We start from the raw sequence: 112,513 nt of genomic DNA on the forward strand, positions 1-112,513 counted from the left end.
ACGCCCGCCGCGACCGCCGAGCCATGGAGGGTCAGGAGCGGCTTGATGTCGCCGAGCTCCAGATTCCACCTGCCCTTGCCGGAGTCCGTCCAGCGGAAGCCCAGCGAGCCGTTCGGGACGGCCGGCCGCCCGGTCGCCTCGTCGAGCACCACCGTCTTCCAGTCGCCGCCCTCGCCGTCCCCGGTGTCTTGGCCGAGGTCGGCGGCGCGCAGGAACTTCGCCGGTACGTACGCCCCGTCGCGCTCCGTCAGCGTCACCAGGAAGGGCAGATCGGTGAACCTGCGCACATAGTCCGTGAAGAATTCCGTCCGCCGGTCGACGAAGAACTCCTTGAGGATCACGTGCCCCATCGCGATGGCCAGCGCGCCGTCCGTGCCCGGATGCGGGTGCAGCCACTCGTCGGCGAACTTCGCGTTGTCGGCGTAGTCGGGCGCCACGACCACGACCTTCTGGCCGCGATAGCGCGCCTCGGCCATCCAGTGCGCGTCGGGCGTCCTGGTCACCGGCACATTGGAGCCCCACATCATCAGATACGCGGCGTCCCACCAGTCACCCGACTCCGGCACGTCGGTCTGGTCGCCGAAGACCTGCGGCGAGGCGACGGGAAGATCCGCGTACCAGTCGTAGAAGGAGAGCATCGGCGCGCCGATGAGGCTCATGAAGCGGGCGCCGGCCGCGTGCGACACCATCGACATCGCGGGAATGGGGGAGAAGCCCGCGACCCGGTCGGGGCCGTGCGTCTTGATGGTGTGCACGTGCGCGGCCGCGATGATCTCGACGGCCTCGTCCCAGGTCGCCCGCACCAACCCGCCCTTGCCGCGGGCCTGTTGGTATCTGCGGCGACGCTCCGGGTCGCCCTGGATGTCCGCCCAGGCGAGCACCGGGTCCTTCAGGCGCGCCTTCGCCTCCCGGTACAGGTCGACGAGGACGCCGCGCAGGTACGGGTAGCGCACGCGTGTGGGGGAGTACGTGTACCAGGAGAACGCGGCGCCCCGCGGGCAGCCGCGCGGCTCGTACTCGGGGCGGTCGGGGCCGACGCTCGGATAGTCCGTGGCCTGCGTCTCCCACGTGATGATGCCGTCCTTGACGTACACCTTCCAGCGGCAGGAGCCCGTGCAGTTCACGCCGTGCGTGGAGTTCACGACCTTGTCGTGGCTCCACCGGTCCCGGTAGAAGGCGTCCGCGTCCCGGCCGCCCGTCAGCCGGACGCTGTGCAGGTCGGGGGCGGCCGTGCCGCGCCGGAAGAACCTCCCCGCCCGCAGCAGGGCGGCGGCGGGCTCGGTCGTCTCTGTCACCGTGGCGCTCCCTAGGTCTGCCTCCCACCGAACGTAGGGGCGGGACCGGCGGCGCACCCGTCGACGACGGCCGTACGGGTTGCGGGCGGCACCCGTCGGCGGCGGTACGGGTTGCCCGGCGGCCCGCTCGGCATTACCCGTGACGTAATCGACCCGTCGGCGCGGCCGCGACAGAGTGATGTCACCGGGTCCGGTCCGGCGCACTCCGGACCGGACCCGGCACCCGAAACCGTTCCCCGCCGGGAGGCATCCGCCATGGCCACGTCCACGTACCCGCTCGCCACGCTCGCCCGCACCACCGACCCGACCACGATGCTGCGCCGCTTCCTCGGCCTGGACGCGGTCGTGACCGCAGGCAACGGCATCGCGTACGCCGCCGCCTCCGGCCCTCTCGGCGACTTCCTCGGCGTCGACTCCGGGCTGCTCCTCGGCCTCGGCGTCTTCCTCACCCTGTTCGGGGCGGGCGTCGGCTACCTCGCCTCGCGCAAGAGCCCGCCGAAGGCCGCCGTGCAGGCGGTCGTCGAGGCGAACGCCGTCTGGGCGCTGGCCAGCGTCGTCGCCCTCGTCGGCTGGCTCTCGCCCGGCACGGCGGGAGCGGTCTGGATCCCCCTCCAGGCCGTGACCGTGGGCGGCTTCGCCGTGCTGCAGTACGCGGCGCTGCGGGCGCTCAGGCCCTGACGGTCACGGCCACGGAACCACCCTCTAGGACACGTGCGCTTGCAGGTATTTCGACGTCGCCGGGTCGGCCGGGAGCAAAGTCTCGATGGCCAGCTCGGCGACCGTGACGTCCATCGGGGTGTTGAACGTCGAGATCGACGAGATGAAGGACAGCACATGCCCGTCGTGCTCGATCCGCAGGGGCAGCGCGAAGTACGGCACCTCTGTGCCCGCCTCGAAGGCGTCCACCCCGGGATCCGCCACCGGATACGCCGCCACCTCCTCGTACACCGCCCGCAGCGCGTCCGAGCGCTGCAGCGCGATCTGCCGCTCCATCTGGTGCAGCAGGTGCCCACGCCACTCCCGCAGATTGCGGATCCGGGGCGCCAGGCCCTCCGGGTGGAGCGTCAGCCGCATCGCGTTCAGGGGTGGCGCGAGCAGGTGCTCGGGAATGCCGTCGAGGATCATCGCGATGCCGCGGTTCGCCGCGACGACGTCGTACGCCGCGTCGACCACCAGGGCCGGATAGGGCTCGTAGCCGGCCAGGAGCTGTTCGAGGCCCTCGCGCAGCGTGCCCATGGCGGGGTCGTCCAGCGGGGTCTCCCGGAACCGCGGCGCGTAACCGGCCGCCAGGAGCAGCGCGTTGCGCTCCCGCACCGGCACGTCGAGGTGGTCGGCGATGCGCAGCAGGAACTCCTCGCTCGGGCGCGACCTGCCCGTCTCGACGAAGCTGATGTGCCTCGCGGAGGAGTCGGCGCGCAGGGCCAGTTCCAGCTGGCTCACCTTGCGCCGCTCGCGCCAGCCGCGCAGCAGCGGACCCACTCCGGTGCCGCTCGCGACGGTGTTCCCCGTGTTCTCCGTGTGCCCCTTGGCCTTGCCTTTGGTGGTCCCCTTGGCGGGCGCGGCGGTTGTCATACGTAGAAGGTAATCGAAACAATTTGTGGCAGGGTGAGGCGAAGACCGACTTCCCGGAAGGAGCGTGGCCCATGCCCCCCGAACCGCTCTCGCAGAAGGAGATCGAGGACCGCCTCGCCGAGCTGCCCGGCTGGTCCCTGGAGGACGGCAGGATCACCCGCTCCTACCGGCTCGGCTCGCACTTCGCGGCGACCGGACTCGTCGTCCACATCGCGCGGACGCAGGAGGAGCTCGGCCACCACTCCGACCTGACCCTCGGCTACAACACCGTCACGCTCGCCGTGCACACGCACAGCGCGGGCGGCGCCCTCAACGAGCTGGACTTCGAACTCGCCCGCAGGGTCCAGGAGTTGGCGCCCGCGCACGGGGCGGGCTGACCGCCGATGCTGGACTACAGCAAGGAGGCCGACCGGTACGACGCCTCGCGCGGCGGCGAACCCCGCGCCGCTGCCGCCGCCGAAGCGGTCCTCGGCCTGGTGCCCGCCGACGCCGGCACACTCCTCGACGTCGCCTGCGGAACCGGCCTGGTCACCCGCTGCCTCGCCGAGCGGCCGGGGCTGCGGGTGACCGGGGTGGACGCCGCGTACCGCATGGCCCGGATGGCCGCGGGGCGCGTCCCTGGCGCCATCGTGCTCGGCGACAGCCGCCAACTCCCGTTCCCCGACGCGGCGTTCGACGCGGTCACGACCGTATGGCTGCTGCACCTCCTCTCCGGGCCCGAGGAGACGTCGTCGGTCGTCGCCGAGTGTGCGCGGGTGCTGCGGCCCGGCGGGGTCTACGTCACCACCGTGGACAAGGCCGCCTCCCACGACGTCCGCAGCGACATCGACGCCGTGCTCGCGCCGCGCCCGGTGCGGCTCGCGGTCGACCGGGTCGAGGCCGTCGACGCCTACGCCGCCGAACACGGTCTGGCGCCGGCCGGGCGGGCGCGGTTCCGCGGCCACGGGCAGGGGCGCACGCCCCGCTCCACGGTCGACGACCTGCGGCGCGGCTGGTTCACGCGGATTCCGCCCGACGGACCCCTGGCCGCGCGGCTCGCCGCCCGGCTCGCGGAGCTTCCGGACCAGGACGTCCCACGCCCCGACCCGCGCTTCACGCTGCGCGCGTACCGGAAGCGACGCTGAGCGGTGCCGTCCCGACCTTCGGGGTGAGTTTTTTGCGATAGCGGCAACATCGTTCGCCGAAAACCGGGAATCGGGAGCAGGCTGGTCCTGTCCACACAGTCCTGTTCCCACACGAGGGCAGCGAACCGGAAGGCGGCACAAGACGATGGGGCATCACCACGGGCACGGCGAGAGCCACGGGCACGGACACGGGCACGGTCACGGGCACGGCGACATGGACTGGTCGGCCATGGGCATCATGCTGGAGCGCTACGCCCGCGTCGCCGCGCCGATGTACGGCGAGGTGGCGTCCTGGCTCACCCGCTGGGTCCCGGAGCCCGGCGTCGTCGTCGACGTCGGCAGCGGTCCGGGCGCCGTCTCCTTCGTGCTGGCCGAGGCGTTCCCCAAGGCGCGGATCGTCGCGGCGGACCCCGAGGAGGAACTCCTGCGGCGGGCCCGCGAGCGCGCCGCGGACGAAGGCCTCAGCGACCGCTTCGACACGGTGCGCGCCGCTCTCCCGGACGCCATCGACGACGTGCCCGAGGCGGACCTGCTGTGGCTGTGCAAGTCCCTGCACCACGTCGGCGACCAGGGCGCCGCGCTCGCCGCGCTCGCCGGCCGCCTCGCGCCCGGCGGCGCCATCGCCCTCCTGGAGGGCGGCCTGAGCGCCCGCTACCTGCCCCGCGACATCGGCTTCGGCCGCCCCGGCCTCCTGTCCCGCCTGGAGGCGGGCGACGAGGAGTGGTTCGCCGGGATGCGCGAGGGGCTCGACGGATCGAAGGGGGCGACGGAGGACTGGCCGGCCCTCCTCACCGCGGCCGGTCTGCGGTACGAGGCCACGCGCAGCTTCCTCCTCGACCTGCCCGCCCCCCTCTCGGAGGACGCCCGCGCCCACGTGGTGGAGGAGTTCACCCGCCGCCGCGAAATGCACTCGGAGCGCCTCACGCCGGACGACCGCGCGACCTTCGACCGCCTCTTGGACGCCGACGACCCGCAGAGCCTGCACAAGCGCCCCGATCTGTTCCTGCTGACGGCGCAGACGGTGCATGTGGCGGTCAAGGACGCCTAGGGGGGGGATTACGTGTCAACCAGCCTGTCCCGGCAGGCTGGTTGGCGTACGTTCGGGGCAGCGTTGCCGGGCGGTCGGGGCTCGGCCGAGGAGAACGAGGGGGCCGCCCGTGAACGAACTGATGCGCTGGGAGTCCGACGAAGGGCCCGTCGTGGTGGAGGTGGACTCCAGGGATCCCGGGTTCCGGTCGGTGTCGCGGCGCGGTGAGGGCGGGGAGATCCACGACGTCGAGGGGCGGTTCGAGTCGGCGCTGGGCAATGTGCGCGGCGCCGCGATGTCCGCGCTGCGGACCTTCCGCGACCGCGCGCTTGACCCCGACACGATCGAGCTGGAGTTCGGTGTCAAGCTCAGCGCCGCGGCGGGCGCGGTCATCGCCAAGACGGCGGCGGAGGGGCACCTGATGGTGAAGCTGACCTGGTCGCGCCGGGTGCCGCCGGAGGGGGCCGAGCCGGAGGGCGTCGAGGGGGTCTCGCAGGCGGACCGCCTCCGCCGGCCCTGAGACGGGAGGCGGAGGCGGTCCGTCGCGCGGGAGGGGCTCAGACCACGTCGAACGTCGCCGGGTCCGGGCCGATCCGCCGGTCCTCGTTCAGCGCGGAGATCGCCGCCATGTCCTCGGGGTCGAGCTCGAAGCCGTACACGTCGATGTTCTCCTTGATCCGCGACGGGGTCACGGACTTGGGGATCACGATGTTGCCCAGCTGGATGTGCCAGCGCAGCACGATCTGCGCGGGGGAGCGCCCGTGCTTCCGCGCGATGGCGACGATCGCCGGGACCTCCAGGAGGCCGCGGCCCGAGCCGAGCGGCGACCACGCCTCGGTGGCGATGCCCTGCTCGGCGTGGAACTCGCGCGCGGCGCGCTGCTGCAGGTGCGGGTGCAGCTCGATCTGGTTGACGGCCGGGATGATCGACGTCTCGCCGGTCAGCCGCTCCAGGTGCTCGGGCAGGAAGTTCGAGACGCCGATGGACTTGGCACGGCCGTCGGCGTGGATCTTCTCGAAGGCCTTGTACGTGTCGACGTACGCGTCCTTGGAGGGGACCGGCCAGTGGATCAGGTACAGGTCCACGTAGTCGAGACCGAGCTTCTCCAGCGACGTGTCGAAGGCGCGCAGCGTCGCGTCGTGGCCCTGGTCGGCGTTCCAGAGCTTGGTCGTGACGAACAGTTCCTCACGGGCCACGCCGGAAGCGGCGATCGCCTTGCCCGTGCCTTCTTCGTTGCCGTAGATGGCCGCGGTGTCGATGCTGCGGTACCCGGCCTCCAGCGCCGTCGCGACGGCCTTCTCGGCCTCGTCGTCCGGAACCTGCCAGACGCCGAAACCGAGCTGAGGCATCTCGACGCCGTTGTTGAGGATGATCGGGGGAACCTTGCTCACGAGCTCTCGATCCTTAAGTCGTCGGTTGTTGTGCCCCATGGTCAACGATCAGCGGCCGTGCCGCATTCCTGAATGGCCGGATATCGAAGCGGAACGCGTGCCGGATCGGTCCGCACCATTGACGGTGTCCCGTCATGCCGCGACTCTATTGCACACCGCTGAACGCGGGACACCTATATGAACGCTACAAGCACATCGGTTGCCCCGCGTCCCTGTGGTTTGTTCCTGAAACCCCCACCTCTTCAGGAAGGCAGCGCCATGCACAGCACCGACCAGGAGAAACCCGCCCACGAGCCGGCGCGCGCGACCGACGGCGACGTCACGGGCTGGCAGACACCCCAGTACGCGATCGTCGACACCGCCCTCGAAGTCACCGCCTACCGCCTCGCCGACCGGTAGAGCCGCCGCCATGCTGCTGCAGGTGCTCGGCACCGCGGCGGGCGGCGGGCTCCCCCAGTGGAACTGCGCGTGTCCCGGGTGCGCCGGGGCACGCGCCCACCCGGAACGCCGCCGTCGGCACGCCGCGCTCGCCGTCCACGCCGGCGAGGACCGCTGGTACCTCGTCAACGCCACCCCCGACATCGGCGACCAGATCGAAGCCGTCCCGGCACTGCGCCCCGGCGCGCCGGGCGACACGCGGCGCACCCCCGTCGCCGGGGTCGTCCTCACCGACGCCGAACTCGACCACACCCTGGGCCTCGCCCGGCTGCGCGAGGCCCGCGACGGCGTCGAGGTCCTGGCGACCCCTCCCGTGCGCGACGCCGTCCGCGAGGGTCTCCGGCTCGACACCCTCCTGGAGCCCTACACGCGCGTACGGTGGCGGGAACTGCCGCAGGGGCGTGCCGTGCCGCTCGACGGCGGCCCCGGGATCCACGGCGACGGATCCGGAATCCACGTCGGCGCCGTACCGATTTCGGACAAGCGTCCGCGGTACGCCGCCGGGACCGGACCCGACACCGGCACCTGGTCCGTCGCGCTGCGCCTCACCGAACCCGCCACCGGCCGCACCGTGCTCTATGCCCCCTCCCTCGCCGTCTGGAGCGACGCCTTCGACGAGGCCGCCCGCGCCGCGGACTGCGTCATCGTCGACGGCACGTTCTGGGACGAGGAGGAACCGGTGCGCGCCGGGTTCACCGCCCGTACCGCCACCGCGATGGGGCACCTTCCCATCGCCGGACCCACCGGCACGGCCCACCGGCTGGCGCGGCTGCCCGGCCGCGTCCTCTACACCCACCTCAACAACACGAACCCCCTCGGGGACCCGGACGCCGAGCAGTACAAGTTCCTCGCCGAGCGGGGGCTCGAAGTCGCCGCCGACGGGATGGTGATCGAGCTGTGAGCACCACGACTGCCGAGCCCACCGCGGCCGGGGCCGCCGCGCCGTGGACCCCCGACGAGCTCACCGACCGGCTGCGCGCCGTCTCCGCCGAGCGCTACCACGACCGGCACCCCTTCAACGTACGCATGCACGAAGGCGACCTCACCCCGGAGGAGGTGCGCCGCTGGATCGTCAACCGGTTCCACTACCAGCGGCACATCCCCGTCAAGGACGCCCTGATCCTCGCCAAGTTCGACGATCCGGCGCTGCGCCGCGGCTGGCTGCGCAGGATCCGCGACCACGACGGGGAACGGGACGGCGAGGGCGGCATCGAACGCTGGCTGCGGCTCGGTGAGGCGGCCGGCCTCGCAAGGGAGCAACTCCAAGACTCCTCAAGGGTGTTGCCGGGTGTGCGGCTCGCCGTCGACGGCTACGTCAACTTCTGCAGGCTCAGGCCCGCACTCGACGCCGTCGCCGCCTCGCTCACCGAACTGTCCGCCCCCGACCTGATGCGGACCAGGATCACCGCCTTCGAGCGGCACTACCCGTGGATCGACACGGCGGGGCTCGACTACTTCCGTACGCGCGTCGGGCAGGGCAGCCGCGACGGCCGGGAGGCGCTCGCCCTCGTCCTGGCCTGGGCGCGCACCCGTGAGGAGCAGGAACGGGCCGTCGCGGCGCTCGCGTTCAAGTGCGACGTGCTGTGGTCGCTGCTCGACGCCGTCGACCGTGGCCCCGGGGGTGCCGAGTGACCGCTCAGGATGTCGTACGTGAGGTCTGGCGCCCCGCGCTCGCCCGCTCCGTGCTGCTCCGGCACGAACGGGTGCGCGGCGTCGACCTGCTGGTGCTGCCCGAGCGCGTCGTCGTGCTGCGGGGAGCGGCCGGGAGCATCGTGGGTCTGTGCGACGGCGAACGCGAGGTCGCGGACATCGTCGCCGAACTGTCGGAGCGCCACCCGGACGCTCCCGTCGCCGAGGAAGTGCCGGAGTTCCTGGGCCGGCTGCGGGCGGAGGGGTGGCTGCGATGACTCTCCCTGAAGGGGTGCGCATGTCGGACCCGGACCACCCGGCGCCTGTCCCCGACCCGCCCTGGGCACTCCTCGCCGAACTCACCCACGGCTGCCCCCTGCGCTGCGCCTACTGCTCCAACCCCCTCGAACTCACCGCCCGAAGCGCCGAGTTGACGGCGGCGGAGTGGGCCTCCGTGCTGCGTCAGGCCGCCGATCTCGGGGTGGTGCAGACCCACCTGTCCGGCGGGGAGCCACTGCTGCGCCGGGACCTCGTCGAGATCGTGGCCGCGGCGGACGCCGCCGGTATCCACACACAGCTCGTGACCAGCGGCGTCGGCCTGCACCGTGAGCGCCTCGACCGGCTCGTCGACGCCGGCCTGCGCAGCGTCCAGCTGTCCGTGCAGCACACCGACCGGGCGGCCGCCCAGCACATCGCCGGAGCGCGGGCGTTCACCGCCAAGGAGCGGGCGGCGCGGCTCGTCGGGCGGGCCGGGCTGCCGCTGGGGCTCAACGCCGTCCTGCACCGCGCCAACCTCGACGCGCTCGACTCCCTCGTGGAACTTGGCCTGGCCTGGGGCGCCGACCGCGTCGAGCTGGCCAACACGCAGTTCTACGGCTGGGCGCTGCGCAACCGCGACGCCCTGCTGCCGGACCGCGCCCAGGTCGCCCGGGCCCGCGACCGCGTCGAACGGTGGCGGGAGCGGCTCGCAGGCCGCATGGAACTGGTGTGGGTCGCACCCGACTACGTCGACGGCACCGCGAAGCCCTGCATGGGCGGCTGGGGTGCCCTCTCCCTGACCGTCGCCCCCGACGGCACGGTGCTGCCCTGCCCGGCGGCCGCCGAACTGCTCGGCCCTGCCGCCCCGAACGTCAGGGAGCGCGAACTGTCCTGGATCTGGCGGGAGTCGGACGCGTTCAACCGCTACCGCGGCGAGGCCTGGATGGGCGACCCCTGCCGCGGCTGCGAACTCCGTACCGTCGACTTCGGCGGCTGCCGCTGCCAGGCGTACGCCTTGACCGGTGACGCCGCACGCACCGACCCCGCCTGCCACCGCTCACCGGACCACGCGACGGTCCGCACCCTGGTGGACGCGGCGAGCGCCCACGCACCGACCCCGCCCCACTTCGAATACCGCACCCACACAGCCGACTTGGCGGCCCGATAACCACCTCGTACCCGCAATGGACGCAGAGAGGATTCCTCCGTGCCGTCTCTCATACCGACCCCACGCAGATGGACCGCCACGCTGGCGGTCGGCGCAGTGCTCGCAGGGGTGACACCGGCCGCTCTGGCCGGAGCGTCGCCCGCGGCTCCGCCCGGCGAACCGGGAACCGTCACGACCGTATCCACCGGCTGGACCATCCCCTGGGGCACCGCCTGGCTGCCCGACGGATCGGCCGCCCTGGTCACCGAGCGCGACGCCTTCCGGGTGTGGCGGGTCTCGAAGGACGGCCGGGAGAAGAAGCCGCTCGGCACCGTCCCCGAGTCGCAGACCACCGGCGGCGAGGGCGGGCTGATGGGCGTGGCCGTCGACCCGGACTGGGGCACCAACCACTACGTGTATGTGATGCACACGTCGTCCGAAGGCAACCGCATCGCCCGCATGACGTACGACGGGACGACCCTGAACGGCTACAAGCCGCTGCTCAAGGGGATCAAGAAGAACAAGTACCACAACGGTGGCCGGCTGGCCTTCGGGCCCGACGGCCACCTCTACGCCACCACGGGCGACGCGCAGGACAAGCCGCTCGCCCAGGACAGGAACTCCCTCAACGGCAAGATCCTGCGCCTGACCAGGGACGGGAAGCCCGCACCGGGCAACCCCTTCGGCAACTACGTCTACAGCATGGGGCACCGCAACCCGCAGGGTATCGCCTTCGACGCGCAAGGGCGCCTGTGGGAGGCCGAGTTGGGGGACAGCAAGAAGGACGAGCTGAACCTCATCAAGCCGGGCGGGAACTACGGCTGGCCCACCTGCGAAGGCGCCTGCTCCGTCGCCGGCATGACCAACCCCAAGAAGACCTGGGGTGTCGCCGAGGCCTCGCCGAGCGGCGTGGCCGTCGTCGACGGCGCCGTCTACATGGCGGCGCTGAGGGGTCAACGCCTGTGGCGCATCCCGATCAACGCCGGAAACGAGGAGGTGGGCTCCGCGACGTCCTACTACGTGGGCGCGTACGGACGCCTGCGCGCGGTCACCGCCGTGCCCGGTGCCGAGGCGCTGTGGCTGACCACCACCAACGCCGACAACATGGGCGGACAGCCCGACGGCTCCGACAAGATTCTCAAGGTGACGCTCAGTCAGAACTCGGTGGGTTAGGAGGGCTTGACGGAAGACCCGTGTCTTAGGCCAGGCCCTCGGGGAGTGAGGCGAGCAGGTCCCCGTACTGGACGAACAGGCGCGGGGCCGGGGTCCCGGTGGGGGCATGGGTGTCGGCTTCGGCGAGTGCGGTCCAGCAGGCGGCCGCGAGCCGGCGGGCATGCGTCCCGGGCCAGGGCCGGGGGAGGAGCTCGGGCGGCAGGAGCGGGTCGGGTTCCATCGCGTGGCTGAAGGCCGCGGCGAGCCGGACGGCCATGGCCAACCGCTCCGGCCCGCTGGGGCCGTCCGGCCGCGTGAGCCGGTCGAGGTACACCTGGGCGAGGCCGGCGAGGCGGTCGTGGCGCGCGGCGATGTCGTCCAGGGGCCAGAGGGCGGCGGCCAGCGCGGGCGGGTCGTCGAGGCCCCCGACGCGCAGATCGGTGCTGGTGAGGCAGGTCAGCGCGTGGGCCACGTCGAGATGGCGCGCCTGGGCCTCGACGAGTTCTTCGATGGGGTTCGCGGTGACGTAGAGGCCGCTCTGGACCGGGGCGGCGCCGAGGTGGCGCAAGGTGTCGCGGAGGGTGTCGCGGGCCGTCCTGCTCGACTCGGGGATGGCGAAGGCGAAGAGGTGCCAGACGCCGTCCCAGGCGGCGAGACCGTGGTCCTGGCGGTAGGCGTGGCGGACGAAGGCGACGTCGGGGGTGATCGAGCCGGTGTAGTCGGCGACCGCCTTCAACAGGGCCTTGCGTCCCCGGCCCTCGTGGGTGAAGCGGCCCTCGGCGACGAGCCGCTTGATGCAGAGGCGGACCTGCTGATCGGTCATGCCCAGCAGACCCGCGACCGCGTACAGCTCACCGGAGTCGACCGTGCCGTCCTCGCGGACCAGGGCGTGGACGAGCAGCCGGGTGGGGACGGGCACGGGGGTGGTGCCGTCCGCGTCGGCCCGAGCGTCGTCGGCCCGCGCGTCGTCGGTCGGACTGTTCGTGGTGGTGTTCATCGAGCCTCCCTGCGGTCCGCCGAGGCGGCCGGTGTGACGGGCCGGTGCATGGTCGTGACGGCGCCGAAGCCCATCAGACCGCGCAGGTACGGGGTCTTCTCGGTGCGTACGGCGACGAAGCCGTGCCGTTCGTACAGGGCGCGGGCGCGCGGGTTGACGTCGATGACGTCGAGACGGACGCGCCGGCAGGAGTGCTCGGCGGCCACGGCCGCGATCTCGCGCAGCAGGAGGCTGCCGATGCCCTTGCCGCGGTGCTCGGCGGCGACCGCGATGCCGTCCATGACGAGCTCGCCGTCGGCGGGGCGTCGTTCCATCAGGAGGAGAAGAGGCAGGCGGGGCAGCCCGCGCAAGGTTCCGTACGTGGCCAGGACGTCTCCCGCGCTGCCGCCCGTCAGGCCGCGTTCGTCGAGTTGGTAGCCGGCCACCCCCGCCACCTTGCCGTCGACGAGGGCGACCACCCCCCGGTCGTGGTGGAGATGGGCCGCGAGGAAGGCGCGCGCCTTGTCCGGCGGGTTCAGGGCGGCACCGAGCTTCCGCCCGAAGGCCTCCCAGTACAGCGCGGCCACCCGTATCTCACTGCCCTCGGGTACGCCCCTCCGTATCCCCGGGCCGTCCATCGGCTCCATCGGCATCCCCTTCCATGCGGCAGGGGCGGAGCGCCCGCCCTTGCACTATCGACTCTACTACGCTCATTCTGCATACGAACGTATTGACAGCGATAGTTTTTGGGGGAGAGATGAAGAGACTGCCGACGCTGTTCGCGCGGCGCCGATGGCGTGTCCTCGCGTGGTCACTGGTCGCCGTGCTGCTGGTGGGCGCGGGGGCCGGCGGTGTCGCGGTCTGGCAGAACACGTACGCGCTGCGGGAGGAGCGCATCGCCGTGCGGCACGAAGGGCGGCTGCTGGACGGCGTCCTGGCGCGGCCGCAGGAGGGAGACGGCCCGTTCGGGCTGGTCGTCTTCGTCCATGGGGACGGTCCTGTCGACGCCACGCACGACACCTTCTACCGGCCCCTGTGGGAGTCCTTCGCGAAGGCCGGCTACGCCTCGCTCTCCCTGAGCAAGCCCGGCGTCGGCGCCTCCGAGGGGGACTGGCTGGACCAGAGCATGGACGACCGCGCGGACGAAACCCTCGCCGCGATCGCCTGGGCCCGCGAGCGTCCCGACATCGACGGGCGGCGCGTCGGACTGTGGGGGGCCAGCCAGGCCGGGTGGGTGCTGCCGAAAGTCGCGTCCCGCGACCGCGCTCTCCGGTTCGTCATCGCGGTCTCACCGGCCGTCGACTGGCAGCGGCAAGGGCGCTACAACCTCCTCGCCGAACTGCGCAGGGACGGCGCCACCCGCGACGAGACGCGGGCGGCGCTGCGACGGCGCGAGACGACCCTGCGCCTGCTGCGACAGGGCGCGACCTTCGCGCAGTACCGCGCCGCGGTCGCCGACACCGACAATGGCAATGGCACCGACGGCATGACCGCCGCACGCTGGCGGTTCATCGCCAAGAACTACCACTCCAACGCGCGCGAGGACCTGCGCGCCATGCGCGGCACCCCCACGCTCCTGGTGCTGGCCGGGCACGACGTCAACGTGGACGTCGCCGACACCGAGGCCACCTACCGCCGCATCCTGCCGCCCGCGTCCCTGACGGTGGAGCACTACCCCGACGCCACCCACTCACTGGTCGACAACGCCGTCGAGAACTCCGAGGCGCGCCTCACCCTCACCGCCGTCTTCGCCCCCCGACGCCTGTACGCCGACGGGTTCCTCGCAGACCAGCGCCACTTCGTCGAGCGCATCACGCCGTCCTGAGAGGGCCGGCCGAACCGCCCTCGCCGTCGGCGCCCGTGGTCCCGAGGTAGGCGTCCCGTACCCGCGGGTCCGCGCGCACCTCCTCCGCCGTGCCGTGCGCGAGGACCCGGCCCAGGTCGAGGACGACGACCCGGGCGCAGAGTTCCATCACGAAGGCGACGTTGTGCTCCACGAGCAGCACCGCACAGCCCTCCTCGTCCGCGAGTCTGCGGACGACGGCCGACAGCAGGTCCCGTTCGTCGGCCGTCATCCCGGAAGCGGGCTCGTCCAGGAGCAGCACCCTCGGCGGGTCCGCGACCGCACGCGCCAGCTCCACCATGCGGGCCCGCCCGACCGGCAGCGCGCCCGCGTACTGCCCGGCGAGCGTGTCGAGGCCGCACGAGCGCAGCACCGCCGCGGCCCGCTCCCGCCGCGCGGTCTCGTGTGCGCGCCGGGTCGGCGCGGCCAGCAGATCGGCGGCGAACCCGCCGCCACCGCCCCGCCACTCCTGCGCGACGACGAGGTTGTCGGCGACGGTGAGCTGCCCGAAGAGCTGCTGCCGCTGGAACGTGCGGCGCATCCCGTGCCGGGCGCGCCACACGGGGGAGCGGTGTGTGACGTCACGGCCGTCGAGCAGCACCCGGCCCCCGTCCGGCCCGCGCATGCCCGACAGCACGTCGAACAGCGTGGTCTTACCGGCCCCGTTGGGTCCGATGAGCCCGCAGATCTCCCCTTGGCGGACGGCGAGCCCCACGCCGTCCAGGGCGCGGATCCCGCCGAAGCGGACCCCGACATCCGCGGCCTCCAGGACGTACTCGCTCATGACGCGCCCACCCCCTCGGCCGTCTCCCCGCCCGCGGCCATGCCCAGGTACGCCTCCGTCAGCCGGTCCGCGCGCACCTCGGAGCGCGGGCCGCACCAGGAGACACGGCCCTGCGCGAGATACGCCACCGTGTCCGCGACCCCGAGGATCTCGGCGGCCTTCTCCTCGACGAGGAGCAACCCGGCGCCGCCGTCCCGGAGTTCGACGAGCAGCCGGAACACGTCGTCGACCACGCGGGGCGCGAGGCCGAGCGACGGCTCGTCCGCGATCAGGACCTTCGGCGGGCGCTGCAACAGCGGGGCGAGCGCGAGGAGTTGCTGTTCGCCGCCGGAGAGCGAGCCCGCGGCGACCTTGCGCCGCGCCGCGAGCCCCGCGAACCGCTCGTACACGGCGTCGCGTTCGTCACGTCCCCTCAGGTACAGGGCGAGATTCTCGTCGATGGTGAGTGCGGGGAAGATGCCGCGGCCCTCGGGGGCGAGGACCACACCGGCGCGGGAGCGGTGGACGGCGCTCTCGCGGGTGGCGTCGCGACCGGCGACGTACACGCGGCCCCGGGTGGGTGCGAGCAGGCCTGCCGCGGCGAGGCACGTGGTGGACTTCCCCGCGCCGTTCGGGCCGAGCAGCGCGACGATCTCGCCCGGGTGGACGGCGAGATCCACCCCGTGGAGGACGGGGGCGCCGTCGTATCCCGCGTGGAGGTGGTGGAGGGCGAGGGCGGCGGATGCTTCGGCCCCGGTTCCGTCCCTTCTCGGCTGTGACCTGCGCGGCTCCGCCAAGGAGGTGCTCTGCGGTGGCTCCGCCAAGGACGTGCTCCGCGGCGGCTCCGCCACGGAGGCGCTCCGGCCAGGCCCCCGCTCCTCGAACGCCCGAGGGGCCGAAGCCGTCCGCCGACGGTGCAGCCGGACCGACACCGCCGCGCAGTACCCGTCCGGATCGTTCGCCAGCGCCAGCCCCGCGAGGCCGAACAGGATCACCGGCAGGTGCACGGACTCCGTGACGTAGTCCGACACCAGATGCGGCACGATCGCGAAGACCAGCCCCGCCACCACCGCGAACTGCGGCCGCCGGAGGCCCGCGGCGACCACCACCGCCAGCCAGATCAGGCCGGTCATCGCGGTGAAATCGGTCGCCGTGACGCGGGTGTTGTAGGACGCGTACATCACGCCGCCGAACCCCGCGAGCCCCGCCGACAGCGTGAACAGCAGCAGCTTGGTGCGCACCACGGAGATGCCGGACGCCATCGCCGCCGCCGGGGCGGACCGCACTGCCAGCATGGCCCGGCCCGTCGGCGAGTTCCGCAGCGCGCCGAGCGCGGCGACGGCGGCCGTGACGAGGACGACCATCGCGACGCCCAGGGCGCGGTCGTCCGAGAGGTCGACGGGACCGAAGACCGGGCGGGGGATCTCCCAGCCGGTGTCGCCGTTGCGCAACCACCCCATCTGGAAGAGGACTTGGTCGGCGAGGAAGGCGAGTGCCAGCGTGGCGAGGGCCAGCGACCGCCCGCCGAGCCGCAGCGCGGGCAGCGCCACGAGCGCGCCGAGGAGCGCCGCCGCGCAGGTCCCCACCAGCGCCGCCGCGAAGAACGGCCAGCCGTGGCTCATCAGGAGCCCGGCGACCAGCGCGGCACAGGTGACGAAGGTGGCCTGCGCCAGCGACACCATGGCGCCGAGTCCCGTCACCACGGTGAAGGAGACGAAGACCAGGGAGATCGCGAGGCCTTGGGCGAGGATGCCGCTCCAGAAGGGGGTCGTGACCGTGTAGAACGCGAGGGCGAGGAGCGCCGCGGCCACCGCCCACGGCCCCCATCTGCGGGCCCACGACCGGCCGGCGAGATAGTCGACGGGCGGCGCGTCCACCGCTGCCGTGCCCGCCGTCCGCTGCCGCCGCGTGAGCAGGAGCAGCCCGGCGAACAGGATCACGAAGGGCACGGCCGTACGGAAGCCGGTGATCTTCTCGGCGAAATCGGCGTACCCCGCGACGAGGTTCTGCAGCACGCCGAGCGCGAGGCCGCCCGCGAACGCCAGCGGGATCGACATGAAGCGGCCGAGCACGGCGGCCGTCGCCGACACGAAGAGGAACAGCGTGAAGTCGTGGGCGGAGAGCCCGAGCAGCGGCGTCGCGAGCACGCCCGCAAGGCCCGCGAGGCCGGACGACAGCATCCACGCCACCGAGGAGAGCCGGTCCGCGCTCATGCCGCGCAGCTCCACGAGCGAGCGGTTGTCGACGGCGGCCCGCAGCCTGAGGCCGAGCGGCGTGTGGCGCATCAGGATCCACAGGCCGACGGCGACGACCGCCGTGGCCACCCACGTGATCAGCTGGTCGGAGTCGACGCCGACACCGTCCATGAGCTGCCAGCTCTTGGCCGGGCTCGGCCCGACACCCGGCAGCCCGAACTGGTTCTCGGCCGGTTTGACCGGTGCCCCCGCGTCCGCCAGGAGCTCCACGGTCCACAGGCCGAGCGCGGGCAGCGCGACGAGCAGGCCGATGGTCGCGACGATCTGCGCGGTCTCGCCGACTCGCGCGAGCTTGCGGAACATCAGCCGGTCGAGGGCCCAGCCGAGCGCCGGGGCCACCACGAGGACCAGCAGCAGCGCGGTCGGCACGGCGGGCCAGCCGAAGCCGGAGTGCAGTTCGTGGAAGGCGAGGGCGCACAGATAGGCGGTGGCGCCGTGCGCGAAGTTGAAGAGGCCCGATGCCGAGTAGGACAGGACGAGGCCCGTGGCGAGGAGGGCGTACAGGGCCCCGGAGACAAGGCCGCTCAGCACGAATCCCAGCAGGTCCGACATGGCGGCCCGCCCCTACTTGAAGGGGATCGGTTCGTAGCACTTGAACGGCGACGACACGGCGTACTTCCCGCCCTTGAGCTGCACGAGGGCGCCGCAGCCGAACGCCTCCTTCCGCCCCTCGGGCAGCCGCCGGTCGCCGACCATGGTGCCGGTGTCCGCATAGCCGTCCGCGGCCTTCTGGAAGGAGTCGACGGTGAGGTCCTTGCCCGCTTTCTCCGCGAGGGCGAGGAAGAGGTCGGCGGACATGTAGCCGGTCATCATGTGCATGTTGAGCGGCACTTCTCTGCCCGCCGCCTTCCTGATGTCCGCCTTGAACTGCCTCATGTCCGCGCTGTCCTGCTCGAACGGCTGGAAGGAGAGGAGGACGTGCACGCCGTCGAGCGCTTTCCTCGTCGCGCTCTTGGCGAGTAGGCCCGGGTCGTAGTCGGTGGGGTCGGTGAGGACGCCCTTGAAGCCCGCCCGCTTGACGGCCGTGAACAGGCCGATGTTGTACGGGGTCTGCATGACGGAGACGACGGCGTCCGGCGCCTTGCCGCCGTCGGAGCGGAGGATCTCCTTCGTGTACGCCGACCAGTCGCTCGGCACCGAGGTCGCGGGCACCGTCGACTTGGCGTACGTCACCTCGTACCCGGCGGCAGCGAAGCTCTGCTTGTAGGTGCGGATGGCGAACGTACCGGCGTCGTTGTCGTTGGCGAGGATCGCCACCGACCTGCCCTTCGCCCCGCCCATCACCTTCTTGAGGCCCTCGGGCCAGCTCTGCGTGATGGTGCCGCCGGGCATCGGCACCATGCAGCCGCCGAAGCCGTACATGTAGGTGGGGCCGCAGAAGGGCGGAATGGTGCCCCAGCCGAACGTGGGCACCTTCTGCTTCTGCAGGAAGTCCGCACCGGAGAAGGTGACCGAACTCATCGGCGAGATCGCGAAGACCTTCTCCTGCTGCACGAGCCTGCGGGCCGCCGCGAGGTTCTTGCCGGGGTCCTGCCCGTCGTCCTCCGCACCCAGGTAGTCGATCTTCCGGCCGTGCACGCCGCCCTCTGCGTTGGCGCGGTCGAAGCGGGCCTTCGCGCCCAGGTCGGTGTCCTTCTTGCTGTATCCGCTGGCGGTCGTCATCGAGACGATGCCGCCGACCTTGATGGAGTCGTCGGTCACGCCCCGCGTGGAGCCGCCGTCTCCCTCCTTTGAACTGCCGCTTTCGGAGGCGGAGTTGCAGGACGTGGCGAGCAGCAGGGCCGCAACGGCGGCGGTGGTGGTGCGGATCGATCGCGACACGGTCGAGCCCCCTGAAGTCGAAGTGGGGCTGATTGTGTGCGTGACCTGACGAACCGTCAATAACTAGCCGCGGTACAGCGCTTCGACCTCGGCCGAGTACACGGTCTCGATCGCCTTCCGCTTCAGCTTTAGCGACGGCGTGAGGAGGCCGTGCTCTTCGGTGAACTGATGCGCCAGTATGCGGAACGTACGGATCGATTCGGCCTGCGAGACGAGGGTGTTGGCGGCGACGACGGCGCGCCGCACCTCGGTCTCCAGCTCGGGGTCGCGCACCAGCTCGCTCGGCGGCAGCATCGGCTTGCGGCGCATGGTCAGCCAGTGCTCGACGGCCTCGGAGTCCAGCGTGACGAGCGCCGCGATGTAGGGGCGGTCGTTGCCGACGACGACGCACTGGGCGACCAGCGGATGGTCGCGCACCCGCTCCTCCAGCTGGGCCGGCGACACGCTCTTGCCGCCCGACGTCACCAGGATCTCCTTCTTGCGTCCCGTGATCGTCAGATAGCCGTCCTCGTCGAGCGCGCCCAGGTCGCCGGTGGCCAGCCAGCCGTCCCGCAGGGTCGCGTCGGTGGCCTTGGGGTCGTTGAGGTAGCCCTGGAAGACGTTGCCGCCGCGCAGCCACACCTCGCCGTCCTCCGCGATGTGCACCGTCGTGCCGGGGATGGCCTGGCCGACCGTGCCGTAGCGGGTGCGCTCCGGCGGGTTGGCGGTCGCGGCGGCCGTCGACTCGGTCAGGCCGTACCCCTCGTAGATCGTCACGCCCGCGCCCGCGAAGAACAGGCCGAGCCGGCGGTCCATCCCGGAGCCGCCGGACATCGCGTGCCGCACCCGGCCGCCCATCGCCTCCCGCACCTTGGAGAAGACGAGCTTGTCGAAGAGCTGGTGCTGCATGCGCAGTCCGGCCGAGGGCCCCGGGCCCGTCCCGAACGCCTTGGCCTCCAGCGCGTCGGCGTACCGCACGGCGCACTCGACGGCCTTGTCGAACGGGCCCGCCCTGCCGTCCTTCTCCGCCTTGCGCCGCGCCGCGTTGAAGACCTTCTCGAAGATGTACGGCACGGCGAGGATGAACGAGGGCCGGAACGCGGCCAGGTCGGGCAGCAGTGCCGCCGCGTTGAGGTTGGGCTGGTGCCCCATCTTGACCCGGCCGCGCACCGCCGCCACCTGCACCATGCGGCCGAAGACGTGCGCCAGCGGCAGGAAGAGCAGCGTCGTCGCCTCGTCGCCCCGCTTGGAGTGGAACACCGGCTCCCAGCGCCCCACCATCACGTCCGCCTCGAACATGAAGTTCGCGTGCGAGATCAGACAGCCCTTGGGGCGGCCCGTCGTGCCGGACGTGTAGATGATCGTGGCGATCGAGTCGGGCGTGACCGCGCGGCGGTGCCGGTGCACCACGTCGTCGTCGATCTCCCGCCCCGCGCCGGTCAGCTCACCGACCGCGTCGGCGTCCAGCTGCCACAGCCGGCGCAGCTGCGGCAGCCGGTCGACGACCGAGCCGATCGTCATCGCGTGGTCCTCGTGCTCGACCATCGCCGCCGACACCTGCGCGTCGTGCAGCATCCACAGGACCTGGTCTGCGGAGGACGTCGGATAGATCGGCACGACCTGGGCGCCGATCGTCCACAGCGCGAAGTCGAAGAGCGTCCACTCGTACCTCGTACGCGACATGATCGCCACGCGGTCCCCGAACCGCACGCCCTGCGCGATCAGACCCTTGGCCAGGGCGAGCACCTCGTCGCGGAACTCGGCCGCGGTGACGTCGGACCAGCGCCCGTCGGTCTTGCGGCCGAAGGCGACGCGCGCCGGGTCCTCGGCGGCATGGTCGAACACGGCGTCGGCAAGGCCGCCCACCAGCGGCACCGACGCCATCGGAGGATTCGTGAACTCGCGCAATGATGCTCCTTGTGGCGCTCCGCACAGCGCCGTGACCGTACCCCACGCCGCGCACCTTCGGGAGGGGTCGCAAGCGCGGTCGGTACGGTCCATCGGCACTGGTCAGCCGGTGGAAATGCGGCCACAAGGGGAAGGGCGGGACAACTTACTTACGGTGGAGTAAGTTTCGGTGGCGTAATCTCCACCGAATCTGTACGCAGCGGTCACGGCCCTCGTCGTCGCTTCACCCATCGCCGGTTCACCGTGCCTCTTCGAGAACGCGCGGCTCCCGCTCCGGAGTTCCCGCCGCACCTCCGGGAGCCCCCGCCCGCACCATCACGAGCACCAGGACACCGGAGACAAGCCCCGCCACCCCCGCCGCAAGCGACGCCCCGTTGAGGCCCGACGCGAAGGCCGCCCGCACCGCGTGCTCCGGAACCGTGCCGCGCAGGGCCGAGGCGCCGCCGCCCGCGACGGTGTGCGCCGCCTCGCGGCCGAGCGAGTCCTGCATGCGCGCGGTGAGCACCGTGCCGAACAGGGCGACCCCGACCGCGTACCCGAGCTGGCGGAAGGTGTTGACCGCGCCGCCCGCCATCCCGGCGTTCGCGGGCGGCACCGCGGCGAGCGCCGCCCCCGCAAGGGCCGGCGCGACCAGCCCCGCGCCGACGCCCGTGAGCGTGAGCCCCGGCGCGAGCGCGCCCCACGAGGACCCGGCGTCGAGCACCGCCAGGCACAGTCCGCCCGCACCGATCAGCAACAGCCCCACCCCGATGACGACGCGCGGCGCCACCCCGTGCAGCAGCCGACCGGCGACCAGCGCCACCACGAACGACGTCGCGGCGAGCGGCAGCAGCACCAGACTGCCGCGCACCGGACTCATGCCGAGCACGGTCTGCAGCCAGATGGAGACGTACGGGACGACGCCGAAAGCGGCACCGTTGTACCCGATCGCGCCGATCAGGACCCCGGTGAAGGCGGGCTTGCGCAGCAGCCGCAGGTCGAGGAGCGGCTGCGCGACGCGCCGCTCGACCAGGACGAAGCAGAGCAGCGCCAGCGCCGAGACCGCGAAGGACGTCCCGGCCGCCGCCGAGGTCCAGCCGTCCGCCCCGCCGCGCAGCACCCCGTACGTCCCCGCGCCCGCGAAGCACGCGAACGCCGCCGTGCCCGCCCAGTCGACCCGACGCCCAGCGGGCCCCTTCGACTCCGGCACGACCCGCAGCGTCAGCCAGATCGACGCCACGCTGACCGGCAGATTCACGAAGAAGATCCAGCGCCAGCCGGGCCCCTCCGTGAGCAGCCCGCCCACGATCGGACCGAGCGCGGCCGACGCGCCGCTCACCGCGCCCCACACGCCGAGCGCGGCCGACCGGTCGCGCCCCTGATAGGCGGCGCCGAGCAGCGGCAGCGTCGTCGCGAGCATCGCGGCGGCGCCAAGGCCCTGCACAGCGCGCGCCGCCACCAGCAGGTCCGCGTCCGACGCGAGCCCGCAGCCCAGCGAGGCCACCGCGAACAGCGCGGTGCCGACGACGTTGAGCCGCCGCCTGCCGAACACATCGGCCGCGGCGCCGACGCCGAGCAGCAGCGCGGCCAGCGCGAGCGCGTAGCCGTCGATGACCCACTGCAGATCGCTCAGCGAGGCGTCCAGCGCCCGCGCCATGTCGGGCAGTGCCACGATCACGATCGTCACGTCCAGCAGCAGCATGAACGTTCCCAGAGACACCGCGGTGAGCGGCCCCCATGTACGCATTTCCTTGTTCCTCCGACTCCTCGTCCGACATCTGTGGACGCCCTCGTACGATGAGCCGACGGCGAACGATGCCGGTGCCAGAGGACGGCCTGGCGCACTTATTCGACATGTGGAGGCTTCCCGGCGATGGAATCCGACGTCTTCGACGACCTGGACCTTCAGCTGCTGCACGCCTTGGAGGTCGACGGCAGGGCCCCCTTCAGCCGCATCGCGGGCGTCCTCGGCGTCTCCGACCAGACCGTCGCCCGCCGTTTCCGCCGCCTGCGCGCCGAGGCGGGGCTCCGCATCGTCGGCGTCCGTGACCCTCGGCGGCTCGGCCACGACGAGTGGATGCTGCGCCTGCGCTGCACGCCCGACGGCGCCGAGGCCATCGCGGCCGCGCTGGCCCGCCGCCCCGACACGGCATGGGTCCACCTCACATCGGCCGGCACCGAAGTGGTCTGCCTATCGCTGCCGCGCACCCCCGCCGCCTACGAGGACCTGCTCTTCGGCAAGCTCCTGCGCACCCGCAAGCTCATCGAGATCACCGCACACCAGCTGATGCACCGCTTCTACGGCGGCCGCACCGGCTGGATCGGCAAGCACCGCCCGCTCTCCGACGAGCAGGTCGCCGCGCTCGGACCCGCCGAGCCGCCGGCCGTGCCGGGCCCCGCCCGCATCACTCCCGACGACGAGCCCCTGGTCGCCGCCCTGAAGGCCGACGGCCGCGTCACCTACCCCGAGCTGCAGCGGCTCACCGGCCGCTCCGAGTCCTCGGTCAAGCGCCGCGTCGCCGCGCTGCTCGGCTCGGGCGCGCTCTACATCGACACCGAGTACGACACCGCGCGCTTCGGCTTCACCACCGCCGCGATGCTCTGGGTCACCGTCGCCCCGGGCGCGCTCGACCAGGTGGGCCGGGCGATGGCCGGGCACCCCGAGATCGCCCACGTCTCCGCCATCACCGGGTCGGCCAACCTGATGGCGAGCGTCGTGACCCGCGACACCGACGAGCTCTACACCTATCTGAGCGGCAGCCTCGGCTCGCTCGACGGCGTGCGCCACGTCGAATCGGCGCCCTATCTGCGCCGCTTCAAGGAGCTCACGTATCCGCGGCCGCTGCGCTAGCGCCCACCCCGGTGGACTGGTGCCCGCCCCGGTGCAGCCGGTCCCCGCCCGCCAGGATCGCCGCCGCCAGGGCGTCCGCCGCGTCCTGGGCCGACGCGCGCCGCTCGCCGTGCAGCAGCACGAAGTCGACAGGGCCGAGCTCCGGCAGACCCGCGCGGTCGGGGACGCGGACCAGGCCGGGCGGGATCAGGCCCAGCGAGTGAGCCATCACGCCGAGCCCCGCGCGGGCCGCCGCCACCAGGCCGTTGAGGCTGCCGCTCGTGCAGGCCACACGCCAGGCGCGGCCCCGCCGCTCCAGCGCCTCGAAGGCGAGCGCGCGGGTGATGCCGGGCGGCGGATAGACGATCAGCGGCACCGGCCGCTCCGGGTCGAGGCGGAGCCGCTCGGCACCGATCCAGACCAGCTCGTCCTGCCACACCAGCTCGCCGCGCGGATCCTCCGGGCGCCGCTTGGCGAGCACCAGGTCCAGCTTGCCCGCGTCGAGGCGCTTGTGGAGCGTGCCGGACAGCTCGACCGTCAGCTCCAGGTCGACGTCCGGGTGGTCGCGCCGGAAGGTCTCCAGGATGTCGGTGAGCCGCGTCAGGACGAAGTCCTCGGACGCCCCGAACCGCAGCCGTCCGCCGAGGCGCTTGCCCGCGAAGAACGCCGCCGCCTGTTCGTGCGCCGCCAGGATCCGGCGGGCGAAGCCGAGCATGGCCTCGCCGTCCTCGGTCAGCTCCACGCTGTGGGTGTCGCGGGTGAACAGCTGGCGCCCGGTGGCGTCCTCGAGGCGGCGCACGTGCTGGCTGACGGTGGACTGGCGCAGGTTCAGCCTGCGGGCGGCCCGGGTGAAGCTCAGCGTCTGGGCGACCGCGAGGAACGTGCGGAGCTGTGAGGGGTCGTACACGCTGACCAGCCTAGCCCTGTCATCGCGGATCGTGATGGCAGTCAGAGCGGTGTACGGGATTCCCGATCACCCGGCTCCGGAGGATCATGGGAAGGGCACATCCGTACGAGCGCGGGGCCGTCCCGCACCGAGAGCATGGAGCACCGTGAAACGCCTGAAGTGGCCGTCCTGGATGCCGGTCGACCCGTACATCGTGGCGTTGCTCGCGACCGTGGGCCTCGCGGCCCTGCTGCCCGCCCGCGACACCGCCGCGGACGTCGCGTCCGGCGCCTCCACCGGGGCCGTCGCGCTGCTCTTCTTCCTCTACGGGGCCCGGCTCTCCACCCGCGAGGCGCTCGACGGGCTCAAGCACTGGCGGCTCCACGTCACGGTCCTCGCCTGCACGTTCGTCGTCTTCCCGCTGCTCGGACTCGCGGCGAAGGGACTCGTCCCGTACGTCCTGACGCCCGCGCTCTTCAGCGGCTTGCTCTTCCTCACCCTGGTGCCCTCGACGATCCAGTCGTCCATCGCCTTCACGTCGATGGCCCGCGGCAACGTCCCCGCGGCGATCTGCGCGGGCTCCTTCTCCTCGCTGGCCGGCATCGTGCTCACCCCGCTGCTCGCGGCCGCCCTGCTCGGTGACAGCGGCGGCGGCTTCTCGGCGGACTCGCTCCTCAAGATCGTGCTGCAGCTGCTGGTGCCGTTCCTCGCCGGGCAGCTCCTGCGCCGGTGGGTGGGCGGCTTCATCACCCGCCACAAGAAGATCCTCGGATACGTGGACCGCGGGTCGATCCTGCTCGTCGTCTACACCGCGTTCAGCGAGGGCATGGTCGAGGGCATCTGGAGCCAGGTGCACCCGCTGCGGCTGCTCGCGCTGCTCGGCGTCGAGGCGGTCCTGCTGACCGTCATGCTGACGCTGACCTGGTACGGGGCGAAGCGGCTCGGCTTCGGCAGGGCCGACCGCGTCGCGATCCAGTTCGCCGGGTCGAAGAAGTCCCTGGCGGCCGGACTGCCCATGGCGAGCGTCCTGTTCGGCGCGGACGCCTCGCTGGCCGTGCTGCCGCTGATGCTCTTCCACCAGATGCAGCTGATGGTCTGCGCGGTCATCGCCAAGCGCCGCTCGCGCGATCCGCAGGAGTTCGTCAGCGAGCCCCCGTCAGCCGCAGGGAGACGAACCGCGGCCGGTACAGCGACACGTTCCGGGTGACGTTCGCCTGCGCGTTGGCGGGCGTCGCGTCCAGCCAGTTGACGTCGTAGCTGAGGACGAGACGGCCGTCGCCGCCGAGCGCGGGATGGGCCTGCGGGTTGTAGGCGGCGGTCTCCTGGCGGACGGCGCTGTCCTTGGGCAGGGGCGCCTCGAAGGCCTTGGTGGGCCCGTGCCAGGGGCCGGTGGGGGAGCAGGACCAGTACGAGGTGACGGTGGTCAGGCCCTCGGTGCCCGCCGCCATGGTGAACAGCACGTACGTCCCGTCGTCCCGCACCACCGTGAACGCGCTGCCCACCCCCTTCCGCTTCCCGTCCCCGAGCACCGGCTTCGGCGTGACGTCGTGGCCCCACGCCTCGCCGTCCCAGTACTCCCACGCGCCGGGCTCGGCGAGGCTGCCGTGCGGGACACGCGCCACATGGGCGTCCGAGGAGGGGCGCGAGGTCGCCTGCGCGTCCGTGCCGCCGAAGACGTACGTCCAGCCGTCGTCCTCGACCGCCGCCGCGCCGTACAGGACCCGTTTCTCCGGATCGGCGACCGACCGCTGGTCCGAGACCTTGGTGATGCCCTCGACGCGCAGGTCGGGCAGCGAGAGCGTGGCGACCTCCGTGGCGACGGGGACACCGTAGATCCAGGGGCCCTGGCTCGCCATGCGGTTCCACAGCAGGACGCGCACGACGCGCTCGTCCGAGCCGGACGAGCGGGGCTCCACACGGGCCGCCACCGGCCAGCGCCACTCCTGCGGCGCCGGGTCGGGGAAGAGCGGCGCGGCGAGGGTGCGCTGCAGGGTGCCCGAACGGGACATCACCACGGCCGAGTTACGGACCATGGGCGTGTTCGGGTCGCGCCAGGTGTGCGGCTGGCCCGCCTGGTTCGGGGGCGCGTGGACCTGGCCCAGGAAGGTGTCGGAGAACAGCCACAGCACGCGCCCGTCCGGCAGCCGCACCGAGTGGGTGCCGTCGCCCCCGGTCCAGTCGTCGGTGCGCGTCATGTCGTCGCCGTAGCGCGCGAACTCCCCGGTGGACCTGTCGTCGGCGGCCCAGGAGGCGACGGTGCGGGGTCTGCATGCCGCATCGCCCTCCCGGTCGTCTTCCGGGAGGGCGATGAGCAGTACGGCCGCGCAGACCAGGGCGAGCAGCAGGACGAGCCAGACGCTGCGCGCCCCCGTCGCGGGACGTTGACGGGCACACACGCCGGGGACGTTAGTTGCTGTCGCGCACCCGGTCCATGGGGAGCCGCACGACGGTGTCCCGTGTCACAGGAGCATCGGCAGTGCGCAGGGCCCCCACCTCGGCGTCGTCCAACGCCCTGTCGTACACCCGCACTTCGTCGATCGCGCCGGTGAAGTGGGCCCGGCTGTCGAGCCGTTGGCCGACGTGCACGCCGAAGGGGGAGTTGCGGCTGACCGAGCCGGGTACGTCCGCGGTGGTGACCTGCGTGCCGTTCAGGAAGAGCGTCAGACGGCCGGCGCCGCGGCGCAGCGCGATGTGGTGCCACTGGCCGTCGTTGTACGCGCCGGTCGTGCGCGCGAACGCGGACTTCGGGGGAGCGGCGCCGTCCCGTGTGGTGATCAGGCCGGTGACGCGGTCGCTCGCGGGTTCGCCGCGCAGCCACACCTGCGGCTGATTGGTGCCGATGCCGCCCATCCACAGCAGCGGCTGCTCGCCGGTCGTCGCGGAGTAGCGGAACCAGAGGGAGGCCGTGAAGTCCTCGGTGCCGAGCGGCAGTCGGTGCTGATACGGCAGCCGTACGGCGTCGTCCGTACCGTCGAAGGAGATCGCCCCGCCGAAGCGGCCCGGGGTGGTGCGCGCCCCGCCGAGCACGGCGGCGGGCCGGGCGCCCGGCGCGTGGTCGCGGGTGGTCGGGTCCGGGCCCCGGCGCGGCGTCAGCCAGTCCTCGGTGAAGCGGGCGAAGCGGATCTCGTCGCGCGCGTCGACCGCGCCGCCCTCGTACATGAGGCCCACGTGGGTCCGGTCGGCCCGCACCATGTCGGAGTAGCCGGACCAGTCGGTGGTCACCGTGGTGCCGCGGTCGACGCTGTCCCAGGTGCGGCCGCCGTCGTAGGACGAGCGGATCTGCATGGTGCGGCGGCGGTCCGGGTCGGCGGGGCAGGCGAGCAGCATCCGCTTGCCGAACTGCAGGGTGGAGCCCTGCACTTGGGGCGTGTAGAGGTCGGGGATCGCGCGGAAGGGGGCGGCGAAGGAGTCGCCGCCGTCCCGGCTGACCGTCTGCGTGCGGTGACCCAGGTCCGTGCCGTCCTGTTCGCGGCCGCTGACGTGGATCGCCCCGTCGGGCCGTTCGGTGATGGTCATCTCGGACGGCTTCTGGCGGAAGGTGCCGCCTGCCGGTATCGGGTACGAGTCCGTCGCGCCGATCTTCCAGTGGTCGCCGCCGTCGTCGCTGACGATCAGCGCGGCGTGGTTGGCGGTGACGCGGCCGCCGTCCCACGTCTCGGTGTTGGCGGTGAAGACGAGCCGCCCCGCGTGCCGGCCGCGGGTCAGCTGGAGCCCGTGCACGGGACCGGTCGCATACCAGGAGTTCCAGTGCTCCGGCAGGATCTGGTCGCTCAGGTCGCGCGGCGCGGACCAGCTGCGGCCGTCGTCGTCGCTGTACTGCAGGTGCGGGGTGCGGTCGCACGGCACATCACAGTTCTTGTTGTCCGTACGCCCCGTGTTGTACGTCTCCGCCAGCAGGACGCGGCCGGTCTCGCGGTCCACGACCGGCGCCGGATTGCCGTGGGTGTCGCCCGCGCCCTCGTTGACGACCTGGAGCGGGCCCCAGGTGCGGCCGCCGTCGTGGGACCGCTTGAGCACCAGGTCTATGTCGCCCGCGTCGCCGCAGTCGTTGACCCGGCCCTCCGCGAAGGCGAGCAGCGTTCCCTTGGTCGTCCGCACCACGGCCGGGATGCGGAAGCAGGCGTAGCCGGGATCCCGGTCCGCCTTGAACAGCACCTGCTGCTCGAACGGCGGCGGCTCCGCGGCCCGGGCCGCCCGCGCGGTGGGCGCGGGCAGCAACGCGCCCACGGCCACCGCGGTCACGGCGGCGGTGACGGCACGGAGCGATCTGAGGCGTCGGTGGCGTGCGGGGAGACTCGATGACATGGTGCGGTCCGCCTTTCATGGCGACGGCGACTCATGGCGGTGACGGTGCGGGGGTTCGGAATGCCCGCGCAACGGTCGAACAGGCGACCGGACATCCGGACATCCCACGTCCAACGTACGCGGACAGACGCTACTTGCGGGCTCCGACACCCCACAAGAAGCGTGCGTCAGGGGATCAGCACGACCTTCCCCCGGTTGCTCCGCGTCTCGATCACCTCGTGCGCCCGCACCGCTTCCTCCAGGGCGAACTCCGCGTGCACGGCGGTCCGCAGTCGACCGTCCGCGTGGAGCTCCCACAGCTCCCTGCGCCACTTCTCGTACAGCTCCGGCCGGCCGCGCGCGATCAGGCCCAGCTGGAAGCCGATGACGGATCTGGCGCCGACGAGCAGGTCGTACGCCGCCACGGTGCCGCCGCCCGAGCTGTAGGCCACCAAGCGGCCGTGCGGTGCGAGGGACTTGCAGGCGGGTCCCAGGAGGTCGCCGCCGACCGCGTCCAGCACGTAGTCGACGGGTTCGCCCCAGCCGTCCTGGTCGTACGTGATGACCTCGTCGGCGCCGAGTCCGCGTACGAAGTCCGCCTTGCCGGGGTCGGACACGGCCGCCACGACGCGCGACGCGCCCCGCAGGCCCGCCAGTTGCAGGGCGAGGTGTCCGACCCCGCTCGCGGCGGCGGTGACGAGCGCGGACTCGCCGGGGGCGGGGCGGGCCGCTTCGAGCGCGCCGTACGCGACGAGGCCGGAGCGGACCAGCGCGACTGCGTCGACCGCGCTCGCTCCCTCGGGCACGGGGGTGGCCATCGAGGTGTGGAGCAGGGCGTAGTCGGCGTAGCCGTGGCCGAAGACCAGCCCGGTGACGCGGTCGCCCGGCGCGTGACCGGTGACGCCCTCGCCGAGCGCGACGACCTCCCCGGCGACCTCGCCGCCGAGGGGGATCGGGTCGCGGCTCTCGCGGACCTTGCGCACGACGGGGAGGGTCACGCCGATGGCTTCGACGCGGACGAGGAGCTCGCCGGGCCCGGGGTCGGGGACGGGGGCATCCTCCAGGAACAGGACCTCGGGGCCGCCGCCGTGGGTATACCGGACGCGACGCATCCGCACCACCTCCAGGGGTGAGGGAATCATTGGTGGCCCCAACGGTAACCACGAACTCATGGGGAAGTCCAACGATGGGCGGTTACGCTTGACCCATGGCCACGACCCCGCCCGCCCCCAGCACCATCCGCACCCTCCCCAGCTGGCTGCTCGGCCGCGCGGCCGCCCGGGGCCGCGGCCTGGTCGCCGACGCGCTGGCCCGCGAGGGGCTCAAGATGTGGCACCACGTGGTGCTGTCCGCCGTTGCCGACCACGGCCCGGTCGCCCAGGCCGAGCTGGGCCGCAGCGTCTCGCTCGACCCGAAGGACATGGTCGGCGTCCTGAACGACCTCCAGGCCGACGGGCTCGTCGAACGCGCGCCCGACCCCCGGGACCGCCGCAAGAACGCGATCACGATCACCGCGCGCGGCCGGCGCACGGTGAAGCGGTGCGCGGCAGCGGCCGCACACGCCAACGCCGAACTGCTCGCGCCGCTTTCGGCCGGCGAGCGGGAGCAGTTCCTGCGGATGCTGACCCGGGTCTCGGGGGTCGAGGCGCCGGAACAGTGAGGCCGTGGAACCGGGCGTGCGGTGCCCCGGGGAGGGGCCCGGCCGGCGCAGGGGGCAATCCCCGCCGGCAGGGGCGCCGCCGCCGTGCCGGGGCGGCCCGGGTCAGCCCTGGCCGGCCGCGGTCTGAAGGGCGACGCGGTGCTCGCCCGCGTACACGTTCATGGAGGAGCCCCGCAGGAAACCGATCAGCGTGAGCCCCGTCTCGGCGGCGAGGTCGACGGCGAGCGACGACGGCGCGGAGACCGCGGCCAGCACCGGGATGCCCGCCATCACGGCCTTCTGGGCCAGCTCGAAGGAGGCGCGGCCGGAGACGAGCAGGACGGCGCGGGACAGCGGCAGGTCTCCGCTCTGCAGGGCGCGGCCGACCAGCTTGTCGACGGCGTTGTGCCGCCCCACGTCCTCGCGTATGTCGAGGAGCGTGCCCTCCTCGTCGAAGAGCGCCGCGGCGTGCAGGCCCCCGGTCGTGTCGAAGACGCGCTGCGCCGCGCGCAGCCGGTCGGGGAGGCTCGCGAGCAGGTCGGTGCCGAGCAGGACCGGAGGCGTGTCGGCGATCGGGAAGCGTGCCGTGGTGCGGACCGCGTCCAGGCTCGCCTTGCCGCACAGTCCGCACGACGAGGTGGTGTAGACGTTGCGTTCGAGCGTGATGTCGGGGAGGACGACTCCCTCGGCGGTCCGCACGTCGACCACGTTGTACGTGTTGGAGCCGTCGTCCCGCGCCCCGGCGCAGTAGACGATCGACCGCAGGTCGTCCGCCGAGCCGAGCACGCCCTCGCTCACCAGGAAGCCCGCCGCGAGCGCGAAGTCGTCGCCCGGTGTGCGCATGGTGATGGCGAGCGGCCTGCCGTTGAGCCGGATCTCCAGGGGTTCCTCGGCGACGAGGGTGTCGGGCCGCTCCGAGACGTGACCGTCCCTGACGCGGATCACCTTGCGTCGTTCCGTGACTCGTCCCATGTCGTGATCAGTCCCGGTTCTGTACGTGCTGGTGGCCGAAGCGGCCCTTGATGCGGAGGCTGCCGTGGGTCACAGGCTTGTCGTGCGGGAAGGTGACCTCGACGATCTCATTGTCCTGCACGTGCCGGGTCAGGTTGCAGCCGCCTCGTACGGCGTACGTCCTGTACGGACTCGCACACAAGGTCACACCGTTCTTCAGAGGGTGACCACATCATGAGAAGCATCCAAACCCCGCGCTCCTTTCCTGTCGCATCACGTGCACCGTTACTCGTGAGTCGCTGACCAAACTGGAGGGTCCCGCATCTTCGGCAACAAGGGGGACCCGTACATGCACGGCTCACGCATCGCCGCTGTCGGCCACTATCAGCCCGCCAGGATCCTCACCAACGAGGAGCTGGCGAGCTCGGTCGACACCAGCGACGAGTGGATCCGGTCCCGGGTGGGCATCCGCACCCGCCACATCGCGGGCCCGGAGGAGCCGGTCGACGAGCTGGCCGCGTACGCCGGCGGCAAGGCCCTGGCCGCCGCGGGCCTGACCCCCGACGCGATCGACCTGGTCCTGGTCGCCACCTCCACGGCCATCGACCGCTCGCCGAACATGGCCGCCCGGGTCGCCGCGCGGCTCGGCGTCCCCGGCCCGGCCGCCCTGGACCTCAACGTCGTGTGCGCGGGCTTCACGCACGCGCTCGCCACCGCCGACCACACCGTGCGGGCCGGGGCCGCGACCCGCGCCCTGGTCATCGGCGCGGACAAGATGTCCGAGGTCACCGACTGGACGGACCGCACCACCTGCGTGCTGACCGGCGACGGCGCGGGCGCGGCCGTCGTCGAGGCGTGCGGACCCGGCGAGGAGCCCGGCATCGGCCCCGTCCTGTGGGGCTCGGTGCCCGAGATGGGCAACGCCGTCCGCATCGAGGGCACGCCGCCGCGCTTCGCCCAGGAGGGCCAGAGCGTCTACCGCTGGGCGACGACCCAGCTGCCGCCCCTCGCCCGCGCGGCCTGCGAGCGCGCGGGGCTGACACCGGCCGACCTCGCCGCGGTCGTCCTGCACCAGGCCAACCTCCGGATCATCGAGCCGCTCGCCGAGCGCATCGGCGCCGTGAACGCCGTGGTCGCGCGCGACGTCGTCGACTCCGGGAACACCTCGGCGGCGAGCATCCCGATGGCCCTGTCCAAGCTCGTGGAGCGCGGTGAAATCAGCTCCGGGGACCCGGTTCTGCTCTTCGGCTTCGGCGGCAACCTCTCGTACGCGGGACAGGTCGTGCGCTGCCCGTGACGTCGTAGAACCGCCCCTCGCCGGACATCATGCGGGCCCGCACCGAGCACACCCGTCAGACGTACCACCGGCGCGATCGGGGCTGAGCACCGCCTGCGTCTGCGTCGTGTGGCCTGCGAGGCGCCCCCCGTCGTCGTACACCTCGGTCTGTACGACGACGAAGGAGCCGCCGACATGCAGGGGGCGGGCCACCGCACGGGCCGTCCCGGAGCGCACGGCCCGCAGGAAGTTCGTCTTGGACTCGACCGTCGCCGTGGCCGCGCCCGACGGCAGGTTGAGGAACGCGCACACCGCGCCCGCCGTGTCGGCGAGCGTCATCAGCGCCCCGCCGTGCAGCACGCCGCCCACCGTGCACAGCTCCGGCGACCACTCCAAGGTGCCCTCGACCCGGTCGGGTCCGGCCTCCGTCAAGGCGATGCCGAGGTGTGCGGCGAAGGGGACGAGATCAATCAAGTGGGCATGCGGTTCGTTCTGAGGCAGGGTGTCCGACATGGGGTGACCTTCCACTCGGGGCCGCGGCGGAGCACCATCGTGCGGCGCGGTTCCGGAGTCGTCGATTACCTCAGAGGTAGGCACGGACCACCGGGACAGGGAGAAGAGACATGAGTACGGACCACCGCATACGCCCCTTGATCGAGCAGGACGTGCCGGTGGCCGTGCACACCCTCGCCCGCGCCTTCGCCGACTATCCCTTCACGCGCCACGTCGTCGCCGCCGACGGCCACGAGGAGCGGATCCGCCGCTTCCAGGAGCTCTTCCTGACCCGCATCGGGATGGTGTACGGGCGGGTCTGGGTCGCGAACGCCGGGCGTGCCGTCGCCGTCTGGACCACCCCGGACCGCGACCCGGCGCCGGGCTTCGCCGCGATCGGCCCGCTCATCGGGGAGCTCGCGGGCGATCGCGCGCCCTGGTTCGAGTCGGCGGAGCACGCGCTGCTGCCGCACCGCCCCCAGCACCCCGCGTGGTTCCTCGCCACGGTCGGCGTCGACCCGGACGAGCAGGGCAAGGGGCTCGGCGCCGCGGTGCTCGAACCCGGCCTCGCGGCCGCCGACCGCGCGGGCTTCCCGTGTTTCCTGGAGACCTCGACCGAGCGGAACGTGGCGTTCTACGAACGGCTCGGCTTCACCGTCACGGCCGACGTCCCGCTGCCGGACCACGGCCCCCGCACCTGGTGCATGCTCCGGAAGCCGGCCTAGGAACACGGCCGAACGCCCCTTTGTCCTGTGACTGGAGAAAGTCATGGGTAATTCGCGCTCAACTTCTTCCCAGCCCCGGCAGGCACTGCTACGTTCCCCTCGAAAGCTTGAAGGAAGCCCCACGGCGAAGGCGGCCGCACGACGGCGCGCCGGCCCGAGGGCAACGGCATGGGAAGCCCGATGAGGCGGGGAGGGGCGCGTGAGACGTATGACGGCTCGACCCGCCAACACGCACCAGGCACGCCTGCTGCGCCTGTTGCGTGACGGAGGACCCAACTCCCGCGCCCAGCTGGGCGATCAGATCGACCTCTCACGGTCCAAACTGGCCGTGGAGGTCGACCGGCTCCTGGAGACCGGACTCGTGGTCGCCGACGGGCTCGCCGCCTCCCGCGGCGGCCGCCGCTCCCACAACATCCGCCTGGCCCCGGCCCTCCGCTTTCTCGGCGTGGACATCGGCGCGACCTCGGTCGACGTCGCGGTGACCAACGCCGAGCTGGAGGTGCTCGGCCACATCAACCAGCCCATGGACGTGCGCGAGGGCCCGGTCGCGGTCTTCGAGCAGGTCCTCGCCATGGCGGCCAAGCTGAAGGCCTCCGGGCTCGCGGAAGGGTTCGACGGCGCCGGCATCGGCGTCCCCGGCCCTGTCCGCTTCCCGGAGGGCGTGCCGGTCGCCCCGCCGATCATGCCGGGGTGGGACGGCTTTCCCGTCCGGGAGGCCCTCAGCCAGGATCTCGGCTGCCCCGTCATGGTCGACAACGACGTGAACCTCATGGCGATGGGGGAGCAGCACGCGGGCGTCGCACGCTCCGTGGGCGACTTCCTCTGCGTCAAGATCGGCACGGGCATCGGCTGCGGCATCGTCGTCGGCGGTGAGGTCCACCGCGGGACGACGGGCAGCGCCGGCGACATCGGCCACATCCAGTCCGAACCGGACGGACGCCCCTGCGCCTGCGGCAACAAGGGCTGCCTGGAGGCCTACTTCAGCGGAGCGGCGCTCGCCCGCGACGCCGAGACGGCGGCCAGGGAGGGGCGTTCGGCGGAGCTCGCCACGCGGCTCGACGAGGCGGGACGGCTCAGCGCCGTCGACGTCGCGGCGGCCGCCGCCGCGGGGGACCCCGCCGCGCTCGACCTCATCCGCGAGGGCGGCAACCGCACCGGCCAGGTCATCGCGAGTCTCGTCAGCTTCTTCAACCCCGGCCTCGTGGTGATCGGCGGCGGCGTGACCGGCCTCGGCCACACGCTGCTCGCCGCGATCCGCACCCAGGTCTACCGCCAGTCGCTGCCCCTGGCGACCGGCAACCTCCCCATCGTCCTGGGGGAGCTCGGTCCCACCGCCGGAGTCATCGGCGGCGCCCGGCTCATCAGCGACCACCTGTTCTCACCGGCCTGACCGCCCCGACACGGCCTGACCGACCCACACCGGCCCGACCCCACACGGCCTGACCGACCCACACCGGCCTGACCGACCCCGCACCGGCCCGGCCCGACACGTACGGAACGTAGCGCCACCCCGTCCGGCACAGCGCCCTGCCCTGCCCTGCCCTGTTTCGCTCCGTCCTGTTCAGTCCCATCCTGCTCCGCCCTGCCCTGAATCCGTCCTGCCCTGCTGCGGCCGCCGCCGAGGGGAACCGTCATGGCACCAGAACCACCCCTGCTCACCATGTCCGGCATCACCAAGTCGTTCCCCGGGGTCCGCGCCCTCGACGGCGTCGACCTCCAGGTCCAGGCCGGGGAAGTGCACTGCCTCCTCGGCCAGAACGGCGCCGGGAAGTCCACCCTCATCAAGGTCCTCGCGGGCGCCCACCAGCCCGACGGCGGCGAGATCACCTGGCGCGGCGAGCGCATCACGCTCCGCTCGCCGATCGCCGCCATGCGGCTCGGCATCGCCACCATCTACCAGGAACTCGACCTGGTGGAAGGCCTCTCCGTCGCGGAGAACGTCCACCTCGGACACGAGCCGACAGCCGCCGGATTCGTGGTGCGCGGCCGGGCGGCGAAGGCCTCAACCGCCGCCCTGCTCAAGCGACTCGGGCACGCGGAAATCGATCCGGGGCGCCTCGTCGGCGACCTCTCCGCCGCCCAGCAGCAGATCGTCTCGATGGCCCGCGCGCTCTCCCACGAGGTACGCCTCATCGTCATGGACGAGCCCTCCGCCGCCCTCGACCCCGACGAGGTCGACAACCTCTTCCGCATCGTCGGCGACCTCACGGCGGAGGGCGTCGCCGTCGTCTACATCTCCCACCGCCTGGAGGAGATCCGCCGCATCGGCGACCGCGTCACCGTCCTCAAGGACGGGCGTGCCGTCGCGGGCGGACTGCCCGCGGAATCCACCCCGACCAAGGACGTCGTCGCGCTGATGACGGGCCGCAACGTCGAGTACGTCTTCCCGGACCGGCCCGCCGAACCGCCTTTGGGGCGACCGGTGTTGACCGTACGCGGACTCTCCCGGCGCGGCGAGTTCGAGCCCCTCGACCTCGACCTGCGTCCCGGCGAGATCGTGGGCCTCGCCGGTCTCGTCGGCTCCGGCCGCTCCGAGATCCTTGAGACGATCTACGGCGCCCGCAAGCCCACCACCGGACAAGTGCTGGTGGACGGGGCGGAGTTGCGGCCGGGCAGCGTGCGGGCCGCAGTCCGCGCGGGGCTCGGGCTCGCTCCCGAGGAGCGCAAGGCACAGGCCCTCCTCATGCTGGAGTCCGTCACCCGCAACGTATCGGTCTCCACCATGTCCCGCTTCTCGCGCGGCGGCTGGCTCGACCGCGGTGCCGAACGCGAGGCCGCGCGCAGCGCGACGCGCGAGCTGTCGCTGCGCCCCGACGACCCCACCGTCCCCGTGCGCACCCTGTCCGGCGGCAACCAGCAGAAGGCCGTCCTCGCCCGCTGGCTGCTGCGCGGCTGCCGCGTCCTGCTGCTCGACGAACCGACCCGCGGCGTCGACGTCGGAGCCCGCGCCGAGCTGTACGCGGTGATCCGCCGGCTCGCCGACGAGGGCCTCGCCGTGCTCCTCGTCTCCAGTGAAGTGCCCGAAGTGCTCGGCCTCGCCGACCGCGTCCTGGTGCTCCGCGAGGGCCGCGTCGTCTACACCGCACCCGCCCGTGACCTCGACGAACACCGCGTACTCGACCTCGTCCTCGAAGGGAGCCCGGCGGCATGACCCAGCCAGCCCCGGCGGCCGAGGCCGCCACCCGCAAGAGCGCCCCCGCCGACGGCGGAAGCCCGTGGCGCGCCACCCTGGCCCGCGCCGACGTGCGGACGCTGTCGCTGCTCGGCGTGCTCGCCACGCTGATCGTGATCGGCGGCATCACCCAGCCCGACTCGTTCCTCGACACCGACAACGTCCAGCTGATCCTCACCCAGGCCTCCGTCATCGGCGTGGTCACCGTCGGCATGACCTTCGTGATCATCTCCGGCGGCATCGACCTCTCCGTCGGCGCGATCGTCGCGCTCGCCTCGGTCTGGGCGACGACGGTCGCCACCCAGGAGTACGGCTTCGCGGGCATCCTCTTCACGGCCGTGGTCGTCGGCATGGGGTGCGGCCTGGTGAACGGCCTGCTCATCGCGTATGGCGGGATAGTTCCGTTCATCGCCACCCTCGCCATGCTGGCCGCGGGCCGCGGCCTCGCCCTGCAGATCACCGACGGCAAGACCCAAATGGTCACTGTGGAAGGGGTGTTGGACCTCGGCCTTCGCGAGTCGTACATCCTCGGCATCCCGCCGCTGGTCCTGGTCTTCGCCGCCGTCACCGCCGTCGGCTGGCTGCTGCTGAACCGCACGACGTTCGGGCGGCGCTCGGTCGCGGTCGGCGGCAACGCGGAAGCGGCGCGGCTGGCCGGCATCGACGTCCGCAGGCAGCGGCTCTATCTGTATCTGCTCTCCGGCCTGTGCTGCGGCATCGCGGCCTTCCTGCTGATCATCCTCTCCGGCTCGGGCCAGAACACCAACGGCAACCTGTACGAACTCGACGCCATCGCGGCGGTGATCATCGGCGGCACCCTGCTCAGCGGCGGGCGCGGCACGATCACCGGCTCCGTGCTCGGCGTGCTGATCTTCACCACGATCACCAACATCTTCGCGCTCAACAACCTGGAGACCGCGACCCAGCAGATCGCCAAGGGCGCGATCATCGTCGCCGCGGTACTCGTCCAACGACGTACGGCCACCACCACCTGAGCTGATCCGGCCACCACTTCCTGAGCTGAGGGGTTCACCCATGCCATCCCACACGAGCCGCAGAGGGCTCCTCTTCGGAGCCGCCGCCCTGTCCACCGGAGCCCTGATCACGGGGTGCACCAGCAACGAGTCCAAGGACGAGGGGTCCGAGGACACGGCACAGCAGGTCGCCGACGACAAGCCGGGCAAGAAGGTCACCATCGGCTTCGCGGGCCCCCAGGCCGACCACGGCTGGCTCAACGCCATCAACGACAACGCCAAGAAGCGGGCCGAGAAGTACTCGGACGTCACGCTGGAGGCCACCGAGGGCTCGAACGACACCGCGGCCCAGATCGGCCAGGTCGAGACGCTGATCAACAAGAAAGTCGACGTCCTCGTCGTCCTGCCCGCCGACGGCAAGGCCCTCACCCAAGTCGGCCTGAAGGCCATGAAGGCGGGCATCCCCGTCGTCAACCTCGACCGCGTCTTCGCCTCGCCGCAGGCCTACCGCTGCTGGATCGGCGGCGACAACTACGGCATGGGCCTCAGCGCCGGCCACTACATCGGCGAGAAACTCAAGGACAAGAAGAACGCCCGCGTCATCGAGCTGGCGGGCATCGACAACCTCGAACTCACCAAGCAGCGCACCAAAGGGTTCGACGACGCCCTCAAGAACTACCCGAACATCAAGAAGGTCGCCCGCCAGGCCGCCGACTTCACCGTCGAGTCGGGACAGGCAAAGATGTCCCAACTCCTCCAGGCCCAGAAGAACTTCGACGCCCTGTGGAACCACGACGACGACCAGGGCGTGGGCGCCCTGCGCGCCATCAAGCAGGCGGGCCGCGACGACTTCCTGATGGTGGGCGGCGCGGGCGCGCTCTCCGCGATGCAGGCCATCGAGGCGGACAACAGCGTCCTGAAGGCCACCGTCCTCTACCCGCCCACGATGGCCGCGTCCGCGATCGACCTGGCGCGCGCCCTCGGGCAGGGCAAGGGCGTCAGCGGCATGGCGGAGTTCGAGATCCCGTCCTTCGTCACCTGCTATTCGGCCGTCGTCGACAAGGAGAACGTCGGCCAGTACATGTCCACCGGCTTCAAGTGATGCGCACGCCCGCACCCCCCACCGAGCGTCGACGAGGAGGATTACCGCATGCGTGAGACGGAGACGGATCCCGAGGCCGGAGAGCGGCCACTGGGAGCAGGTGCCGGTAAGCGGCCATTGGGAGTGGGCATGGTCGGCTACGCCTTCATGGGTGCCGCCCACTCACAGGGCTGGCGCACCGTGGGGCGAGCCTTCGACCTGCCGGTGCGGCCGGTGCTCTCGGCCGTCTGCGGCCGCGACGACGGCGCCGTGCGCGCCGCCGCCGACCGGCTCGGCTGGGCCGCCGCCGAGACCGACTGGCGCGCCCTGATCGCCCGCGACGACGTCGACCTCGTCGACATCTGCACGCCGGGCGACAGCCATGCGGAGATCGCCGTCGCCGCCCTGGAGGCGGGCAAGCACGTGCTGTGCGAGAAGCCGCTCGCAAATACCGTGGAGGAGGCCGAGGCGATGGCCGAGGCCGCCGAACGGGCCCGCGCCCGGGGCCAGGTGGCCATGGTCGGCTTCAACTACCGCCGGGTGCCCGCCCTCACGCTGGCCCGCCGGATGGTCGTGGAAGGGCGGCTCGGCGCGCTGCGTCACGTACGCCTGACGTACCTTCAGGACTGGCTGGTCGACGCGGACTTCCCGCTCACCTGGCGGCTGCGCAAGGACCGTGCGGGCTCCGGGGCGCTCGGCGACCTGGGGGCGCACATCGTGGACCTCGCGCAGTACCTGGTGGGGGAGCCGGTGGCCGGGGTGTCGGCGCTCACCGAGACCTTCGTGCGGGAACGCCCCGTCCTGGAGGGGGCGTCCAGCGGGCTCACGGCGGCGGGCGGCAGCCGGCTCGGGACGGTCACGGTCGACGACGCGGCCGTCTTCACCGGCCGGTTCCCGTCCGGCGCCCTCGCCTCCTTCGAGGCGACGCGCTTCGCGGCCGGCCGCAAGAACGCACTGCGCCTCGAACTCAACGGCTCCGACGGGTCGCTGGCGTTCGACCTGGAGCGCCTGAACGAGCTCTCGTTCCACGACCACACCGAACCCGCTGCCTCGTCCGGCTTCCGCCGCATCCTCGTGACCGAGCCCGACCACCCGTATCTGGAGGCGTGGTGGCCGCCCGGCCACGGCCTCGGCTACGAGCACACCTTCGTGCACCAGGCCCGCGACCTGCTGCACGCCATCGCCACCGGCGCGCGGCCCGAACCCTCCTTCGCCGACGGCCTGTCCGTGCAGCGGGTGCTCGCCGCGGTGGAGGAGAGCGCGGCGAAGAACTCCGTCTACACGCTGGTCCCCGCCTGATGCCCGCTGATTCCTGCCCGATGTCCGCCCGGTTCCCGCTCCGAGGAGGCCCCCGCCATGCCCCGTAGGTTCACGCTCTTCACCGGTCAGTGGGCCGACCTGCCGCTCGAAGAGGTCTGCGGATACGCCCGTGACTTCGGCTACGACGGACTCGAACTCGCCTGCTGGGGCGACCACTTCGAGGTCGACAAGGCGCTCGCCGACCCGTCCTATCTGGACGGCCGGCACGCGCTGCTCGACAAGTACGGGCTCAAGTGCTGGGCGATCTCCAACCACCTCGTGGGCCAGGCCGTCTGCGACGCGATCATCGACGAGCGGCATCAGGCGATCCTGCCCGCCCGCATCTGGGGCGACGGCGAGCCGGAGGGGGTGCGGCAGCGGGCCGCCGCCGAGATCAAGGACACGGCTCGGGCGGCCGCCGCCTTCGGCGTCGACACCGTCGTCGGCTTCACGGGATCGTCGATCTGGCACCTGGTCGCGATGTTCCCGCCGGCCCCCGAGGCGATGATCGAGCGGGGGTACGAGGACTTCGCCGAGCGCTGGAACCCGATCCTGGACGTCTTCGACGAGCACGGCGTGCGGTTCGCGCACGAGGTGCACCCGTCGGAGATCGCTTACGACTACTGGACCACGCACAAGGCACTGGAGGCCGTCGGCCACCGTCCCGCCTTCGGTCTGAACTTCGACCCGTCCCATTTCGTGTGGCAGGACCTCGACCCGGTCGGCTTCCTCTACGACTTCCGGGACCGCATCTACCACGTCGACTGCAAGGAGGCCCGGCGCCGCCTGGACGGCCGCAACGGCCGCCTCGGCTCGCACCTCCCGTGGGGCGACCCGCGACGCGGCTGGGACTTCGTGTCGGCGGGCCACGGGGACGTGCCCTGGGAGGACGTCTTCCGGATGCTGCGCTCCATCGCGTACGACGGGCCGATCTCCGTGGAGTGGGAGGACGCGGGCATGGACCGGCTCCAGGGCGCCCCGGAGGCGCTGACGCGCTTGAAGGCGTACGACTTCGAGGCGCCGACCGCCTCCTTCGACGCGGCGTTCGGCGGCTCCGACTAGTCCGGACCCGAATCGGGTTTGTCCATTGACAGGAAAAAGTTCAACTTCCGTCCTGCACAAGGGCTTTCCGCCCGGGACAAACGTGGCTACCGTCCCTGAGGTGTACAGGACATGAGTGGTCCGGGGTGACGGCGCACCCCGGCGCACGGCGCACACACCCCGTACGACCGTCCCCCTTCGGAGGAACACCGTGCACAGGAAACGCCCGAGACTCCGCAGCACACTCGCCCTGCTCACCGGCACCGTGCTCACCGGCGCCACCCTCACCTTCGCCGTCCCGCAGGCCGGCGCCGCCCCGGCGGACCCGCCCGCGACCGCCGCCCCCGTCGCCGAAGACTTCCAGCAGGTCACCCTCGCCAAGGGGGAGCCCGAGACGGGCGAGCCGATGACGCTCTCCGTGCTCCCCGACCGCTCGGTCCTGCACACCTCCCGCGACGGCACGCTCCGCCTCACCGACGCGGCGGGCAACACCAGGATCGCCGGGAAGATACCGGTCTACACGCACGACGAAGAGGGCCTCCAAGGCGTCGCCATCGACCCCAAGTTCAGCGAGAACCGCGCGATCTACCTCTACTACGCGCCGCCGCTGGACACCCCCGCGGGCGACGCCCCGGAGAACGGCACGGCCGAGGACTTCAAGAAGTTCGACGGCGTGAACCGCCTCTCCCGCTTCGTCCTCAAGGCCGACGGCACCCTGGACAACGCCAGCGAGAAGAAGGTCCTCGACGTCCCGGCCAGCCGCGGCACCTGCTGCCACGTCGGCGGCGACATCGACTTCGACAAGGAAGGCAACCTCTACCTGTCGACGGGCGACGACTCCAACCCCTTCGCCTCCGACGGCTTCACCCCCATCGACGAGCGGCCGAACCGCAACCCCGCCTTCGACGCCCGGCGCAGCGCCGGCAACACCAACGACCTGCGCGGCAAGATCCTGCGCATCAAGGTCGCCGCCGACGGCAGCTACACGGTCCCCGACGGCAACCTCTTCGCCAAGGGCACCGAGAAGACCCGCCCCGAGATCTACGCGATGGGCTTCCGCAACCCCTTCCGCATGAGCGTCGACAAGCCGACCGGCATCGTGTACGTCGGTGACTACGGGCCCGACGCCGGCGCGGCCGACCCCAAGCGCGGCCCCGCCGGGCAGGTCGAATTCACCCGCGTCACCAAGCCGGGCAACTTCGGCTGGCCCTTCTGCACCGGCAAGAACGAGCCCTACGTCGACTACGACTTCGCCACCGGCACCTCCGGCGCCACCTTCGACTGCGCCGCCCCCAAGAACGACTCGCGGCACAACACCGGACTGACCGAGCTGCCGCCCGCGCAGGAGGCCTGGATCCCCTACGACGGCGGATCCGTCCCCGAGTTCGGCACCGGCTCCGAATCCCCGATGGGCGGACCCGTCTACCGCTACGACGCGGCGAACACCTCCCCGGTGAAGTTCCCCGAGGCGTACGACGGCGACTACTTCGCCGGCGAGTTCGGCCGGCGCTGGATCAAGCGCATCGAGCACGGCTCGGACGGCACGGTCAAGTCCATCAACCCCTTCCCCTGGACGGGCACCCAGGTGATGGACATGGAGTTCGGCCCCGACGGCGCCCTCTACGTCCTCGACTACGGCACGGCCTGGTTCGGCGGCGACGAGAACTCCGGCCTCTACCGCATCGAGAACGCCACGGACGGCCACTCCCCGGTCGCCGAGGCCAGCGCGTCGGTGACCAGCGGCCAGGCCCCGCTGCGCACGAAGTTCACCGCCAAGGCCACGGACGCCGACGGCGGGACGCTGACGTACGCGTGGGACTTCGGCGACGGCGGCAAGTCCACCCAGCAGAACCCCACGTACACGTACAAGAAGAACGGCGTCTACACGGCGACCGTGACCGTCAAGGACTCCACCGGCCGCACCGGCTCGGCCAGCGCGCACATCACCGTCGGCAACACCGCGCCCAAGGTCACCCTGGAACTGCCCGGCGACGGCCAGCTGTTCACCTTCGGCGACAAGGTGCCCTTCAAGGTGAAGGTGACCGACCCGGAGGACGGCCCGGTCGACTGCGCCAAGGTCAAGGTCACCCACATCCTCGGCCATGACAGCCACGGCCACCCGGTCACCTCGGCCAACGGCTGCGAGGGCACCATCCAGACGTCGGCGGACGGCGAGCACGACCCGAACGCCAACATCTTCGGGGTCTTCGACGCCGAATACACCGACAAGGGCGCGAATGGGCAGCCCGCGCTGACCACCCACGACCAGAACGTCGTCCAGCCCAAGCACCGCCAGGGCGAGCACTACGGCGACTCCAAGGGCGTCTCCATCGTCAACCACACCCCGGCGCACGGCGGCAAGACCGTCGGCGACATCCACAACGGCGACTGGATCTCCTTCAAGCCGTACATCCTCGGCAACGCCACCAAGCTGACCGCACGGGTCGCGTCGGCCGGGTCCGGCGGCACCCTTGAGGTGCGCAGCGGCTCCGCCGGCGGCAGGCTGCTGGGCAGCGCGAAGGTGACACCGACCGGCTCGTGGGAGACGTACGTCGACGTGAGCACGGCCATCAGGAAGCCGCCGACGAAGACCACCACGCTCTACCTGGTCTTCAAGGGCAAGGGCGCGGGCTCGCTCTACGACCTGGACGACTTCACCTTCACCACCAGCTCCAGCTCCGGCTGAGGAAGGGGCGAGCACCATGCGCAGACGCGCACGGCTCATGACCGCGACCGCGGCCGCCGCACTGCTCATCGGGTGCGTGTCGGGCCCCGCGGCCTCCGAGCCAGGGCCGGACCGTGAGGGCGAGCGGGTCCTGGTCTTCTCCAAGACCGCGGGCTTCCGGCACGACTCGATCCCCACCGGCATCGAGACCGTCAAGGAACTCGGCGCCGAGGGCGGCTTCGCCGTCGACGCGACGGAGGACGCGGGCGCCTTCACGGCCGCCAACCTGGCCAAGTACGACGCCGTGGTCTGGCTGTCGACCACCGGGGACGTCCTGAACGCCACGCAGCAGGGAGCCTTCGAGCGGTACATCCGCGGTGGCGGCGCCTACGTCGGCGTGCACGCCGCGGCCGACACCGAATACGACTGGCCCTTCTACGGCGGGCTCGCGGGCGCCTACTTCCAGTCGCACCCCGCGATCCAGCGCGCGAAGGTCCACGTCGAGGACCACGCGCACCCGGCGACCTCCCACCTGGGCACCGGGAGCTGGGACCGCACCGACGAGTGGTACAACTACCGCGCCAACCCCCGGGCCAAGACCCACGTCCTCGCCTCGCTCGACGAGACGTCGTACACGGGCGGCACGATGTCGGGCGACCACCCGATCGCCTGGTGCCAGAGCGACTACCAGGGCGGCCGCTCCTTCTACACCGGCGGCGGCCACACCAAGGAGTCCTACGCCGAACCCGCCTTCCGGCAGCACCTGTTGGGCGGCATCCGCTGGGCTGTCGGCGCGGCCCAGGCCGACTGCCGGCCCGAGAAGGGCTACACCCCGCTCTTCGACGGGACGGCGGCCTCGCTGGAAGGCTGGAAGCAGGCAGGCCCCGGATCGTTCGCACTGGACGAGGACGACGGAACGCTCACGACCGTCGGCGGCATGGGCATGCTCTGGTACGACCGGCGGGAACTCGGCTCCTACTCCCTGAAGCTCGACTGGCGCATGCGCGGCGACGACAACTCCGGGATCTTCGTGGGCTTCCCGCCCTCCGACGACCCCTGGTCGGCCGTGAACAACGGCTACGAGATCCAGATCGACGCCACGGACGTCCCCGCGAAGACCACGGGCTCCGTCTACGGCTTCAAGTCCGCCGACCTGAAGAGACGCGACAAGGCACTGAACCCGCCCGGGGAGTGGAACACCTACGAGATCCGCGTCGAAGGCGAACGCCTTCGCGTCTACCTCAACGGAATCAAGATCAACGACTTCACCAACACCGACCCGGCGCGAAGCCTGCGCCAAGGACACATCGGCATCCAGAACCACGGCGACGCCGACGAGGTCTCCTTCCGGAACATCCGGGTGAAGGACCTGCCGGCCCGCCGCTCCGGAACACCCGCACCGACCGTCTCGGAAGCGGGCCACTAGACGGCGGCGGGCGGAGGACGCCGGACCTCCGCCCGCCGTCTTGCACCGTGCATCGCGCCCCGTGCACCGCACGCCACACACCGGACACCGTGCACCGCGCTCTGTCCGTCCAACTCGGGTACGAGCTCTTGAGCCATGGCAGGAGGCAGCCGTGTCCACATCCGCGACCTCTACATCAGCGACCGCTACATCCACGCCCTCTACTTCCCCCCTCGGGACGTCGCCCGTCGGGCCCACCGGCGTGTGGCTGATCGGGGCACGCGGCTCGGTCGCGACTACGGCCGTCGCCGGCTGTGCGGCGGTGGCCGCCGGACTGCACGCCCCCACCGGCATGGTGACCGAAACCCCACCCTTTCTGGACCGCGGACTGCCAACGTTGTCGTCGCTCGTCTTCGGCGGCCACGACACCACGAGCTGCCCCCTGCCCAAACGCGCCGAGGAACTCGCCGCCGGCGGCGTCCTGCCGCACAGCCTCCCCTCGGCGGTGCGCGCCGAACTCGCCGCCGCCGACGCCGAAATCCGCCCCGGCGGCCCCCAGCCCGGCGACTCCCGCAGCGACGAGGAACTCATCGACGCCTTCACCGCCGACCTCCGCGACTTCGTGCACCGCCGCGGACTGGCCCGCGCGGTGGTCGTGAACGTCGCCTCCACCGAACCTCGCCCCACGGACGACGACGCGCGACTGCCCGCCAGCTCCCTCTACGCGGCAGCCGCCCTCCGCGCCGGCTGCCCCTACGTCAACTTCACCCCCTCCACCGGCCTGCACCACCCCCGCCTCACCGAGGCGGCACGCGCCTCCGGCCTTCCGTACGCCGGCCGGGACGGCAAGACCGGCCAGACCCTTCTCCGTTCCGTGCTCGGCCCGATGTTCGCGCAGCGGGCACTCGCCGTGCGCGCCTGGTCGGGCACGAACCTCCTGGGCGGCGGGGACGGCGCCGCCCTGGCCGACCCGGCGGCCGCCGCCGCGAAGAACGCGGGCAAGGAACGCGTCCTCGCCGACACGCTGGGCACCGCCCCCGAAGGCGAGGTCCACATAGACGACGTCCCCTCCCTCGGCGACTGGAAGACGGCCTGGGACCACATCGCCTTCGACGGTTTCCTCGGCACCCGCATGGTCCTCCAGACCACCTGGCAGGGCTGCGACTCGGCTCTCGCCGCCCCCCTGATCCTGGACCTCGCCCGCCTCACATCCCGCGCCCACGAACGAGGCCTCTCCGGCCCTCTCCCCGCCCTCGCCTTCTACTTCAAGGACCCGGACCCCGGCGCTCCCGCCGCCCTGGGCGACCAGTTCACCTCCCTCTTGGGCTTCGCGGAGCGGTTGGGGGAGGGGGACCGATGAGCGGGTGGTGGGGGAGTGGGGGCGTTGTCTCGTGGGGTGGGGAGCTTGGGCTTAGGAGGGTGCGCCCTGGGCGGAGGGGCGCGGGCCCCGGGCCGGGTGGTCGCGGCGTGGTGCGTGCCGCGCAGCGGCGTCCGACGCTGGGGTGCCCCCGCGTCGCTTTCGGGGGTGCGCGCCTTGAGTTGGAGGGTGCGCGCCCTGCCTTCGAGGGCGCGGGCGCCGTGCCGACGAGTGAGGCCGCATGAACACCGCACACGGCGCCGCCCGCGCCTGGGCCGAACTCCTCCGACTGCCCGCCTTGTTCACCGTCCCCGGCGACGCCCTCGCCGGGGCGGCGACAACCGGCCTGCGTCCCAATCACCGCACCCTCCTTGTCATCGGTTCCTCTCTCTGTCTGTACGAGGCCGGCATGGCCCTCAACGACTGGGCGGACCGCGCCGAGGACGCCGTCGAGCGCCCCGAACGCCCCCTGCCGTCCGGCCGCATCACCCCACCCGCGGCCCTTGCCGCCGCGACCGCCCTCACCGTCACGGGCCTGGCCCTCGCCTCCCGCGCGGGCCGTCCCTCCCTCACGATGGCGAGCGCCCTGGCCGGCACGGTGTGGGCCTATGACCTCGGCCTCAAGCACACGCCCGCAGGACCGGTAGCCATGGCCGCCGCGCGCGGCCTCGACCTGCTCCTCGGCGCGACCGCCACCGCGGGCCCCGGGCACGGCCCGAGCGCCAAGGCCGCCGCCCCTTCCGCCGGAGTCCTCGCCGCCCACACCCTCGCCGTCACCGTGGTCTCCCGCCGCGAGGCCCAGGGCGGCTCCTCGACCGCCCCCTTGGCCGCCTTGGCGGCGACGGCTGTACTGGCAGGGCTGGTGGGAGGTGGCCTCGGCGGTGGGGGCGAGCCTGGCGGCGGGGTGCGGCTGGGTGGCGAGGGTGTGGGCGGCAGCGGGGGTGGCCTCGGCAGCTGGGGGCCGCCCGGCGGTGAAGGTGGGCCCGCCAGCGGGAGTGGTCGAGGCGGTGGCCGGAGCGGTGCGCGAGGTATCTTCTGGGGCGGTCGGAGTGATTTACGTGGCCGTGAGGGCGGCCTCCGGCGCGAGCTGAGCGGTCGGAACGCTCGGCGGCATCTCCGCCCCGGCCAGTTCGGCCAGCTCGGCCAAGGAGGCTTCCCGGACGGTCAAGGCGTCGGCGCCACCCTCCGCGCTGGCGGTCAGGCCCTCCGAGGCGCCCTCGCCCTCGCCTACGTCGGGACCGCCGCCAAACCCCTCTTCCACGCCGTCCTCAATCCGTCACCTCCCCTCACACAGCGGGCCGTCGGCGGCGGGATCCGCGCCATGATCCCGCTGCAGGCCGCCCTGGCCGCCCGCGCCGGCGCCGCGGGCACCGCCCTGCTGACCGCGGCCCTCGCCCCCGCCGCCCGCAAGTTCGCACGGAAGGTGAGCGTCACATGACGGGTATGGCCCCACGCCACCCCCACCCGGCCGACGGGCTCCGCTTCGGCTACGGCACCAACGGTCTCACCGACCTCCGCCTCGACGACGCCCTCGGGCTCCTCGCCGACCTCGGCTACGCGGGCGTCGGCCTGACCCTCGACCACATGCACCTCGACCCCCTCGCCCCCGATCTCGCCGCCCGCACCCGACAGGTGGCCCGCAGGCTCGACCACCTCGGTCTGACCGCCACCGTCGAAACGGGCGCCCGCTATGTCCTCGACCCGCGCCACAAGCACGGCCCCTCCCTCCTGGATCCCGATCCGGAACGGCGCACCGAACGTGTCCGCCTCCTCGTCCGCGCCGTCCAAGTCGCCGCCGACCTGGGCGCCCATGCCGTGCACTGCTTCAGCGGCATCACCCCGGCGGGCACCTCGGACGACACCGCGTGGCAGCGCCTCGCCGACGCACTCGGCCCCGTGCTCGACGCCGCGTCCGGTGCCGGCGTCCCGCTCGCGGTCGAGCCCGAACCAGGTCACCTCCTCTCCTCCCTCGCCGACTTCCACCGCCTGCGCCACGAGCTCGACGACCCCGACGCCGAGCTGCTCGGACTCACCCTCGACATCGGTCACTGCCAGTGCCTCGAACCACTCCCTCCCGCGGACTGCGTGCGCGCCGCCGCCCCCTGGCTGCGACACGTCCAGATCGAGGACATGCGCCGCGGAGTCCACGAACACCTGCCCTTCGGCGACGGGGAGATCGACTTCCCGCCCGTCCTCGAAGCACTGGCAGCCGTCGGCTACCAAGGGCTGACCGTCGTCGAACTGCCCCGCCACTCCCACGCGGGCCCCGACCTCGCCACCCGCTCCATCGACTTCCTGCGCCGCGCCACATCCGTCGCCCCGGTGGCGGCCACCACCGGCACTGCCGCCGCTGCTCCCGCTACACCTCCTGCTCCTGCTCCTGCTCCTCACGCTGCCGCTGCCGCTGCCGCTCACGCCGAAGGAGGTAACCCGTGACCGAGACCCCCGGGATCGCCGCCCTCCGAACCCGCCTCGAGGCCGATCTCGGCGGAGCCGCCCGCGCCTGGCTCGACCAGGCCACCGCCGAGGCCGCCGCCCACGGGGGACGCTCCGAGCAGGAGAGGCAGGGACCCCTCGCCACATGGGAGTTGCGGTTCGCCGAGGCCGGACGACGCTGCGGCGCCGACCACGCCGACGCGGCCCGCATCCTGCTGCTGCACGCCGCGAACGCGACCCCGGCCACCCTCGCCCGTGTCTACGCCCACGGCACCGCCGACGAACGCCGTGCCGTCCTCCTGGCCCTGCCCGACCTGGTGCCCGGCCCCGAAGCGCTGCCCCTGGTCGAGGACGCCCTCCGCACCAACGACACGAGGCTCGTCGCCGCCGCCGTCGGCCCCTACGCCGCCGCCCACCTCGCCCCGCACGACTGGCGCCACGCCGTTCTCAAGTGCCTGTTCACCGGAGTCCCCGTGGACGCCGTCGCCGACCTGCCCAGGCGCGCCCGAGGGGACGGCGAACTCGCCCGCATGCTCGGCGACTACGCGAGTGAGCGGACGGCGGCCGGCCGTGCCGTCCCCGGTGACCTGCACCGCGCCCTGCGTCTGACCGCCCCAGAGTCCCCCGAGCCGCCCTCGGCCCCCACGGGCCTCGCGGGCCCTCCGTCCGGCGAGGAGTAGGAGTCCTGATGCGTATCTTCGATCCCCACATCCACATGACGTCCCGTACCACTGACGACTATCAGGCGATGTATGCCGCAGGTGTCCGCGCGGTCGTGGAGCCCGCCTTCTGGCTCGGTCAGCCCCGCACCTCGCCCGCCTCCTTCTTCGACTACTTCGACTCCCTCCTCGGCTGGGAACCCTTCCGCGCGGCGCAGTACGGCATCGCCCACCACTGCACGATCGCCCTCAACCCCAAGGAGGCGAACGACCCGCGCTGCACGCCCGTCCTCGAGGAACTGCCCCGCTATCTCGTCAAGGACAACGTCGTCGCCGTCGGGGAGATCGGCTACGACTCCATGACGCCGGCCGAGGACACCGCGCTCGCCACCCAGCTGCAGCTCGCCGCCGACCACGAGCTGCCCGCTCTCGTGCACACCCCGCACCGCGACAAGCTCGCGGGCCTGCGCCGCACGATCGAGGTCGTCCGCGAGTCCGCCCTGCCCATGGACCGCGTCCTGATCGACCACCTCAACGAGACCACCGTCAAGGAGGCCAAGGACAGCGGCTGCTGGCTGGGCTTCTCCGTCTATCCCGACACCAAGATGGACGAGGAACGGATGGTCGCCATCCTGCGAGACTTCGGACCCGACCGGGTACTGATCAACTCCGCCGCCGACTGGGGCAAGAGCGACCCCCTCAAGACCCGCAAGGTCGCCGACGCCATGCTGGCGACCGGGTTCGGCGAGGACGACGTGGACCTCGTCCTGTGGCGCAATCCCGTGGCCTTCTACGGCCTCAGCGGCCGGCTCCGGCTCGACGTGCGGGAACCGGACACGACGACCCACGAGGGGAACTCCATCCTGCGCGGCGGGGCGTGAGCCATGCGCTTCCGGCACCCCGACGGCTCCACCGTCCACCTCGCCTACTGCACGAACGTCCACCCCGCCGAGACCCTCGACGGCGTGCTCGCCCAGCTCCGTGACCACTGCGAGCCCGTGCGCAAACGGCTCGGCAGGGACCGCATCGGCATCGGTCTGTGGCTCGCCAAGGACGCCGCCCACGCTCTCGTCACCGACCCCGCCGCGCTGCGCGGCCTGCGCACCGAACTCGACCGGCGCGGCCTCGAAGTCGTCACGCTCAACGGCTTCCCCTATGAGGGCTTCGGCGCCGAACAGGTCAAGTACCGCGTGTACAAGCCGGACTGGACCGACCCGGAGCGCCTCACCCACACCACCGACCTGGCCCGGCTGCTCGCCGCCCTGCTCCCCGACGACGTCACCGAAGGCACCATCTCCACCCTGCCGATCGCCTGGCGCACCCCCTTCGACGACCTCCGTGCCGAGGCCGCCCGCACGGCCCTCACCGCGCTCGCGCAACGCCTCGACGCCCTCGCCGAACTGACCGGCCGCTCCATCCGCATCGGCCTCGAACCGGAACCCGGCTGCACCGTCGAGACCACCGCCGACGCCATCGCCCCGCTCACCGCGGTCGGCCACGACCGCATCGGTGTCTGCGTCGACACCTGCCACCTCGCCACCTCCTTCGAGGACCCGGGTGACGCCCTCGACGCTCTCGCAGCCGCGGGCATCCCCGTCGTCAAGTCGCAGCTGTCCGCCGCGCTCCATGCCGAACACCCCCACCTCCCCGACGTACGCGAGGCACTCGCCGCCTTCGACGAACCCCGCTTCCTCCACCAGACCCGAACCCTGACCGGCACCGGCCTGCGCGGCACCGACGACCTCGGCGAAGCACTCACCAAGGACGCCCTGCCCGACACGGCGCCCTGGCGCGCCCACTTCCACGTCCCCCTGCACGCCGCTCCCGCCCCGCCGCTGACCTCCACGCTCCCCGTGCTCCAGGACGTCCTGACCCGGCTCGTCGGCGGCTCCGTCCCCCTCACCCGCCACCTCGAGGTCGAGACCTACACCTGGCAGGCCCTCCCGCCGGCACTGCGCCCGCGCGGCCGCCCGCAGCTCGCCGAGGGCATCGCCGCCGAACTCGCCCTCGCCCGCGACCTCCTGACCGACCTCGGCCTCAAGGAACTCCCATGACCCCGACCCCCTTGCTGGTTCTTGACGTCGTCGGCCTCACCCCGCGCCTCCTCGACCACATGCCCCGCCTCAAAACGCTCGGCCAGTCCGGGTCCCGAGCACCGCTCGGCACCGTCCTGCCCGCGGTCACCTGCGCCGCCCAGTCCACCTTCCTCACCGGCACCACCCCCGCCGAGCACGGCATCGTCGGCAACGGCTGGTACTTCCGGGAACTCGGCGACGTACTCCTGTGGCGTCAGCACAACGGCCTCGTCGCCGGGGACAAACTGTGGGACGCCGCCCGCCGCGCTCATCCCGGCTACACCGTCGCCAACATCTGCTGGTGGTATGCCATGGGCGCCGACACCGACTTCACCGTCACCCCCCGGCCCGTCTACTACGCCGACGGCCGCAAAGAACCCGACTGCTACACCCGGCCACCGGCCCTCCACGACGAACTCACCGAGAAACTCGGCACGTTCCCCCTCTTCCACTTCTGGGGGCCCGGCGCGGACATCGTGTCCAGCCGCTGGATCGTGGACGCCACCCGGCACATCATCGACACCCGCCACCCCGACCTGGCCCTGTGCTACCTCCCTCACCTCGACTACGACCTGCAGCGCTTCGGCCCCGACGACCCGCGCTCCCTCCAGGCGGCCGCCGACCTGGACGCGACCCTCGCCCCGCTCCTGGACGATGCGAAAGCAGAGGGCCGCACTGTCGTCGCGCTCTCTGAGTACGGCATCACCCGGGTGAACCGGCCCGTCGACATCAACCGGACACTGCGCCGCGCGGGCCTGCTGGAGGTACACACCCAGGACGGCATGGAGTACCTCGACCCGATGGCGTCCCGAGCCTTCGCCGTCGCCGACCACCAGATCGCCCACGTCTACGTCCGTCGCCCGGAAGACCTCGACGCCACGCGCGCCGCCCTCAAGGACGTCCCCGGCATCGAGCAGCTCCTCGACGACGAGGGAAAGAAGGCGCACCACCTGGACCATCCCCGCTCCGGTGAACTCGTCGCCGTCGCGGAGCCGGATGCCTGGTTCACGTACTACTACTGGCTCGACGACGCCCGCGCGCCCGACTTCGCGCAGCTCGTCGAGATCCATCGCAAACCCGGCTACGACCCCGTCGAGCTCTTCATGGACCCCGAGGACCCCTACGTCCGCGTCAAGGCCGCGGGCGCGCTGGCCCGCAAGAAGCTCGGCATGCGCTACCGCATGGCGGTCGTGCCCCTGGCCCCGTCACCTATTCGCGGCAGCCATGGCCGCCTCCCCACGAGCGAGGACGAAAGTCCGCTCATTCTGTGCTCCACCCCCCGCGCTGTCAGCGGCCGCGTCGCGGCCACCGATGTGAAATCGCTCCTGCTCGACCTCGCGGGCCTGCGGTGACGACCGCCTGTCCGCGCCGCTGAATCTGCTTGATCTCCACTGAACCAGAAGGCTCGGGCCCTGCCATCAGGGTCCGACCCTCAGTGATCCCCGATCCATTCTTCGAACCCATCCCTGACGCGACCCCGAGCCAGCCGAGGAGAACCGCATGATCCGTAAGCCATCCTCCACCGACCCCGGTTCCGATCCTGAACTCGCCCGCAGACTCAGCCGACGCGGCATGCTCGGTGTGGCCGCCGGTGCGACCGCCGCGGCCCTCGTCGGCACGGCCGCACCGACGGCCGCAGCGTCGACCGGCCCGACCGCTTCAAGCGGCTCGACCGGCTCGACCGGCTCGACCGCGCCGGCCGGCTCGGGGAAGGGCCGCGGGCGCCCCGTCCTGCCGCCCGGCCGGCTCGGCATTCAGCTCTACAGCCTCCGCGACAAGGTCTCCACCTTCGGATTCGCCCCCGTCTTCGCGGAGTTGGAGAAGTACGGGTACGACGAGATCGAATTCGCCGGCTACACCCAGGGTTCGGCAGGCGCCATCACACTCGCCCAGCTGAAGGCGCTGGCGCGGGACCACGGTCTGCGTCCCATCGGCTCCCACGTCGGCTACTACGCCGACAACAACCCCAACGCGTACACGTTCGCGCAGAACCTCACCAAGGTCCTCGACGACGCCGAGGCCCTCGGCCTGAAGCACATCGGCACCGCGTCGGGACCCTTCCGTTACGGCACCACCGTCGACGCCTGGAAACGTGCGGCGGAGGACTTCAACACGTACGGCGAAGCGGCCCGCAAGCGCGGCATGAAGTTCTACCAGCACAACCACGCCGAAGAGTTCTCCTTCGCCACCGACAAGCCGAAGGTCCGCCTCTACGACGTGCTGCTCGCCGAGACCGACCCCGACTTCGTGTACCTGGAGATGGACATCTACTGGGCCTACAGCGCCCAGTTCCGGTTCGGCAAGCGGCCCGACGGCACCCCCGCCCCCTTCGACCCGCTCGACTACGTACTCAAGCAGCCCCACCGATACCCGTTGTTCCACGTCAAGGACGGCATCCGCGACGAGACCACGCGCGACGGCTACCGCATGACGGACGTCGGCGACGGCGACATCGACTACAAGAAGTTCCTGTCCAAGGTGACCGCACGCACCCACCACGGCAAGCGCTACCACCACTGGCAGACCGAGCACGACAACCCGGCGGAGTCCTACGCCTTCGCGCGCAAGTCCAGCGAGCACCTGCACTCACTGCGCACCGGCCGCTGCGGCGACTGACCGCATGCCTACATGGAGGGGCCCTCTCGTCCGACTGCGGGAGGGCCCCCTCCATGCGTGGTCACGTCACGACATCTCCTCACCGAGGGGCCGGCGGGAAGCAGCTCCTGCACCTGGACGCCGTCGATACGGGCGCCGGGCGCGTACGCGCGGGCGTTCTCGACGACCTGGTGGAAAGCCGCCCGCACCTCGACGGCGCCCTCGACACCGACCACCACGCCACCCGCCTCCGTCTTGTGCAGGATGTCGGGGGGAGAGAGACGATCTTCAGGACGACGGGCCCGTCGAAGCGTGCGGCGTGCGCCACGGCCTCGTCGACGTCGGACGCGAACTCTTCGGCCGATACGGCGATTCCGTAGGCGTCCGCGATCACCTTGCTCTCGGGGGCGGTCAGCGACGTACGCCCTTCGGTGCGCACCGCGTCGAGCTGCTCGAGCACCCACTCGGCGTCGCCCTCGAGCCAGCCGGAGAGGTCCTGTCCGGTGAGCTTCCCGATGTCTGCGCGTGCGGCCCACAGGGTGAGCAGGAGCACGGCGATGCGCACCTCCGGCTCGGGGTGCGGGGCGTTGGCGGCGTCATAGGCCAACACGGTCCCGGCGCTCACGGCCTGAGTGTGAGTACGCCACGGAAGGCGGCAGCTCCATCGCAAACGCCGACGCATGAGAGCCGCTCCTGACTCGCAATGTCCAGGTTCAGCAAGAGGGAGTTGCCCGGAGCGCGGGGCAGGGGTTCGGGTTCAGGCGTTGTAGCCGCCGTGGGCGTCCAGCACCGCGCCCGTGATGTATGACGCGGCGGGGCTCGCCAGGAAGGCGATCGCCGCGGCGATTTCGTCGGGGTGCCCCATGCGTTGCAGGGACAGCGAGCTGACCAGGGCCTTGAGGGTGTCGGGGTTCGGCGGTTGCATGCCGCCCTCCATCAGCCCGGCCTCCACGACGTTGGCCGTGATGTTCCGGGGCCCGAGGTCGCGTGCGACGCCCATGGTGTACCTCTCGATGCCGGACTTGGTCGCCGAGTAGTCGGCAAGGCCGGGGGCGCCGACCCGGGAGCCCAGTCCGGAACTCACCGTGATGATGCGGCCGCCCGTGCGCAGCACTCGGGAGGCGGCCCGGATGACGGCGATCACGCCGAGGTAGTTGGTGGCGTGCATCCGGTCCAGGGCGGCGGTGTCGGCGTCCGGGTCGTCCACCGTGCCAGCCACGGAGATGGCCGCGTTGTTGACGAGGATGTCCAAGCCGCCGAAGTGCGCGACCACGTCGTCGATCAGTGCCGGCGCCCGGCTCGTGTCCGCCTGGTCGGACTGGAAGGCGACGGCCTTGGCTCCCTTGCCGTGCACCTCGTCGACGACGGCCTGCGCCTGCTTCTCGGAGCTGACGTAGGTGAAGGCGACGTCGGCGCCCTGCTCGGCCAGCAGTCGTACGGTCGCGGCTCCCAGTCCCCGCGACCCCCCGGTGACCAGGGCGACCTTGCCCGTGAGTGGCTTGCTCATTCTTCTCACCTCGTTGATTGGCACTTCCCGGCAGTCGCAACGTTAATTGTTACGACTGACTGTTGCAACCTTCACTGTTACGACTGCGTTGTCGTAACATAAAGCGTTGCGGCCGAGAGGAGGGGCACATGAGTGCCAACAGCAGGCTGACCATCGCCGCCCATGCGCTGGCCTGGATCGGTCTCTATCAGCGCCAGGGCCATGAGGTCGCCACCTCCGAGCAGATCGCGACCAGCGCGAACACCAACCCCGTGGTGATCAGGCGGCTGCTCGGCGAGCTGCGCAAGGCCGGGCTCGTGGAGTCCCGGCGGGGCGTGGGCGCGGGCTGGTCGCTGGCGCGCGAGCTGGAGGCGATGACCCTGCTCGACGTGTACGAGGCAGTGGAACCCGGCCCGCTGTTCGCGATGCACCGCACCACTCCGGACCAGGGATGCGTGGTGGGCCACGGCATTCAGCCGGCTATGCAGGGCATCTATGAGGGCATCGAGGAGACCCTGAGAGGCGAGCTGGCCCGCGTCACGCTCGAGGACGTCCTTCGGGACGTACTCGCGGCACCTCGCTAGCCTCCCCGTTACGCCCTCGTGCAACCTGATGGCCAGGGCTGGAGCGTCCCCGAGCCTGCGGGGGCGCGGCCGCCGTGCCCGGCAGCTGGCCGGCTACCACGTTGACGCGCGCCCCGAGCAACGGCACTGGCGAGCACGGCAGCCCGCGCTGTAAGGGCTGGAGTCGCCGTGGTGGCGTGGGTGCCCTGAGTGGCTTCGCGCAGCGGGAGCACCCAGTACTCGACCCATTTTCGCGGAGGTGGTGGACGCCGACGTTCTCCTTGTTGCGATGGCCTTCGACACGCTGGATGAACGGCTTCAGCGGACTGCGGTCCGGGGACGACCAAGGGGTGCCTGCCCGGGCACCGTGAGCGGTGCTTCGGTGTCCCGAGCGGCCCCGTGGGGGGTGAGGTGGTCAGCAGTTGCGGACCGAGTACACCTGGTCCCAGTTGTACGCGTGTTGCCTGGCGTCCGGCGTGAACGAGTGCAGCACATTTCCGCTCTGGCCGTAGAAGTACGACCGTACGCCGCCGGTCTGGTTGTCGAAGTAACTGCCGTTGCCCTGCCAGTAGAACACGTTGTACAGGTTGCACGCCGACAGGTTGAACTGGCGCCACTTACTGGTGACGGGGTTCCACACGGCCGCGCAGAGAACACCCCGCGAACAGGGGGCGACCGAGCCCGGGCTGTATTCCATGTACCCGGCGGCCGGGGCGGTCGACGGGGCGGTGGCCCGTAAGGCGGGCCCCTGCGAGGCGGCGGGCGCGGCAGGAAGCCGGTGCCACTGGACCGCCGCGGTGTCCTTCGCCGGGGGCGACGCCTGGGCGGTGCCCCCGGTGAGGACACCTCCGGCGATCAGCGCCGGCACCGCGATCACGGACAGCAGCAGTCGTTTGATACGCATCGGACGAATCTCCTCGGATCTCCGTGAGAGGACGGACTGTGCGCGACTATGCCGAGACGTCCGCCCGGGGCGCACCCCTTTCAACTCCCTCTGAAACACCACCCCCACGGTTCGCGGGCGGAGCGGCATGCCCTCGTGGGCAGAGCGAGAGCGGAAACCGCCCGCGGGCAAAGCGGTACGCGAACCAAGGTGATGAATCTCGCGCGGCAGGGAAGGAAGCGTGGCAAGGCCCCCTGCTCCGACTGACCATCGGGGCGACGGGGAAGGGCTTCAGGGGGAACGACATGCTGCGTATCCGCATGACCGCCGCCGACCTCGGACGCGTCCGGCTGGCCCGCGCACCCGCGCTGATGTGGGAGACCGCCCTCAGCGTGCACTGGCTGGAACGCCGTCCACAGGGGCTGGCGGGCGCGCAGTGGCTCGGTGCCGTGGCGGCCCGTCCCGCGCCTGGGACCGGACTCCTGCGGCACCTCATCCCACCGCGCGGCTACTTCCCGGACTTCCTCACTCCGTACGGCACTTCACCCGACTTCTCCGAGGCACTGGAACCGGTGCTGTGCACCTCGGCCATGCGACTGCGCGAAGACCTTGCCCTCCTGCCCTTACGCACCCGCTCCGCCCCGTATGTCCGCGCCCTCACCACGGGCGACGCGACAGCCGTACGCCGCCTGGAACAGGCCCTGCGCCACCACCACGACATAGCCGTCGCCCCGTTCCGCGCGGCTGTTCACGAAAGCGTCGCCCGCGAACACGCCCGCGCGAGCGACCTGATGGTGAACGGCGGCACGGAAACCCTGCTGGCCGACCTCTCACCGCTGTTGCGCTGGCGCGCACCGACCCTGGACGTCACCTACCCGACGGACCGCGAACTGCGCCTGGAGGGGCGGGGTCTGCTCCTCGTACCGTCCTACTTCTGCCACGGTCTCCCGATCACCCTGGTATGCCAGGACACCACTCCAGTCCTGGTCTACCCGGTCGCCGTCCGCATCCCTGCGGCCACACCCGCCCACGACCGGTCGGACCACCTCACCGGACTTCTGGGCCACAGCCGCGCCGCCGTCCTCGAAGCCGCCGCGCAGGGCGGCAACACCAGCCAGCTCGCCGAGCTCGCCGACATCCTCGTCTCCTCCGCCAGCCAACACCTCACCGTCCTGCGCAGAGCGGGCCTCATCACCAGCCAGCGTCGGGCGAACGCGGTCGTCCACCGTGTCACCTCCCTCGGGGCCGACCTCCTGGCGGGCCGCCCGGCGCAGCAATCGGCGAGGGCGCAGCAATCGGCCAGGGCTCAGCACTTGGCATAGATGAGTACGTGTCCCTGCTGCACATCCGCGCCAGTGCTCCGCCCTGCTGGCCGCGGGGGGGGGGGAGAGAGAGATCCGGTCCTGCCCGGTTCACCCAATGCCCTGCCGGTCCGGCCGCAGGGCGAACGCACGGTCCGCCGCCTCCGGCACCGAGCGCTCCACGGCCTGTGCGAGGAGCTCCCGGTGCCGCAGCAGTGGTGCGCGCCGCTCCTCGGGGACGAGCAGCAGCAGATCGTCGAGCCCGGCCAGCATGCGCCGGGTCACCTGGGGGTTGCCGACCGCGTTCCCCCTGATCTCCGCGAACCCGAGGTCGACGAGGGCGGTCCAGTCCGGTACCGACTGGACCAGCCGTAGCACCCCGCGGCGGTCGCGGTGCCCGAGCGCGCCGAGCGGGTGCGGGGCGATCGACGCGAGGAACTGCACGATGCGGTCCAGGGCCTGCACGGCGGTCGTCGGATCGTTCACCGCGGGCGACAGGGCCCGCAGCGCGATGTCGGACAGCTGCCGCAGACCGAAACCGAGATCCTGGTGGAAGGTCCGCTCCACCCCCACGGACACGGTGTAGGCGAGCGCCCGCCGCGAGGGCGCCGCGCCGCCGTGCACCGTGAACACGGGCGTCCCTGGCACGACGAAGTCCCCGATCCGAGGGATCAGCCGCAGCACGACCCCTTGTCGTCGGGCCGCCCGCACGGCCCGCGCGATGTTCACGTCCCGCAGCACGCCCGCCCTGCCGTGATGCGTGACCCGGGCGGTCTCGGGCCCGAGCCGCTCCGTGTCCACCGGAAGCTCCGTGGGCTGCTTCACGGCGACCCGGAACGACTCGCGGGCGATCCGGTCGATGACGAAACCGATGCGCATCATCCGTACCGTCCCGTTCACATACGCCACGAACAGCAGCAGGCTCAGCAGCACCATCACCATCGCCAGCACCGACTCCACCAGCGGCACGCTCGTCAGGAGGCGGGGGTCCCGCTCGCTGTCGAAGGAGGTGAGGGTCAGGAGGGAGAAGAGGAACGTCGCGAGGAACACGGTCAGCGTGATCTTGGTGATGCGGGACCGGACGTACAGCCGCACCACCCGCGGGCTGAACTGCCCGCTGGCCATCTGCACGGCCACGAGCGAGATGCTGAAGACGACACCGATGAACGTCATCATGGCGCTGCCGATGGTGCTGATCACCGCCTTGGCGTCGTCGGCGATCCCCATCAGCTCCTTGATCGCGTCGTAGTCACCCCCGTCCCGCAACGACGCGACGATCTCCATGTCCAGCTCCGACGCGGCCCACCACAGGAACATGGCGCCCACGAGCCCCGCGGTCGGCGCGAACCACATGGTGTCCCGCAGGTGCTCACGCAAGGGAGAGAGCATCCGGGGGCGGCGGGCCTGCACGTCGCCGAGCCCGCCGGTGCCCCCGGTAATCGATCCGTCACTCATGGTGAGACTCTAGGCGGGGTGGTGCGCGTCACCGTGCATACCGCGGTCGGCGGACGGATACGCAGGTGAAAGGCACTCCGAAACCTTGGTATTGTTGTCCATGTCGCCGCGGGGAACACCCCAGGGCGGCAGACACCTGGTCCGGGTGGCGGAATGGCAGACGCGCTAGCTTGAGGTGCTAGTGCCCTTTATCGGGCGTGGGGGTTCAAGTCCCCCCTCGGACACAAATGGATCAATCGAATCCCCACGGTTCTTCACGAACCGTGGGGATTCGTCGTTTCCGTAAGGGTTTCCGTGAGGTTCCGCGGGGGCGAGGCGGGACGCTACGGATTCACGCAGGTGATCGAGCCGGTCGGCAGGTTGTTGCCGGTCGAGGTGGCGGTGAAGCCGAACGTCACGGTGCCGTCCGGTGGGATGGTGCGGTTGTGGTCGACGTTCTTGACCGTGACCGTGCCGTCGGAGCCCGGGCTGAGCGTGCCGTTCCAGACCTGGTCGATCTTGGTGCCGGCGCCCGGCTGCCAGCGCACGGCCCATCCGTTGCGCGCGGTGGTGTTGTGGTTCATCACCTCGACGGAACCCTGGAAGCCGCCGTCCCAGGAGTTCGTCACCTTGTACAGGGCCATGCACCCGGTGTGCGGATCGCTCGGGGTCGGCGTCGGTGTGGGTGTCGGGGTGGGGGAGGGGCCTCCCGCGCCGTCGCGGATGCCGGTCACCTCGCCGTTGCCTCCGTCGAAGACGATGTCGGAGCAGGAGAAGAAGTTCTCCTGGCTGTCCGACCGCACCCACTGGATGAACATCATCGCGTCACCGGAGCGGCCCGAGGGCAGCTTCAGATCCCAGTAGTAGTGACCGGACTCGCTTCCCACGGAACCGGACTGCGGCGGGTCGGTGACGGTCTGGACGAGTTCCAGGTCGCCCCAGCCCAGCGGCTTCGTGGGCGAGTAGCCGGGCTTGGAGATGTACACGCGGAAGTCGCCCGGGTGCGCCGCCCAGTTGCTGTGCTTGATCTTGATCGTCGCTCCGGAGGTGAGGTGTGTCCGGGGCCAGTCGGCGCGGGCGGCGTTGTAGCCGGTGAAGTTGTACGGGGAGCGGTCGCCGGCGCTGCACAGCTTGCCGTCCGGGACGTAGCCGGGACCGCGCCCGCCCGCGTTGGAGTCGAGCACGGCGAACCAGTTGTACAGCGCGTTCGCGCCGCTCTCCGCGAGCGCCGCCTTGCACGCCGGGTTCGTCGGGTCGAGCGTGCCGGTGCTGGTCTTGGCGTCCAGGTAGCAGAGGTACGTCCGCGATCCGGGCGTCATCGTCACGCCGTGCGCCTGCGCGCTGTTCTGGCCGACCAGGACCAGACCGAGCCCGCTGAGCAGGGTGGCCAGCACCGCCAGTAAGGACAGTGGTCGTCTCTTGCTTCGAGTCATCGTCCGTCTCCTAGGGGCCGTCGGTGGGTACGGCGGGGTGGGCGTTGCGTACGAGCATGGAGAACTGATCGTGGAACCAGTGCCCGGCCAGCGGCGCGTCGGGCATGGCGCCGGTCGGGTTGCCGCCCGCGCCGGGCGCTGTGTGGTCCGGGTCGCACATCGGGTCCGGACGCTTGCCCTCGTCGTTCGGGATGTCCTTGCTCGCCCCGTCCGATTCCCCCGGCGGCTTGACCCACAGGAACGCGTCGAGGTGCGAGTCCGGGGAGTCGGCGGGCACGGCCTGCGGGAGCCGGCCGAGCCCCGCGCCGTCGACGTTGCACCACAGGCCGCGGTGGGCGCGGCGGTCCACCTTGGACTGGCTGACGTAGGTGTCGAGTACGGTGCTCGTCCCCTCGGCGGTCGGGCGGGCGCTGCCGCCCCAGCCGTTGCGGGAGGTGTCGACGGCCATCCCGGTGGAAGCGGGCCAGCCCTTGGCGACCAGCGCGGTGTGCAGGGCCTTGGTGAAGTCCGACTCGTCGAAGTTCGGGTTCCACCCGTAGAACGTGCCCGACTTGATCATGTTGCCGCCGACCGTCTTGTCCGGGTCGGGGAGGAACGGCTCGGTGAGGGGCGTGTAGTTGGAGACGTTCGTGATCAGACCGTCCACGCTGCGCAGACCGGCCTTCGTGCCTTTGACGACGTCCGTGTACAGCTCGGCGGTCTGGGCGAGGTTGGTCTCCCAGCCGAGCCAGCCGGAGTGGCCGGCGTCCATGTACGTGTACACGTTCCGGATGGCGTGCAGCTTGTTCAGGGCGTACCGGGTGGCGGCCACCTGGATGCCGCTGCTCTTGGCCCGGGCGCACTCCGGGTCCGAGAGGTTGGTGACCAGGTTCGGCAGGCCGTCCGGCTCGATGACCGCGGTGATGCGGATGTCCCGGTACTTGGGTCTGGCGAAGACCTTGGCGATCTCGTCGATGTACTCGGCCTTGTAGCGCGCCAAACCCTTGTAGGTGAGCGGGAGTTCACCGTTGGAGGCGAGGGCGGCGCAGTCGCGGCCCGGCAGGTCGTACACCACGAACGAGGCGACGAGCGGCCGGCCCGGCTTCTTCTGCGCGAGCGCCAGGTCGAGGTGGTCGGCGAGGCTCTTGCGGCCTCCGTTGGCGTCGCCGCCGTGGATGGCGGCGATCCGGTCCAGCCAGACGGCCGTCGGAGCGTTCTTGACCTGCTCCATCTTGGACTTGAGCGCCGCGTCGGTGGTCTTGCCGATGGACCCTTCGACGAGGCGGGCATAGTCCGGGTTGACGTAGAACGACGCGTCGGCGAACGGGTTGTCGACGTGCGGCTCCGCCGCCGACGCCGGGGGCGCGGCCACCTGGACCGCCGCTCCCAGCAGCAGGGTGCTCAAGGCAGCGGCCAGGACGGCCGATCGCTTGCGGTGGGGTCTGCGGGGCCGGGTGATCGTACGTCTGGTCGGGTCGGGCATGTGCGCTCCTGGATGGGGATGGGGTGTGGGTGGAGGGGCAACTCCTCTTCGGCGCCGGGGTCGGCGGAGTCACCGGGTCCGCGCGGGGTCAGCCGCCGATGTTCACGGCGGAGGAGAAGGAGTTCACCGACAGCCCGGCGCCGTTCTGCCACGGCTCGAAGCCGGCCTGCACGCTTGTCAGGTACCAGTTGCGCTGCGCCATGCCCCGGGCGACTGCCTGGTCGACGAAGTCCATGACGTCGAAGCTCCAGCTCGTGATCGTCGACGGGGCGACGAAAGAGATCACGTCGTTGGCGCCGTTGCTGCCGGTCCAGACCTCCCAGGTGCGCCCGCCGACAGAGGCGGTGCCGACCCGGGAGCCGATGGGCTGGATCGGGCCGACCCGGTTGAACCAGATCATGATCTCGGTCCGGTTGACGCCGTCGGTGCGAGGCGTCGGGTCCAGCCAGATGTCGTACGAGGCGTTGAACACGGCGCCCGACACATAGCCGTACGAGATGCTGCTGGGCGCGCTGGAGACCGTGCTGAGCTGCGCGGGGAGCCTGGTCCCCGGCGAACAGACGGTGTAGTGGCAGCCGTTGAAGATCGACGGGTACGACTTGGGGGCGCCGTTGGTGGGCACCGAACCGTCGGCCCGGGCGATCCGGAAGCCGGTGCCGGTGGCGGTGACGCACTGGGTGGCGCTGGTGCCCCAGCGGTTGTTCTGGACGACGTAGCGTCCCTGGATCACGGTGGTTCCGAAGGGTTCGCAGATCGTGGTGTCGGCCTGGGCCGGGGTGCCGGCCACGAGGAGCGCCGCCACCGTGGTGAGAGCGGTGAACAACGCGCCCGACAGGGCACGTACGGTGCGGAGGCGATGCGGTGATGCGCGCATGAGGGAGCCTCTCTCCGAGGGGGCATCTTTCCGACTGCGGGAGCGTTTCCGTCTTCCGGGAGGTGGGAGCGCTCCCACCCGCTCACAGCCGGACTGTAAGAGTCCGGCGAGGCCATGACAACCCTGTAGGCGCCGATCCGTCGAACGAAATCCGTGTCCCCGTACAGGCGCCCAGGCGCCCAGGCGCCCAGGCACCCAGGCGCCCGGCGGAAAACGTAACCCTGCCCGCAGCGAGCGAAAGTGGCCATCCGGCGGGCGGGCCCGGCCGTCGGCCTCCCGGCGGGGCCGCGGGAGGACTTCGCGGGCGCGATCCGACACCCTGAGCCGACGGCCGACCGACCCGAGTGAGCAGGTACGACGCCACAGAGCGCGCCGGGCGCCCGGACGCGCCGACCGGTTCTCGCGGCACGCGCCTGGCCCGGAGCGCACTCGCGCCCGCCTGGGGGGGATGGTGCTGCACGCGGAACCGGCGCCCATCAACCGGTGCGAGCACTGTGCCGCGCGGTGCGGGGAGGGGACCGCGACAGCCGGTGAACCGACCCCTGACCCCGGCTCTTGCAGCACGCACGCCGCGTGCCGTACGCCCGGCGTTCGGGCGGAACGACCGCCGCCGGACGAGCCACCGGGCCGCCCCCCGGCTCCCTCTGCTAGCCGCGTCAACTACCGCGCGCATGTGGCGCATTCGCCTGTTGTCGCCGTGTTACCACGCCCGCAAATTGTTTCGCGGGAGCGCTCCCACGCGCCACCCCGCACGTCACCACCCCATACGTCACCCCCCCACGTCTCATCCGACGCACCCCCACAGGAAGCAGGAGCCCGATGGATCGTCATTTTCATCTCCCCGGTACGAGACGCGGCCTGACGCTCGCCTTCAGCGCCCTGGTCGCACTGCTGCTCAGCCTGGTCCCCTGGAGCGGGACCGCGGTGGCACACGGTTCCGTCGTCGACCCGGCGACGCGCAACTACGGCTGCTGGCAGCGCTGGGGCAGCGATCACCTCAACCCGGCGATGGCCCAGCAGGACCCCATGTGCTGGCAGGCGTGGCGGGCCGACCCCAACGCCATGTGGAACTGGAACGGCCTGTACCGCAACGGCTCCGGCGGCAACTTCCGGGCGGTTGTCCCGGACGGCCAGCTGTGCAGCGGCGGCCGGACCGAGGGCGGACGCTACAACGCGCTGGACACCCCCGGCGCGTGGCGGACCACCGCCCTCGCCGACGACTTCACCGTCAAGCTGTACGACCAGGCCAGCCACGGCGCGGACTACTTCGAGGTCTATGTCAGCAGGCAGGGCTACGACCCCGTCACCCAGCCCCTGCGCTGGAGCGACCTCGAACTGGTCGCCCGCACCGGCAAGTACGGGCCGAGCCAGAACTACTCGATCCCCGTGAGCACCTCCGGCTACAGCGGCCGCCACGTGGTGTACACGATCTGGCAGGCGTCGCACATGGACCAGACGTACTTCCTGTGCAGTGACGTCGACTTCGGCTGACGCACCGGCCGAGTACCGTCCCGCCGGGCAGTGCCACGCCCGGCGGGAAGCGTCCGGCTCGGCCGGCTGCCCCCTCCCTTCCCCCCCCGGGTGCACCACCCGCCCAGCGCCTCGCCCCCTGGAGCCGACATGCCCCGAAGCCGCCGGACCGGCCCCGCCCGCCCCGCCTGCCCCGCCCGCCCCGTCCCCCTCTTCTTTTCCCTCTCCTTCCCCCTCTGCCTTCCCCTCGTCCTCCTCGCCCTCCTCCTGAGCACCCTCGTCACCCCGCCGTCCGCCGCCGCGACCCCGCGCGCCACGGCGTCCGGCGCGCCTTCGACCGGAAGGGCTCCGGACGTCCCTCTGACCTCGCTGCACGCCACCACCACGCAGGTCGCCTCCGGACTGAGACGGCCCACCGCCCTCGCCGCCCCCGACGACGGCACCGGACGGCTCTTCGTCACCGAGAAGTCCGGCACCGTCCGCGTCTACCACCCCGACACCGGCCTGGCCCCCACCCCCCTCCTCGACATCAAGTCCTCCGTGGACGAGTCGGGCAACGAACGCGGCCTGCTGGGCATCGCCGTCCCGCCCGACTTCGCCACCAGCCGGCAGCTGTACCTCGCGTACACGGCCCTGCCCGACGGCGCGGTCACCCTCGCCCGCTACCGGCTCGACGGCGCCCGGCTGGAGCCCCTGCTCTCCCAGGAGCACGCCGAGTACAGCAACCACAACGGCGGCCAGCTCGCCTTCGGCCCCGACGGGCACCTCTACTGGAGCATCGGCGACGGCGGCGGTTCGGCGGACCCCCTGCGCGCAGGGCAGCGGCTGGACACACTGCTCGGCAAGATCCTGCGCGTCGACGTGAACCGCACGTGCGGAGAGCGCGCCTACTGCGTCCCCGACGACAACCCCTTCGTCGACGTCCCCGGCGCCCGCCCGGAGATCTGGCTCTACGGGCTGCGCAACCCGTGGCGGTTCTCCTTCGACCGGGCCGACGGCTCGCTGTGGATCGGCGACGTCGGCCAGGGCCGCTGGGAGGAGATCGACCACATCGCCCCGGGCCGCGGCGGGCTCAACCTCGGCTGGTCCTGCTACGAAGGGTTGGAACGGTTCGAGGGCGGCGACTGCACCCCGGGTGAGCGGTACACCGAGCCGGTGTTCACGTACTCGCCGTACACGGGCGGGTGTTCGGTCATCGGCGGCCACGTCTACCGCGGCAAGAAGTACGCCGACCTGGCCGACGGCACGTATCTCGCCACCGACTACTGCTCCTCGACCGTCTGGGCGCTGCGCCCCGACGGCAGCGGCGGCTACGAGCAGGCGGAGATCGGCGAGCTGCCCACCCAGGTCACGTCGATCGGCGCCACCGTCGACGGGGAGCTCTACATGGTCAACGACCTGCCCGGCGGCCTGCACCGCCTCTCGCTCGCACGGGAGGAACCCACCTGCCGCGTGGACCGGACCGTGCAGAGCTGGGGGACGGGCACGAAGGTCGACCTCACCATCACCAACACGGGCGCCACCCCCGTGAACGGCTGGCGGCTGGAGTTCCCCCTCGCCCTCGGCCAGACCGTCGTCTCCGACTGGGGCACCGACCTGACCCAGGGAAGCAACACCGTCACGGCCGCCAACGCCCCGTACAACGCCGACATCCCACCGGGCGGGCGCGTCACTCTCGGCTATCTCGCCGACCACACCGGAGACAGCTCACCACCGCCGCGCTTCCTGCTCAACGGGGACGCCTGCGCCGTGGGGCGGTGACCTTCAACCACACCTCACGGCCGATCGGCGTTCTCGGCCCACAGCGACCGCACGTGGCCGAGATGCCGGGCCATGCACTTCTCCGCGGCCTCGGCGTCACCCGACAGCATCAGGTCGAGGAGTTCGATGTGCTCCTCGGCCGACGGGGTCAGCTGGTCGCGTTCGTCGAGGGTCGTCAGGCCGTAGAGGCGTGAGCGCTTGCGGAGGTCGCCGACCGTTTCGACCAGCCGGTCGTTGCCCGAGAGGGCGAGGAGCGAGAGGTGGAAGCGGCGGTCGGCCTCCAGATAGCCGATGAGGTCGTGGTCGCGGGCGGCCCGCACGATCTCCTCGGCGACCGGGCGCAGCACCTCCAGGTCCTCGCGGGCCGCGGTGCGGGTGATCCGGCCGATCATGGGGACCTCGATCAGGCCGCGGATCTCCGTGTACTGGTCGAGGTCGCGCTCGTTGACCTCGGTGACCCGGAAGCCCTTGTTGCGGACCGGCTCGACCAGGCCCTCCCTGGCCAGGTCGAGCATCGCCTCGCGCACCGGCGTCGCCGAGATGCCGAAGTCCTCGGCGAGGCCGGGCGCGGAGTAGATCTCGCCGGGGCGCAGTTCGCCGGAGATCAGGGCGGCGCGCAGGGCGTGGCCGACCTGGTCGCGCAGCCGCTCCCTGGCGGTGATGAGGTTCTTCTGCTTCAGGTGCCCCATGGTGTCCCCTCCGGTGGTCCCCGCGCCCGCGCGGATCACCAAAGTACAATGTCACGTGGCAAGTTGGGGTCCCGAGAGATGCCGGGGAGGGCTCAGGCAGGCGGGGCTCAGGCAGGACTCAGAGCAGGAAGCCCGCCGGGAAAGGGTCGTCCGGGTCGAGGAAGTACTGGGCGGTGCCGGTGATCCAGGCCCGCCCGGTGATCCGGGGGACGACCGCGGGCAGGCCCGCCACCTCCGTCTCCGCCACCAGCCGCCCGGTGAACTCCGTGCCGATGAAGGACTCGTTGACGAAGTCGCGGTCCAGCGGCAGCTCGCCGCGGGCGTGCAGTTGTGCCATGCGCGCGGACGTGCCCGTCCCGCACGGCGAGCGGTCGAACCAGCCCGGGTGGATCGCCATGGCATGCCGCGAGCGGCGCGCGTCCGAGCCGGGCGCGGCCAGATAGACGTGCTTCACCCCGGCGATCTCCGGCTGCTCGGGGTGGGCCGGGCGGTCCGGCGACGCGTTGATGGCGTCCATGACGGCGAGGCCCGCCGCCAGCAGGTCGTCCTTGCGCGAGCGGTCGAACGGCAGGCCCAGCGCGTCGAGGTGGACGAACGCGTAGAAGTTGCCGCCGTAGGCCATGTCGTACGTCACCGTGCCGTGCCCCGGCACCTCGACCTTGCGGTCCAGGGCGACACAGAACGCCGGAACGTTGGTGAGCGTCGCCGACGTGGCCGCGCCGTCGCTCACCCGTACGTCCACGGAGACGAGGCCCGCCGGGGTGTCGAGGCGCACCGTCGTGACCGGCTCGGTGACCCGGACCATGCCGGTCTCCACCAGGACCGTGGCCACGCCGATGGTGCCGTGGCCGCACATGGGGAGGAGCCCGGACACCTCGACGTAGAGGACTCCGTAGTCGGCGTCCGGGCGGGTCGGGGGCTGGAGGATCGCGCCGCTCATCGCGGAGTGGCCGCGCGGCTCGTACATCAGGAGGGTGCGGAGGTGGTCCAGGTGCTCGATGAAGTGGAGCCTTCGGTCGGCCATGGTGGCGCCGGGGAGCACTCCCACGCCGCCGGTGATCACGCGCGTGGGCATCCCTTCGGTGTGCGAGTCGACGGCGTGGAAGACGTGACGGGTGCGCATGGGTCCCTTCCGGTTCTCATGGCGGAGCGGGTGCGGGCAGGGGGAGGGGAAGGGGTCAGCGGTGGCCTGCTGCCATCGCCTTCTCCGTGGCCGACCGCACCAGCGCCTCCGTGGCGCCGGACAGCGGCGAGCGTGGCGGGCGGGTCGGGCCGCCGCGACGGCCCACGATGTCCATCGAGAGCTTGATGGCCTGCACGAACTCCGTCTTGGAGTCCTGGCGCAGGAGCGGGTGCAGCGACCGGTAGAGGGGCAGTGCCGTGTCCAGGTCCCCGGCGCAGGCGGCGTCGTAGAGCTCCACGCAGGTGGCGGGGAAGGCGTTCGGGTAGCCGGCGATCCAGCCGACCGCGCCCGCGAGCGCGAGTTCGAGCAGGACGTCGTCGGCGCCGATCAGCAGGTCGAGCTCCGGGGCGACTTCGGCGATCTCGTACGCCCTGCGGACGTCCCCGGTGAACTCCTTCACCGCCACGACGGTGCCGTCGCCGTGCAGCGCGGCCAGCAGGTCCGGGGTCAGGTCGACCCTGGTGTCGAACGGATTGTTGTACGCGACCACGGGCAGGCCCGCCTCGGCGACCTCGGCGTAGTGGGCGCGTACGGCGGGCTCGTCGGCGCGGTAGGTGTTCGGCGGGAGGAGGAGCACGGAGCCGCAGCCCGCCTCCGCGGCCTGGTCGGCCCAGCGGCGGGACTCGGCACTGCCGTAGGCGGCGACGCCGGGCATGACGCGGGCCCCGTCGCCGGCGGCCGCCACGGCGGTACGGACGACGCGGGCGCGCTCGTCGTCGGTGAGGGTCTGGTACTCGCCGAGGGAGCCGTTGGGGACGACGCCGTCGCAGCCGTTGCCGATGAGGTGGCTGACGTGCTCGGCGTAGGCGTCGTAGTCGATGGAGAGGTCCTCGCGCAGGGGGAGCGCGGTGGCGACCATGATGCCGCGCCAGGGGCGGTCGGCGGTCCAGGCGGTGGTGGTCATGAGGGCTGTCCTTCGCTCGGGTGGGGAGGGGAGGCGGACGAGTCGGGGTCCTCCGGGAGGGCCGCGAGGACGCCGAGCGGCACGGGCGTCGCGAGCAGGCGGCGGTCGGGGGATGTGGGAAGGGCCGGTGGGTGGTGAGGGCGGTGAGGGTGGGGTGCCGGGGAAGGCGGCGGTGGTGACGATGTGAGGCAGGTCGTCGTCCAGCCGCACATGCGGCCCTGGCACCAGCCCATGCCCGCCCGCGTCAGGAGCTTCACGGTGCGTGCGTCACGGGCGCCGTACTCCGTGACGGCCTCGCGGATCCGGCCCGCCGGGACCTCCTCGCAGCGGCACACGTCCGTGTCGTCGGAGAGCCACCCGGTCCAGCCGGGGCCCGGCGCGTGCGCTGCGGCCATGACGTCGGCGAAGGCGTTCGCGCGGTCGCGGCGACGGCGCAGGGCGCGCAGACGTGAGGTCGGCGCGGGACGGCGTCCGGTGAGCCGGGCCGTGATGGCCAGAGCGGCCAACTCGCCCTCGGCAAGGGCGGCTTGTGCGCCGCCGATTCCCGATGTCTCGCCCGCCGACCACAGGCCGCGCAGTGACGTCTCCTGAAGCGGGGACAGCCGCAGGGCGTGCGTGCCGTCGGTGGTGCGGCGGGTCGCGCAGCCCAGGGCGGTCGCCAGGTCAATCTGGGGGACCAGGCCGTGACCGACGGCCAGCGCGTCGCAGGCGATGCGGCGGCCCGTGCCCGGCACCGGCCGCCAGTCGCGGTCGAGGCGGGAGACGGTCACCGCCTCGAGCCGGTCCGTGCCGTGCGCCTCGGTCACCGCGTGGCGGGTGCGCAGGCGCACCTTGTGGCGGAGAAGACTCGTGCCGTGGAGCGCGGCTTCCGCCAACTTGTGAGGCTGGGCGGCGAGTACGGCCGGGTGGCGGGCGTAGCCGAGGTATCCGGAGGCCTCGATCAGTTCGGGTACCTCCGCCCCGGCCGCGGTGAGCGACGCGGCCACCGCGAGCAGCAGGGGGCCGCTGCCCGCGACGACCACGCGCCGGCCGGGCAGGGCAACGCCCGACTTGAGCATGGCCTGGGCGCCGCCCGCGCCCACCACGCCGGGCAAGGTCCAGCCGGGGAAGGGGAGATGGCGTTCGTACGAGCCGGTCGCGAGCAGGAGCGCGCGGGACCGGACGACCACTGGAAGCTGCTCCGCGTCACCCGCCCCGTCCTCCCCGCCCGTGAGGGCGTGGACCGTCCAGTGGTCCTCGGCCTCACGCGTGACCGTCCAGACGTGATGGCCGAAGAGGCGGGTGGCGTCACTCGCCGCCAGGCGGTCGCGCAGGTCGGCGAAGGTGGACCAGTCGTGATGCAGGGCTTGGGGGCGTGCGGCGCGGGTGGCCGCCGGAGGATGTCGGTAGAACTGGCCGCCCGGCTGGGGCGCCGAGTCCAACAGGACGACGGACAGGCCGTGTTCCGCTGCCGTCACCGCGCCGGCGAGGCCCGCGGGCCCGGCGCCCAGCACCGCGAGGTCGTGCAGGGGCGGGCCTTTCGGCGCCGCGGTGGCCTCAGCTGTCGAGTCCGGCATGACCGTTCCCTTCCTGGGTGGTGACCGTGTCGCCGGGGCGTGCGGTGACCAGGCACGCTCGTCTGTTGGGCCGGCCGTTGACGGTCGCGAGGCAGTCGTGGCACTGGCCGATGCCGCAGAACGCCCCGCGCGGCCGGCCGTCGACGCGCGTGGTCCGCCAGGAGAGGATCCCCGCGGTCCAGAGCGCGGCGGCAATGGACTGGCCGGGGAGTGCGGCGAGTTGAAGGCCGTCGAAGGTGATCGTGAAGGCGGTTCCAGGGGGAACTCCGACGAGTTCGGCCGGGTTCCGGTCGTCATACGTCATGTGGGTGTCCCCTCTCGGCGGCCTTGGACAGGATCTCTGCTGAGCCCTCGCGCGCGAAGCGTGCCGGGGCGAACGGACGGGCCGACACGGGGAGTTCAGCCCCCACCAGCATCGCCGCGATCAGCGCCCCGGTCGCCGGAGCCAGGCCGATGCCCGCGCCCTCATGGCCGCACGCGTGCAGCAGGCCGGGAACGCGTGGGTCCGGGCCGATCGCCGGGAGATGGTCCGGAAGGTAGGGGCGGAACCCCGCGTACGTCCGGATCGCCCGCACCGCGGCGAGGGCGGGGAACAGGCCGACCGCCTGCGCCGCGAGTCGCCGCAGGACCTCCACCGACAGCGTCCGGTCGAAACCCACCCGCTCCCGGCTCGCCCCGATCAGCACCGGACCCGCCGGAGTGCCCTCCACCACGGCGGAGGTCTGCAGCGCCGCCGAACCGCTGGCGACATCGGCGACGTACTCCGCGGAGTACACCTTGTGGCGCACCACGCGCGGCAGCGGTTCGGTGACGAGGACGAAGCCGCGGCGAGGGAGCACCGGCAGTTCCACGCCCGCCAGGCGGGCCAGTTCACCGCCCCACGTGCCGCCGGCGTTGAGCACGTGCGGCGCCCGCACCTCCCCTCGCTGTGTCCGTACGCCCCGCACCTCACCCTTCGTGCCGGTCAGGACCGCGGTGACCTCCTCGCCGAGCCGCAGGGTGAGGCGTCCGGCGTCGGTCGCCGCTCGCAGCAGGTGCGCGGCGGCGAGGGCGGGCTGCACCTGGGCGTCCTGCGGGTAGTGGAAGCCACCCGCGAGGCCGGGCGCGAGGTGCGGTTCGAAGTCGGCGAGGCGGTCGGCGGGGACCTCGGCCGCCTCGACGCCCGCCTGTGTCTGCGCGGCGGCGAAGTCCCGCAGTGCGGCGAGCCCCGGCCCGGTCGAGGCGACGACCAGGCCGCCTTTCGCCTCGTACTCGACGCGCGAGGGAAGTTCGGCTGCGAGTTCTCGCCACAACTGGGCGGAGAACAGAGCCAGTTCGAGCTCGGGGCCCGGCTCCTTGTCCGAGACGAGGAGGTTGCCCTCGCCCGCTCCGGTGGTGCCGCCCGCGACGGGGCCGCGGTCGATGACGGTGACGTCGAGTCCGGCACGGGCGGCGTAGTAGGCGCACGCGGCGCCGACGACGCCCGCCCCCACGATGATGAGGTCCGGCTGTCCGGACGGGTGTCTCGTGAGCACGGCAGTAATATTTCACATGGCACTGGTGCTGCCAAGGGTGCGACACAACAAGGGAGTTGACCGCATTGGCCGGAAGGGAGGGCGGGGAGTCAGTCGCGGCGCTGATGCGCGCCGGGCGTGTATCCGTAGGCGCGGCGGAATACGTCGATGAACGCGCTGGTGGACGACCAGCCGCAGCGGTGCGCGACCGTGGTGACCGGCATGCCGTCGGCCAGCATGCGCAGCGCGTGATAGAGACGCAGTTGGGTGCGCCACTGGGGAAACGTCATCCCGAGCTCCCGGCGGAAGAGCCTGCTCAGGGTGCGTTCGCCCGCCCCCGCCGCAGCGGCGAGAGCGGCCAGGCCGCGCGGGTCGGCGGGGTCGCCGTGCAGGAGGTCGCAGACGGCGACGAGGCGGGGATCGGTGGGGGTGGGCAGCTGCACGGGCTGCTGCGGTGACGCCCGCAGCTGATCGAGGAGCACGGCGCGCAGCCGGCGGCGCTCCGGGGATTCGTCGTGCGGGGCGCGGGTGCAGGCGAGGATCAGTTCGCGCAGGAGCGGGCTGACGGCGAGGACGGTGGGGGAGTCGAGGTCGAGCGGGTTCGTGCCCGCGGGCAGGCCGAGCAGGTGCAGGGCGAGGTGGCCGTGGGCGCGGTGCGCGTGGACGCATCCCGCGGGCACCCAGATGGCCCGGGTGCCGGGTGCGAACCAGGTGCCCGCGTCGGTGGTGACGGCGACGACGCCGGAGCCCGCGTAGATGATCTGGTGGTCGTCGTGACGGTGCGCGTCGATGCGCTCCCCGGGGGCGAGTTCCCGGGTGACGGTGGGGGCTTGGGGGGTGTGACGGATGGACGGGGAGGTGCCACCGCTGCTTAGAGAGGTATGGCGGATCTTCGGCACAGGTTGGCACTTTATCGGAAGCGGGCCAGCTGGGGGCGTGGCGAGGATGAGGCGGTGTCGACGAACCAGCCCTCAGCCTCGCGTCAGTACGCACGGCCTCCACGCACCCCCCGCGTCAAGGCGTCCCGTCCGCCCCGCCACGTCGTCCGCGGCCGCGCCGACCCTCGCGCCCGCCCCGGCCCCATCCCCCTCCTCTCCCTCGGCCACGCCTGTGTGGACATCTATCAGGGTGCGGTCGCCGCCCTCGTCCCGTTCTTCGTCGCCGAGCGTGCCTATACCTATGCCGCCGCGTCCGGCATCGTGCTCGCGGCCTCGCTGCTCTCCTCCGTGGTGCAGCCGCTGTTCGGAGCGCTCACCGACAAGTGGGCCATGCCGTGGCTGCTGCCGGTGAGCACGCTGGTGGGCGGTGCGGGGGTCGCCCTCGCGGGGGTCGGCGGGAACTACGCGCTGACCCTGCTGGCCGTCGCCGTGTCCGGCATCGGCGTCGCCGCCTACCACCCGGAGGCGGCGCGGGTGGCGCGGCAGGCGAGCCGGGGCAGCCACACGGCCATGAGCTGGTTTTCGCTCGGCGGCAACGTCGGCTTCGCGACCGCGCCCCTGCTGGTCTCGGCCGTGATCGCGACGGGCGGTCTTCGCGCGTCGCCGCTCCTGGTCGTCCCCGCCCTCGCGGGGGCCGTCCTGTGCGTGGCCGCGCTGCGGCGCGTCAGGGCGCGGGAGGCCGCCGCCGAGGGAGCACCCCAGGCCCCGAAGGGTGCACCCGCCCCGGTCGCCGAGGACGACTGGCCGTCCTTCATCAAGCTGTCCGGCGCCGTCGTCTGCCGCTCGATCGTCTTCACCGGGCTGAGCACGTTCATCGCGCTGTACGTGCGAGAGCGCACCGGCGGCGGTGCGGCCGCCGGTACCGTCGCGCTGTTCGTGCTCTACGTCGGCGGCGCGGTCGGCACCGTCGCGGGCGGGCGGCTCGCCGCGCGGTACGGACGCATCCCGGTCGTCCGGTGGTCGTACGCCTCGACGGTTCTCGCGGTGGCGGGCGTCGTCCTCGTCCCCGGACCGCTGCTGTACGTCTTCGTCGTGCTTGTCTCGGCCGGCCTGTACGTGCCGTTCTCCCTGCACATCACGCTCGGCCAGGACTATCTGCCGCGCCGCATGGGCACGGCGAGCGGTGTGACGCTGGGGCTTACCGTGAGCATCGGCGGCCTGGCGAGCCCGCTGATCGGAGCCGTCGCGGACGCCGCCTCCCTGCGGGTGGCCCTCGCGCCGCTGATCGCGCTGCCCGCCCTCGGCTGGCTCCTCCTGCGAACCCTGCGCGAGCCGGGAGCGGAAGCGGCGCCCGACTCGTGAACCGCTAATTCCGTTAGAGCCGGGTGTTCCTGAGGGGTTGTCAGTGCAATTTCACATTACTACGTTACGCATCACATGACGCGGAGGCAGCCTCCAAGGCTTCCAAGTGGGGCTGCCCACGCGCCGGTTCAGCGTGACATCACCTCTTGCCCCCACCTCCCACACAGGAGTCCCCGGTGTCCCAGCCACGTCCAAGAACCCTGCGCAGATCCGTGCTCGCCGGCGCGATAGCGGCGACCCTCTGCGTCTCGGCCGCCCAGTACGGAAACGCGGCCGAACCGTCCCCCGCAAAGCCTGACCCCCGCACCACCACCCTGACCACGTCGTCCGCGCCCGCCGGACCGAGCCCCCTCGACGTGGTCGACCGCCGCGCGAAGGCCCCCGAGCCGAGCGCCTACAAGATCCCCGCGCCCGGCGGGCTCAAGGACGGCCAGGTCCCCGGCGCCCGTACCCCGAAGCCCAAGAAGAAGCAGGTCGCGACGGATGCCGCGGTCGCGCCCTGCACCCTCGACGGCGTCACCGGCCTGTCGCCCGAGCGGTTCACCGACTTCCTCGCCGACCCGGCGGTCACCGCCGACGGCTGTCTGCGCACCCTCGTCTGGACCTGGGACCCACGGCTCGCCCCCGTCATGTCGGACGCGCACGTCCAGGCGGTCTCCGGCCGCGTCACCCGCCTCGCGGCGGCCCACGACGGCAAGAACGGCAGCAACCTCCTGGAGCTGCTCACCTATCTGCACGCCGTCGCCTACCAGGACTTCTCGCACGACGAGATCGATGTCACCGACGCGCCGACCGTGGACGCCATGCGCCGCGCCGTCGCCGCCTTCGGCTCGGCCGCCCGCACCTTCGACGCGACCCGCACCAACGCCGACTCGCTGCGCGAGGCCCTCTACGCAGCCAGCGCACCCGGCCTGCGCCAGCACCAACTCCCGCTCGTCAAACGGGTCCTGGCCACCATGGACGCCAAGCACCCCGACACGGCGAAGGACACCGCCTGGGCCGGATCCGCGCTCGCCGCGCTCTCCCTGAGCTACCTCGGCGTGTACCCCGGCAACAAGGACACCGCCTTCCACGCGGCGGTGAAGGCCGATCCGTCCTACCGCGCCGCCTTCAAGGCCTTCGGCGGACACACCCACCTCAAGGGCACGAACAACGCCTGGGTGGTGCGGGACGCCCTGAGCGAGTACGGCAGGTTCGGCCAAATCGACGGACTCACCGCCGAGATCGTCCCCGGACTCGGCGGCCTGGTGCCCGTCACCGTCCGCAACTTCGGTGAGGGCAGCGCCCCGTGGGCGAAGGTGGCCCTCTGGCTGAACGAGTACGACGCCTGTGCGCCGTACAACGTGTGCAAGGCCGACATCGAGCGCCGCGTCTTCCCGCAGACCTATACGTACGACAAGGGAGGCATGAAGGTCCGCACGGCGCTGGACCGGCGGACCGTCGACCAGCTGTACTACGCGAGCAAGCAGGTCAAGGCGCAGTTCCACCGCGTCGTCGGCACCGACAAGCCGCTCGCGGGCGACCCCAACTCCACGCTGACGACGGTTCTTTACGCCTCACGCGCCGACTACGAGAACTACCACCCGCTGCTCACCGGAATGGACACCAACAACGGCGGCGTCTACATCGAGCGCGGCGCGACCTTCTACACCTACCAGCGGCGCGTCCCGCAGGACTCCACGCTGACGCTGGAGGAGCTCTTCCGCCACGAGTACACGCACTACCTCAACGGCCGCTGGGCGGTGCCGGGCTTCTTCGGCGAGGGACCCTGGTACCAGGGCGACCGGACCACCGCCATGGACGAGGGCACCGCGGAGTTCTTCGACGGCGCCACCCGTGACGACGGCATCAAGGTCCGCAGGTCGCTGGTCCAGGGCATCATCGACGACACGGCGAACGGCGGCCCCAGGATGACCGTCGACCAACTGCTGCACGCCACCTACGAAGGCGACGGCTTCCGCTTCTATGACTACGCCGGCACGTTCTTCGAGTTCCTGTGGACCGAACACCCCGCCCTCATCAAGGAGATGTACGGACACCTGCGGGCCGACGACCCGGCGGCCTTCGACGCCTGGCGCGACCGGCTCGGCAAGGACCGCGGGCTGCAGAGCCGGTACGACGCCTTCCTGGACAAGCAGATCGCGCACGTCGACGACCTCTTCGTGCCCGACACGAAGTACGTGCCGGTCGGCGAGCTCCGCGACACCACCGCCGCCCAGGTCCGCACCTCCATCGCCGCGACGACGGGCATCACGCCCGACTGCCGCTCGAACGGCGCACCGGAACGTCCGCGGTACACCTGCACCGGCAGGATCACCGCGCACCTCGCCGCGGCCGACGACCCCGACGCCGTCTTCAAGGACATGTCGGAGACGGTGGACTACTACCTGCTCGACCGTGCCCTGGCCGGTGACAACAACCTCACCGACATGAACTGCTCGTTCGGCGAGGTGGACATCTGGTCCGACGGGCGCGCGGGCAGCGCGGACTTCAGTTGCGAGGGCCCGTTGAAGAGCTAGCGACCGGGGTCGCTCATGAGGGGGCGGCGGGTCAGCCCGCCGCCCCCGCGAGCAGCTCCGCCGCCGCGATGCCCGAGACGCGGGTCGCGCCATGGGTGATCAGGTGGGTGGCGCCGAGCGCGTCGCCCGAGGGGACGCCCATCTCGACGACCAGGGCGTCGGGGCGGCTGCGCAGGATGCGGTTGAGGGTGTCGGTCATCCAGCGGTGGCGGGCCGCGTCGCGGACCACGACGACCAGGGCCCGGCCCTGCGCCGGGGCCAGCACATCGCGGTCCACCACGTCGACGGAGTACGACAGTTCGGGCTCCGTCAGGCGTACGGATGTCGTGCCGGGGCGCAGGTCGCGCAGCGGCACCGCGACGCCCCACGGGGTGTGGCCGTCGACGGCGAGGTTCATCGTGGGGGAGAGCTCCACGACGTGCGGGACCCCGGTGACGGGGAGCGCCGCGTTCGCCGTGCCGACGCGGTGGTGCACCCGTACCGCGCGGCGGGCCGCGACCAGGCCGATGGCGCCGATTTCGGAGGGTTTCGGGGCGCGCCCCACGGCCCGGGACCGCTCGCCGGACCAGGCGGCGAACTCCCGTACGCGCGTACTCGCCTCGGCGAGGCGAGCCTCCGGCAGCGTGCCGTCCAGCACGGCCTTCACCAGAGCCGTGGAGAGCAGGTCGAACGTGGACTCGTCGGCGCTCTCGCCGCCCACGCACACCGCGTCCACGCCGCCGGCCACCGCCTTCACGGTCGCGCCGTCGATGCCGTAGCGGTCGGTGACCGCTCCCATCTCGATGCCGTCGGTGACCACGAGGCCGTCGAAGTGCAGGTCGCCGCGGAGCAGTTCCACCAGGATGCGGTGGCTGAGGGTCGCGGGCAGGTCCGGGTCGTAGGCGGGCGCGAGCAGGTGCGCGGTCATCACGGCGCGCACGCCCGCCTCCATCGCCGCGATGAACGGCGGCAGCGCGGTGAGCGCGATCTCCTCCGCGGAGCCCTTCACCTGGGGCAGGCCGTAGTGCGAGTCGACGACCGTGTCGCCGTGGCCGGGGAAGTGCTTGGCGCAGGCGGCGACGCCGGCCTCCTGAAGGCCGCGGATCCAGGCGGCCGTGTGGCGGGAGACGACGTCGGTGCGGGAGCCGAAGGAGCGTACGCCGATCACCGGGTTGAGCGGGTTGGAGTTCACGTCGGCGCTGGGCGCGAAGTTGAGGGAGACGCCCGCCGCGTGCAGGTCGCGGCCGATGTCGTGGGCGACACGCTCGGTCAGGTCGATGTCGTCGACGGCGCCGAGAGCCAGGTTTCCGGGGCGGGACGAACCGGTCCACGCCTCCAGGCGCGTCACGTCGCCCGCCTCCTCGTCGATGGCGACGATGAGGTCGGGGTTCTCCGCGCGCAGCGCCGAGGTGAGCCGCGCGACCTGCTCGGGCGTCTCGATGTTCCGCGCGAACAGCACGACGGAGCCCAGGCCCTCGGAGATCCTGCGGCGCACCCAGTCGGGGGCCGTGGTGCCCTCGAAGCCGGGCTGCAGCACGGAGTGGGCGAGGTGCTCCAGAGTCGGGTCACTGCTCGGTGCCATGGCGCGACCTCCGAAGTTGCGGGGTACGTACGGGAGACGTACGGGGCACAGGGTGTGCGGGGTGCACGGGGGGAGCGGGTGTGCGGCGGGGCTGCTGCTGATTGGTCCAGGCCAATCGGATAGTGGATATTGGCTCGTACCAAACAGGGCTGTCAAGGAGTCGGAACAGGTCGAGGCGGGCGAATCCACCCTCCCGGCGGCAGAGTTGGGGAATCCTTGGGACTTCCGCAGATCGCATCCGCTGAGGGGAGAGGGCCATGCGCAGGTACGAACTCGTCGGCAGGCGCGACATCAGGCTGGTCACCGATGTCGCGGTGCCGGAACCCGGACCGTCCGAGGTCCTCGTCCGCGTCCGGGCCTGCACGGTCTGCAACCGCAGCGACCTCGCCTACTTCCACTACTACGGCCTGCGCGAGCACTGCTCCCAGGGGTGTTTCGGCCACGAGATCGCCGGAGTCGTCGAGGCGTGCGGCGCGGGCGTACGGCGTGTCGTGCCCGGGCAGCGGGTCTTCGTGCGGACCCCGCTCACCACCGGGTACGCCGACTACGCGCTGGCCCGCGAGATCTCCGTGGGCGCGCTGCCCGACGACGTGCCCTTCGAACAGGGCGCGATCCTCCAGCTCCTGCCGCTGGCCGTGCACGCCACCCGCGGCATCAGGCTCGGCGACCGCGTCGCGATCGTCGGCCAGGGACCCGTCGGACAGCTGGCGCTGCGGGTCGCGCTGGCGCGCGGCGCCGCCGAGGTCGTCGCCGTCGACCTCGACGACTGGCGCCTCGAACGGTCCACCGCCGCGGGCGCCGACGACGTGCGCCGCGTGGACGGCAGCGCGGAACAACTGGCCTCCGTCGGCGCGGACTTCGATGTGGCCGTCGACGCCGTCGGCACCCCCACGACCCTCAACGCCTGCGTACGTCTCGTACGGCAGAACGGCCTCGTCGTCCTCCTCGGCACGCACCACGTCGACACGCACGTCACCGTCGACCTGATCACCTGGGAGCGCAAGGGACTGCGCGTGCACAGCTCCGCGGAGCCGCTGGACACCGCGCGCGCCGAGGCGCTCGCCACCGCCGAACGACTCGCCCACCGCCGCACCGACTCCCTGCGCCTGCCCGACCTCCACACGCACACCTATCCCCTCGACGAGCTCCCCAAGGCCCTGGAACAGCTCTCCGCCAGCCGCTCCCTCTACCCGGACGCCCAGCAGGCCCCCTACGACGGCCCGCCGCCCGAGACCCTGAAGGTGGCGATCGTCCCCTGAACGGCCGACGGACAAGCGCATGAGGTGGGGCATCGCCGGATACGGCGACGTCGTGACGCGCCGCGTGCTGCCCGCCCTGCACGCGCTCGGTGAGGAACCGGTGGCCCTCTGGGGCCGCGACCCGCACCGCGCCGCGCGCACCGCCGAGCGGTACGGGATCGCAAGGTCCGGCGCGGCACCTGACCTCCTCCTGTCCGGCGTCGACGCCGTGTACGTCGCCACCCCCGTCGTCCTCCATGTGCCGGTCGCGCAGGCCGTGTTGGACGCGGGGCTGCCCGTGCTGATCGAGAAGCCGCTCGCGGGCGGCCTCGGCACCGGAGGGACACTCGACACGGCGGGGCGATGTGCGGGCGTCGCCTATTACCGAAGGCTCGCGCCCGCCGTGCGGCGGCTGCGCGAGGAGCTCGGCGGGTGGACACCCGAGCGCATCGAGGTGCGCTTCCGCAGCGCCTTCGAACCGGGGCCCGACGATCCGATGCGCTGGCGCACCGACCCCGCCGTGTCCGGCGGCGGGGTCCTCGCCGACGCCGGGAGCCACCGGATCGATCTGCTGCTCCACCTGTTCGGACGGCCGGACGAGGTGGCCGCCCGGCTCGGCCGCCGCTACCCGCGCGGCGCGGAGCGGCAGGCCCGGCTCGTCCTGCGCTGGCGGTCCGGATTCCGGGCGCACTGCCTCGTGGAGTGGGGTGACGGCCCGCCCGTGGACCGCATCCGGCTCAGCGGCGGCGGACGCACCGTGACGCTCGACCCGCTCGACTCCGGCCACCTCGAAGGAACCCCCGGGACACCTCTCCTGCTGCCCCCGGCGCCCAACCCCCACCAGCCGCTGCTCGCCGACTTCATGGCCGCCGTGGCGACCGGCACCACTCCGGTCTGCCCGGTCGCCGAGGCCCGCCTCGTCGACGAGGTGATCGTCGCGGCGGAACGGTCGGACGCGGCGGGAGGGCGGGCCGTCAGGCTCTGAAGGGGCTCACGCCCCGTCGTCCGCCGACCAGGGGCGGAGCCAGCGCGGGTCGGGAGTGTCGCCGGAGCGTACGAAACGGGTGTCGACGGAGAGACGCATGGCGTCCGTCGTCGTGTCCAGGGACGCGTGGATGATGCGGGGCAGGTGCACCATGACGTCGCCCGCCGCGAAGTCGGCGCACAGCCAGCGCCGGCCGAGCGTGCGGGCGGTCAGCTCCAGGTCGTGGCAGATCTGCCGGCGGTCGCCGGGCCGGTCGGTGACGTCGCGCAGCGGCGCGTACTCCTCGGGCGGCAGCCGGTGGGAGCCCTCCAGGTACACCAGGGCGCCGGTGCGCGGAGGGCAGTCACCGACCGGGATCCAGAAGGTGACGACGCGCGGGGAGCCCTTGTCCATGTAGTCGAAGTCGACGTGCGCGCGGGAGGCGCGCCGTGTGCCCCGGTGGAAGTGGCGCAGGATGCGGCGCGGCAGCATCACAGCGTCGGCGCCCAGGAGTTGGGCGGCGAGGGTGGAGAGGACGGGGTCGGCGACGAAGCGGTCGAAGTGAGGAGAGCGTACGAACGCGTACGCCGGGTGCCCCGCCACCCCGTACTCCGGAACGCCTTCGGGCACCCGCCCGGAGAACACCCCGTCCTCCGCTCCCGTGCCCGGCGCCAGCAGGCCCGGCGGGAAGAGCGAGAAGTACGCGCCCCGCAGCCGCAGCACCTCCGCACGGTCGAGCAGGCCCGGCAGATACAGATAACCGTCCGCGTGCAGCCGTTCCCGCAGCGCGCCGGGGTCTCTCGGCGCCAGCAGGTCGGCGCTGGGCCGCAGCGGGCCGAAGAGCTCCGGCGTGCAGGGTATGGGTACGCCGTTCGACGACAGGTTCACGATGTGTGGCCCTCGATCCATCGGTCGGTGGACCGGCCGGCGGACCGGTCAGTAGACGCCTTCCACCGCCTCCTCGGCGGCCCCGGACTCGCGGAAGGGCCGCACGGCGGCGACCCCGTCCCAGGGGAACCACGGGTGCGGCCCGGTCCTGACCGCGCTGTCCCGCTCCAGGAGGTTGGGCAGGAACAGGTCCTCCAGAAGGGTTGTGGCCCGCACGCGGCCCCGCTGCCCGACCGCGACCTCGCGCCACGGGTCGGCCGGGTCGACGACCGTCAACACGGCGAAGGGCGGCGGCAGATGGTAGGAGTGGCCGGTGCCGCCCGGCACGTCCGGTGCGCCCGCCACCGTGCCCGCCGCCGCGTCGGCCTGGAGCGCGTGGCCGACGAGTGTGTTGCCGTAGGTGTCGATCCACTGCACGCCCGGCAGATGCTCCTCGCGCAGGAACTCGGCCTCGGCGGCGCTGCACGAGGTGCCCCCGGTGCACACGGCACGGATGCCGTACGTGTGCAGGGGGCGGGGCAGCCGCATCGCGAGCTCGACGAGCAGCCGCGAGGTCGTGAAGAGCAGCGCGGGGCGTTCGGCGGCCAGCAGGACGAGGGTCTGGTCGATCAGGTGCGCGGTGTAGGCGCCGGCCTCGCCGCCTGACCGCAGGGCGGCCTTCACCCAGCGCGGATCGAAGTCGATGGCGTGCACGGCACCCCGCCAGCTGTCGGCCAGGCCCTCCACGAAGTGCCCGTACGCGTGCGGCCCACTCGGCGTCATCGCGAGCACGTCGCCGCCGGCCACGCCGCGCGCCTCGAGGACCGTGCGGTAGATCTCCACGTCGTACGCGAGGCGCGTGACGTTGACGACCCGGCAGGGAGCGCCCGTGCTGCCACCGGTCTCGAAGACCCGGAAGGGCCGGTCGCGGTAGCCGCGGGGCCGCAGGTCGCGGGCGTGCGCGACGCGCAGCTCGGCCTTGTCGAAGAGGCCGAAGCGCGTCAGGTCGGCGAAGCCGCCGATGTCCTCGACCGGGTCGAAGCCGAGCCTGCCGCGCCGCGCGACCCAGAAGGGGCTGCCGGTCTCCGGGTCGAAGTGCCAGCGCATCATGCGGCGCGTCCATGTGTCGAGGTCCACGCCGAGCTCGGGGACGCGTTCGCGCAGCGTGTCGGACAGGGTGCCGGAGACGGTGGTCATACGGGGCCTCGCTTCACCGGGCGGTACACGAAGAGGGAGGCGGCGGTGATGGCCCGCGCGGCCTCGGGGGAGGCGCTCAGGACGGCGGCGGAGGGGAAGGGGACCTCGTGGCCGATCAGAGGATGAGAAGGAGTGCTGTGCGTGAAGTGGCCCGCGAGCAGGGTGAGATGGGGCAGCACGTACACGTCGTTCGCCGCGCTCGTCAGTACGGGCGGCCGGCGGGTCAGGACGCGGTCGCCGGGGTGGAGGCGGTCGCGGACGGTGCGGGCCGCGTGTTCCGCGGCGCCCGGTTCGCGGAAGGCGGTCAGGGGCCACGCGCCGTCCGGGGGCAGGGCGTCGAGGGCGGCGGCCAGCGCTGCGGCCAGTTGTTCCGCCGCGTCGGGCTCCTCGCATACGACGGTGCGTACGTTGCTGCAGAACCGCCCGGAGTCCGCCGCCACCAAGGGCAGCAGCCATGCCACCGCCTCGTCGGTCGGCATGCCCGGCGGCACCAGCGCGCAGCCCCGGCCGGGGCCGTGCAGGGTGAGGGCGGGGGAGGCGCGGAGCGTCGCGGCGAGTCCGGCGCCGCCGTAGACGACGTGCCGGTCCGTGAGCCGCACAAGGCCCGGCAGGGCACGCTGTTCGGCGGGGTACAGGCCGACGCGGGCCGGGGGCCACCCCGCTGCGAGCAGCGCGGCGACGAACCGGGCCGCGGAGAACGGTTCGCGTCGGCTCGGCCGCAGCCACACGCCCGCCGAGCGCTCGGCCTGGTCGCAGACCGACTCCAGACAGGTGAAGGTGTTGCCCGGCAGCGCGACGAGGGCCAGCCGCCCGTCGGGGCCGGCGGATGGGTCACCGTGCTTCAGGAAGCCGTCCCGCAGCATCGCGCACCACCGGTCGACCAGCGGCCCCGGCAGCCCCGCACTCTCCCACAGCGCCGCGCGGAAGTCCCCGGCGCTCTGCTCGCCGAGGCCTCCCACCGAGACGGCGCCGTGGTCGAACAACTCAAGTGCTTCAAGCAGGAGTTGGCGGCGTCCGGTGAGGCTGGGCAGGCCGGGCAGGGTGCTGTCCCACCAACGCCGGTCCGCGTCGGCGACGATCTCCGGGACCAGCGCCAGCTCCCGCCCCCCGGGGCCGGGCAGAGGAGCCCGGTCCAGGGACGTCCGCCACGCGCCCCGGCGGAACGCGGAGAGCACGGCGGTCACGGCAGCTCGCTGCGGAGTGCGGCGACCACCCGTAACTGCTCGGCCTCCGTGAGGGACGGGTACAACGGCAGGGCGATGTGGTGCCGCGCGAACCAGCGGGCCCGCTGGAAAGGGCCGTCCGCTGCGTCCTGGCGGCGCTGCGGGGCGAACTGCGGGTGGTCGCACAGCAGATGGTCGTAGACCTCACCGGCCAGGGACACGCCGTGCCGCTCCCGGAGCCGTTTCTTCAGGAGCGGGCGGTCCAGCGGTGCGTCGGGGTGCAGGTAGGCGAGGTACTTGTAGTAGTTGCTGCCCGCCGCCGCGGGCACGGCGTGCGGCCGGACGCCGGGCACGTCGGCGAGCAGCGCGTCGTACCGGGCGGCGAGCGTGCGGCGTGCGGCGAGGGTGCGGGAGAAGCGCTCCAGGTCCACCGTGCCGACGGCGGCGTGCAGTTCGCTCAGCCGCCAGTTGCCGCCGGGGCGGTCGTGCAGCGTGGAGCCCTGCGCGCTCTTTCCGTGGTCGCGCCAGCGCCGCACCTGCTCCAGGTCGGCCGCCGACGCGGCGGACAGCAGCCCGCCCTCGCCGCTGATCGCGACCTTCGTGGGGAAGAAGGAGAAGGCGCCGAACCGGCCGAAGCCACCGGCAGGGCGCCGGCCGAGCGTGGCTCCGAAGGCGTGCGCGGCGTCCTCCACGACCGGGATGCCGCGCTGCTCGCACTGTGCGAGCAGCGCGTCGAGCGAGGGGGCGACGATGCCGCCGATGTGCACCGGCAGGACGGCGGCGGTGTCGGGGTGCCGGTCCAGGGCGGCGCGCAGGGAGTCCGGGTCCATGCCGAGGCCGTCGAGCTCGATGTCGACGAAGCGCACGGCCGCACCGGCGCGCACGGCGGCGGCCGCCGTCGCGAAGAACGTGTTGACCGGCACGAGCACCGTGCGGCCCGCCACACCGATGACGCGCAGCGCGATCTCCAGGGCCGCAGAACCGGACGCGACCGCCGCCGTGTCGCGGCCGGTCCAGGGGCGGGCGAGCGCCTCGAAGCGGGCCACCTGCGGGCCCTGCGTGAGGATGCCCGAGGCGAGCGCGGTGTCGACGCGGTCGAGCACGGTACGCCGCTCGGACACCTCGAAGTGGATGCGCTGGGCCGGTACGGCGGGACCCACGGATGCGGGCTCGGTGAGCGTGCGGGTGAAGAAGTCAGCGGCGTGGCCGACGTGTGTGCCGTGCCCCATGGGTAGCCCGTGGACCTCCACCTCGGCCCCGGCAGCCTGGTACGCCTCCTGGACCGTGTCCGCCGCCGCCCGCGCGTCGGCGGGTTCCAGGTAGGAGTCGGCCGTGCCGTACTGGAGCTGGAGCGGCGCCGGGGCGAGGGCGCCGTACAGGTCGGGCAGGTCGGCGTACTCCAGGATGCCGGGCAGCACCGCCCCCTCATGGCCGGTCAACAGCCTTTCGTACAGGGCCCCATAGCTGCCGACGTGACTGGCCGCGCAGAGCGGGACGCCCGCGCGCCCGCTGAGCAGCGCGGTGTGGAGGGCGACGGCCGCGCCGAGACTGTGGCCGAACAGGCCGATGCGGCGCGGGTCGACGAGCGGATGCGCGGCGAGGACGTCGAGCGCGCCCAGGGCGTCGCCGGTGAGGGCGCCGAGCAGGGAGCGTCCTGTGAGGGCGAACGCATGGGCGAGCAGTGTCCCTTCGTCCCGGCCTGCCCGGCGCGCGGCGTCCATGGCGCCGCCGATGCCGTGGTCGAAGGAGAGCGTGACGAAACCGGCGTGCGCCAGCTGCTCGGCGACGTTGCGGTCGGGGTGGTCCGGCGGCACGTCGCCGGTGAGCTGGTCGAGGCGGGCGTTCTTGCCGCCGAGGACGAGGACGGCGGGACGGGGCGGGGCGGTCGGTGGGGTGTCCGGCGAGGCGTCCGGCGCGGCGTCCGCCGGTGCGAGGAGCGTGCCGTGGAAGGAGCCGCGTACGGGCGATTCGAGCAGGAGCCGCTCGCGTCGCAGACCGTCCCGCACGGAGACGGTCGTTTCGGTGGTGGTGAGCGGGGCGCGCTCGACGCGGGCCAGCCGCTCGACGACGGCCCGCACCCGGGCGGCCCGGGCCGCGTGGTCTTCGGTGCTCTTCGTGTGGCGCAGGGCGGGCTCGGCGGCGAGAAGCCCGCGGAGGTGGCGTAGCTGCATGCGGCCGGCTCAGACGAAGTCGCCGTGCAGGGTGCTCGGCACTTCCAGTGCGTAGGCGTCCAGCGCCTCGTCGAGTTTGATCTGGCCGCGCTTGAGGAGTTCAAGGAGTTCGTTCTGCGGGCGGTAGAAGCACGACTTGCACAGGTCGGTCCTGCGCGGGTTGGACGCCTCCCACTCGGCGCGCGGCCCGCCGTCCAGGACTTCCGCGTATCCCTGTTCGACGACATTGCCGATCAGATAGCGGCTGTTGAGATGCACCTGCGGGCACGGATAGAGATTTCCGTCGGCGCCGACGGCCGTGACGAAACGGCTGTAGTGGCAGCGCTCGAAGTCGCCCTCCACCTCTTCCACCTGGTCCATCGGACCGCGGTCCAGCTTCGGTACCGACACTTCGAAGGCGTCCGTGGAGAGTGCGGCGGCGTGGCGGAGGGATTCGGAGATCTCCGGCAGCACGGATTCGATGGTCTCGTGGCCGAGCGCGCTGTAGAACTCGGGCTCGAAACGCACGTAATGCGCGCCGGAGTCACGGGCGATGCGGGCCGCCTCCATGATCTCCCGGTAGTTCTGCAGGGTGATGACGTAGTTGAAGCCGATGCGGAAGTCCGGGGCGACGGCGTTCTCCCTGAGCCTGCCGACCGAGCCGATGAACTTCGAGAACGTCTGCTCGCGGTCCCGCGTGATGTCGTCGAAGGTGGCCTCCGTGCCGGCGTTCAGGCCGATGCGGACCCAGGTGTGCGTCTCGGCGACACAGTCGGCGACCTTCGGCCGGCCGAGGCGCGAGCCGTTGGTGATCAGCCCGATGCGCAGTCCGGCCGCGTGGCCGGCGCCGCAGATCTCCACGTACCCCGGGTGGATGGTGCACTCGCCGCTGCCGCAGAACGTCACGGCGCGCCCGTCGTTCGCGGCGAACTCGCGGAGCAGCGTGACCGCCTTGTCGGTGGCGATCGAATCCTTGAACGAGAACAGGTCGTAGAACTGCTCTTCGTTGGGCGAGTGGAAGTTGCAGAAATTGCACCGCATATTGCAGGCGCCCATGATGCCGATCCGCATGTGGACCGGCTTGATCTCCTCGCCCGCGACGAAGCGCCGCAGCAATTCGCCGTGGGCGAGGACCTTCTGCGGCGAATGCGCCTGGTCGAGACTGACGACGGGCAGTCCTTCTCGATTCCGGGGGGCCGCCATTCCGATGTCGCCGGTACCAGCAGTGCTGTCCACGAGCCCCCCACGCATGATCGATGTGCGGTGTGGTTCTTCGAGCGGTGCTGGGGACACTAGGGAGCCGGACAAAGGCTGTCAATGGGTCTAGACAACCCGCTGGTCGAGGGTGGAATCAGGGATGCCGGTCTCTGGAGAAGCTAGGGCGACTCGATGATCGTGGCCGTCACGGAGGCCTTCTCGATGCCGAGGCCCGAGAGCGGGCCGGAGCCGTCCTCGTGCTCCAGGAGGGCGAGCAACAGGTGCTCCGTGCCGACGTAGTTGTGCCCGAGCCGCAGGGCCTCGCGGAACGTCAGCTCCAGGACCTTGCGCGACGAGGCGTCGTACGGCACGAGGGCGGGCACTTCGGCGGCCGGTGCGGGCAGCGCCTCGGTGGCCGCGGTGCGCACGTCGTCCAGGGAGACGCCCTGTGCGGTGATCGCCCGGGCGCCCACCGCCTCCGGCTCGCTGAGCAGGCCGAGGAGCAGGTGCTCGGTGCGGACCTCGGCGTGCCCCGCGGTCTTGGCCTCCTCGTGCGCGGCCATCAGCGTCTTCTTGGCGCGCTCGGTGAAGCGGCTGAAGCCCTGGCTGGGGTCGAGGTCCGAAGCCTCCCCCTGCTTCTTGGGGACGAACCGCTTCTGGGCCGCCTGCCGGGTGACGCCCATGCTCCGGCCGATGTCGGTCCACGAAGCGCCGGAGCGCCGGGCCTGGTCCACGAAGTGGCCGATGAGGTGGTCGGCGATGTCGCCGAGGTGATCGGCGGCGATCACCGCGTCGGAGAGCTGGTCGAGGGCGTCCGTGTGGACCTTCTTGATGGCCTCGATGAGGTCGTCGAGGCGGACCGGCGGAGCTGGGGGGGTGCCGTCGGGAAGCGTCATGCGACAACCGTAGGTTGACGCTTTCGCGAGTGTCAACCCGCGGTTGTCACCCGTTGGTGCGCGGGCTGGGGTCGGGGTTTGGGCACGGGGCGGCCCGAGGAAAACCCTGGGTTCGGCCGTCGGCTGAAGTGGTTGAACGGCGGAACCAACGGTTCACGCGCCCCGCGTTCGAGGTCGTACGTCCCATCCGCCCCGCCCGCCCCGCGCTGCCCGGCCGCTCACCCCGGCCCCCGGCCCCGGACCCCAGGGTTTTCACGGTCGCCCCCGCCCGTGTACGGGTCCATGGTGTACCCACGGTCGCGGAACCGCGGCGGACCTGAAAACACCGAATCGGGGGGAAGAACCGGTGACCGGACGTACTACGGGGGTGTACGCACGGGTGGTCCGCCCAGGATCGGGGGAGCGACCGTCGCGAGGGCGGGGGACGGGGGTGCCCGACGGCACCCCCGCTCGGGTGCGGGACATCTTCAGGGCCGGGCGCACCGCACTGTCGCGGATACGGCTCCGGGGTGCCGGACGGCAGCGTGAAGTGCGCCTGGAATTTGTGCGGTTCGGCCCCGGCGGCCCGGTCGAGGACCGGGCCGCCTACGCCCTTGTCGGGGGCGCGGGCGTGGGCGCAGACGTCGGGCGAGGCGCGTGCCCGGCGGAGGAGGGTCGATGAGGCCCGCAGAAGAGGCCGCCGAGGAAACCGCCGGAGAGGCCCTGGCCACCGGGGTCGCCGGTGCGGCCGGAGCGGACCGGGCGGCCGGCACCGTCCTGGTGGTCGGCAGCGGCACCCAGGAGTACCGCGAGTACCTGCTGCGGTCGGCCGCGCTACGCACCGACCTCTGGCTGCTCGACGACACGGCCCCCACCTGGCAGGCCCCGCACCTCACCGGCTGGACCGAGGTCGACCCAGGTGACCCGCACTCCCTGATCCGCGCGGCCCGCGCGGTCGCCGACGTCCGGAAGGTGCGCGGCGTCCTCTGCCACGAGGAGGCGCTGATCCTGCCCGCGGCCCGGCTCGCCGAGGCCCTGGACGTGCCGGGGCCGTCCCTGACCGCCGTGCGCAACTGCCGCGACAAGCACCGCACCCGCGCCCTGCTGCGCGACGCCGGACTTCCGCAGCCCCGGCACGCCGTGGTCGCCGACCTCGCGGAGGCGGCCGCCGCGGCCGAGTGGATCGGCTACCCCGTGGTGGTCAAGCCCCGCGGCCTCGGCGCCGGCAGAGGCGTCGCGCTGGTCCGCTCGGCGGCCGAACTCCGGGAGCTGTTCGCCGAGGCGCAGGCGGCGCACTGGCCGGGCGTCCCGACGTACCGCGTGGGCATCCTCGTCGAGGAGTACCTGGACGGGCCCGAGATCAGCGTCGACGGCGTGGTCCACGCGGGCCGCTACACGCCTCTCTTCCTCGCCCGCAGGCTCTCCCGCAAGGAGGGCGCCCTCTCCCCGTACTTCGAGGAGACCGGCCACCTGGTGAGCGCCGACGATCCGCTCCTGGACGACCCGGCGCTGCGCTGGGTGCTCGGCAAGACCCACCGCGTGCTCGGCGTCAACGACACCATGACCCACACCCAAGTGCGCCTGACCGCACGGGGGTTCGTCGTCGTCGAGGTGAACGGACGGCTCGGCGGCGACCTCGTCCCGTACCTCGGTTTCCTGGCGACGGGCATCGACCCGGGCCTGGTGGCCGTGGACGTCGCCCGGCGCGTTCCGCCCCGCCTCACGCCCGCCCTGACCCGTACCGCCGGCATCAGGTTCCTCCACCCGCAGGAGCCCTGCCGGGTGGAACACGTGACCGTACCCGAGGCCGACGCGGCCAAGGGGCTGCTGCGGGCCGTGGCGCTCGCGGCGCCCGGCGACGAGCGCGGGCTGCCGCCTTTGGACCATCTCCAGCGGTACGCGTACGTCCTGTGCGAGGCTGGCACGCCCGCCGAATGTGCCGCCCGCCTGGACGCGGCGGCCGATCAAGTACGCCTGAAAGCACGTCCGTTGTCCGTGGCGCCCGACGAACGAGCCGCTTCTTGAGAACCGTGCGCTGTGAGAGAGAGCCGACATCAAAGAAGAGATGACGAACAGCGAGTCCGACACGGATGCCGAAGCGGAAACCGACACCGGCACAGGGACCGACATCGGCACCGACTGGTACGAGCGGTCAGGCGTGCGCAGTGGCCCCCACCGCACCGTGACGGGACCCCTGGACCCCGCCACCAGGCTCTTTCCGCCCCACCTCGTGCCGTACTGGAGCCACCCGCTGGTCCGCGACCTCCCCGACCGGCGCCGCCACGAACTCCTGGCCCGGCACCTCTACCAGTACCTGACGTTCACGGCCCACTTCGAGACCCGCGTCGTCAACCGCGCCACCGAGCGCATAGCGGACGGCCGCACCGGGCTCGCGCTGCCCGCCGCGGTGCGCCTGGACGCGTACCGCATCTACTGCGACGAGGGCTATCACGCCCTCTTCAGTCTCGACCTCGTCGAGCAGCTCGCCGAGGCGACCGGCATCCCGCCGCTGCCCTACGCCTTCGACCCGTTCCTGCGCCAGCTCGACGGCATCGGCTCGGAACTGCTGCCCGGGGAACCGCTGTTGGCGCAGCTGTTGCAGGTCGTCGTCTTCGAGACGCTCGTCACGCCGGCCCTGGACGAAGTGCCAGGGGACCGTGCGGTGCTGCCCGTCGTGCGCGACGTCGTCCGCGACCACGCGCGGGACGAGGACCACCACCACGTGTACTTCTCCCGCTTCTTCGAACGGCTGTGGGGCGACCTGCCGGTGCCGCTCAGGCGGCGCGCGGCACGCTGTCTGCCCGAGCTGATCGTCGCCGGGGTCGCGCCCGACCTGCGGCCGGTGGGTGCCGCGCTGACCGTGGCGGGTCTCCGCGCCGACGCCGTGCGGCAGGTCATCGCGGACAGCTACCGCACCCGGCGGAGCAAGGACGCGCTCCGGTCCGCCGCGGCCCGCACCGTCCGGCTCTTCCGGGACGCAGGGGTCCTCGAACTCCCGGGCGCCACCGAGGCGTTCGACGCGGCGGGCCTGCTCCCCGGCGCATCCGACCCGCCGACGGCACCGGGAGATCAGACCCCCGAGACCTCCGAGGCCTGAGCGAGCAGCCGGACCAGCTGTGCCCTGCGGTGCACCCCGTCGAGCTTGCGGTAGATGTTGCTCAGGTGGAACTCGACGGTCTTGACGCTCAGGAAGAGCCGCTCCGCCACCTCGTGGTTGGTCAGACCCCGGCCGACGACCAGCGCGACCTGCAGCTCCTGCGGTGTCAGCCGCTCCAACGGCGCCCGCTCGGGCCGCACTTCGGTGCCGCCCGCGGCGTGCAGCTCGGCCGCCACCCGCGCCGCCCACCCGGCCGCGCCGAGCCGCTCGAACGTGGCGAGCGCCCGCTCCAGGAGGCGCCGTGCCTCGCTGCGCCGGCCCTGCCTGCGCAGCTGCTCCCCCCACGCGAACTCGGTCCGCCCGCGCTCGAAGGGCACCGGGCGCTCCGAGAGCAGCGCCAGGGAGCGCCTCATGTGCCGTGACGCCGCCTCCGGATCGCCCGGTTCGAGCAGTCCGCGGCAGCGGGCCGCCGCCCCCGCGGTGACGGGACGGTGGCCGCGCCCCGCCTCGTACTCCAGGACGTCGAGGACCTCGCGCGCCTCCTCGGTCCTGTGCAGGTGGACGTACGCGTCCGCGAGGTCCGCCGCCCACGTCAGATACAGGCCGTCGCCCCGCCCGTGCCGCTGCGAGAAGGCCCGTACCTCCTCCAGGTGGTGCACGGCCTCCTCGAAACGGCCGAGGCCCAGCTCCAGGAGGCCGAGCCCGCCGAGCGCCCGTGCCGCGTCCATCTGCAGCTCGGTGGTTGCGGCCCACTCCATGGCCTGCGCCGCGTGCCGCCGGCAGTCCTCCTCGCGGTTCAGGACGGCCTCGGTCTTGACCAGGGCGGGGAGGCCGCGCGACACCTCGATCAGCTGGCCGCTGGCCTCGGCGAGCCGCACCGCCTCGTCGGCGTGGGCGAGCGACGTCGTCCAGCGGCCCCGCCAGAACTCGACGACCGACAGCGTGCACAGCAGGTGCGAGAGCAGCCCCACCGCGCTGGAGCTCCGCGCGGTGTACGCGGCCCGGTCCAGCATGTCGTGCGCCTCGTCGAGCTCCTCGGCGGCGAGGTGGCAGAGCCCGCCCACCCCGGCGAGCGGGTAGGGGAAGACGGGGTCCGGTGAAGCGAGGGGTTCCGCCAGCTCGCGCAGGAGCGCGCGGCCCGCCTCCGCGTCGCCGCCGAGCAGCAGCACGAGGGTGCGCAGGAGGCGTACGGGCAGCAGGGTCTCGTGCGCGGAGTCGGCGAGGGCCATCGCCGCGGCGGAGGTGGCGCGGGCCGCGGTGAGGTCGCCGACGGCGAGTTCGGTGAGCGCGATGCCGCCGAGCATGATCGCGGCGAGCGCCGGGTCGACCTTCTCCGCCTCGTCGGCGGCGGACCTGAGCAGCTCGCGCGAGCGGGTGGGGCGGCCGCGCTGCACGTCGAGGTAGCAGCGGAGCTGCCGGATGTCGAGCTGGGTGCCGAGCTGTTCGGCGTGCTCCAGGGCGCGGTCCAGGATCGTGGCCGCCTCGTTCAGCGACCCGGCCGCCTGGGAGGCGCGGGCCGCGCACAACAGCCGCTCCGCCTTGTGCTGCCCCGCCGGGGTGAAGCGCGCGGCCCGCTCGTACAGCCGTGAGGCCAGTGGATACGCGAGGGTGTCGGGCGCTCCGGAGGCGGCATTCTCCAACAGGGACGCCACGTGTTCGTCCGGCTCGGCGCCCGAGGCGGCCAGGTGCCAGGCGTACTGCTCCAGGGCGGGGGCGGTCGCTCCTTGCAGGGAGCGGGCGATGGCGTGGTGGGCGCGGCGCCTGCGCACGGGGGTCGCGCCGTGGTAGACCGCCGAGCGGACCAGCGGGTGCCGGAAGGCGTAGCCGTCGCGTTCCTCGACGACCAGGCCGGCTTCCTCGGCGGCCTCCAGCGATTCGTAACTGAGCCCGTGCGCCCGCAGGGCCGCCTCGGTGCCCGCGAGCGGCCGGGTGCCGAGGACGGCGAGCAGCAGCATGGCGTCCTGCGCCTCCTGGGGCAGCCGGGCCACGGCGCTGCCGAAGGTGTGGGCCAGCATCTCGCCGATGGGCAGGGGCGCTCCGGAGCCTTCGCCGTCGTCGTCCCCGGCGCCGCTGCCCGCGAGGAGGGCGGGGAGTTCGATGAGGGCGAGGGGGTTGCCGCGCGCCTCCGCGAGGAGCCGGGCCGCCTCCTGCTCGGTGAGTTCGGCGGTGCCCTCCTCGGCGATCAGGCGGTGCGCGGACTCGGGGTCGAGGCCGGTGAGGGTGAACGTCTCGACGGAGGCGAGCCGGGCCACGGCCTCCTCCGATTCGTCGCGTGCGGTGAACAGGACGACGACGCCCTCGCGGCCCAGCCTGCGGGTGGCGAAGGCGAGCGCGTCCAGGGAGTACGGGTCGAGCCAGTGCGCGTCGTCGACGGTGACGAGGACCGGGCCGTCCTCGGCGAGCGCGCCGAGCAGGCTGAGCGTCCCCGCGGCCACCGCGAACCGGTCCTGGGCGACGGCGGGCCCGAGGGCGAGCGCGCCGGTGAGTGCGGCGGCCTGCCGCTCCGGTATGCGGTCGAGGAAGTGCAGGACGGGCCGGAGGAGATCGGCGAGGCCCACGTAGGGCAGGTCGGACTCGACCTCGACGCCGCGGGTGCCGAGCCGCAGCAGGTCGTCGGCCTGCTCGGCGACGTAACCCACGAGGCTGGTCTTGCCGATGCCAGCTTCCCCGCGGATGAGCAGGGCGCTGCTCTCGCCCCCGCGTGCCTTGTCGATGAGAGCGAGAAGACGAGCACATTCCGCCGAACGCCCCAGGAGCATGCGTAAAGCGTACCGGCGGTACAAGACTTCGGAGAGGCGTGGAAGGGGACGTTTCTTTTCTTCTCGGGCCGCGCCTCTGTCAACCGCTGCCGCCCCTCGCTACCCTCCGCGCATGATTCCCACGGTGGTCTGGGGCCCCGGCAACGTCGGCCGTGCGGCCGTCCGCGCCGTCGAGGCCCACCCTGAGCTGACGCTCGCGGCGGTGCTCGTGCACAGCCCCGCGAAGGTGGGCCGCGACGCGGGCGAACTGGCAGGGCTCAAACGGGTGTTGGGTGTGCGGGCCACGGACGATGTGGAGGCGGTCCTCGCCGCCCGGCCGCGTGCCGTGGTGTACGCGGCCTCCGGCGATCTGCGCCCCGACGAGGCGCTCGCCGATGTCGTCAGAGCGGTGCGGGCCGGTGCCGTCGTCGTCACGCCCGCGCTGTACGCGCTCTACGACCGGCTCGGCGCACCGGCGGAGTTCAGGGATCCGGTGCTCGCGGCCGTCGCGGAGGGCGGCGGCTCGCTCTTCGTCTCCGGCGTCGACCCCGGCTGGGCCAACGACGTCCTGCCACTGCTGGTCAGCGGCCTCGGTTCCACCGTCGACGCGATCCGCTGCCAGGAGATCTTCGACTACGCGACGTACGACCAGGAGGACTCGGTCCGCCACCTGATCGGCATGGGGCATCCGATGGAGTACGAGCCGCCGATGCTCGCGCCCTCGGTCCCGACCATGGTGTGGGGCGGACAGATCAGGCTGATGGCCAGAGCACTGGACGTACAACTCGACGAGATACGTGAGACGTTGGAGCGCCGACCGCTCGACGAGGCAGTGCGTACGCGGACGATGGGGGAGTTCGCTGCGGGCACTCAGGGAGCCGTGCGCTTCGAGGTGCGGGGCATCGTCGAGGGCGAACCGCGCATCGTCATCGAGCACGTCACCCGCATCCACCCGTCCTGCGCGCCGGACTGGCCGGCCCCGCCCGACGGGGGCGACGGCGCCCACCGCGTGATCGTCGAGGGCCGGCCGCGCGTCGAGGTCACGGTCGAGGCCACCGACGAGGACGAGAACCGTTCGGCGGGCGGCAACGCCACGGCGGTGGGCCGCCTGGTGAACGCCATCGACTGGCTCGTGAACGCCGAACCGGGCCTCTACGACGCGCTCGACGTCCCGCTGCGCCCGGCAGCCGGCCGACTGGGAAGGAAGTGACCCGTGAGCGGACCCCTGCGCATCGACATCCCCGAGGGCCAGGACGCGATCCCTTACGTGTGGGGCGACATGGTGCCCGGTATCGGGCCGGCCGCGTCGAACTTCTCCCTCGCCGTGTACGCCCACACCACCCTGGGGCTACGGGAGTTCGAGGCCGCGCGCCTGCGCATCGCCCAGATCAACGGCTGTCTGTTCTGCCTGGACTGGCGCACCGAGCGCGACGGGCAGAAGGTCGAGGACGGCTTCGCCGACGCGGTGACCCAGTGGCGCACCACCGATGCCTTCGACGACCGCACGAGGCTGGCCGCGGAGTACGCCGAACGGTACGCCCTGGACCACCACCACCTCGACGACGCGTTCTGGGCGCGGATGACCGCGCACTACAGCCAGGCCGAGATCGTGGAGCTGAGCATGAGCATCGGGGCGTGGCTCGCCTTCGGCCGGCTCAATCACGTGCTCGGCCTCGACACGGTGTGCGTGCTGCCCAAGCCCTGATGACCCTTTGGGGGTTCGCTCACAGGTCGGTCTCGATGATCTTCTCGATGTTCCGCTCGGCGAGCGCGGTGATCGTGACGAACGGGTTGACGCTGGTGTTGCCGGGAATCAGTGCGCCGTCGATGACGTAGAGCCCCGGATGGCCGTGCAGGCGCCCGTAGTTGTCGGTGGCCCTGCCGAGCACCGCGCCGCCGAGCGGGTGGTACGTGAGGTGGTCGCCCCAGATCTTGTACGTGCCGAAGAGGTCGGTGCGGTAGATCGTGCCCTCCTTGGCGTTGATCCTGTCGAAGATGGTCCTGGCCGCGTCGATCGACGGCTGCTTCCAGGCGGTCTGCCAGTTCAGTTCGGCCCGGTTCGCGGCGGCGTTCCAGGTGAACTCGGCGCGGTGCGGGTTCTTGGTGATCGACAGGTAGAACGAGGCGTACGTCTCGATGCCGGTGGGCAGCGGCGCGACCTCGGCGAAGGCGCCGCCCGCGGCCCAGTTGTCGATGCCGGCCGTGGGGATGGAGGACTGGAGCTTTCCGGTCGCGTCCCACATGTGGTTGGCGCGGCCGCACATGACGTTTCCGTTGTCGCCCCAGCCCTTGCCGACCTCGCCGTTGAGGCGGGGCAGGGCACCCGTGGCCCTCAGCTTGACCAGAAGCTTGCTGGTGCCGACGCTGCCGGCGGCGAAGAAGACCCGGTCGGCGGTGACGGACGTGGTGGCCGTGGTGTCACCGCTGGTGTTGATCCGGTCGATGGTGACGGTGTAGCCGCCGCCGGCCGCCGGGGCGACCGAGGTGACCTTGTGCAGCGGGGAGACGGTGACCCGCCCGGTCGCCTCGGCGCGGGCCAGGTAGGTCTGCCGCAGGGACTTCTTGCCGTGGTTGTTGCCGTAGAGGATCTCGCCCGCGAGCGCTGACTTGGGGACGGTGCCCGCGGCCTCCTTCTTCATGTAGTCCCAGTCGTAGACGTCGGGCACGAAGACGAACCCGAAGCCGGAGCGCTGCGCGTGCTTGCGGCCGACCCTGGCGTACTGGTAGCACTCGGCCGTCTCGAACCAGTCGGGGTCGATGGTGCTCACGCCGAGGGCGGCGTTGGCACGCGGGTAGTACGTGCCGTACATCTCGCCCGCGTCGACCGTGGGCAGGACGGCGGCGAAGTGCTCGCGCCGGGGCGTGACCGCCATGCCGCCGTTGACCAGCGAGCCGCCGCCGACACCGCGGCCCTGGTAGACGGTGATGCCGCCGAACTCCTCGGCGTCCAGGATCCCGGTGTGGCGCGGGACGTCCTTGTCGAGCGGGAAGCCGAGGAAGTTGCTCAGGGGCTGCTTGGTCCTGGTGCGCAGCCAGTAGGAACGGACGTCCGGGCTCGTGGTGTTGGCGAATATCTTGCCGTCGGAGCCCGGGGTGTCCCAGGCCATGCCCATCTCGACCATGTGCACGTCGACGCCCGCCTCGGCGAGCCGCAGCGCGGCGACGGAGCCGCCGTACCCGCTGCCGATCACCAGGGCGGGAACGCGGGCGGCGTCGAGCGCGCGGGCCGGCGCGGCGTGGCCCGCGAGCGCGACGCCGCCAAGAATAGAACCTGTTCCTGCAAGGAATCTTCGACGTGACACCCCATCAGATGGCGTGTTGTGCTTGGGTGTAGTGCTCATGTGACCTTCCTCACGTTTGGCCGAATCGCAACGAGTTCTACTGCTGGCCGCATGGGAAGTCACGCCATACCTAAAAGTAACTTCTGTCCGATCTTGCCCCCCTGTGTCGACCGGTGGACACCACCGCCGGGCCGACATGTCACAGCCGCGACTGTTGGATCCGTCATACAAGCGACCTACCCTGGAACCGCCTGAAAGGGAGTCGCATGAGCGGACGCATCGAGCGCACCGGGACCAATGCACAACCTGTACGGCTCACCAAGGGGGAGCGGGTCGCCGACTGGGCGGACGGGCGGCTCGGCATCCACACCCTGGCCAAGAGCCAGATGCGCAAGATCTTTCCCGACCACTGGTCGTTCATGTTCGGGGAGATCTGCCTCTACAGCTTCATCATCCTGATCCTCACCGGCACCTATCTGACCCTCTTCTTCGACCCGAGCATGTCCGAGGTCGTCTACGACGGGCCGTATGTGCCGCTCAAGGGGATCATGGTGTCCCGGGCGTACGAATCCACGGTGGACCTCAGCATGGAGGTGCGCGGCGGCCTGCTGATCCGGCAGATCCACCACTGGGCCGCGCTCGTCTTCGTCGCCGGGATGCTCGTGCACATGATGCGGGTGTTCTTCACCGGGGCGTTCCGCAAGCCGCGCGAGCTCAACTGGCTGTTCGGCTGGACCCTGTTGTTCCTCGGCATCCTCACCGGCCTGACCGGCTACTCGCTCCCCGACGACATGCTCTCCGGCACCGGCATCCGCTTCATGCAGGGCGCCATCCTCTCCGTCCCCGTCGTCGGGACGTACCTCTCCTTCTTTCTGTTCGGCGGGGAGTTCCCGGGGGAGGACATCATTCCGCGGTTCTACCCGATCCACGTGCTGCTGCTCCCGGGCATCATGCTGGGGCTCGTCGTCGCCCACCTGATCCTGGTCTTCTACCACAAGCACACCCAGTTCGCCGGGCCCGGCAGGACCGAGAAGAACGTCGTCGGCGCGCCGTTCCTGCCCGTCTACATCGCCAAGGCGGGCGGCTTCTTCTTCCTCGTCTTCGGCGTGCTCGCGATCATGGGCGCGGTCGCCTCCATCAACCCGGTCTGGGCGATCGGCCCCTACCGGCCCGACCTGGTCTCCACGGGCGCCCAACCCGACTGGTACCTCGGCTTCTCCGAGGGGCTGATCCGGGTGATGCCCGCCTGGGAGATCAACGCCTGGGGCCACACGCTCAACCTGGGCGTCTTCATCCCCTTCTCGCTCTTCCCGCTCATCCTCCTGGCGATCGGCGTCTATCCGTTCATCGAGGCGTGGATCAAGGGCGACAAGAGGGAGCACCACATCGCGGACCGGCCGCGCAACGCGCCGGTGCGCACCGGTCTCGGCGTCGCCTGGCTCTCCCTGTTCGGCGTGCTGATGATCGGCGGCGGCAACGACATCTGGGCCACCCACTTCCACCTCTCCATCAACGCGCTCACCTGGTTCGTGCGGATCGGCTCCTTCGTCGTGCCCGCCCTCGCCTTCGTCGTCACCCACCGGATCTGCCTCGGGCTGCAGCGCAGGGACCACGAGAAGGTGCTGCACGGCAGGGAGACCGGCACCATCAAACGCCTCCCGCACGGCGAGTACGTCGAGATCCACGAACCGCTGACGCAGGCCGAGCTGTTCCGGCTGACCGCCCACGAGCAGCCCGTGCCCTACCGGATCGGCCCGACGGTCGACGCCAACGGAGTGTCCCGCAAGGTGCGTGCGTCCGACCGTCTCCGCGCCCGCCTCGCCCGTGCGATGTACGGCCCCAAGGCGCAGGTCCCGAAGGCGACACCGGAGGAGTACCTCGCGATTCAGCGGGGGGACGGCGAGCACCACTGAAAGCGCGTTCACGAATCCCCGACGACGCGGGCCGGGGGCCGCACCAGGTGTGCGGTGATTGTTCTGCCGGATGGCAGGCGGACGGGCCGGAGCGGCGTAGCGTGGGGGTACGGGCCGCTTCGGGCGGCTCGTCGGGGGCGGCCGCCGCCCATCCGGGTGGCGACGGCCGCCGAGGCGTGAGGAGCGAGGCTCCCCCTCGTCAGCTCCTCGCGCCATGGCCTCCCTGGGGGGATGCGGGAGGTTTCCCCACCGGGAGGACCGGGCTGGAGCCGCGTTGTCGGCGATGCAGCTCCAGCAGGCTCCGGGCATCCGGACAGCGCTGTAACCGAGAAAACAGGGGCAGGCTGGAGCGGATGCCGGTGCGGTCACGGAGCTTCATCCCAACTCCATTCGGGAGGATACCGGGACCGTGCCGTTGATCGGAACCCGCTTTGACGTGCCCTTTTCCCGGTGGCGGGCCGGATGCCGGGGTGGTCAGTCCTGGTCGAGGGGAGGCGGTCGCAGTTCGGGTGGATCGTGGGGCGGCTGCCCGGTGAGCCGCGTGATCAGGTCGATGCACAGGGTGCGGAGCTTGACGTTGCGGTTCTCGGAGGCGGCACGCAGGATCGCGAACGCCGCACGGCTGGGGCAGCGTTGCTGGGCCATGATGATGCCGACGGCCTGGTCGATCACACCCCGGTAGCGCAGCGCCTGCTGCACGTCCTCGGTGAACTGCCGGGAGCGGGACATGCGCTGGGCCAGCACGATGGCTCCGGTGGCCTGGGAGGCGAGGGCCCGCAGTGCGGCGAGGTCGGCGGTGTCGAAGCCGTGCGGGATGGGCGAGTACAGGTTCAGGGCGCCGGCGGTGTGGCTGCGCGGGGCGATGGGGAACGACAGGGAGGAGCGGGTGCCCGAGGCCACCGCGTGCGCCGGGAAGCTTCCCCAGCGCTGTTCCTCCATCATGTCGCTGACGTGGACTTCCTTGCCCGTGCGCAGCGCCTGTAAGCACGGCCCGTCGTCCAGGCCGTACTGCCTCTCGTCCATGGCCGGCGCGCAGGTGCCCGCGTTGGACACGGTCAGCAGGCGGCCCTGGCGTTGCAGCGTGATGCCGCAGCCCTGCGCCTCGGGCGCATGGGTCATCGCCGTTTCCGCGAGGCCGTGCAGGAGGTCGTCCAGGGTTTCGGTGTCCAGCAGCAGGTCGAGCACGCCGGAGACATGGACGGTGTCACCGTTGGGGGAGCTCATCGAGATCCGTTCCACGGGCCGTGGCCCGCCGGCCGGGAGAGGTGGGTGGTAACCGAGGCCCACGAAATCCAATGTCGCGGGGGCTACATCCCGGCACGCGGTCGACACCCGCTCTCCGGAAGGAGGTCTGGGGAAATGAGCCGCACCCCCACCCTCCTCCGTCGGCTGGACCGACGCAACACCCCCTCCCCGCCGCGATCGGCGACAGCTGTCGGGGGACGGTGGGGCCGGCGAGGAACCCCGTCGGCTCGGTTAGCCTCACACAGTGATGGCATCCGAAAAGACTCCGAACCTGCTCGCGATCAGCGACCTGCACGTGGCCTACGCGGAGAACAGGAAGTACGTCGAGACCATCCGGCCCCGCACGGACGAGGACTGGCTGATCGTCGCCGGTGACGTCGCCGAGCGCATGGCCGACATCGAGTGGGCGCTGCGCACGCTAGCCGGCCGCTTCGCCAAGGTGGTGTGGTCGCCGGGCAACCACGAACTGTGGACGCCGAAGGACGACCCGGTCCAGCTCCGCGGCGAGGAGCGGTACCAGCATCTGGTCGCGCTCTGCCGCGAGTTGGGGGTCGTCACCCCCGAGGACCCCTACCCCGTGTGGCGCGGCCCGGGCGGCCCGGTCCTGGTCGCCCCGCTCTTCCTGCTCTACGACTACACCTTCCGGCCCGAGGGCACCCACGACAAGGAAGAGGCGCTGAAGGTCGCCCACGAGGCGGGCGTCGTCTGCACCGACGAGTACTTCCTGCACCCCGACCCGTACGCGACCCGCGACGACTGGTCCCGCGCGCGCGTCAAGCACACCGAGGAGCGGCTCGCCGAGCGGCCCGCGGGTATGCCCACCATCCTCATCAACCACTGGCCGCTCATCCGGGAACCCCTGCGGATCCTGCGCTACCCCGAGTTCGCCCTGTGGTGCGGCACGGAGCGCACCGCCGACTGGCACGTGAAGTACGAGGCGGCCGCCGTCGTCTACGGCCACCTGCACATCCCGCGCACCACCGTGCACGACGGGGTGCCGCACATCGAGGCGTCCGTCGGCTACCCGCGGGAGTGGCGCAGGGACTTCCACCCCGACCCTCATCTGCGGCAGATTCTGCCGGTGCCGCCCGCCGAGGAGTGACGGGCGGGCCCGGCACGGCTGGGCGCGGTCCCGTCAGGGCTGTGCGGGCAGCGGTCTGCGGGCGAGGAGCTCGGCCAGGCCCTGCCGGGTCGCGGCCAGCACGACGCGGTCCTCGGGGCGCAGTTCGTACTCCGGGTCGAGCTCCCACTCCAGGCCCGACGACAGACGGGGCCCCTGGCCGGACGCGCGCTCCAGGGCGACGACGCGCCACGCCCCCGGCCGGAACACCTCGGCGATCCTGCGGCCCGTCAGCTGCGGCTGGAGCGACACGTCGAGCGCCGCGAAGAGCAGCACCGAACGCTCGACGGGCAGCGCGCCCAGGATCTGCCGGCCCATCATCGCCCCGGCGAACGCGGGCGCGGCGAGCGCGGACACGCTGCGGCTCCGGGTGAGGGCGCCGGGGTGCGCGGCGCGCAGGGTGCGGTAGACGGCGGTCGCGAACTCGTCGTCGTACAGCCGCAGCGCCACCCGCAGATCGGGCTTCACCGACCGTGCGTACAGGGCCGCTTCGAGGTTGATGGTGTCCGCGCTGGTCAGCGCGAGCAGGGCGTGCGCGCGGTGCACCTTGGCCGCCTCCAGGACGCCCTCCTCCGTCACGTCCCCGATCACGGTCGGCACGCGCAGGCGCCGGGCCAGGGAGATGCCGCGCGCCTCCGGGTCGGCCTCCACGCAGACCACCGGGATGTCCAGCTCGCGCAGCCGGGCGAGGACCCGTGTGCCGATCTTGCCGAGGCCCAGCAGGACGACGTGGCCCGAGAGGCCGCGCGGCGGGCGGCGCAGCGACGACGCGGTGCGGAACGTGCCGAGCGCCTCCAGGACGGCGGCGAACAGGATCGGCAGGAGCAGCAGTCCGACCAGGCCGGCGAGGAGCTGGAGCATCTGCCGGCTCATCGGCCCGTCGGTCGCCGGGTCGTTGATCGAGAAGAGGTCCAGGAGCGTCAGATACGTGGCGTGCAGCGGGGTGGTGTTCTCGGTGGTGACGATCGACGCGATGGCCATGCCGACGACGGCCGCCGCGAACCCGGCCACCGACCAGCGCAGCCGCCGCGAGAACAGCTCGCGCAGCGGCACGCCGCGCCCCGCGAGAAAGCCGGGCGGTGGCGTGGAACCCGAGTAAGAGACGGTCTCCAGGACCAGCGCGCCCCGCCCGGGAGCGGCGGCGACGGCGTCGTCGTCCGGCAGCAGCCGGGGCCCCGCGCCGGCGCCCGCGTCGTCCGAACCCTCCGCTCCCGCCGGGTCGTTGGCGGTCGCCGAGAGCAGCGCGAGGGTGGCAAGGCCGCGCGGCGCCACCTCGCCGGGCGCCGGCGGGGTCCGCTCCACCGCGCGCAGGAGCAGCCCGTCGGCGTGCACGACCTTGGTGGTGCCGGCGACCGCGGTGGCCGCGAGGGCCGGGGCCGCGGTGTCCGCGTCGGACAGGACGGTGACGCTGGCGTCGGTGGTGGCGAGGCCCGCCACGGCGGCCGCCTGGTCGAGCAGCTCCTCCACGTGCTGCCCGAGCTTGCGGTTGTACAGCCGGATCACCAGGCGCAGCCGGGGGTTGAGCCTGCGGGCCGCGAGCGCTGTGCGGATGTTGGTCTCGTCGTCGTCGTGCATGAGCGCGAGCGCGGCGGCCTGCGGGATGCCCGCGTCGGCCAGGACGTCGTCGGTGAGGTCGGTGGCCTCCAGGGTCCGCGGCAGCTCCGCCGGACCGCCGCCTTCCCCGTATCCGTTGCCCGCACCTCCGTGCGCGCTGCCGTGCGTGCCGCCGTTCGCGTGGGCGGAGCCGTTTCCATTGCCCGTGGTGCGCGTGACGGCGGCGGTGATACGTCCGATCAGTGCCGTCGTCCGGGCCCGCCCCGTCGGCCGGTTCGGCTCACCTCGGCCCGCGGGCGGCACGACGAGGACGACCTGTTCGCCGTAGACACCGCGGAGTTCGGCGGCGAGGCGGTGGGCCAGGACGTTGTCGCCGCCGCACACGACCATGTGGCCGGATGCGGGCAGCGGCTGGCGCTGTGGGGGAAACGAAGATGCGTGCGACACAGAAGGAAGAGTGCCTCACATGGCCGGCCGGTTCCCCGTGTCGAGCCGCTCGGCGAGTTCGACGAGGTCCGCGAGGCGCAGCACCCGGCCGGTCTCGGCAGCCCCGGGCAGCGGTACGTGGAGGGGCGCCGTCCAGCGGGCGGGGATCGCGCCGAGACCGTAACAGGCGCCCGCCAGCCCACCGGTGACGGCGGCGACGGTGTCCGTGTCGCCGCCCAGGTCGACGGCGGCACGCAGGGCACCCTCGAACGACGCCGTCGTACGCAGCGCCCACAGCGCCGAGCCGAGGCACGGCCAGACCGCGCCGTTGAACTCGGTGGCGTCGTCCGGATGCCAGGTGGGGGAGAGGACCACGGCATAGCGGTCGCGGTGGTCCGGGTGGACGAGGGCGAGCGTGTCGGGGAGCGCGGCGAGCGGATCGCCCCCGGCGAGGGCCACGCGCAGCAGCTCGTGGAAGACGGCGGTGCCCTCCCAGGCGGCCCGGTCGCCGTGCGTGAGGGCGGCGATGCGGCGGGCCGCGTCCAGGGTGGCGGCCTGCCCGGCGGGGGCGAAGTACACGGCGGATGTGGTGGCCCGCATCAGCGAACCGTTGCCCGCCGCCCGGAGGTTGACCTGGAAGTGGGCCTGCGCGGCGAGGTCCCAGGGCCTTCCGTTGGTGAGGACGTCCTCGGTCTGCAGCCCGATGTCCTTGGGGTCGTCGGCGGCCCACCGCTGGAAGCGGGCGAAGATGTCCGGCAGATCGAGCCCGCCCCGCTCCAGCAGCGAGTCGGCGACGTGCACGGCCATCTGGGTGTCGTCCGTGGCCTCCCCGGGATCCCAGCCGCCGCCCCCGCACATGTCGCGGGCGCGGTCGTCCCCGGCCACCGGAAAGCGCGCGGAGAACGCGCCCTCCGCCCCGAACTCGAAGGGCGCGCCGAGCGCGTCCCCCACGGCCGACCCGACGAGGGCGCCCGCGGCGCGCTGACGACGTTCCATCGGAGCAGCCTACCGAGGCCCCGTGACGCAGCCGGAAGAGTTAATGACTGATGCGTCAGTCAGAACCGCAATTCCTGCCCAGGATCTCCTCAATTCCTGGTGAGTGGCGGGAGTGAGGTGACCGCGAGTCGGCGTACGCGTTGCGTTCACCGCAACACGCGGGTAGGGTCGCCGACCATGCAGCACGACCCCGAGGTGGCGGACCGCGTCCGCAAGGTGATCGCCGATGCCGGAGTGACCCAGCGCGAATTCGCCCGCCGTATCGTCATGGACCCCTCCAAGCTCTCCCGCTCGCTGGGCGGCACCCGGCGCTTCACGGCCGCGGAGCTCGCCCGCATCGCGGACACCGGCGGGGTCGACGCGGGCTGGCTGCTCGGCGCCGCCCGGCCCGCGGAGCCCGCCGCCCGGCGCGAGCGCGCCGTGGCGCCCGAGGGCGGCCGCCCCCTGCAGATCGTCCGCGAGACCGTCCGCCTCATCGCGGAGCGCGGCTTCCACGCCGTACGCGTGCAGGACATCGCGGCGGCCTGCGACGCAAGCACCGCCGCCATCCACTACCACTTCCCCGGCCGCGACGACCTCCTCGAAGCCGCCGTGCGCTGGTGCATGGACGAGGACACCGCGCGCCGGGCCGCCCGGATCGCGGACGCCGCGGACACCGCCGACGAACTCCGCCAGCTCATCGAGCTGCAGATCCCCCGCACCCCGCAGCAGCGCTGGCAGTGGAGCGTCTGGCTCGACCTGTGGGCGGAGGCCGCCCGCTCCACCGCCGTGGGCCGCCTGCACGCCGACTACTACCGGCAGTGGCGCACCACCGTCGCCGACGTCATCCGCCGCGGCATCGCCGAAGGCGTCTTCCGCCCCGCCGACCCCGAGGCCGCCGCGCTGCGGCTGACCGCGCTGATCGACGGTCTGGCCACACAGGTTCTCGCCGCGGCGCCCGACAGCCCCGGCACGAGCCCTGACGACATGCACGAGTCCCTCGTCGCCTACGTCGACGCCACACTGACCGCGCGCTGACCGCACGTCCGACCCGTACGCAACACCCCACCCCCGAGGGAGAGTCCAGCATGCCCGTGAACGACAACGTGATCATCACCTGCGCCCTGACCGGCGCGGGCGACACCGTGCGCAAGAGCCCGCACGTGCCCGTCACGCCCGAGCAGATAGCCACCTCAGCGGTCGAGGCCGCCGAGGCGGGCGCCGCCGTCGTGCACATCCACGTCCGCGACCCCGAGAGCGGCGACCCCTCCCGCGACCCGCGCTTGTACCGCGAGGTCGTCGAGCGCATCAAGGAGACCGGCACCGACGTCGTCATCAACCTGACGGCGGGCATGGGCGGCGACCTCGTCATCGACCCCGTCCAGCCGCTGAAGGACCTCGGTGAACTGCCCGGCACCGACCTCGTCGGCGGCCTGGAGCGCCTCCCGCACGTCGAGGACCTGCTGCCCGACATCTGCACCCTGGACTGCGGCTCCCTCAACTTCGGCGACAACCTCTACATCTCCACGCCGGACATGCTCCGCCAGGGCGCCAAGCGCATCCAGGAGCTCGGCGTCCGCCCCGAGCTGGAGATCTTCGACACCGGCCAGCTGTGGTTCGCCAAGCAGCTCCTCGCCGAGGGACTGCTGGACAACCCCACCGTCTTCCAGCTCTGCATGGGCATCCCGTGGGGCGCCCCCGCCGACCCCGGCGTCCTCCAGTCCATGGTCAACATGCTTCCCGAAGGCGCCCAGTGGGCGAGCTTCGCGCTCGGCCGCATGCAGATGCCGTGGGTCGCCCAGTCCATCCTGCTCGGCGGGCAGGTCCGCGTCGGCCTGGAGGACAACCTCTACCTCGGCAAGGGCAACAAGGTGAGCAACGCACAGCTCGTGGAGCGCGCCGTCCAGATCACCGAGAACCTCGGCTCGCGGGTGGCGACGCCCGATGAGGCCCGCCAGAAGCTCGGCCTCAAGCCCCGGTCCTGACCCCGCCCCCCGCAGAGGACACCATCACCATGAGCAACACCACCCCCGAGAACGTCCGCCGCGTCGCCTGCATAGGCGCCGGCGTCATCGGCGGCGGCTGGGTCGCCCACTTCCTGGCCCGCGGTTACGACGTCACCGCCTGGGACCCCGCGCCCGACGCCGAGCAGCGGCTGCGCCGCCTGGTCGAGGCCGCCTGGCCCGCGCTGACCCAGCTCGGCCTCGCGGAGGGCGCCTCGCAGGACCGCCTGACCGTCGCGGCGACCCTCGAAGAGGCCGTCGCCGACGCCCAGTTCGTGCAGGAGAGCGCCCCCGAGAAGCTGGAGCTCAAGCGCGAGCTCCTCGCGAAGGTGGACGCCGCCGCCCCCGCCGGCGTCGTCATCGCCTCCTCCACCTCCGGCTACCCGATGACCGACATGCAGACCGAGGCCGCCACACCGGGCCGCCTCGTCGTCGGACACCCCTTCAATCCGCCGTACCTGATCCCCCTCGTCGAGGTCGTCGGCGGCGAGCGGACCGACGCCGCCGCCGTGGCCTGGGCGTCCCGGTTCTACGAGATCGCGGGCAAGTCCGTCATCACGATGAAGAGCGAGGTGCCCGGCTTCATCGCCAACCGCCTCCAGGAAGCCCTGTGGCGCGAGGCGCTGCACATGGTCGCCAACGGAGAGGCCACCGTCCAGGAGATCGACGACTCCATCACCGAAGGCCCCGGCCTGCGCTGGGCGTTCATGGGCCCCATGCTCACCTTCGCGCTCGCGGGCGGCGAGGGCGGCATGGCCCACATGCTCGACCACTTCGGCCCGTCCCTGAAGTCGCCGTGGACGCGCCTCGAAGCACCCGAACTCGACAAGAAGCTGTACGACGCCGTGGTCGCCGGGTGCGAAGAGGAGGCGAACGGCCGCACCATCGCGGACCTCGTCGCCGAGCGGGACCAGGGCGTCATCGACGTCCTGCGCGCCACGGGCCGGCTCCCCGGAGGCACCAAGTGACCGAGCCCCTGCCCCTGTGCCACCGGACGGTGCGCCCCGAGTGGATCGACTACAACGGCCACATGAGCGAGGCCTTCTACGTCCTCGTCTTCGGCTACGCCACCGACGCCATGATGATCGAGACGGGCCTGCACGCCGGCTACCGCGAGTCCACCGGCTGCTCCCTCTACACGGTCGAGGCCCACGTGCGGTACCTCGACGATGTCTCCGAGGGCTCCCAGCTCGCCGTCCGCACGCGGATACTGGGCGCGGACGCCAAGAAGGCGCGGTTCACGCACGAGATGTACGTGGTCGGGGCCGAGGGCGCTGAGCCCGCCCCGGACGCCACCCCCGTGGCCACCACGGAGCTGCTCGCCCTCCACGTCGACCAGAACGCGGGCCGGGCGACCCCGTTCCCGGACGAGATCCGCGAGCGCCTGACAGCTCTGACGGAACAGGCCCCGGACTGGGCGGGCCGTTCGATCGCCGAGGTACCGAAGGTGCCCTAGGGGCGCGGGGAACTGCGCGCTCAGCCACGACGAACCCGCAGCCACAGAACTCACCGTTCCAGCGGCTCGCGCGCCGTTTCCGGCAGCCGCAAGTAGACCACCGAGGACACGACGCACAGCACGGCCACGTACACGGGGAAGAGCCCGGGGGAGCCGATCTCCTTGAACAGGGTGCCCATGTACGGGGCCGTGCCGCCGAACACCGCGACGGTCAGCGAGTACGGGAAGCCGATTCCGGCGGCCCGCACCCGCGCGGGGAACACCTCGGCGTTCACGGCCGCCGAGATCGACGTGAAGCCGGTGAGCAGCACCATGCCCGCGCACTGCACGAGCAGCAGCGAACCGAACGAGCCGGAGAGCGACTTGAGCAGCGGCACGCTCAGGACGGCGAAGCCGACGCCGAAGAAGAGCAGCAGCGGCCTGCGCCCGACCCGGTCGGAGAGCAGCCCGCCCACCGGCTGGAGCACGGCGAAGAAGGCGAGGGATATCGTGCCGGCGAGGAGCGCCTGTCCCTTGCTGATGTCCGTGTTCAGCTCGGCGTACGTGGGCAGGTACGACGTCCAGGTGTAGTAGGCGAGGGTGCCGCCCGCCGTGATGCCGCAGATCAGCAGGGACTGGCGGGGGTGGTGCCGCAGCGCGTCGAAGAGGCCCGGCCGGTCGCCCTCCTCGGCGTGCGCCCGGTGCGTCTCGTGCGCCCCCTGCCTGATCCAGAAGCCGACCAGGCTCAGCGCCGCCCCGATGAAGAAGGGCAGCCGCCAGCCCCAGCCGTCCATCTGCCCGTCGGAGAGCGTGGCGACGAGGAGGGCGGCGACGCCGGACGCCGCGAGCTGGCCGATGCTGGTGGAGACGTACTGGAAACTGGAGAAGAGGCCGCGCCGCCCGGGGCCCGCCGACTCGACGAGGAACGTCGTCGACGCGGCGAACTCCCCGCCCACGGAGAGCCCTTGGAGCAGCCGGGCCAGCACGAGCACGACCGGCGAGAGCAGTCCCACGGCCGCGTAGGTCGGGGTCAGGCCGACCAGCAGGCTGCTGCCGCCCATCAGCAGGATCGTGACGGTCAGCGCCGCCCGCCTGCCCTGCCGGTCGGCGACCGCGCCCATCAGCAGTCCGCCGACGGGCCGCATGAAGAAGCCCACCGCGAAGACGGCGAACGTGGAGAGCAGCGGGACGAGGGAGTTGTCGGATCCCTTGGGGAAGACCTGATCGGCGATGTATGTGGCGAGGAAGGTGTACGCGTACCAGTCGTACCACTCCACGGCGTTGCCGACCGACGCGGCCAGCAACTGCCGTATCGGGCGCGGCTCGGGGGCGGGGTCGGCGGCGGTCACCTGCTGGTCGTGCTGTGTCATGATCACGACCTTCCCCTGCCCCGCGGCGCCCCACACGTCCTGTCCGCCAGGCGGACTCAGCCCGACGTCGGCCTGTACGCGTACACCGCCGTCGTCACCAGGCACGGTGCGGGCGGCACCACCTCGACGCGCAGGGTGCGGCGCGCGGTGTCGTAGTCGACGCCCTCCGTCTCGAACGTGCCGGAGCAGATGCTGCGCTGCGGCGCCGCGAAGAGGCTCGTGACACGGCCGGTCACCGGCTGCCCGTCGAGCGGGCGCTCCAGGTCGACCTGGAGGACCGGGCGGTCCTCGGGGAACAGCTCCTTGGACGCGTCATTGGAGGCACACACCAGGCGCGTGGCGGAGACGAAGTCGCAGCCCTGGATGTCGCGTACCGGCCTGTCGAGCGTGATCTGCCCGGCCTGGGGGAGCGCCCCGCCGGTGGGCGGGGTCGAGGAGTTGAGGAGCGGGGCGGGGAACACCTGGAGGCGGTGCTGGTCGCCCCACTCGCCGGAGACCAGCCACCGCGCGTCGGGCGAGACGGCCGCGAAGGAGTTGTTGAGCTTCTCGCCCGCGTCGAGCCCGTGCTCGTACAGGTAGCGCTTCCCGGCCGGCGTCGTGACCGCGAACATCTTCGACCGCGCGCTGTCGCCGCCCTGGTAGGCGTCGAAGGTGTGGCCGTTCGCGATGTCCGGGTCGCCTATGTGCCCCCAGCCCTTGGCACGCAGATCGAGGGGTATCGAGCCGAGCCCCCGGTAGAGGAGGCTGCCGTCGGCGCGGCTCGCCAGGCCCTGGCTGCCGGTGAGGGAGTTGACGTACGACGTGCCGGACTCCTGCCAGCCGCCGGGCGAGGCGGGCGCTGCCGAGGCGGCGCCGCCCGTCATCACCGCCAGGGAGACGGTGCCGAGCAGGGCGGTCGATGCCTTCCAAAGGGTCATCGGGGCGCTACCTCCGTGGGGGGTCGGAACGCTGCCGCGTCATCGTACGTAACGTGAGCACCGGTGATAACGGTCCGACAGAAGGCGGTTCAGACGTGAAGCTGGCAATTCTCGGCGGCGGCGGGTTCCGTGTGCCGCTTGTCTACGGCGCTCTCCTCGGCGACCGCGCCGAGGGCCGCGTCACCGATGTCGTGCTGCACGACCTGGACGCGGCCCGGCTCGACGCCATCGCCCGCGTCCTCGCCGACCAGGCCGCCGGCATCCCGGACGCGCCCTCCGTGACCGCCACCACCGACCTCGACGAGGCGCTGCGCGGCGCCGACTTCGTGTTCTCCGCCATCCGCGTCGGCGGCCTGGAGGGGCGTGCCGCCGACGAACGTGTCGCCCTTGCCGAAGGCGTACTCGGACAGGAGACGGTCGGCGCGGGCGGCATCGCGTACGGGCTGCGCACCGTGCCCGTCGCCGTGGACATCGCGCGCCGCGTCGCCCGGCTCGCCCCCGATGCCTGGGTCATCAACTTCACCAACCCCGCGGGTCTCGTCACCGAAGCCATGTCCCGTCACCTGGGCGACCGCGTCATCGGCATCTGCGACTCGCCCGTGGGCCTCGGCCGCAGGGTCGCGCAGGTGCTCGGCGCCGACCCCGACGAGGCGTTCTTCGACTACGTGGGCCTCAACCACCTGGGCTGGCTGCGCGGCCTGCACGTCGCGGGCCGCGACGAACTGCCGCGGCTGCTCGCCGAGCCCGAACTCCTCGTCTCCTTCGAGCAGGGCAGACTGTTCGGCCCCGACTGGCTCCAGTCGCTCGGCGTGATCCCCAACGAATACCTGCACTACTACTACTTCAACCGCGACACCGTGCGCGCCTATCAGCAGGCCGAGCGGACCCGCGGCGCCTTCCTCCACCACCAACAGGCCCGCTTCTACGCCGACATGCGCCACCCCGGCACCCCCGCCCTCAAGGCCTGGACCGACACCCTCGCCGAGCGCGAGGCGGCGTACATGGCGGAGAACAGGGAAGCGGCGGGCGTGGGGGAGCGGGCCGAGGAGGACCTGGAGTCCGGCGGGTACGAGAAGGTCGCCCTCGCGCTGATGCGCGCCATCGCACGCGACGAGCGGTCGACGCTGATCCTCAACGTCCGCAACGGGACGACCCTCTCCGCGCTGGACGCGGACGCCGTGATCGAGGTGCCCTGCTCCGTCGACGCCAACGGCGCCCACCCCATGGCGGTGACCCCGCTGCCCGGCCACGCCACCGGCCTGGTGTGCGCGGTCAAGGCCGTCGAGCGCGAGGTGCTCGAAGCGGCGGACAGCGGCTCGGCGGCCACCGCCGTAAAGGCGTTCGCGCTGCACCCGCTCGTCGACTCCGTGACCGTCGCGCGGCGCCTGGTGGACGGCTACCGGGGCGTGCACCCCGGCCTCGCGTACCTGAGATGATCACGACATGAGTCCCGTCGTCTCCATCGGTGCCGCCGCCCGCCGCCCCTGCACGCTCGTCGTGTGCCGGGGCTGCTGCTGCGGCGACGCGCGCAAGAACCCCGGCATCGACCACGCCTGGCAGCTGGAGCGGATGCGCTC

95 protein-coding genes, 1 tRNA gene and 3 pseudogenes (2 of these 99 cut by a window edge) are annotated in these 112,513 nt (G+C 72.0%); 54 read left to right on the forward strand and 45 right to left on the reverse strand.

All coding sequences use genetic code 11. The features are described from left to right. A protein-coding gene (locus ACZ7LU_RS04575) for a nitrate reductase subunit alpha (protein WP_471915667.1) crosses the window boundary here: on the reverse strand, positions 1 to 1,295 show its 5' portion. It extends 2,407 nt beyond the left edge of the window; the window shows 1,295 of its 3,702 coding nt (coding positions 1-1,295); it begins with the start codon at positions 1,293 to 1,295; the stop codon falls past the left edge of the window. Positions 1,296 to 1,550: 255 nt separating this feature from the next. On the opposite strand from ACZ7LU_RS04575, the gene ACZ7LU_RS04580 reads away from it, so the two are divergent. Continuing rightward, the gene (locus tag ACZ7LU_RS04580; RefSeq protein ID WP_398299593.1) at positions 1,551 to 1,973 is read left to right on the forward strand and encodes a hypothetical protein; all 423 of its coding nucleotides are present in this window, start codon (positions 1,551 to 1,553) and stop codon (positions 1,971 to 1,973) included. A gap of 24 nt (positions 1,974 to 1,997) precedes the next feature. Here the strand turns inward: ACZ7LU_RS04580 and ACZ7LU_RS04585 are convergent, their stop codons facing one another. Continuing rightward, positions 1,998 to 2,867 (reverse strand): helix-turn-helix domain-containing protein, encoded by an 870-nt coding sequence (locus tag ACZ7LU_RS04585; RefSeq protein WP_471915668.1) that lies wholly within the window; start codon positions 2,865 to 2,867, stop codon positions 1,998 to 2,000. A 71-nt stretch (positions 2,868 to 2,938) separates the two neighbouring features. On the opposite strand from ACZ7LU_RS04585, the gene ACZ7LU_RS04590 reads away from it, so the two are divergent. The 4 genes from ACZ7LU_RS04590 to ACZ7LU_RS04605 all read left to right on the forward strand — a co-directional run bounded on the left by ACZ7LU_RS04590 (position 2,939) and on the right by ACZ7LU_RS04605 (position 5,538). Beyond that, the gene (locus ACZ7LU_RS04590; protein ID WP_471915669.1) at positions 2,939 to 3,244 is read left to right on the forward strand and encodes a 4a-hydroxytetrahydrobiopterin dehydratase; all 306 of its coding nucleotides are present in this window, start codon (positions 2,939 to 2,941) and stop codon (positions 3,242 to 3,244) included. A 6-nt stretch (positions 3,245 to 3,250) separates the two neighbouring features. Then, on the forward strand, positions 3,251 to 3,991 hold the full coding sequence (locus ACZ7LU_RS04595; RefSeq protein ID WP_398299587.1) for a class I SAM-dependent methyltransferase: 741 nt from the start codon (positions 3,251 to 3,253) through the stop codon (positions 3,989 to 3,991). A 145-nt stretch (positions 3,992 to 4,136) separates the two neighbouring features. Next, a complete protein-coding gene (locus ACZ7LU_RS04600; RefSeq protein ID WP_471915670.1) occupies positions 4,137 to 5,039 on the forward strand; it encodes a class I SAM-dependent methyltransferase in 903 nt (300 codons plus the stop codon). A gap of 109 nt (positions 5,040 to 5,148) precedes the next feature. Further along, the gene (locus tag ACZ7LU_RS04605; RefSeq protein WP_471915671.1) at positions 5,149 to 5,538 is read left to right on the forward strand and encodes a CU044_2847 family protein; all 390 of its coding nucleotides are present in this window, start codon (positions 5,149 to 5,151) and stop codon (positions 5,536 to 5,538) included. 37 nt (positions 5,539 to 5,575) lie between these two features. Here the strand turns inward: ACZ7LU_RS04605 and ACZ7LU_RS04610 are convergent, their stop codons facing one another. After that, the gene (locus ACZ7LU_RS04610; RefSeq protein WP_468303335.1) at positions 5,576 to 6,367 is read right to left on the reverse strand and encodes an aldo/keto reductase; all 792 of its coding nucleotides are present in this window, start codon (positions 6,365 to 6,367) and stop codon (positions 5,576 to 5,578) included. 300 nt (positions 6,368 to 6,667) lie between these two features. On the opposite strand from ACZ7LU_RS04610, the gene pqqA reads away from it, so the two are divergent. Genes pqqA through ACZ7LU_RS04640 form a run of 6 tightly spaced genes read left to right on the forward strand, consistent with a single transcriptional unit; the run spans position 6,668 to position 11,054 of the window. Continuing rightward, entirely contained in the window at positions 6,668 to 6,808 is a 141-nt protein-coding gene (pqqA, locus tag ACZ7LU_RS04615; protein WP_471915672.1) for a pyrroloquinoline quinone precursor peptide PqqA, read from the forward strand. A 10-nt stretch (positions 6,809 to 6,818) separates the two neighbouring features. Next, positions 6,819 to 7,748: a pyrroloquinoline quinone biosynthesis protein PqqB gene (gene pqqB / locus ACZ7LU_RS04620; RefSeq protein WP_471915673.1), complete on the forward strand. Its 930-nt coding sequence runs from the start codon at positions 6,819 to 6,821 to the stop codon at positions 7,746 to 7,748. Continuing rightward, positions 7,745 to 8,479, forward strand: coding sequence for a pyrroloquinoline-quinone synthase PqqC (gene pqqC / locus ACZ7LU_RS04625; RefSeq protein WP_471915674.1), 735 nt, complete (start codon positions 7,745 to 7,747; stop codon positions 8,477 to 8,479). The genes pqqB and pqqC overlap by 4 nt, the downstream gene beginning before the upstream one ends. Beyond that, on the forward strand, positions 8,476 to 8,754 hold the full coding sequence (gene pqqD, locus ACZ7LU_RS04630) for a pyrroloquinoline quinone biosynthesis peptide chaperone PqqD (protein WP_471915675.1): 279 nt from the start codon (positions 8,476 to 8,478) through the stop codon (positions 8,752 to 8,754). Before pqqC ends, pqqD begins: the two co-directional genes overlap by 4 nt. Positions 8,755 to 8,774: 20 nt before the next feature. After that, positions 8,775 to 9,902, forward strand: a complete 1,128-nt coding sequence (gene pqqE / locus ACZ7LU_RS04635) for a pyrroloquinoline quinone biosynthesis protein PqqE (protein WP_471915676.1) — start codon at positions 8,775 to 8,777, stop codon at positions 9,900 to 9,902. Positions 9,903 to 9,941: 39 nt separating this feature from the next. Next, positions 9,942 to 11,054 carry a PQQ-dependent sugar dehydrogenase gene (locus ACZ7LU_RS04640; RefSeq protein ID WP_471915677.1) on the forward strand — a complete coding sequence of 371 codons (1,113 nt, stop codon included), beginning with the start codon at positions 9,942 to 9,944 and terminating at the stop codon, positions 11,052 to 11,054. Positions 11,055 to 11,079: 25 nt separating this feature from the next. On the opposite strand, the gene ACZ7LU_RS04645 is transcribed toward ACZ7LU_RS04640, so the two are convergent. Both ACZ7LU_RS04645 and ACZ7LU_RS04650 read right to left on the reverse strand, forming a co-directional pair. After that, complete coding sequence (locus tag ACZ7LU_RS04645) at positions 11,080 to 12,030, reverse strand: PaaX family transcriptional regulator C-terminal domain-containing protein (protein WP_471915678.1); 951 nt, start codon at positions 12,028 to 12,030, stop codon at positions 11,080 to 11,082. Next, positions 12,027 to 12,656, reverse strand: coding sequence for a GNAT family N-acetyltransferase (locus ACZ7LU_RS04650; RefSeq protein WP_471915679.1), 630 nt, complete (start codon positions 12,654 to 12,656; stop codon positions 12,027 to 12,029). The genes ACZ7LU_RS04645 and ACZ7LU_RS04650 overlap by 4 nt, the downstream gene beginning before the upstream one ends. Positions 12,657 to 12,766: 110 nt before the next feature. Between ACZ7LU_RS04650 and ACZ7LU_RS04655 the strand changes: the two genes are divergently transcribed. After that, positions 12,767 to 13,834: an alpha/beta hydrolase family protein gene (locus tag ACZ7LU_RS04655; RefSeq protein WP_471915680.1), complete on the forward strand. Its 1,068-nt coding sequence runs from the start codon at positions 12,767 to 12,769 to the stop codon at positions 13,832 to 13,834. On the opposite strand, the gene ACZ7LU_RS04660 is transcribed toward ACZ7LU_RS04655, so the two are convergent. The 5 genes from ACZ7LU_RS04660 to ACZ7LU_RS04680 all read right to left on the reverse strand — a co-directional run bounded on the left by ACZ7LU_RS04660 (position 13,821) and on the right by ACZ7LU_RS04680 (position 22,304). Further along, a complete protein-coding gene (locus ACZ7LU_RS04660; protein WP_471915681.1) occupies positions 13,821 to 14,636 on the reverse strand; it encodes an ABC transporter ATP-binding protein in 816 nt (271 codons plus the stop codon). The two genes, ACZ7LU_RS04655 and ACZ7LU_RS04660, sit on opposite strands and share 14 nt — an antisense overlap. Continuing rightward, a complete protein-coding gene (locus tag ACZ7LU_RS04665; protein ID WP_471915682.1) occupies positions 14,633 to 17,422 on the reverse strand; it encodes an ABC transporter permease subunit in 2,790 nt (929 codons plus the stop codon). The genes ACZ7LU_RS04660 and ACZ7LU_RS04665 overlap by 4 nt, the downstream gene beginning before the upstream one ends. A gap of 12 nt (positions 17,423 to 17,434) precedes the next feature. Next, positions 17,435 to 18,691, reverse strand: a complete 1,257-nt coding sequence (locus tag ACZ7LU_RS04670; RefSeq protein WP_471915683.1) for an ABC transporter substrate-binding protein — start codon at positions 18,689 to 18,691, stop codon at positions 17,435 to 17,437. Between the two features lie 63 nt (positions 18,692 to 18,754). Continuing rightward, positions 18,755 to 20,554, reverse strand: a complete 1,800-nt coding sequence (locus ACZ7LU_RS04675; RefSeq protein WP_471916478.1) for an AMP-dependent synthetase/ligase — start codon at positions 20,552 to 20,554, stop codon at positions 18,755 to 18,757. A gap of 262 nt (positions 20,555 to 20,816) precedes the next feature. Further along, entirely contained in the window at positions 20,817 to 22,304 is a 1,488-nt protein-coding gene (locus ACZ7LU_RS04680) for an MFS transporter (RefSeq protein ID WP_468712543.1), read from the reverse strand. 126 nt (positions 22,305 to 22,430) lie between these two features. On the opposite strand from ACZ7LU_RS04680, the gene ACZ7LU_RS04685 reads away from it, so the two are divergent. Continuing rightward, positions 22,431 to 23,408, forward strand: a complete 978-nt coding sequence (locus ACZ7LU_RS04685; RefSeq protein WP_471915684.1) for an Lrp/AsnC family transcriptional regulator — start codon at positions 22,431 to 22,433, stop codon at positions 23,406 to 23,408. On the opposite strand, the gene ACZ7LU_RS04690 is transcribed toward ACZ7LU_RS04685, so the two are convergent. Further along, positions 23,383 to 24,294: a LysR substrate-binding domain-containing protein gene (locus tag ACZ7LU_RS04690; protein WP_471915685.1), complete on the reverse strand. Its 912-nt coding sequence runs from the start codon at positions 24,292 to 24,294 to the stop codon at positions 23,383 to 23,385. The two genes, ACZ7LU_RS04685 and ACZ7LU_RS04690, sit on opposite strands and share 26 nt — an antisense overlap. Before the next feature lie 145 nt (positions 24,295 to 24,439). On the opposite strand from ACZ7LU_RS04690, the gene ACZ7LU_RS04695 reads away from it, so the two are divergent. After that, positions 24,440 to 25,480: a bile acid:sodium symporter family protein gene (locus tag ACZ7LU_RS04695; protein ID WP_471915686.1), complete on the forward strand. Its 1,041-nt coding sequence runs from the start codon at positions 24,440 to 24,442 to the stop codon at positions 25,478 to 25,480. On the opposite strand, the gene ACZ7LU_RS04700 is transcribed toward ACZ7LU_RS04695, so the two are convergent. The 3 genes from ACZ7LU_RS04700 to ACZ7LU_RS04710 all read right to left on the reverse strand — a co-directional run bounded on the left by ACZ7LU_RS04700 (position 25,416) and on the right by ACZ7LU_RS04710 (position 29,669). Next, the gene (locus ACZ7LU_RS04700) at positions 25,416 to 26,669 is read right to left on the reverse strand and encodes a DUF4185 domain-containing protein (protein ID WP_468086229.1); all 1,254 of its coding nucleotides are present in this window, start codon (positions 26,667 to 26,669) and stop codon (positions 25,416 to 25,418) included. The genes ACZ7LU_RS04695 and ACZ7LU_RS04700 overlap by 65 nt on opposite strands. A 10-nt stretch (positions 26,670 to 26,679) precedes the next feature. Next, positions 26,680 to 28,578 carry an exo-alpha-sialidase gene (locus tag ACZ7LU_RS04705; protein WP_471915687.1) on the reverse strand — a complete coding sequence of 633 codons (1,899 nt, stop codon included), beginning with the start codon at positions 28,576 to 28,578 and terminating at the stop codon, positions 26,680 to 26,682. A 167-nt stretch (positions 28,579 to 28,745) separates the two neighbouring features. Next, positions 28,746 to 29,669, reverse strand: coding sequence for a quinone oxidoreductase family protein (locus ACZ7LU_RS04710; RefSeq protein WP_471915688.1), 924 nt, complete (start codon positions 29,667 to 29,669; stop codon positions 28,746 to 28,748). Between the two features lie 95 nt (positions 29,670 to 29,764). Here ACZ7LU_RS04710 and ACZ7LU_RS04715 point away from each other — a divergent pair, with 95 nt between their 5' ends. Next, entirely contained in the window at positions 29,765 to 30,217 is a 453-nt protein-coding gene (locus tag ACZ7LU_RS04715; protein ID WP_471915689.1) for a MarR family winged helix-turn-helix transcriptional regulator, read from the forward strand. A gap of 102 nt (positions 30,218 to 30,319) precedes the next feature. Here ACZ7LU_RS04715 and fdhD read toward each other — a convergent pair whose 3' ends face one another. Together fdhD and ACZ7LU_RS04725 are read right to left on the reverse strand one after the other, a co-directional pair. Further along, positions 30,320 to 31,168: a formate dehydrogenase accessory sulfurtransferase FdhD gene (gene fdhD / locus ACZ7LU_RS04720; protein ID WP_471915690.1), complete on the reverse strand. Its 849-nt coding sequence runs from the start codon at positions 31,166 to 31,168 to the stop codon at positions 30,320 to 30,322. 7 nt (positions 31,169 to 31,175) lie between these two features. After that, a pseudogene (locus ACZ7LU_RS04725) lies at positions 31,176 to 31,310 on the reverse strand (2Fe-2S iron-sulfur cluster-binding protein); the annotation flags it as partial. A gap of 186 nt (positions 31,311 to 31,496) precedes the next feature. Here ACZ7LU_RS04725 and ACZ7LU_RS04730 point away from each other — a divergent pair. After that, entirely contained in the window at positions 31,497 to 32,444 is a 948-nt protein-coding gene (locus ACZ7LU_RS04730; RefSeq protein ID WP_398299538.1) for a beta-ketoacyl-ACP synthase III, read from the forward strand. A gap of 27 nt (positions 32,445 to 32,471) precedes the next feature. Here ACZ7LU_RS04730 and ACZ7LU_RS04735 read toward each other — a convergent pair whose 3' ends face one another. Then, on the reverse strand, positions 32,472 to 32,936 hold the full coding sequence (locus ACZ7LU_RS04735; RefSeq protein WP_468557659.1) for a PaaI family thioesterase: 465 nt from the start codon (positions 32,934 to 32,936) through the stop codon (positions 32,472 to 32,474). Positions 32,937 to 33,046: 110 nt separating this feature from the next. Between ACZ7LU_RS04735 and ACZ7LU_RS04740 the strand changes: the two genes are divergently transcribed. The 17 genes from ACZ7LU_RS04740 to ACZ7LU_RS04820 all read left to right on the forward strand — a co-directional run bounded on the left by ACZ7LU_RS04740 (position 33,047) and on the right by ACZ7LU_RS04820 (position 54,420). Further along, entirely contained in the window at positions 33,047 to 33,640 is a 594-nt protein-coding gene (locus ACZ7LU_RS04740; RefSeq protein WP_471915691.1) for a GNAT family N-acetyltransferase, read from the forward strand. Positions 33,641 to 33,848: 208 nt separating this feature from the next. Beyond that, positions 33,849 to 35,030: an ROK family transcriptional regulator gene (locus ACZ7LU_RS04745; protein ID WP_398299532.1), complete on the forward strand. Its 1,182-nt coding sequence runs from the start codon at positions 33,849 to 33,851 to the stop codon at positions 35,028 to 35,030. Between the two features lie 243 nt (positions 35,031 to 35,273). Beyond that, positions 35,274 to 36,791: a sugar ABC transporter ATP-binding protein gene (locus tag ACZ7LU_RS04750; protein WP_471915692.1), complete on the forward strand. Its 1,518-nt coding sequence runs from the start codon at positions 35,274 to 35,276 to the stop codon at positions 36,789 to 36,791. Beyond that, complete coding sequence (locus ACZ7LU_RS04755; RefSeq protein WP_398299528.1) at positions 36,788 to 37,807, forward strand: ABC transporter permease; 1,020 nt, start codon at positions 36,788 to 36,790, stop codon at positions 37,805 to 37,807. Before ACZ7LU_RS04750 ends, ACZ7LU_RS04755 begins: the two co-directional genes overlap by 4 nt. Before the next feature lie 40 nt (positions 37,808 to 37,847). After that, the gene (locus tag ACZ7LU_RS04760) at positions 37,848 to 38,888 is read left to right on the forward strand and encodes a substrate-binding domain-containing protein (RefSeq protein ID WP_398299526.1); all 1,041 of its coding nucleotides are present in this window, start codon (positions 37,848 to 37,850) and stop codon (positions 38,886 to 38,888) included. Between the two features lie 48 nt (positions 38,889 to 38,936). Beyond that, on the forward strand, positions 38,937 to 40,166 hold the full coding sequence (locus ACZ7LU_RS04765; protein ID WP_471915693.1) for a Gfo/Idh/MocA family protein: 1,230 nt from the start codon (positions 38,937 to 38,939) through the stop codon (positions 40,164 to 40,166). A gap of 57 nt (positions 40,167 to 40,223) precedes the next feature. Then, positions 40,224 to 41,228 (forward strand): sugar phosphate isomerase/epimerase family protein, encoded by a 1,005-nt coding sequence (locus ACZ7LU_RS04770; protein ID WP_471915694.1) that lies wholly within the window; start codon positions 40,224 to 40,226, stop codon positions 41,226 to 41,228. A 190-nt stretch (positions 41,229 to 41,418) separates the two neighbouring features. After that, complete coding sequence (locus ACZ7LU_RS04775) at positions 41,419 to 43,893, forward strand: PQQ-dependent sugar dehydrogenase (protein ID WP_468712525.1); 2,475 nt, start codon at positions 41,419 to 41,421, stop codon at positions 43,891 to 43,893. A 16-nt stretch (positions 43,894 to 43,909) separates the two neighbouring features. Further along, positions 43,910 to 45,298: a ThuA domain-containing protein gene (locus ACZ7LU_RS04780; RefSeq protein WP_471915695.1), complete on the forward strand. Its 1,389-nt coding sequence runs from the start codon at positions 43,910 to 43,912 to the stop codon at positions 45,296 to 45,298. A gap of 151 nt (positions 45,299 to 45,449) precedes the next feature. Then, positions 45,450 to 46,637 carry an inositol-3-phosphate synthase gene (locus ACZ7LU_RS04785; RefSeq protein WP_471915696.1) on the forward strand — a complete coding sequence of 396 codons (1,188 nt, stop codon included), beginning with the start codon at positions 45,450 to 45,452 and terminating at the stop codon, positions 46,635 to 46,637. A 238-nt stretch (positions 46,638 to 46,875) separates the two neighbouring features. Next, positions 46,876 to 48,072: an SCO3242 family prenyltransferase gene (locus tag ACZ7LU_RS04790; protein ID WP_471915697.1), complete on the forward strand. Its 1,197-nt coding sequence runs from the start codon at positions 46,876 to 46,878 to the stop codon at positions 48,070 to 48,072. After that, positions 48,069 to 49,070: a sugar phosphate isomerase/epimerase family protein gene (locus ACZ7LU_RS04795; RefSeq protein ID WP_471915698.1), complete on the forward strand. Its 1,002-nt coding sequence runs from the start codon at positions 48,069 to 48,071 to the stop codon at positions 49,068 to 49,070. The genes ACZ7LU_RS04790 and ACZ7LU_RS04795 overlap by 4 nt, the downstream gene beginning before the upstream one ends. Beyond that, positions 49,067 to 49,750 (forward strand): EboA domain-containing protein, encoded by a 684-nt coding sequence (locus tag ACZ7LU_RS04800; protein ID WP_468712518.1) that lies wholly within the window; start codon positions 49,067 to 49,069, stop codon positions 49,748 to 49,750. Before ACZ7LU_RS04795 ends, ACZ7LU_RS04800 begins: the two co-directional genes overlap by 4 nt. Before the next feature lie 8 nt (positions 49,751 to 49,758). Beyond that, positions 49,759 to 50,610: a TatD family hydrolase gene (locus ACZ7LU_RS04805; protein ID WP_471915699.1), complete on the forward strand. Its 852-nt coding sequence runs from the start codon at positions 49,759 to 49,761 to the stop codon at positions 50,608 to 50,610. Positions 50,611 to 50,613: 3 nt separating this feature from the next. Continuing rightward, positions 50,614 to 51,783, forward strand: coding sequence for a metabolite traffic protein EboE (eboE, locus tag ACZ7LU_RS04810; protein WP_471915700.1), 1,170 nt, complete (start codon positions 50,614 to 50,616; stop codon positions 51,781 to 51,783). Continuing rightward, positions 51,780 to 53,156, forward strand: a complete 1,377-nt coding sequence (locus tag ACZ7LU_RS04815) for a nucleotide pyrophosphatase/phosphodiesterase family protein (protein WP_471915701.1) — start codon at positions 51,780 to 51,782, stop codon at positions 53,154 to 53,156. The genes eboE and ACZ7LU_RS04815 overlap by 4 nt, the downstream gene beginning before the upstream one ends. A gap of 148 nt (positions 53,157 to 53,304) precedes the next feature. Further along, positions 53,305 to 54,420: a sugar phosphate isomerase/epimerase family protein gene (locus tag ACZ7LU_RS04820; protein ID WP_471915702.1), complete on the forward strand. Its 1,116-nt coding sequence runs from the start codon at positions 53,305 to 53,307 to the stop codon at positions 54,418 to 54,420. 80 nt (positions 54,421 to 54,500) lie between these two features. On the opposite strand, the pseudogene ACZ7LU_RS04825 reads toward ACZ7LU_RS04820, so the two are convergent. Both ACZ7LU_RS04825 and ACZ7LU_RS04830 read right to left on the reverse strand, forming a co-directional pair. Next, positions 54,501 to 54,859 (reverse strand): annotated as a pseudogene (locus ACZ7LU_RS04825) (acetate--CoA ligase family protein); the annotation flags it as partial. A 297-nt stretch (positions 54,860 to 55,156) separates the two neighbouring features. Further along, the gene (locus ACZ7LU_RS04830) at positions 55,157 to 55,906 is read right to left on the reverse strand and encodes an SDR family NAD(P)-dependent oxidoreductase (RefSeq protein ID WP_471915703.1); all 750 of its coding nucleotides are present in this window, start codon (positions 55,904 to 55,906) and stop codon (positions 55,157 to 55,159) included. A 128-nt stretch (positions 55,907 to 56,034) separates the two neighbouring features. On the opposite strand from ACZ7LU_RS04830, the gene ACZ7LU_RS04835 reads away from it, so the two are divergent. Next, on the forward strand, positions 56,035 to 56,469 hold the full coding sequence (locus ACZ7LU_RS04835; protein ID WP_471111435.1) for an Rrf2 family transcriptional regulator: 435 nt from the start codon (positions 56,035 to 56,037) through the stop codon (positions 56,467 to 56,469). A gap of 394 nt (positions 56,470 to 56,863) precedes the next feature. Here ACZ7LU_RS04835 and ACZ7LU_RS04840 read toward each other — a convergent pair whose 3' ends face one another. Next, a complete protein-coding gene (locus tag ACZ7LU_RS04840) occupies positions 56,864 to 57,352 on the reverse strand; it encodes a hypothetical protein (protein ID WP_471915704.1) in 489 nt (162 codons plus the stop codon). A 284-nt stretch (positions 57,353 to 57,636) separates the two neighbouring features. On the opposite strand from ACZ7LU_RS04840, the gene ACZ7LU_RS04845 reads away from it, so the two are divergent. Next, positions 57,637 to 58,653 (forward strand): ArsR/SmtB family transcription factor, encoded by a 1,017-nt coding sequence (locus ACZ7LU_RS04845; protein WP_471915705.1) that lies wholly within the window; start codon positions 57,637 to 57,639, stop codon positions 58,651 to 58,653. Between the two features lie 90 nt (positions 58,654 to 58,743). On the opposite strand, the gene ACZ7LU_RS04850 is transcribed toward ACZ7LU_RS04845, so the two are convergent. After that, positions 58,744 to 60,087, reverse strand: a complete 1,344-nt coding sequence (locus ACZ7LU_RS04850) for a DUF2254 domain-containing protein (protein WP_471915706.1) — start codon at positions 60,085 to 60,087, stop codon at positions 58,744 to 58,746. Between the two features lie 139 nt (positions 60,088 to 60,226). Between ACZ7LU_RS04850 and ACZ7LU_RS04855 the strand changes: the two genes are divergently transcribed. Beyond that, a tRNA-Leu gene (locus tag ACZ7LU_RS04855) sits at positions 60,227 to 60,311 on the forward strand. 99 nt (positions 60,312 to 60,410) lie between these two features. On the opposite strand, the gene ACZ7LU_RS04860 is transcribed toward ACZ7LU_RS04855, so the two are convergent. The 3 genes and pseudogenes from ACZ7LU_RS04860 to ACZ7LU_RS04870 all read right to left on the reverse strand — a co-directional run. Beyond that, on the reverse strand, positions 60,411 to 61,499 hold the full coding sequence (locus tag ACZ7LU_RS04860) for a lytic polysaccharide monooxygenase (protein ID WP_471915707.1): 1,089 nt from the start codon (positions 61,497 to 61,499) through the stop codon (positions 60,411 to 60,413). A gap of 10 nt (positions 61,500 to 61,509) precedes the next feature. Further along, positions 61,510 to 62,961 carry a glycoside hydrolase family 6 protein gene (locus ACZ7LU_RS04865; RefSeq protein ID WP_471915708.1) on the reverse strand — a complete coding sequence of 484 codons (1,452 nt, stop codon included), beginning with the start codon at positions 62,959 to 62,961 and terminating at the stop codon, positions 61,510 to 61,512. 91 nt (positions 62,962 to 63,052) lie between these two features. Continuing rightward, positions 63,053 to 63,835 (reverse strand): annotated as a pseudogene (locus tag ACZ7LU_RS04870) (GH12 family glycosyl hydrolase domain-containing protein); the annotation flags it as partial. An 819-nt stretch (positions 63,836 to 64,654) separates the two neighbouring features. Between ACZ7LU_RS04870 and ACZ7LU_RS04875 the strand changes: the two are divergent. Beyond that, positions 64,655 to 65,326: a lytic polysaccharide monooxygenase auxiliary activity family 9 protein gene (locus ACZ7LU_RS04875; protein ID WP_468086177.1), complete on the forward strand. Its 672-nt coding sequence runs from the start codon at positions 64,655 to 64,657 to the stop codon at positions 65,324 to 65,326. 129 nt (positions 65,327 to 65,455) lie between these two features. Next, positions 65,456 to 67,066, forward strand: a complete 1,611-nt coding sequence (locus ACZ7LU_RS04880) for a PQQ-dependent sugar dehydrogenase (protein WP_471915709.1) — start codon at positions 65,456 to 65,458, stop codon at positions 67,064 to 67,066. Between the two features lie 14 nt (positions 67,067 to 67,080). Here ACZ7LU_RS04880 and ACZ7LU_RS04885 read toward each other — a convergent pair whose 3' ends face one another. From ACZ7LU_RS04885 to ACZ7LU_RS04915, 7 genes are all read right to left on the reverse strand, one after another. Then, positions 67,081 to 67,755: a GntR family transcriptional regulator gene (locus ACZ7LU_RS04885; protein ID WP_471915710.1), complete on the reverse strand. Its 675-nt coding sequence runs from the start codon at positions 67,753 to 67,755 to the stop codon at positions 67,081 to 67,083. Between the two features lie 118 nt (positions 67,756 to 67,873). Then, positions 67,874 to 68,878: a proline racemase family protein gene (locus tag ACZ7LU_RS04890; RefSeq protein WP_468712492.1), complete on the reverse strand. Its 1,005-nt coding sequence runs from the start codon at positions 68,876 to 68,878 to the stop codon at positions 67,874 to 67,876. A gap of 55 nt (positions 68,879 to 68,933) precedes the next feature. After that, positions 68,934 to 69,842, reverse strand: coding sequence for a dihydrodipicolinate synthase family protein (locus ACZ7LU_RS04895; RefSeq protein WP_471915711.1), 909 nt, complete (start codon positions 69,840 to 69,842; stop codon positions 68,934 to 68,936). After that, entirely contained in the window at positions 69,839 to 71,398 is a 1,560-nt protein-coding gene (locus ACZ7LU_RS04900) for an FAD/NAD(P)-dependent oxidoreductase (protein ID WP_471915712.1), read from the reverse strand. Before ACZ7LU_RS04900 ends, ACZ7LU_RS04895 begins: the two co-directional genes overlap by 4 nt. Beyond that, positions 71,379 to 71,702, reverse strand: coding sequence for a (2Fe-2S)-binding protein (locus ACZ7LU_RS04905; protein ID WP_470982302.1), 324 nt, complete (start codon positions 71,700 to 71,702; stop codon positions 71,379 to 71,381). Before ACZ7LU_RS04905 ends, ACZ7LU_RS04900 begins: the two co-directional genes overlap by 20 nt. Beyond that, positions 71,692 to 72,912 carry an NAD(P)/FAD-dependent oxidoreductase gene (locus ACZ7LU_RS04910; RefSeq protein WP_470982300.1) on the reverse strand — a complete coding sequence of 407 codons (1,221 nt, stop codon included), beginning with the start codon at positions 72,910 to 72,912 and terminating at the stop codon, positions 71,692 to 71,694. The genes ACZ7LU_RS04905 and ACZ7LU_RS04910 overlap by 11 nt, the downstream gene beginning before the upstream one ends. 89 nt (positions 72,913 to 73,001) lie before the next feature. Continuing rightward, complete coding sequence (locus ACZ7LU_RS04915) at positions 73,002 to 73,790, reverse strand: AraC family transcriptional regulator (RefSeq protein ID WP_471915713.1); 789 nt, start codon at positions 73,788 to 73,790, stop codon at positions 73,002 to 73,004. A 183-nt stretch (positions 73,791 to 73,973) separates the two neighbouring features. Between ACZ7LU_RS04915 and ACZ7LU_RS04920 the strand changes: the two genes are divergently transcribed. Both ACZ7LU_RS04920 and ACZ7LU_RS04925 read left to right on the forward strand, forming a co-directional pair. After that, positions 73,974 to 75,131, forward strand: coding sequence for an MFS transporter (locus ACZ7LU_RS04920; protein ID WP_471916479.1), 1,158 nt, complete (start codon positions 73,974 to 73,976; stop codon positions 75,129 to 75,131). A 176-nt stretch (positions 75,132 to 75,307) separates the two neighbouring features. Continuing rightward, positions 75,308 to 77,650, forward strand: coding sequence for a collagenase (locus ACZ7LU_RS04925; protein ID WP_471915714.1), 2,343 nt, complete (start codon positions 75,308 to 75,310; stop codon positions 77,648 to 77,650). Positions 77,651 to 77,681: 31 nt separating this feature from the next. Here the strand turns inward: ACZ7LU_RS04925 and ACZ7LU_RS04930 are convergent, their stop codons facing one another. Continuing rightward, positions 77,682 to 79,211 carry a glycoside hydrolase family 3 protein gene (locus ACZ7LU_RS04930; RefSeq protein ID WP_471915715.1) on the reverse strand — a complete coding sequence of 510 codons (1,530 nt, stop codon included), beginning with the start codon at positions 79,209 to 79,211 and terminating at the stop codon, positions 77,682 to 77,684. Positions 79,212 to 79,468: 257 nt separating this feature from the next. Here ACZ7LU_RS04930 and ACZ7LU_RS04935 point away from each other — a divergent pair, with 257 nt between their 5' ends. Both ACZ7LU_RS04935 and ACZ7LU_RS04940 read left to right on the forward strand, forming a co-directional pair. After that, entirely contained in the window at positions 79,469 to 80,470 is a 1,002-nt protein-coding gene (locus ACZ7LU_RS04935; RefSeq protein WP_471915716.1) for a zinc-dependent alcohol dehydrogenase, read from the forward strand. Positions 80,471 to 80,489: 19 nt separating this feature from the next. Beyond that, complete coding sequence (locus ACZ7LU_RS04940) at positions 80,490 to 81,434, forward strand: Gfo/Idh/MocA family protein (protein ID WP_471915717.1); 945 nt, start codon at positions 80,490 to 80,492, stop codon at positions 81,432 to 81,434. A gap of 6 nt (positions 81,435 to 81,440) precedes the next feature. On the opposite strand, the gene ACZ7LU_RS04945 is transcribed toward ACZ7LU_RS04940, so the two are convergent. From ACZ7LU_RS04945 to ACZ7LU_RS04970, 6 genes are all read right to left on the reverse strand, one after another. Beyond that, a complete protein-coding gene (locus tag ACZ7LU_RS04945; RefSeq protein ID WP_471915718.1) occupies positions 81,441 to 82,301 on the reverse strand; it encodes a phytanoyl-CoA dioxygenase family protein in 861 nt (286 codons plus the stop codon). Positions 82,302 to 82,349: 48 nt separating this feature from the next. Continuing rightward, positions 82,350 to 83,477 (reverse strand): acyl-CoA synthetase family protein, encoded by a 1,128-nt coding sequence (locus tag ACZ7LU_RS04950; RefSeq protein ID WP_471915719.1) that lies wholly within the window; start codon positions 83,475 to 83,477, stop codon positions 82,350 to 82,352. Further along, a complete protein-coding gene (locus ACZ7LU_RS04955; protein WP_471915720.1) occupies positions 83,474 to 84,661 on the reverse strand; it encodes a hypothetical protein in 1,188 nt (395 codons plus the stop codon). Before ACZ7LU_RS04955 ends, ACZ7LU_RS04950 begins: the two co-directional genes overlap by 4 nt. Then, positions 84,658 to 86,811 (reverse strand): DegT/DnrJ/EryC1/StrS family aminotransferase, encoded by a 2,154-nt coding sequence (locus ACZ7LU_RS04960; protein WP_471915721.1) that lies wholly within the window; start codon positions 86,809 to 86,811, stop codon positions 84,658 to 84,660. The genes ACZ7LU_RS04955 and ACZ7LU_RS04960 overlap by 4 nt, the downstream gene beginning before the upstream one ends. A 9-nt stretch (positions 86,812 to 86,820) precedes the next feature. Continuing rightward, entirely contained in the window at positions 86,821 to 88,026 is a 1,206-nt protein-coding gene (locus ACZ7LU_RS04965) for a radical SAM protein (RefSeq protein WP_471915722.1), read from the reverse strand. A gap of 140 nt (positions 88,027 to 88,166) precedes the next feature. After that, positions 88,167 to 88,883, reverse strand: a complete 717-nt coding sequence (locus tag ACZ7LU_RS04970) for a Clp protease N-terminal domain-containing protein (RefSeq protein ID WP_471915723.1) — start codon at positions 88,881 to 88,883, stop codon at positions 88,167 to 88,169. Positions 88,884 to 89,540: 657 nt separating this feature from the next. Between ACZ7LU_RS04970 and ACZ7LU_RS04975 the strand changes: the two genes are divergently transcribed. After that, positions 89,541 to 90,887, forward strand: a complete 1,347-nt coding sequence (locus ACZ7LU_RS04975; RefSeq protein ID WP_471915724.1) for an ATP-grasp domain-containing protein — start codon at positions 89,541 to 89,543, stop codon at positions 90,885 to 90,887. A gap of 40 nt (positions 90,888 to 90,927) precedes the next feature. Continuing rightward, entirely contained in the window at positions 90,928 to 91,959 is a 1,032-nt protein-coding gene (locus tag ACZ7LU_RS04980; RefSeq protein ID WP_471915725.1) for a diiron oxygenase, read from the forward strand. On the opposite strand, the gene ACZ7LU_RS04985 is transcribed toward ACZ7LU_RS04980, so the two are convergent. Continuing rightward, positions 91,932 to 94,718 (reverse strand): helix-turn-helix transcriptional regulator, encoded by a 2,787-nt coding sequence (locus tag ACZ7LU_RS04985; RefSeq protein WP_471915726.1) that lies wholly within the window; start codon positions 94,716 to 94,718, stop codon positions 91,932 to 91,934. The two genes, ACZ7LU_RS04980 and ACZ7LU_RS04985, sit on opposite strands and share 28 nt — an antisense overlap. Before the next feature lie 112 nt (positions 94,719 to 94,830). Here ACZ7LU_RS04985 and ACZ7LU_RS04990 point away from each other — a divergent pair, with 112 nt between their 5' ends. Together ACZ7LU_RS04990 and ACZ7LU_RS04995 are read left to right on the forward strand one after the other, a co-directional pair. Continuing rightward, positions 94,831 to 95,907, forward strand: a complete 1,077-nt coding sequence (locus tag ACZ7LU_RS04990; RefSeq protein ID WP_471915727.1) for an NAD(P)H-dependent amine dehydrogenase family protein — start codon at positions 94,831 to 94,833, stop codon at positions 95,905 to 95,907. A 69-nt stretch (positions 95,908 to 95,976) separates the two neighbouring features. After that, positions 95,977 to 96,402 (forward strand): carboxymuconolactone decarboxylase family protein, encoded by a 426-nt coding sequence (locus ACZ7LU_RS04995; protein ID WP_398299989.1) that lies wholly within the window; start codon positions 95,977 to 95,979, stop codon positions 96,400 to 96,402. 19 nt (positions 96,403 to 96,421) lie between these two features. Here the strand turns inward: ACZ7LU_RS04995 and ACZ7LU_RS05000 are convergent, their stop codons facing one another. Then, a complete protein-coding gene (locus ACZ7LU_RS05000; RefSeq protein WP_471915728.1) occupies positions 96,422 to 98,038 on the reverse strand; it encodes a GMC oxidoreductase in 1,617 nt (538 codons plus the stop codon). Positions 98,039 to 98,244: 206 nt separating this feature from the next. Here ACZ7LU_RS05000 and qcrB point away from each other — a divergent pair, with 206 nt between their 5' ends. Further along, positions 98,245 to 99,891: a cytochrome bc1 complex cytochrome b subunit gene (gene qcrB / locus ACZ7LU_RS05005; protein WP_471915729.1), complete on the forward strand. Its 1,647-nt coding sequence runs from the start codon at positions 98,245 to 98,247 to the stop codon at positions 99,889 to 99,891. A gap of 474 nt (positions 99,892 to 100,365) precedes the next feature. Here the strand turns inward: qcrB and ACZ7LU_RS05010 are convergent, their stop codons facing one another. Further along, complete coding sequence (locus ACZ7LU_RS05010; RefSeq protein WP_398299447.1) at positions 100,366 to 101,115, reverse strand: GAF and ANTAR domain-containing protein; 750 nt, start codon at positions 101,113 to 101,115, stop codon at positions 100,366 to 100,368. Positions 101,116 to 101,383: 268 nt separating this feature from the next. On the opposite strand from ACZ7LU_RS05010, the gene ACZ7LU_RS05015 reads away from it, so the two are divergent. Continuing rightward, entirely contained in the window at positions 101,384 to 102,238 is an 855-nt protein-coding gene (locus ACZ7LU_RS05015) for a metallophosphoesterase family protein (RefSeq protein ID WP_468302776.1), read from the forward strand. A 33-nt stretch (positions 102,239 to 102,271) separates the two neighbouring features. Here ACZ7LU_RS05015 and ACZ7LU_RS05020 read toward each other — a convergent pair whose 3' ends face one another. Beyond that, positions 102,272 to 104,200 (reverse strand): potassium channel family protein, encoded by a 1,929-nt coding sequence (locus ACZ7LU_RS05020; protein ID WP_471916480.1) that lies wholly within the window; start codon positions 104,198 to 104,200, stop codon positions 102,272 to 102,274. 72 nt (positions 104,201 to 104,272) lie between these two features. Continuing rightward, positions 104,273 to 105,232 (reverse strand): ADP-ribosylglycohydrolase family protein, encoded by a 960-nt coding sequence (locus ACZ7LU_RS05025; RefSeq protein ID WP_471915730.1) that lies wholly within the window; start codon positions 105,230 to 105,232, stop codon positions 104,273 to 104,275. Positions 105,233 to 105,409: 177 nt separating this feature from the next. Between ACZ7LU_RS05025 and ACZ7LU_RS05030 the strand changes: the two genes are divergently transcribed. From ACZ7LU_RS05030 to ACZ7LU_RS05045, 4 genes are read left to right on the forward strand one after another with little or no spacing between them, the layout of a single operon-like run. Beyond that, positions 105,410 to 106,249, forward strand: a complete 840-nt coding sequence (locus ACZ7LU_RS05030; protein ID WP_468086125.1) for a TetR/AcrR family transcriptional regulator — start codon at positions 105,410 to 105,412, stop codon at positions 106,247 to 106,249. A gap of 50 nt (positions 106,250 to 106,299) precedes the next feature. After that, entirely contained in the window at positions 106,300 to 107,196 is an 897-nt protein-coding gene (locus ACZ7LU_RS05035; RefSeq protein ID WP_468086123.1) for a beta-keto acid cleavage family enzyme, read from the forward strand. 29 nt (positions 107,197 to 107,225) lie between these two features. After that, the gene (locus ACZ7LU_RS05040; RefSeq protein ID WP_471915731.1) at positions 107,226 to 108,182 is read left to right on the forward strand and encodes a 3-hydroxyacyl-CoA dehydrogenase NAD-binding domain-containing protein; all 957 of its coding nucleotides are present in this window, start codon (positions 107,226 to 107,228) and stop codon (positions 108,180 to 108,182) included. Beyond that, a complete protein-coding gene (locus tag ACZ7LU_RS05045) occupies positions 108,179 to 108,670 on the forward strand; it encodes a thioesterase family protein (protein ID WP_468712448.1) in 492 nt (163 codons plus the stop codon). Before ACZ7LU_RS05040 ends, ACZ7LU_RS05045 begins: the two co-directional genes overlap by 4 nt. Before the next feature lie 50 nt (positions 108,671 to 108,720). Here the strand turns inward: ACZ7LU_RS05045 and ACZ7LU_RS05050 are convergent, their stop codons facing one another. Together ACZ7LU_RS05050 and ACZ7LU_RS05055 are read right to left on the reverse strand one after the other, a co-directional pair. Beyond that, entirely contained in the window at positions 108,721 to 110,019 is a 1,299-nt protein-coding gene (locus ACZ7LU_RS05050) for an MFS transporter (protein WP_470982271.1), read from the reverse strand. A gap of 56 nt (positions 110,020 to 110,075) precedes the next feature. Then, positions 110,076 to 110,936 (reverse strand): hypothetical protein, encoded by an 861-nt coding sequence (locus tag ACZ7LU_RS05055; protein WP_471915732.1) that lies wholly within the window; start codon positions 110,934 to 110,936, stop codon positions 110,076 to 110,078. Between the two features lie 95 nt (positions 110,937 to 111,031). Here ACZ7LU_RS05055 and ACZ7LU_RS05060 point away from each other — a divergent pair, with 95 nt between their 5' ends. Both ACZ7LU_RS05060 and ACZ7LU_RS05065 read left to right on the forward strand, forming a co-directional pair. After that, positions 111,032 to 112,372: a 6-phospho-beta-glucosidase gene (locus ACZ7LU_RS05060; RefSeq protein WP_470982269.1), complete on the forward strand. Its 1,341-nt coding sequence runs from the start codon at positions 111,032 to 111,034 to the stop codon at positions 112,370 to 112,372. 7 nt (positions 112,373 to 112,379) lie between these two features. Beyond that, positions 112,380 to 112,513: the beginning of a (2Fe-2S) ferredoxin domain-containing protein gene (locus ACZ7LU_RS05065; RefSeq protein ID WP_471150678.1), read on the forward strand. It continues 256 nt past the right edge of the window; the window shows 134 of its 390 coding nt (coding positions 1-134); it begins with the start codon at positions 112,380 to 112,382; its stop codon lies off the right edge, out of view.

The sequence above is a fragment of the Streptomyces sp. NPDC039462 genome, from assembly GCF_055639375.1.

What these genes read in the sequence shown, in the direction of transcription:
- ACZ7LU_RS04900 (WP_471915712.1), bottom strand. Translation starts at nt 71,398, where the DNA reads ATGCCGGACTCGACAGCTGAGGCCACCGCGGCGCCGAAAGGCCCGCCC.
- ACZ7LU_RS04860 (WP_471915707.1), bottom strand. Translation starts at nt 61,499, where the DNA reads ATGACTCGAAGCAAGAGACGACCACTGTCCTTACTGGCGGTGCTGGCC.
- ACZ7LU_RS04840 (WP_471915704.1), bottom strand. Translation starts at nt 57,352, where the DNA reads ATGCGTATCAAACGACTGCTGCTGTCCGTGATCGCGGTGCCGGCGCTG.
- ACZ7LU_RS05055 (WP_471915732.1), bottom strand. Translation starts at nt 110,936, where the DNA reads ATGACCCTTTGGAAGGCATCGACCGCCCTGCTCGGCACCGTCTCCCTG.
- ACZ7LU_RS04805 (WP_471915699.1), top strand. Translation starts at nt 49,759, where the DNA reads ATGCGTATCTTCGATCCCCACATCCACATGACGTCCCGTACCACTGAC.
- ACZ7LU_RS04905 (WP_470982302.1), bottom strand. Translation starts at nt 71,702, where the DNA reads ATGACGTATGACGACCGGAACCCGGCCGAACTCGTCGGAGTTCCCCCT.
- ACZ7LU_RS04950 (WP_471915719.1), bottom strand. Translation starts at nt 83,477, where the DNA reads ATGACCACCGTCTCCGGCACCCTGTCCGACACGCTGCGCGAACGCGTC.
- ACZ7LU_RS04780 (WP_471915695.1), top strand. Translation starts at nt 43,910, where the DNA reads ATGCGCAGACGCGCACGGCTCATGACCGCGACCGCGGCCGCCGCACTG.
- ACZ7LU_RS04815 (WP_471915701.1), top strand. Translation starts at nt 51,780, where the DNA reads ATGACCCCGACCCCCTTGCTGGTTCTTGACGTCGTCGGCCTCACCCCG.
- ACZ7LU_RS04710 (WP_471915688.1), bottom strand. Translation starts at nt 29,669, where the DNA reads ATGCGTCGCGTCCGGTATACCCACGGCGGCGGCCCCGAGGTCCTGTTC.
- ACZ7LU_RS04660 (WP_471915681.1), bottom strand. Translation starts at nt 14,636, where the DNA reads ATGAGCGAGTACGTCCTGGAGGCCGCGGATGTCGGGGTCCGCTTCGGC.
- ACZ7LU_RS04755 (WP_398299528.1), top strand. Translation starts at nt 36,788, where the DNA reads ATGACCCAGCCAGCCCCGGCGGCCGAGGCCGCCACCCGCAAGAGCGCC.
- ACZ7LU_RS04845 (WP_471915705.1), top strand. Translation starts at nt 57,637, where the DNA reads ATGCTGCGTATCCGCATGACCGCCGCCGACCTCGGACGCGTCCGGCTG.
- ACZ7LU_RS04820 (WP_471915702.1), top strand. Translation starts at nt 53,305, where the DNA reads ATGATCCGTAAGCCATCCTCCACCGACCCCGGTTCCGATCCTGAACTC.
- eboE (WP_471915700.1), top strand. Translation starts at nt 50,614, where the DNA reads ATGCGCTTCCGGCACCCCGACGGCTCCACCGTCCACCTCGCCTACTGC.
- ACZ7LU_RS04650 (WP_471915679.1), bottom strand. Translation starts at nt 12,656, where the DNA reads ATGGAGCCGATGGACGGCCCGGGGATACGGAGGGGCGTACCCGAGGGC.
- ACZ7LU_RS05040 (WP_471915731.1), top strand. Translation starts at nt 107,226, where the DNA reads ATGAGCAACACCACCCCCGAGAACGTCCGCCGCGTCGCCTGCATAGGC.
- ACZ7LU_RS04770 (WP_471915694.1), top strand. Translation starts at nt 40,224, where the DNA reads ATGCCCCGTAGGTTCACGCTCTTCACCGGTCAGTGGGCCGACCTGCCG.
- ACZ7LU_RS04745 (WP_398299532.1), top strand. Translation starts at nt 33,849, where the DNA reads ATGACGGCTCGACCCGCCAACACGCACCAGGCACGCCTGCTGCGCCTG.
- fdhD (WP_471915690.1), bottom strand. Translation starts at nt 31,168, where the DNA reads ATGGGACGAGTCACGGAACGACGCAAGGTGATCCGCGTCAGGGACGGT.
- ACZ7LU_RS04975 (WP_471915724.1), top strand. Translation starts at nt 89,541, where the DNA reads ATGAGGCCCGCAGAAGAGGCCGCCGAGGAAACCGCCGGAGAGGCCCTG.
- ACZ7LU_RS05000 (WP_471915728.1), bottom strand. Translation starts at nt 98,038, where the DNA reads ATGAGCACTACACCCAAGCACAACACGCCATCTGATGGGGTGTCACGT.
- ACZ7LU_RS04730 (WP_398299538.1), top strand. Translation starts at nt 31,497, where the DNA reads ATGCACGGCTCACGCATCGCCGCTGTCGGCCACTATCAGCCCGCCAGG.
- ACZ7LU_RS04735 (WP_468557659.1), bottom strand. Translation starts at nt 32,936, where the DNA reads ATGTCGGACACCCTGCCTCAGAACGAACCGCATGCCCACTTGATTGAT.
- ACZ7LU_RS04790 (WP_471915697.1), top strand. Translation starts at nt 46,876, where the DNA reads ATGAACACCGCACACGGCGCCGCCCGCGCCTGGGCCGAACTCCTCCGA.
- ACZ7LU_RS05035 (WP_468086123.1), top strand. Translation starts at nt 106,300, where the DNA reads ATGCCCGTGAACGACAACGTGATCATCACCTGCGCCCTGACCGGCGCG.
- ACZ7LU_RS04835 (WP_471111435.1), top strand. Translation starts at nt 56,035, where the DNA reads ATGAGTGCCAACAGCAGGCTGACCATCGCCGCCCATGCGCTGGCCTGG.
- ACZ7LU_RS04865 (WP_471915708.1), bottom strand. Translation starts at nt 62,961, where the DNA reads ATGCCCGACCCGACCAGACGTACGATCACCCGGCCCCGCAGACCCCAC.
- ACZ7LU_RS05030 (WP_468086125.1), top strand. Translation starts at nt 105,410, where the DNA reads ATGCAGCACGACCCCGAGGTGGCGGACCGCGTCCGCAAGGTGATCGCC.
- ACZ7LU_RS04970 (WP_471915723.1), bottom strand. Translation starts at nt 88,883, where the DNA reads ATGACGCTTCCCGACGGCACCCCCCCAGCTCCGCCGGTCCGCCTCGAC.
- ACZ7LU_RS04985 (WP_471915726.1), bottom strand. Translation starts at nt 94,718, where the DNA reads ATGCTCCTGGGGCGTTCGGCGGAATGTGCTCGTCTTCTCGCTCTCATC.
- ACZ7LU_RS04990 (WP_471915727.1), top strand. Translation starts at nt 94,831, where the DNA reads ATGATTCCCACGGTGGTCTGGGGCCCCGGCAACGTCGGCCGTGCGGCC.
- ACZ7LU_RS04850 (WP_471915706.1), bottom strand. Translation starts at nt 60,087, where the DNA reads ATGAGTGACGGATCGATTACCGGGGGCACCGGCGGGCTCGGCGACGTG.
- ACZ7LU_RS05050 (WP_470982271.1), bottom strand. Translation starts at nt 110,019, where the DNA reads ATGACACAGCACGACCAGCAGGTGACCGCCGCCGACCCCGCCCCCGAG.
- pqqB (WP_471915673.1), top strand. Translation starts at nt 6,819, where the DNA reads ATGCTGCTGCAGGTGCTCGGCACCGCGGCGGGCGGCGGGCTCCCCCAG.
- ACZ7LU_RS04885 (WP_471915710.1), bottom strand. Translation starts at nt 67,755, where the DNA reads ATGGGGCACCTGAAGCAGAAGAACCTCATCACCGCCAGGGAGCGGCTG.
- ACZ7LU_RS04795 (WP_471915698.1), top strand. Translation starts at nt 48,069, where the DNA reads ATGACGGGTATGGCCCCACGCCACCCCCACCCGGCCGACGGGCTCCGC.
- ACZ7LU_RS05020 (WP_471916480.1), bottom strand. Translation starts at nt 104,200, where the DNA reads ATGGTCGTGTGCGGCGGCGACAACGTCCTGGCCCACCGCCTCGCCGCC.
- pqqA (WP_471915672.1), top strand. Translation starts at nt 6,668, where the DNA reads ATGCACAGCACCGACCAGGAGAAACCCGCCCACGAGCCGGCGCGCGCG.
- ACZ7LU_RS04595 (WP_398299587.1), top strand. Translation starts at nt 3,251, where the DNA reads ATGCTGGACTACAGCAAGGAGGCCGACCGGTACGACGCCTCGCGCGGC.
- ACZ7LU_RS04715 (WP_471915689.1), top strand. Translation starts at nt 29,765, where the DNA reads ATGGCCACGACCCCGCCCGCCCCCAGCACCATCCGCACCCTCCCCAGC.
- ACZ7LU_RS04750 (WP_471915692.1), top strand. Translation starts at nt 35,274, where the DNA reads ATGGCACCAGAACCACCCCTGCTCACCATGTCCGGCATCACCAAGTCG.
- ACZ7LU_RS04665 (WP_471915682.1), bottom strand. Translation starts at nt 17,422, where the DNA reads ATGTCGGACCTGCTGGGATTCGTGCTGAGCGGCCTTGTCTCCGGGGCC.
- ACZ7LU_RS04675 (WP_471916478.1), bottom strand. Translation starts at nt 20,554, where the DNA reads ATGGCGTCGGTGCCGCTGGTGGGCGGCCTTGCCGACGCCGTGTTCGAC.
- ACZ7LU_RS04685 (WP_471915684.1), top strand. Translation starts at nt 22,431, where the DNA reads ATGGAATCCGACGTCTTCGACGACCTGGACCTTCAGCTGCTGCACGCC.
- ACZ7LU_RS04995 (WP_398299989.1), top strand. Translation starts at nt 95,977, where the DNA reads ATGGTGCCCGGTATCGGGCCGGCCGCGTCGAACTTCTCCCTCGCCGTG.
- ACZ7LU_RS04655 (WP_471915680.1), top strand. Translation starts at nt 12,767, where the DNA reads ATGAAGAGACTGCCGACGCTGTTCGCGCGGCGCCGATGGCGTGTCCTC.
- ACZ7LU_RS04680 (WP_468712543.1), bottom strand. Translation starts at nt 22,304, where the DNA reads ATGCGTACATGGGGGCCGCTCACCGCGGTGTCTCTGGGAACGTTCATG.
- ACZ7LU_RS04600 (WP_471915670.1), top strand. Translation starts at nt 4,137, where the DNA reads ATGGGGCATCACCACGGGCACGGCGAGAGCCACGGGCACGGACACGGG.
- ACZ7LU_RS04705 (WP_471915687.1), bottom strand. Translation starts at nt 28,578, where the DNA reads ATGTCATCGAGTCTCCCCGCACGCCACCGACGCCTCAGATCGCTCCGT.
- ACZ7LU_RS04645 (WP_471915678.1), bottom strand. Translation starts at nt 12,030, where the DNA reads ATGAACACCACCACGAACAGTCCGACCGACGACGCGCGGGCCGACGAC.
- ACZ7LU_RS04830 (WP_471915703.1), bottom strand. Translation starts at nt 55,906, where the DNA reads ATGAGCAAGCCACTCACGGGCAAGGTCGCCCTGGTCACCGGGGGGTCG.
- ACZ7LU_RS04960 (WP_471915721.1), bottom strand. Translation starts at nt 86,811, where the DNA reads ATGCAGCTACGCCACCTCCGCGGGCTTCTCGCCGCCGAGCCCGCCCTG.
- pqqE (WP_471915676.1), top strand. Translation starts at nt 8,775, where the DNA reads ATGTCGGACCCGGACCACCCGGCGCCTGTCCCCGACCCGCCCTGGGCA.
- ACZ7LU_RS04980 (WP_471915725.1), top strand. Translation starts at nt 90,928, where the DNA reads ATGACGAACAGCGAGTCCGACACGGATGCCGAAGCGGAAACCGACACC.
- ACZ7LU_RS04935 (WP_471915716.1), top strand. Translation starts at nt 79,469, where the DNA reads ATGCGCAGGTACGAACTCGTCGGCAGGCGCGACATCAGGCTGGTCACC.
- ACZ7LU_RS04590 (WP_471915669.1), top strand. Translation starts at nt 2,939, where the DNA reads ATGCCCCCCGAACCGCTCTCGCAGAAGGAGATCGAGGACCGCCTCGCC.
- ACZ7LU_RS04890 (WP_468712492.1), bottom strand. Translation starts at nt 68,878, where the DNA reads ATGCGCACCCGTCACGTCTTCCACGCCGTCGACTCGCACACCGAAGGG.
- ACZ7LU_RS05015 (WP_468302776.1), top strand. Translation starts at nt 101,384, where the DNA reads ATGGCATCCGAAAAGACTCCGAACCTGCTCGCGATCAGCGACCTGCAC.
- ACZ7LU_RS05010 (WP_398299447.1), bottom strand. Translation starts at nt 101,115, where the DNA reads ATGAGCTCCCCCAACGGTGACACCGTCCATGTCTCCGGCGTGCTCGAC.
- ACZ7LU_RS04580 (WP_398299593.1), top strand. Translation starts at nt 1,551, where the DNA reads ATGGCCACGTCCACGTACCCGCTCGCCACGCTCGCCCGCACCACCGAC.
- ACZ7LU_RS04585 (WP_471915668.1), bottom strand. Translation starts at nt 2,867, where the DNA reads ATGACAACCGCCGCGCCCGCCAAGGGGACCACCAAAGGCAAGGCCAAG.
- ACZ7LU_RS04765 (WP_471915693.1), top strand. Translation starts at nt 38,937, where the DNA reads ATGCGTGAGACGGAGACGGATCCCGAGGCCGGAGAGCGGCCACTGGGA.
- ACZ7LU_RS04895 (WP_471915711.1), bottom strand. Translation starts at nt 69,842, where the DNA reads ATGACCACCACCGCCTGGACCGCCGACCGCCCCTGGCGCGGCATCATG.
- ACZ7LU_RS04930 (WP_471915715.1), bottom strand. Translation starts at nt 79,211, where the DNA reads ATGGCACCGAGCAGTGACCCGACTCTGGAGCACCTCGCCCACTCCGTG.
- ACZ7LU_RS05025 (WP_471915730.1), bottom strand. Translation starts at nt 105,232, where the DNA reads ATGGAACGTCGTCAGCGCGCCGCGGGCGCCCTCGTCGGGTCGGCCGTG.
- ACZ7LU_RS04740 (WP_471915691.1), top strand. Translation starts at nt 33,047, where the DNA reads ATGAGTACGGACCACCGCATACGCCCCTTGATCGAGCAGGACGTGCCG.
- ACZ7LU_RS04880 (WP_471915709.1), top strand. Translation starts at nt 65,456, where the DNA reads ATGCCCCGAAGCCGCCGGACCGGCCCCGCCCGCCCCGCCTGCCCCGCC.
- ACZ7LU_RS04875 (WP_468086177.1), top strand. Translation starts at nt 64,655, where the DNA reads ATGGATCGTCATTTTCATCTCCCCGGTACGAGACGCGGCCTGACGCTC.
- ACZ7LU_RS04760 (WP_398299526.1), top strand. Translation starts at nt 37,848, where the DNA reads ATGCCATCCCACACGAGCCGCAGAGGGCTCCTCTTCGGAGCCGCCGCC.
- ACZ7LU_RS04940 (WP_471915717.1), top strand. Translation starts at nt 80,490, where the DNA reads ATGAGGTGGGGCATCGCCGGATACGGCGACGTCGTGACGCGCCGCGTG.
- ACZ7LU_RS04610 (WP_468303335.1), bottom strand. Translation starts at nt 6,367, where the DNA reads ATGCCTCAGCTCGGTTTCGGCGTCTGGCAGGTTCCGGACGACGAGGCC.
- qcrB (WP_471915729.1), top strand. Translation starts at nt 98,245, where the DNA reads ATGAGCGGACGCATCGAGCGCACCGGGACCAATGCACAACCTGTACGG.